Genomic DNA, 112,048 nt, shown 5'->3' on the forward strand with positions numbered 1-112,048 from the left:
CCGATTCCCAATGCTCTTCCACCGCGGCGCGCGAGAACTCGTAGTCCTTCGACTCCAGCTCGTAGGGCTTGTCGCGGTAGATCAGATGGAAGATGTCGATCGGCTGGTGCGTCAGTTGCGACTGCACCGCGAGCACGCTCGGGTCGTTGCGCAGGCTGACCGGCAGCTTGGAGATCAGGTCGGCAATCGCCTGCTGCAGGTTCATGTTGGCGGCCAGCGCGTCGGTGTTCATGCGGGTGCGGCTCGAGTAGGTGATGTCCTTCTGCCGCTCCATCACGCCCGCCATGGTGCGCGGCATCTCGCCACGCGCATTGAACAGGTCGACCTGCAGCACCACCAGCGGTTCGGAGCGCGGGTGCATGTCGAGCACATACTGCAGCGGCGTGTTCGACACGATGCCGCCGTCCCAGTAGTCGTCGCCGTCGATGCTGACCGGTGCGAAACCCGGCGGCAGCGCGCCGCTGGCCATGATGTGCTCGGGCCCGATGCGCTGGCGCGTGTTGTCGAAGTACACCGAGTTGCCGGTGCGCACATTGACCGCGCCTACGCTGAAGCGCGCTTCGCAGGCGTTGACGCGGTCGAAGTCCACAAGCCGTTCGAGCGTGGCCTTCAGCGGCGAGGTGTCGTAGTAGCTCAGCAGCGGCGCCGCGCCGCCCATCAGGAAGGCCGGCGAGTAGCGCGGTTCGAAGAAGCCCGGAATGCCGAGCAGCGAGGCCATCGTCGCGCTGTACTGGTTCTGCGTGGCCCGGTCGCCGAGCCATGAAGGCAGGCGCTGCGAAGGACCCGAAGACACCAGGTGCCAGAACTCGCGCAGCCGGTCGACCCGGCGTTCGGGCGCATTGCCCGCGATCAGCGCCGCGTTGATGGCCCCAATGGAAACGCCGGCGATCCAGTGCGGCTGCAGTTCGGTTTCGCTGAGCGCTGCATACACGCCGGCCTGGTAGGCGCCGAGCGCGCCCCCGCCCTGCAGCACCAGCGCCTTGCGGGCGGTGCGCATGTCTTCGCGACGCGAAGCGAATGGGTCGAGGGGTTTGGAGGCGGCACGGATTTTCTTCTTGGGTGGTGTCGTCATTCGTTCATTTGACACCAGCCCCGCGACGCCAACCTGACCAGGGCTTGCCGCCCCGGAACGATGTCACATCTTCGGCAGCATCTGTCCACGGATCTCGCCGCCCGGGTTGGCGGCGGTGTGCACGTTGGCGTACCACTTGCCCGCAGCCAGGTCGGCGGCCTGTGCCGGCGTGAGCGTGGCCTGGCCTTCGATCGGGCTCGCCGGGTTGGCGAAGGGCAGCACCACGCCGGCATTGGCGCCGGCGGCGGCCGGGCCGTGGAAGTGCGCCATGGTGGCCGGGCCGCTCAGGCCGCTGTAGGTGATCTTGTACTTGAGCACGTTGGTGTCGCGGTTGAGCCAGGCCTCGGCCATGCCGCTGCCGCGCGTCATGTTGGGCGGGACTTCGCTGGCCGCGTTCATCGCGCCGCTGAAGCTCGCCACGTTCGACTTGGACATCATCCCGCAGCCGACCAGCGCGGCACTGGCCACCGCGGTGACGAGAGCTGCGCGCAAAAGAGTGCCATAGTTGGTCATGAGCTTGATCTCCTGAGTTATGAAAACCTCCACAGCATAGGCAGCGCCGCGGTTCTTGTCTTGTCGGCCACCACCCCGACTTTGATGGCGCCCAGGCGGCTGGAAGAGAATGCGGCGATGACTTCCACCCCCCTTCCCAGCGCCCGCGACGTGGCCGATTTCTGGCGCGAAGCCGGTCCCGGCCGCTGGTTCGCCAAGAATGATTCCTTCGACGCCGATTTCTCCGCCCGCTTCTCGCAAGCCCATCAGGCTGCAGCCCGCGGCGAGCTCGACCACTGGGCGTCCGATGCCGAAGGTGCGCTGGCCCTTCTGGTGCTGCTCGACCAGTTCCCTCGCAACACCTGGCGCGGCAATCCGCACATGCTGGCTACCGATGGCAAGGCGCTGGCCGTGGCGAAGCAGGCGGTAGCTGCGGGCTTCGACCGGCAGTGCGAGCCGGCGCTGCGCCCCTTCTTCTACCTGCCCTTCATGCACTCCGAGGTGCTGGCCGAGCAGGAGCGCTCGGTCGAACTCAACGCGGCGCTCGACGCCAACACGCAGCGCTATGCAGTGCTGCACCGCGACATCATTGCGCGCTTCGGCCGTTTTCCGCACCGCAACAGGATGCTCGGTCGCAGCAGCACGGCGGAAGAACAGCGCTTTCTCGACGAAGGCGGCTTTGCCGGCTGACGCTCAGGCGTCGTTGTGCGGAAGCGGCGCTTCGCGCGTCGGGGACGGATTCAGGTCGCCCGCGCCCTTGGTATCCTTCATCGAGCCGTAGGTGCGCGCATAGACCCAGGTGAACTCGGCTCCCAGCAGGAAGATCTGCGCCGAGTAGTACACCCACACCAGCACCACCACCAGCGAGCCCGCGGCCCCGTAGCCCGAGGCGACGCTGCTCTTGCCGATGTACAGCCCGATGAGGTGCTTGCCCACGGTGAAGAGCAGCGCAGTGACGCCTGCCCCGATCCACACGTCGTGCCACTGCACCCTGGCGCGCGGCATGATCTTGTAGATCATCGCGAAGATCACCGTCACCATCGCGAAGCTGAAGACGAAGTTGACGGCCTGCGCCGCCGCCTCCCAGGCGCCGAACACCGGCGACCACCACTTGCCCAGCGCCGCGAGTGCCGCGCTCGCCACCAGCGACACCATGAGCAGGAAGCCGATGCCCATGATCATGCCGAACGACAGCAGCCGCACGCGCAGCAGGTTGAACAGCCCCCTGTTCTTGGCGCGGGCCGGCGCGCGCCAGATGCGGTCGAGCGCATCCTGCAGCTCGCCGAAGACGGTGGTGGCGCCCACCACCAGCAACCCGACCCCGATCGCCGTCGCGACGATGCCCTCGGCCGGCTTGTTGACGGCCTGCAGCATGCCCTGCACCGCCGCCGCGCCCTGTGCACCCATGAGCCCGGCGAGCTGCGCGAAAATCTCGCCGCGCGCGGCCTCTTCCCCGAACACCAGGCCGGCGACCGAGATCACGATCAGCAGCAGCGGCGCAATCGAGAACACCGTGTAGTACGCCAGCGCCGCGCCCATGCTCGGCGCGTAGTCGTTCGACCAGGAATTGAAGGCCCGCTGGCAAAGATCGAGGAGTGCGCGCAGTTGCATGAGCATGCCGAAGTTTCTCAGTGAAGCCGCCCGGTGCCGTGTCAGTCCGTTGCTCGGCAAGTTGAAAGCCTGCCTACGATAATCGCTCCACATGCACCCGTCTTCCCCCGCCGCCCAGCCCCAATCGCCACGCGACCTGTTCCTTTCATTCACCTGGCTCGCGCTGCAGGGCTTTGGCGGCGTGCTCGCCATCGTCCAGCGCGAGATGGTCGAGAAGAAGAAATGGCTCACGCCCGAGCAGTTCCTCGAAGACTGGGCCGTGGCGCAGGTGATGCCGGGGCCCAACGTGATCAACCTCGGCCTGATGATCGGCGACCGCTACTTCGGCCTGCGCGGAGCGCTCGCCGCCGTGGCGGGCATGCTGGCCATTCCGATGGTCGTCATCCTCGCGCTGGCCGTGCTGTACGCGCACTACGCCGGCAACCCTCAAGTGGCGGCGGCGCTGCGCGGCATGGGCGCGGTGTCGGGCGGACTGATTGCCGCGACCGGCATCAAGCTGGTGCCGCAGCTGCGCAAGCACCCGCTGGGCTTCGCAGCCTGCCTCGCCTTCATGGCGCTGGTGTTCGTGGCCATCGTGGTGCTCAAGATGCCGCTCGGCTGGGTGCTGCTGGTGGTGGGGGGCGTGGCCTGCGTGTGGACCTGGAAGAAAATCCCCGCATGAGCATCGCGATGCAATGGCACGACTGGCTGGCGCTGTTCGGGCAATACATGCTGCTGTCGCTGCTGTCGATCAGCGGCGCCATCACCACCGTGCCCGACATGCACCGCTACCTCGTGGCCCAGAACGGCTGGCTCACCGATGCGCAGTTCAGTTCCTCGGTCGCCATCGCACAGGCCGCACCCGGGCCCAACGTGCTGTTCGTGGCGCTGATGGGCTGGAACGTCGGCCTCAACGCGGGCGGCGGCATCGGCGCCGGGCTCCCGGCCTGGGCGCTCGGTTTCTTCGGCCTGACGGTCACCATGGTCGGCATCATGCTGCCGAGCACCACCCTCACCTACTTCGCCACGCGCTGGGGCCACCGCAACCGCACGCGGCGCGAAGTGCGCGCGTTCAAGCAGGGCATGGCACCCGTGGTCGTGGGCCTGCTGATCGCCACCGGCTGGGTGCTGGCCGCCGGCAACCATGCCGGCGATGCGCCTGCATGGCACCTGTGGCTGCTGAGCGGCGCGACCGCGCTCATCGTCTGGCGCACGCGCATCCACCTGCTTTGGCTGCTCGGCGCCGGGGCGGTCCTGGGCGCCGTGGGCTTCGTCTGACCGCTCTCATCTTTCGCATTCCTTCGTCTTACTCAGGAACACCTCGACATGTCGCAACTTCGTCCGCTCGGCCGCTCCGGCCTCCTGGTTTCCCCGCTCGCCTTCGGCGGTAACGTGTTCGGCTGGACCGTCGACGAGGCAGCGTCGTTCAAGCTGCTCGATGCCTGGCTGGACGCGGGATTCAACTTCATCGACACCGCCGACGTCTATTCGGCCTGGGTGCCGGGCCACGTCGGCGGCGAGTCCGAGACCATCATCGGCAAATGGCTCAAGCAGAGCGGCAAGCGCAACCGCGTGGTGCTGGCCACCAAGGTCGGCAAGCCGATGGGAGAAGGCAAGTCGGGCCTGTCGCCCCAATACATCCGCGAAGCTGTCGAGGCCTCGCTCAAGCGCCTGCAGACGGACTACATCGACCTCTACCAGTCGCACGACGATGACGCCGGCACGCCCCTCCAGGAGTCGCTCGGCGCCTTCGACAAGCTGATCAAGGAAGGCAAGGTGCGCGCCATCGGCGCCTCGAACTACAGCGCGCCGCGGCTGGCCGAGGCGCTCGACGTGTCGGAGCGCCTGGGCATTGCCCGCTATGAAAGCCTGCAGCCGCTCTACAACCTGTACGACCGCGCGGTGTTCGAGGACGCGCTGGAGCCGCTGTGCCTGAAGCGCGAAGTGGGCGTGATCAACTTCTACGCGCTGGCGGCCGGCTTCCTCACGGGCAAGTACCGCACCGAAGCCGATGCGGCCAAGAGCCCGCGCGGCGCCAACACCACCAGGAAATACCTCAACGAGCGCGGCCTGCGCATCCTCGACGCACTCGACAAGGTGGCCCAGCAGTACAACGCCAAGCCGGGCCAGGTCGCCATTGCGTGGCAGATCGCGCGGCCGGGCGTGACGGCGCCCATCGCCAGCGCCACCTCCATCGGCCAGCTCGAAGAGCTCGTGGTCGCGACACAGCTGAAGCTCGACGCAGGCACCATCGAAATGCTCGATCGCGCCAGCGCTGAAACCCAACCCGCAGCCTGAACGGCCAACGGCAATGAGTGTGTTCGACTCCATCGCAGCCCCTGCGCTCGAGCACTTCGCTGACCTGCGCGTCGAGGTGGGCGTGCCGCAGGTGCTGGGCAGCAGCCAGCGCGGATTGCGCCGCGTGGTGCCGATCACCGGCGGCGAGGCCACCGGCCACGGCTGGCGGGCGCGCGTGCTGCCGGGCGGCAGCGACTTCCAGCTGATCGTGAGCGATACGCTCTCCGAGCTCGACGCGCGCTACGGCCTCGAGACCGATGCGGGTGACCTCGTCTACGTCCAGAACCACGCTGTGCGCTCGGCCTCGCCCGAGGTGATGGGCAGGCTGCTGCGCGGCGAACCGGTCGATCCGTCGCAGGTGTATTTCCGCTGCAGCCCGCGCTTCGAGACCGCGTCGCCTTCGCTGCGGTGGATCAACGAGCACATGTTCACCGGGGCCGGCGTGCGCCACCCCGCCGAAGTGGTGATGCGCTTCTACACGCTGGTCTAGCCGTCCACCGGGTTCAGCGGCGTCGCAAGAATGCGCTGGTAGAAGGCCACGTCGAGCCAGCGGCCGAACTTGAAGCCGGCCTGCCGCACGGTGCCCGAATGCTCGAAACCCAGGCGCTCGTGCAGCGCGATGCTGCCGGCGTTGGCGGCGTCGATGGCGCCGACCATCACGTGCATGTCGCGCGCCATCGCCTCGGCAATGATCGCCTCCATCAGCGTGCGGCCCAAGCCTTCGCCGCGGTGCGCGCTGTCGACGTACACCGAGTGCTCCACCGTGTACTTGTAGGCGGGAAAGGCGCGGAAAGCGCCATAGCTCGCGAAGCCCAGCAGCTTGCCGCTGTCGTCCTCCGCGCCGATCACCGGGAAGCCGTTGGCGCGCTTGGCAGCGAACCACGCGACCATGTTCTCGGGCGTGCGCGGCTTGTAGTCGTACAGCGCGGTGGAGGTGGCGATGGCCTCGTTGAGGATCGCCAGTATCGCGGCGGCGTGGGCTTCCTCGCTGCAGGAGATGAGACGCATGGTTTTCCTCTTTGAAATTTCGTTCAATATAAGAGAATAATAATCTCATATGAGAAACGATCCAACGACAACCAGCGCGTCCGGCCCGGACATCGACACGCTCATCGCCGCCCGGCTGCTGGCGCTGCGGCAGGTGCAGGCGCTGAGCCTTGCGGACCTGGCCGAGCGCTCGGGGGTGAGCAAGGCCATGATCTCCAAGGTGGAGCGCGCCCAGAGCAGCCCCACGGCCGTTCTGCTGGGACGGCTGGCCGCCGGGCTCGGCGTACCGCTGGCGCAGCTTCTCACCGAGGATAAGGAGCAGCCGCAGCGGCTGCGCACTCGCGCCGAACAGGAGATCTGGCGCGACCCGAAGGCAGGCTACCTGCGCCGGCAGGTCGCCGAGCGCCGGGAGGGCGGCGTCGAACTGGTCGAGGTCGAACTGCCGCGCTCGGCGCAGGTCGACTACCCGCGCTGGAGCGGCAAGCCGTACCGGCAATGCCTGTGGATGCTCGAGGGCGCCCTCCGGGTCGACTACGGCGACGAGCGCTTCGAGCTCTCGCCCGGCGACTGCCTCGACTTCGGCGTCGACCGGCCGCTGGCCTTCAAGGCGCTGGGCCGCACCGGCTGCCGCTACCTGCTGGCGGCCAGTCCGCAGTAGCGCGGGGCTCGGGCGGCGTCCGCGGGGTAGGCAAGCTCCCACATGCACAGTCGGTGCGCACCGGTGCGACGGGTGGCACGGCCCGGGATACTGCAAGCCATCGTGGCTTCCAGAGGAACGACTATGTCTTTCGTGCTCTACCTGATCGGTTTCCTGATTTTCCTGGCCGGCCTCGCCTGGGGCGCCTCCGTGGCCGGCGTACCCTCGCTCTACATCGGCATCGGCGTGGTGATCCTGCTGGGCATCGGCATCTTCAGCGCGGTGAGCCGCACACGCAGCAAGGATCCTTCCTGAGTTCACGAAGGCTTCACGCCGCACGCACAGAGGGTCGCTAACTTCGCATGCGCATCGCGGAACGCGGTGCGCATTGCTTCAAGTCGGCGGCCTCCATGCACACCTCTTCCCCCAGTTCTTCTTCCAGTTTCTTTTCTCCCCTCTTTTCGCCTGCCTCTTCGGCAGCGCCTTCGCCCCTTCCCCCCGCCGACCATGTGGGAGGCCTCAAGGTCGACCTGCTCGTGGTGGGCGCGAGCTTTGCCGGTCTCGCCTGCGCGCGGGCGGCCGCCCTCGCGGGCCTCAGCGTGCTGGTGGTGGAGAAGAAGGCCAGCGCCGGGGCCAAGCTTCACACCACGGGCATCATCGTCAAGGACGCGGTCGACAGCGTGCCCTGGCTGTCAGAGGTGCCGCCCGCGCTCGTGCGCCGGATCGAAGGGGTGCGCCTGTATGCCCCCAACATGCGCCACGTCGACCTTCACGCACCAGGCTACTGGTTCTGGGCCACCGACGCGCCAGCGCTGCTCGACTGGATGGTGGGTTCGGCGCGCGACTGCGGCGTCGACGTGCGGCTGGGCACGCTGTTCGAGCAGGCACTGTGGGTCAACGGACACTGGGAAGTGCCGGTGACGCAGGGACCCTGCATCACGGCCACCTACCTCGTGGGCGCCGACGGGCCCCATTCGCGCGTTGCCAAGACGCTGGGACTGTCACGCAACACGCGCTTCCTCTACGGCATCGAGCATGAATACCAGGGCGCGCTGATGGCTCCGGGCCTGCTGCATTGCTTCATCGACCGCAGGCTCGCGCCCGGCTACATCGGCTGGGCGCTCCAGGGCGTGGGCGTCAGCCAGATCGGACTGGCGCGCCGCGTGGAGCGCCACCATGCCGGGGCGCTGAGGCTCGACCCCCTGCTGCGCAAGATCGCGCCGGTGGTCGCGCCCGGCGATGCGCCGCCGGTCGCGGTGCGCGCGGGCATGATCCCGTGCGGCGGCGTGCTGCCGGTGGTGGCGCGGGAACGGGCGCTGCTGGTGGGCGATGCGGCCGGCATGGTGTCGCCGGTAACGGCAGGCGGCATCCACACGGCGCTGCTGCACGGCCAGCGCGCGGGCGAGGCTGTTGCGCGCTTCGTGCGCCGCGAGGCCGGCGATCCCGCCACGTGGTTCGTGCGCAGCTACCCCGGCTTTCGCCTCAAGCGCACGCTGCGCTGGGCCTTCGACCACTTCCAGAGCGACTGGATGTTCAACCACCTGCTGGGGACGCCGCAGATGCGGCGGGTGGCCGAACTCATCTACTTCCACCGCAAGGGTGGATCGTCGCCAGAAAACTAGCCCGAAAGACGCTCAGGCGCCGCGTTGCCGCATCGCCTCGTAGAGGCACACGCCACTCGCCACCGAGACGTTCAGGCTCTCGACCGCGCCGGCCATCGGGATGCTCACCAGTTCGTCGCAGGTCTTGCGCGTGAGCTGCCGCATGCCTTCGCCCTCGGCGCCCAGCACCAGTGCCAGGGGGCGCTTGAAGTCGCTCTGATAGATCGTGCCCGGCGCGTCGTCGCTGGTGCCCACGCACCAGATGTTGCGTTCCTTGAGTTCGTTCAGCGTGCGCGCAAGGTTGGTGACCATGAAGTACGGCACCGTCTCGGCCGCGCCGCTCGCCACCTTGGCCACGGTGGCATTGATGCCGGCCGCGTGGTCCTTGGGGGCGATGACCGCGTGCGCGCCGGCGCCGTCGGCCACGCGCAGGCAGGCACCGAGGTTGTGCGGGTCGGTCACGCCGTCGAGCACCAGCAGCAGGGGCACGGTGCCGGCCTCTTCGAGGCCTTCGAGCAGTTCGTCGAGCGAGCGGACCTGTGCCACAGGTTCGACCCGCGCTACCACGCCCTGGTGGCCGTGGCTACCGCTGAGCTTGGACAGCCGCAGGCCATCGGCCTCGACCAGCCGCACGCCGGCTTCCTGCGCACGCGCGATGAACTGTTTCATGCGCGCATCGCGCCGGCTGGCGTCGAACATCACTTCGAGCACCGATTTCGGCGCGGTCTTGATGCGCACGCCCACGGCATGGAAGCCGAAGATCACTTTGGGAGAAGACATCCCCCGATTATCGAGTGCCGCGCGCCCCTGCCCTAAAGGCCCGTCAAGCGAGCGGCAAACCGCTGAGCGCGCGAGTGCGCTCGTCGTGCAGTTCCTGCACCGCCAGCGCACTCGGATGCACCTTCCCGCCATTGCCCACGCTCTCCAGGTACTGGCAGGCGGCATGGCCTTCGGCGGCCTTTTCGTAGCGCGCGATCCAGGCGTCGCGCGCGGGCAGCTTGTCGGGCGACACCGGCCACACGCCCGGCCGGGGCCGCATGTGGTCGCCGATGCCGATGCGCCAAGGCTTGGCGCTCACCCGGGCGCGAAAGCAGTTCTGGTTGCGGCACATGCGCGCGTAGATCTTGTCGACGCCCAGCGCCTGGAAGCAGTCGGCCACCGCGGTGTCGGACGGGCTGAAGACATCGTGCATCGCCAGCACCCGGAAGCCCGCGGGCGTGCGGTAGATGCGCAGGTTCCAGTCGGGGTGCTGCTGCATGAAGCGCGCGATGCGCTCGGCCGCCTGCTTCTCCGGTACGGGGTTGCCGCTGGGCTCGCCGCGCTTCTTGCGCCGCCCGATGACCCAGGCCACGGCGAAGACCACGATGGCCGCGATCAGTCCACCCAGCCAGGTCTTGGCGGCCCAGCCGCCGACCACGCCTGCGATCAGCGCCGGCACCAGCGCAAAGCCGAACACGCTGCCGCGCAGGGGCTCCTCGAAATCCATATCGACGAACAGCACATCGGGCGTATTGAGGCAGCGCGCGCCGTAGGTGTTGCGCGTGATGACGGTGTCGCCATGGCGCTCGACGATTTCCTCGCGGATCGGCACGCCATCGGCGCCGTTGTAGGGCACTTTGCGCTCGCGGCGGTCGAGCTTCTCGCCCTGGTGGACGATGCGGTCGAAGGCGTCGCGCGTGCGCCGGTCGGCATGCGCCTGCGCGGCGATCGGGCTCTCGTCGGACCAGCCGTAGCGGCGCACGGTGAACTGCTTGCCCGCGACACGCTCCTGGATACGACCTTCCGCCCAGAACTGGGGAACGATCATCGGTTCAAGCCCCTCCGCCGAAATACAGCCAGATCATGAGCGCGGCCATCGCGATGATCAACGCCGGCAGCCATCTGTAGCCACCGCCGTGCTCGCGGCCCGGTTCGTTCATCGAGCACCGGGGCATATGCCGGGTCAGAGGGCCGAAGCCGATGCCCGACGGATCCTCGTGGTTGTCGACCAGCCGCTTCGCCGCGGCCAGGCTCAGGCCGGTGGCTTCGCGGGTAAGGCGGATGGCCTCGATCTTGTTGCCCCTCGCCAGGGCCGCGAGCGCGGTGGAGGGCATAGCCGCGAAGCCGCGGTCCTGCCTTGCGGCAGTGGGCGCGCGGCGTCCGCAGGCGGCATCGCCATCCCCTGCTTCCTGCCGGTCGGCGTAGCGATCCACGGCTTCCTTGGCCGCCTTGAGGTCCACGCCCGTGCGATTGCGCACGATCTTGATGGCCTCGATCATCCTGCCGCGCTGCAGCGCCAGGACGGCGTCCTGCGGAAGTTCCTCCATGGCTATCTCCTCGAGTTGACTCGCTATTCATTTGATAGCTTAGTGCGCTTGTCATGCGGGCGCCAGAGCCACTTTTTCATTAAGCGAGACGTGCCCGGCCTCGATCGTGATGCGGCGTTCGCACTGCGCCGCGATGCCGCGGTCGTGGGTGACGAGCACGAGCGTGGTGCCCAATTCGCGGTTGAGGTCGAACATCAGCCGCATCACCTGCTCGCCCGTTGCGAAGTCGAGGCTGCCGGTGGGCTCGTCGGCCAACAGCAGCGCGGGCTGGACCACGAAGGCACGTGCCAGCGCCACACGCTGCTGTTCGCCGCCCGAGAGCACCTTGGGATAGTGGCCGAGCCGCTGCCCAAGCCCGACGCGGCCGAGCATTTCGGTGGCTGCCTTGCGGGCGTCCTTGCGGTTGGCCAACTCCAGCGGGAGCATCACATTTTCAAGCGCGCTGAGGTTGCCGAGCAGTTGGAAGCTCTGGAACACGAAGCCCACGCGCTGCGCCCGGACTGCTGCGCGCTCGTCCTCGTCGATGGCGAAGATGTCCTCGCCGGCGATGCGCACCGTGCCGCGCGTGGGCGTGTCCAGCCCCGCGATGATCGACAGCAAGGTGCTCTTGCCGGAGCCCGAGGCGCCGACGATGGCAGCGGTTTCCCGCGCGCCGAGGGTGAAATCGATGTCCTGCAGAATGTCCAGCGTGCCGGTCGAGTCCGTGACGGACTTGAAGACATGCTCGACGGCGACAATGGCATCAGACGGGGGTTGGGACATGGAAAGGCTTTGGTTTTGAATCGACGAGACTTTATCTTGACCACCGCCGCGCTCGGCAGCGCGGGGACATGGACGGCCGCGGCGCAGGCCCAGGCCGTGGCAACCGGCAAGCCGGTGATCCTGGTGCTCGGCGATTCGCTGAGCGCAGAGTACGGCCTCAAGCGCGGCGAAGGCTGGGTACCCTTGCTGGAAAAAAGGCTTGCGCAGCAGAAGATCCCGGCCACGGTGGTCAACGCCAGCATCAGCGGCGACACCAGTTCCGGTGGGCGAGCCCGCTTTGCGTCGCTGCTCGCGCAGCACAAGCCCAGCCACGTGGTGATCGAGCTCGGCGCCAACGACGCCTTGCGCGGCCTGCCGCTGTCGGACACGGAAAGCAACCTGCTGCAAATCGCCAGGGCCGCGCAGGCTGCGGGCGCGAAGGTGCTGATCGTCGGCATCCAGGTGCCGCCGAACTATGGCGGCGACTACACGCGGCGCTTCGAGGCGGTGTTTTCCAAGGTGGCGGGCGCCACCAGGTCCGCGCTCGTTCCCTTCCTGCTCAAGGGCGTGGCCGATGCGCCCGATGCGCTCTCGCTGTTCCAGTCCGACCGCATCCATCCGACGGCCGCGGCACAGCCGCAACTGCTCGACAACGTCTGGCCCGAATTGCGCAAGCTGCTGCCCAGGTAATGGAAAAAGCCGCCGCAGGCACAGGCCTGCGGCGGCTTCTTCTCGATCGGTACGCCAGGAGCGGATCAACCGTTCTTGGTGGGCAACTCGGGCACGGTGGGTGGATCGCGTTCGAGCGAGGCCATGTCGGTTTCCGGGTCTCCGGGAGCCAAGCCGTCGCTGCTCGGGCTGAGTTTGCGGTTCGCCTTTTCCCGGAGCTTCTCTTCCTTCTTTTTCTTCTTGGCCAGCTCTTTCTGGCGCTTCTCGTAGCCGTAATTGGGTGTTGCCACTGCTTCTCCTTGGGCGAGGCAGTCAGGGTGACTGCACGTGGCCTACTGTAAGCGATAACGGTGCGGTCTCGAGACGGTACCCCATGACGCTCGCAGGGAGCGCGAAGCGATTTTTTACATCCGCGCCAATGCCTGCTGAAGGTCGGCGCGCAGGTCCTCCACGTCTTCGAGGCCGATGGAAAAACGAACGAGCGTGCCCTTGTAGGGCCAGCGCGCCACGCCGGCGTCGCGCATCAGGCCGATGTCATAAGGCACCACGAGGCTGATCGGGCCGCCCCACGAGTAGCCGAGCCGGAACAGCCGCAGGCTGTCGCAGAAACGATCGACCTGCTCGGTGCTGTAGCGCTCGTCGAATACCACCGAGAACAGGCCCGCCGCGAGGTCAGTGGCGCCGCACAGCGCACGCCAATGGGTGTGGCCCGGCGAGTCTTCGAGCGCGGGGTGCAGCACCTGCGCAATCTCTTCGCAGCCGTTGAGCCAGCCGGCCAGTTCGCGCGCCGAGCGGTCGTGCGCGGCATAGCGCAGCGCGATGCTGGGCAGCGAGCGCAGCAGCGTTTCCACGTCGCCCACGCCGATGCCCCAACCCATGCGCATGTGCGTGAGCTTGAGCGCGCGGTGCAGCCGCTCGTCGCGCGTGATCACGCTGCCCATGAGCACGTCGCCGCCGCCGCTCGGGTACTTGGTGAGCGCGTGCACCGAGATGTCGACGCCCTGCCCGCTGCCGTTGAAATCGAAGGGCGCGAAGGCCAGGCCCGCGCCCCAGGTGTTGTCGAGCGCCGTCATCACGCCGCGCGCGCGGCAGACATTCACGAGCGCGGGCAGATCGGGAAACTCCATCGTCACCGAGCCCGCTGCTTCCACCCAGACCAGCCGCGTGCGGTCCGACAGCTTGGCCGCGAGGTCGGCCGGGTTCATCGCGTCGTACAGGCGATGGGTGATGCCGAAGTTCGCCAGTTCGCCGGTGGCAAGCGCCTTGTTGGGTCCGTAGGCGTTGTCCGGGATCAGCACCTCGTCGCCGGTCTTGAGGAAAGCGAACGAGACCAGCGAGATGGCCGCCAGCCCGCTGGGCACGAGCAGGCACTCGGTGCCGCCTTCGAGCGTGGCCAGGCGCTCTTCCAGCGTGAAGGTGGTGGGCGTGCCGTGCAGGCCGTAGGTGTAGCCGGCCTTGGTGCGCCAGTCGCGCGCGCGCATGGCGGCCACGTCGGCGAAGAACACCGTCGATGCCTTGAAAACGCCGGGCTGCGGCGCAGCGAAGGTGGCGGGCGGAACGTAGGGGTGGTGGATCAGGGTCGTGGAAGGCTTGCTCATGGGTGGATGCTATCGCGGCCGGCCCGGTGCCTCCGGCACGCGTTCCATCGCACAATGCGCGGATGGGCCAGAGCCCGCTTCATGGAAGAAGCTCGCGATCGTGCAACTGACGCGCCTTGCCCCTTCTCACCTGCGGCCCTTCGTGCGGCTGATGTGGGCCTCGTCGCCCGGGGGCAAGCCTGCCGAGCGCCCGGGTGTGCGCGAGCATGTGCTGCCCACCGGCGGCATGCACCTGGTCTTCCGGCTCTCGGGGCCGCCATTGCGCCTGTTTCGCGACGATGCCGATGCGCAGGGCTTCACGGTGGGCTACGCCATGGTGGGCGGCACCCGCTCGGCCTTCTTCGTGCGCGATGTGTCCGTTGCGACGCGTTCGGTCGGCGTCATGCTGCAGCCGGGCGCGGCCAGGGCGCTGCTCGGGGCGCCGGAAGATGCGCTGGCCGGGCGCCACACTCCGCTCGAAGCGCTCTGGGGTGCCGATGCGGGCTTCGCGCTCGAACAGCTGCACGGCACCGACTCGCAGGCGCGGCAGCTCGCCATCGTCGCAGCCCTGCTGAGCGCGCGCCTTGCCTCGTCCTCCCTGCGCGGCCTGCACCCTGCGGTGGCGCAGGCACTGGCCCGGATGTCCAGCGCGAGTGCCAACGACAACGACGGGCAAGCCGGTGCCACCGGCGAACTGGTGAAGCAAAGCGGCTACAGCCACAGGCGCTTCATCGCGCTCTTTCGCGGCATGACCGGCCTGGCACCCAAGCAGTACGCGCGCATGCTGCGCTTCGACCGCGTGATCGGCCAGTTCGCCACCGCCCCGGCCCAACGCTGGGTCGAGCTGGCGCTGCAGGCCGGCTACAGCGACCAGGCGCACTTCAATCGCGACTTCCTGGCCATTGCCGGCATGTCGCCGCAGGCGTACCGGCGGGCGGCGCCGACGTACTCGCGGCACGTGCGGATTTGAGCGGCCTGCTACGCCCCCGCAGGTCAAAATTGTTCAAGACCCGATTTGCGGCGAGCGCCAGAATCGCGCCCATCTCAACCCGAAGGGACAACGAACCATGGCGATCCACGAACTGTTTCCGTACCTCTGCGTCCATGATGCCGGCGCAGCCATCGAGTTCTACTGCAAGGTCTTCGAGGTGAAGGAAATCTTTCGCCTGACCGAACCCAGCGGGCGCATCGGCCACGCGGAGCTGGACTTCCACAACGGCGCGATCCTGATGATCTCGGACGAATTCGCCGAGTTCAACATCCACAGTGCGAAGACGCTGGGCGGCACGGCCGTCACGCTGCACCTGCATGTGGACGATGCCGACACGTTGGTGGCGCGCGCAGTCGCTGCAGGCGCCACGCTCGACATGGCACCGCAGGATCAGTTTTACGGGGAACGCTCCGGCGTTTTTCGCGACCCCTTCGGCCATCGCTGGAACGTGGGGCACAGCATCGAAAAGCTGACGCCGGAAGAAATGCAGCAGCGCTACACCGAGATGCTCGGTGGCGCCGGCTGAGAGATCAGACCGACCACTTCTCGATCAGCTTCTCGGCGCCGAGCGAGTCGTAGCCTTCGAAGGGCTGGTGGATCCAGGGGTTGGTCGCCAGGTATTCGACCGAGTAGTCAGGCGTGAAGGTCGACAGCGCCTTCGTCCAGATCACCGCGCTGCGCAGTTCGGTAATCGGCTTGTAATTGTTGCGCAGCATGTCCATCACGGCGTGCAGCGTGTGGCCCGAGTCGGCCAGGTCGTCGACCAGCAGCACCCTGCCAGCGATCTCGCCCTTGGGTGTCGTGATGAAGCGCGCGATGTCGAGATGGCCCTGCACCGTGCCCGCGTCAGCGCGGTACGAGCTGGTCGACATGATGGCCAGTGGCTTGCTGAAGATGCGCGAGAGCACATCGCCAGGGCGCATGCCGCCGCGCGCCAGGCACAGGATGGTGTCGAACTGCCATTCCGACTGGTACACCTTGATCGCGAGCTTCTCGATCAGGTTGTGGTACTCGTCGTAGCTGACGTAGAGATGCTTGCCGTCTTCGGTCAACATGGGTCTTTTTTCCTCTTCAGTCGGCCAAGTAGGGGTGGCGCATCATGATCGTGTGGTCGCGGTCGGGGCTGGTCGACACCATGTGGATCGGCACACCGGTGATCTGCTCGATGCGCTGCAGGTAAAGGCGCGCATTGACCGGCAGCTTGTCGTACTGCGTGACTCCCACGGTGCTCTCGGTCCAGCCTTCGAGGGTTTCGTAGATCGGAGTGCAGCGCTCGATCTCGTCCGCGCCCATCGGCAGGATGTCGGTGGTCTCGCCGTCGAGTTCGTAGCCGGTGCACAGCTCGAGCTTCTCGAGGCCGTCGAGCACGTCGAGCTTGGTGATGCACAGGCCCGACAGGCCGTTGACCTGCGCCGAGCGCTTGAGCAGCGCGGCGTCGAACCAGCCGCAACGGCGGCTGCGGCCGGTGGTCACGCCCTTTTCGGCGCCCACGGTGCTCATGTGATAACCGGGGGTGCCGGGCGTGGCCCAGTCGAGTTCGGTGGGGAACGGACCGCCGCCCACGCGCGTGCAGTAGGCCTTGGTGATGCCGAGGATGTAGTGCAGCATGCCCGGGCCCACGCCCGAACCGGCGGCGGCATTGCCGGCCACGCAGTTGCTGGAGGTGACGTACGGATAGGTGCCGTGATCGACGTCGAGCAGCGTGCCCTGGGCGCCTTCGAACAGCAGGTTGGCGCCGTTCCTGTTCGCGTCGTTCAGTTCGCGCGAGACGTCGGCCATCATGGGCTTGAGCAGCTCGGCGTGCCTCATCGCTTCGTTGAAGACTTCGTCGAAATCGATGGCCGGCGCGCTCAGCACCTGCGTCAGCACGTGGTTGTGCAGGTCGAGCAGCACGCGCAGCTTGGTGGCGAAGCGCTCGGGGTGCTTCAGGTCCTGCACGCGCAGTGCGCGGCGTGCGATCTTGTCTTCGTAGGCCGGGCCGATGCCGCGGCCGGTGGTGCCGATCTTCTCGATGCCGCCCTTTTCGCGGTAGGCCTCGCGCGCGATGTCCAGCGCGGCATGGAATGGCAGGATCAGCGGGCAGGCCTCGCTGATGCGCAGGCGCGAACGCACCTCGACGCCAGCCTTCTCCAGCCCTTCGATTTCCTCGAACAGCTTGGCCGCCGACAGCACCACGCCGTTGCCGATGTAGCACTTGACGCCGGGTCGCATGATGCCGCTCGGGATCAGGTGCAACGCGGTTTTCACACCGTTGATGACCAGCGTGTGGCCCGCGTTGTGGCCGCCCTGGAAACGGACCACGCCCTGGGCGCTTTCCGTCAGCCAGTCGACCAGCTTGCCTTTGCCTTCGTCGCCCCATTGGGTACCGACGACGACCACGTTTCTTCCGGTGGTTACGCTCATGCTCGTTCCATTACTTCAAAAATTCAGATCGCTCGGACACTCCACTGGCCTGCTTGCTCGACGAGCTCGCGGTCGCAGTGGAATTCATCGATTTCGCTGCCATGGCCCGGCAGCACGCAGACTACCGTTTCACCGGACTTGCGCAATTGGGCAATCGCCTGACGCAGGCCGGCCGCATCGCTCCAGGGCGCGCGGATGGCGGCGCGCAGCGGGCGGGCCGGCAGCACGCCGACCAGCTCGCGCACGTCGAGGCTGAAGCCGACGGCCGGACGGTTGCGGCCGAACACGGCCCCCACTTCGTCGTAGCGGCCGCCGCGCACCAGCGAATCGGCCGCGCCGGGCACGTAGATGCCGAAGCGCATGCCGCTGTAGTACGCATAACCGCGCAGGTCGGCCAGGTCGAAGCTGATCTGGCGGCCGGCTACGCCCTGGAGGCCGGCAGCGAGCTGCTTCAGGTCGGCCAGCGCGGCGCCGACGGCAGGCGTGCCCTTCAAGGCATTGGTGGCCTCGTCGAGCACCGACGCGTCGCCGTACAGCTGGACCAGGGCGCGCAGCCCTTCGCGCGAGGCGGCAGGGAAGTCCTTGGTGAGTGAAGCGAGCTCGCTCGCGTCCTTGGCGGCCAGCGCAGCGTGCACCCGGGCCAGCGTGGCGGCATCGACCGGTACGCCGGCGAACAGCGCGCGCACGATGCGGGCATCGGCCATGTCGACGATCACGCCTTCGCGCAGGCCGGCGGCGTCGAGGCAGTCGAGCGCCAGCAGCAGGGTTTCGGTGTCAGCCTCGAGCCCGGCATGGCCGTAGATCTCGGCGCCGAACTGCAGCGGCTCACGGGTGGCGTGCGGGCGGTCGGGCCGGGTATGGAGCACCGGGCCGCAGTAGCACAGGCGGGCCACGCCGTCGCGGTTCAGCAGATGGGCATCGATGCGCGCCACCTGAGGGGTGGTGTCGGCGCGAAGGCCCATGCTGCGACCGGAGAGCTGGTCCACGAGCTTGAAGGTTTGGAGGTCGAGCGCCTCGCCGGTGCCCGAGAGCAGCGATTCGAGGTGTTCGAGCAGCGGCGGCATCACCAGCTCGTAGCCATAGCCACGGGCGGTATCGAGCAGCTGGCGTCGAAGTTCTTCGATGTGGCGCGCCTCTGAGGGCAGCACATCGGCAATGTGATCCGGGAGGACCCAGGCGGACATGGGGATCGAGGGCGTGGTTAAACCGGAATTCTACCGGGACCGCGCTACCCCAAGATCCAGAGCAGTAGCAAACCCAGCAGGATGCTGCAAAGTCCGAAGAAACGAAGCTGGCCGTCACGCAGCTGCATGAGCTGGCCGAAGCCGCGCCGCCACCCTCCCGGCGAGACGAAAGGCAGGATGCCTTCGATCACCAGGACGAGCGCCAGCGCGCTCCAGAAAGTGTCGGCGCTCACGGCTCCTGGGGACGGCTGCGAATCAACGACGGGAAGCGTTGGTGTTCGAACCCGAACCTTGCATGGCGCGGAAGAAGTCCGAGGATGGATCGAGCACCATCACGTCGCTCTTCTTGTTGAAGCTCTGTTTGTAGGCTTCGAGGCTTCGGTAGAACTGAGCGAACTGCGGGTCGCGGCCAAAGGCCTCGCTGTACGTGGAAGCGGCCTGGGCATCACCCTCGCCCTTGATCTTCTGCGCGTCGCGGTAGGCGTTCGCCACGATCACTTCGCGCTGGCGGTCAGCGTCGGCGCGGATCTTCTCGCCTTCGGCCGTGCCGGTCGAACGCAGCTCGTTGGCCACGCGCTTGCGCTCGGCTTCCATGCGGCGGTAGACCGATTCGGTGATGGCTTCCACGTAGTCGACACGCGTGATGCGCACGTCGACCACGTCCACGCCCCAGGGCTTGGCGCCCTTCACCACCGACAGCACTTCGCGCTGCACGTCGGCCATCAGGGCCTCGCGGCGCACCGAGATCAGGTCGCGCACGGTGCGCTTGTTGATGTTTTCCTGGAACGCATTTCGCACCACGCGGTTGAGCTGCATGGCGCCGGCGTTCTCGTCGAGGCCGACATTGCGGATGTAGGCTTGCGGGTCGCTGATGCGCCAACGCACATACCAGTCGATCACCACACGCTGCTTCTCGGCAGTGAGCATCGGTTCGGTGTCCACGCTCGACAGCGTCAGCAGGCGCTTGTCGATGTACGACACGTTCTGGAACGGCGGCGGCAGCTTGAAGTTGAGGCCGGGCTCCGTGATGACCTGCTTGATCTGGCCAAGCGCATAGACCACGCCGAACTGCCGCTGGTCGACCACGAAAAGGGTCGAGCTTGCCAACACCAGCAGCACGAGGATCGAGGTGGCGATGAATCCAATTCTGTTCATATTCTTTCGGGCCTTTTTCAACGCACGTCGCGGTCACGCGAGCGGCCATCGCGGGCACGCACGTCGTTCGTCGCAGGGGCCACCGGAATCACCGAGGACTGGGCCGGTGCAGTGCCGGCAACGCTCGGGCTGGCCGCGTCGACCGGCGTGGCCGCCGCATTGTTGCCGCTCAGCTGCATGAGCTTGTCGAGCGGCAGGTACAGCAGGTTGGAGCCCTGCTTGCTGTCGACCAGCACCTTCGTCGTGCTGGCGTAGATCTGCTGCATGGCGTCGGTGTACATGCGGTCGCGCGTCACCTGCGGGGCCTTCTGGTATTCGGCCAGCACCGCACTGAAGCGGCCGGCATCACCCTGGGCCTGCGCCACGATCCGCGCCTTGTAGGCCTCGGACTCTTCCTTCAGGCGCGAAGCCGTACCGGTGGCGAGCGGCACCACGTTGTTGGCATAGGCCTGCGCATCGTTCTTGGTGCGCTCGCGCTCCTGGCCAGCCTTGAGCACGTCGTCGAACGCGGCCTGCACCTGCTCGGGCGGACGCACACCGCCCTGCTGCAGGTTGATGCCGACGACTTCGACGCCGATCTTGTAGCGGTCGAGAATGGTCTGCATCAGCGCGCGCACGCGCGGTGCGATCTGATCGCGCTCTTCGGCCAGCGCGGCGTCCATCTTCATCTTGCCGACCACCTCGCGCACCGAGGTCTCGGCCACCTGCACGACGGTGTCGGCGGGCGACTTGCTTTCGTAGAGCCAGGCACGCGGATCGCTCAGGCGGTACTGCACGGCGAACTTGATCTCGACGATGTTCTCGTCTTCGGTCAGCATGGCCGACTCGCGCAGCCCGGTGGAGCGCACGATGGCGTCGCGGCCGACGTCGGCGGAACGGATCTGCGTGGTCACCACCACCTCGTGGCGCTGGATCGGGTACGGCAGGCGCCAGTTGAAGCCGGCGCCCACGGTGCTCTTGTAGCGGCCGAACTGTGTGATGACGGCCTGCTGGCCCTCGTTCACGATGAAGAAGCCGGTGCCGAGCCAGATCAGGACCACCACTGCCGCCACGAGACCGAGGCCGAATCCTGCATTCTTCATGTCGGGCCTGTAGCCGTTGCCGCCACCATTGCCGCCGTTGGGGCGGTTGCTGCCGCCCTTGCCACCGAAGAAGCCACCGAGCTTGCGATTGAGGTCGCGCCAGAGTTCATCGAGGTCGGGAGGACCTTGGTTGGGGCCCTGTCCGCGAGGGCGGTTGTCGTTGTTGCCGTTGTTGCCGCCATTGCTCGAAGGCGGTGGGGTCGGTGCGCCCGGGGGATTGGCGTCGGGGGGACGGCTGCCGTTGGAAGACGGCTCGTCGCCGCGACCCCATCGGCCGTCGTTCAGGTTGAACATGCCCAGAAACCCTCTCCGCGCTGGCTTTGAATTCATTCGCTTCGTTCTCTTGTCAGTGGCGGGATTGTGCCCAATCAATCGGTTGCATCGTGCAATTCAGCGTCTGCCTCAGGGGTCATCGTATCGGCTACGGAACCCGACTGCCGGGCGAGTTCGGCGCGCAGCAACGGCACGCCCTCACCGCTCTTGGCGCTGAGGAAGATGCGGGGGACCTGCACGCCGTCGATTTCCATCTCGTCCTGCAGATGCAGCGGATGCTGCGCGCTTTCAAGAGCGTCGAGCTTGTTGAACACCAACAGCTGCGGCACGGTGTCGGCACCGATCTCGCGCAGCACCGCCTGCACCTCGGCCATCTGCTCGGGGTAGTGGGGGTTGGAGGCATCGACCACATGCAGCAGCAGGTCGGCATCGACCGCCTCCTGCAGCGTGGCTTTGAAGGCATCGACCAGCCCGTGCGGCAGGTCGCGGATGAAACCCACGGTGTCGGAGATCGACACCTGCCGCCGGGCATCGCCCAGGTAGAGATTGCGCGTGGTGGTGTCGAGCGTGGCGAACAACTGGTCGGCCGCATAGGCGCGGGCCTTGACCAGCGCATTGAACAGCGACGACTTGCCCGCGTTGGTGTAGCCCACCAGCGAGATGTTGAAGGTGTCGCGGCGCTCGCGCTGCCGGCGCTGGGTGCCGCGCTGCTTCTGCACCTTGGCGAGACGCTCGCGCGTGCGCTTGATCGACTCGCCGATCATCCGGCGATCGAGCTCGATCTGCTTTTCACCCGGGCCGCCGCGCACGCCTGCACCGCCGGTCTGGCGCTCCAGGTGGGACCATCGGCGGACCAGCCGCGTGCTGAGGTACTGCAGGCGAGCCAGCTCGACCTGCAGCTTGCCCTCGTGCGAACGCGCGCGCTGGGCGAAGATCTCGAGGATGAGAAAGGTTCGGTCGTAGACCGCGATGTCGAGCTGGCGCTCGAGGTTGCGCTGCTGCGCGGGGCTCAGGGCCTGGTCGAAGATGACCTCGCTCGCCCTGTACAGGGCAGCCAGCTCCTTGATTTCTTCGGCCTTGCCGCTGCCAACGAACAGGGCCGCGTCGGGTGCCTTGCGCTTGCACGCAAGGCGGGCGACGGGCGTCAGGCCCGCGGTCTGCGCGAGCAGGCCGAGTTCCTCGAGTTCGCTGTCGAAATGGGGCAGCCCGAAATCGACGCCGACGAGAACGGCGGCGCCTTCCTGGCGGGGGATCAGTTCAGACAAGCGGGATCAGAAATTGGGAAAAAGCGCGGCAGCAGGGGCCGCCGCGCTCCGCGCGATCAGGCTGCGGCGTCTTCGTTCTCGGTAGCCGAGAAGTTGACGGCACGACCCGGCACGATGGTGGAAATGGCGTGCTTGTAGACCATTTGCGTCACCGTATTGCGAAGCAACACGACGTACTGGTCAAAAGACTCGATCTGGCCCTGCAGCTTGATGCCATTCACCAAATAAATGGAAACCGGCACGTGCTCACGACGCAGGGTGTTCAGAAACGGGTCTTGCAGAAGTTGCCCTTTATTGCTCACGATATTCTCCGTGTTCAAGAGTAGTTGTTGGAGAGATGACCTTAACACAGGGTTTCTGCGCCGCAGCAATCGGGGTCAAAAGCCTTGAGAAAATAACGGCTCTCAAAAGACGGAACTTCCACTCGGCTCGCGGTTCATCGGCCGCCATCGGCAGCCAAGCCCCTCAGTCGTCCTTGTCGGCAAATGGATTGTGCGAGCTCTTGAACTCGATGCGCAAGGGGGTACCCACAAGGTCGAACTCCTTGCGGAAGCGTCCTTCGAGGAAGCGCTTGTAGGCGTCGGTCACGTGCTCCAGCGAATTGCCATGGATCACGATCACCGGCGGGTTCATGCCCCCCTGGTGCGCATAGCGCAGCTTGGGCCGGTACATGCCCCCGCGCTTGGGCGCCTGGAACTGCACCGCCTCCAGCAGCAGGCGGGTCAGCACCGGCGTCGACATCTTGCGCGTGGCCGACTTGTGGGCCTGCGCGATCGCCTGCCACACCGGGCCCAGGCCCTGGCGCTTGATGGCCGAGATGAAATGCAGCGCCGCGAACTTCAGGAACGGCAGCCTGGTCTCGATCTGCCGCTGGATCTGCTCGCGCTGGTAGCTGTCGACGGCGTCCCACTTGTTGATCGCGATCACCACCGCACGGCCGCTTTCGAGGATGTAGCCGGCGATGTGCGCGTCCTGGTCGGTCACGCCCTGCGTGGCGTCGAGCAGCAGCAGCACCACGTTGGCCGATTCGATGGCCTGCAGCGTCTTGACCACCGAGAACTTCTCGATCGCCTCGAACACCCTGCCCTTGCGGCGCAGGCCGGCCGTGTCGATCAGTTCGAAGCGCTGGCCGTTGCGCTCGAAGGGCACGGAGATCGCATCGCGCGTGGTGCCCGGCATGTCGAAGGCCACGAGGCGCTCTTCGCCGAGCCAGGTGTTGATCAGCGTGGACTTGCCCACGTTGGGCCGTCCGGCCACGGCCAGCTTGATCGGCTTGTTGACCTCGTCCTCGTCCGCCTCGTCGTCGGGATCGGGCAGGTTCAGCGGTTCCAGGGCGAGTTCGACGAGGTCGCGCATGCCCTGCCCGTGCGCAGCAGATACGCCATGCACGTCGCCGAAGCCGAGTTCGTAGAAATCGACCAGCTTGGTGCCGTCGTGCATGCCCTCGGCCTTGTTGGCCGCCAGCACGCACGGCTTGCCGAGGCGGCGCAGTTCGTTGGCGATGTCGTGGTCTTGCGCCGACAGGCCCTCGCGGGCGTCGACGACGAAGATCACCACGTCGGCCTCGGCCACGGCCTGCCGCGTCTGCTTGGCCATTTCCTTGTAGATGCCGCTGCCCGCGTCGGGTTCGAAGCCACCGGTGTCGATGACGATGAACTCGTGCTTGCCCAGGCGGCCATTGCCGTAGTGGCGGTCGCGCGTGAGGCCGGCGAAGTCGGCGACGATGGCGTCGCGCGTCTGGGTCAGGCGGTTGAAGAGGGTCGACTTGCCAACGTTGGGCCGCCCGACCAGGGCCACGACCGGCTTCATGGCCGGCCTTTCGATGGCGCGGTTTTCATGGTCGGGCCTTGGAAAGAGAAAAGGAAAAGGAAAGAGTTATTCAGGGCGATAACCAAACACGCCACCCTTGGCAGTCACGACCACGACCGTGTTGCCGGCCAGCACCGGCGTGACGGTGATGGCCGAGCCATCGGGCGTGACACGATTGAGCAACGCGCCATCTTCACGCGACACGAAGTGCAGCGTGCCGGTGTCTTCGCCGATGATCAGCGAGCGGCCCACGGCCAGCGGCGCGGTGAGGTTGCGGTTCTTCAAGCGGCTCATCTGCCAGGCGCGCTCGCCGTCGGCACGGCGCCACGCGACGACGCTGCCGTCGGACTCGGTACCGTAGACAAAACCGCTGTCGCCGCTGACGCCGTCGGCGCCCGAGGCGGGCTTGCTCCAGACCAGCGAGCCGCGCACGGTCTCGACGCAGCCGACGCTGGCGTAGTACGCGCGGGCGCAGATGGTGTCGCCGAAGCGGCTCACGCTGCCGGTCAGATCGACCAGGCGCTCCACGTCGTTGGTGCCGCGCGGTGCCGCAATGGGCGATTCCCAGCGCGAAGTGCCATTGGCGGGGTTGATGCCCACCAGACGGCCGCCGATGCCTGCGACCAGCGTGTCGCCCACGGCGATCAGCACGCCCGACTTGCGCAGCACGAGGTTTTCACCCGTGCGCTGCTGGATCCAGAGGCGGCGGCCGCTCTGCCCGTCCCAGGCGCTGATGCTGCGGTCGGCGGTCTGCACGAACACGCGGCGTCCCGCCACGAGCGGTGCTGTGAAGGCCTGGGCCGAGAGTTTCTGCTTCCACAGGACCTTGCCGTTCTCGATGGCGACCAGTTCGTTGCCGGTGGTCACGACTGCGGCCATCGACCCGTCGCTGCCTACACCGGCTGCCAGCGGTGCGCCGGCGCTCGCGCGCCAGGTTTCACGGCCGGCGCGAGCGTCGATGGCAACCACCGTGCCATCGCTGCCGGCCACGGTGACGGTGTCGCCGCTGATGTCGGTAGTGAGAGGGAACTTGACCTCGGGGATGCGCACCGTCCAGGCCTGGCGCACGCCCATCAGGGCCGGATTGGCGGGAAGTTCTGCCGGCTTCGGCTTGCTGCTGCCCGAACAGGCGGCGAGGAGCGCCACCAAAACAAGAGCTGATCCCGCGCGCAGGGCGGTCGATTCAGGCATGAAACGCTTGAAATTCATATGCGGTCAGGGAGTTTTGGGGACTGCGGGTGTGACGGTGACGACTGGCGCCAGGCTCTTCGGGTCGACACCGACCGCGTTGAGCTTGATTTCGACCAGGCGGCGGTAGTCGGAGGTGGCACCAAGGCCGGTCCAGGCCTTGCGGTATTCGGCCTGCGCCTCGGCGCGCTTGCCCTGGGCCAGGTAGATGTCGCCCTTGCGGTCGGCCACCAGCGGTTCGAATTCCTTGGGTACGCTGCTGTCGAGCTGCTTGATCGCATCGTCGTAGGACTTGCTGTCGAGCAGTTCGGCCGCCAGCCGCAGCCTGGCAATAGCCTTGTAGCCCGGATCGACGGCGTTCTGCGCAACCCATTCGAGTTCCGCGCGCGAGCCCGCGGCATTGCCCTTTTCGTACAGCGTCTTGGCGACCAGCAGGCCGGCCTGCTGCGCGTAGGTAGTGCCCGAGAAGCGCTTCTTCATGTCGTCGAGCACGAGCGCGATGCGTGCCGGATCGCCGGCCTGCGCGGTCTTCTCGATTTCGTCGTAGAGCGACGAGGCTTGCGCCGCCTTGTTGCGTCCATACCATTGCCAGCCGTTCCAGGCCACGAAGGCGCCTGCGACGAGCAGCACGGCCCACGTGATCAGGGTGCCGTAGGTGTTCCAGAAATGCTTGAGCTGGTCGAGCTGTTCCTGTTCTTCGAGGTCGAGATGGGTTGCCATGCGCTGTCAGGTGTTGGGAGCCGGCGATTGTAGGGTGGCGGCCCAGGTGGCCACTTCGGCAAGCGGCCGGGAGGTCTGCGCACCGCTTCCGTCGCGCAGCGCCTTGAGAGTCACTTCGTAGCGTGCAAGTTCATCGGCGCCGAAGATCAGGGCGTAGGTGGCGCCGCTGTTGTCGGCCCGCTTGAACTGCGACTTGAAGCTGCCGAGGCCATCCGCCGTGGCGGCGTGCATCTGCACACGCACGCCGGCGTCACGCAACTGCTGCAGCGTACGCAGCGCCACCGGCATGGCAGAGGCATCGGGCACGACGGCATAGACATCGGGGGCCCGTACCGGGATCTGAGTGCCCTGCTCCTTCATGAGGTCGAGCACGCGCTCCACGCCGATTGCCCATCCCACTGCAGGCGCCGGCTTGCCTCCGAGTTGCTCGAACAGGCCGTCATAGCGGCCGCCGGCACACACCGTGCCCTGCGAGCCGAGCCGGTCAGTCACGAACTCGAACACGCTGAGGTTGTAGTAATCGAGGCCGCGCACGAGGCGCGGGTTGATGGTGTAGGCGACGCCGTTGGCGTCGAGGATGGCCTTCAATCCCTCGAAGTGCGCCAGCGATTCGGCACCGAGGAAATCCATCAGTCTCGGCGCCGACTCGACCACATCCTTCATCGCCGGATTCTTGGTGTCGAGGATGCGCAGCGGGTTGCTGTGCAGGCGGCGCTTGCCGTCTTCGTCGAGCTTGTCGGCATGTGCCTCGAAGTGCGCGATGAGCTGGGCGCGGTGCTGCGCCCGCTCTGCCGGCTGGCCAAGGCTGTTGAGCTCCAGACGCACGTCGGTCAGGCCGATCGCCTTCCAGAGCGCACTTGCGAGCAGGATCAATTCAGCGTCGATGTCGGGACCGGCAAAGCCCAGCGCCTCGACGTCGATCTGATGGAACTGCCGGAAACGCCCGCGCTGCGGCTTCTCGCGCCGGAACATCGGCCCGATGGCCCACAGGCGCTTGCCGCCGTCATAGAGCATGTTGTGCTCGATCGCGGCCCGCACGATGCCGGCGGTGTTCTCGGGCCGCAGCGTCAGGTGGTCGTTGTCGCCATACTTGTCCGAGCGGTCGTGGAAGGAGTACATCTCCTTCTCGACGATGTCCGTCACCTCGCCGATGCCGCGCACGAACAGCGCCGTGTGCTCGAGGATCGGCGTGCGGACGTTGCGGTACGCATAGCGCCCCATCAGGTCGCGCACGGTGGCCTCGAGCCATTCCCAGCGCGCCGATTCGGGCGGCAATATATCGTTCATGCCTTTGACGGCATTCAATTTTTCAGCCATGAGTCTGCGGAGGTGTCAGGCCAGGGCAGCGTGCTCGCCGCCGAAGCGCTTTTCGATGTAGGTTTCGACGAGTTGGTGAAACTCGTTGGCGATATTGTCGCCGCGCAGCGTGAGTGCCTTTTCGCCGTCGATGAAGACCGGCGCGGCAGGCGCCTCGCCGGTGCCAGGCAGGCTGATGCCGATGTCGGCGTGCTTGCTCTCGCCGGGGCCGTTGACGATGCAGCCCATGACGGCCACCTTCAGCGTCTCGACGCCCGGATATTTCTTGCGCCAGACCGGCATCTGCAGGCGCAGGTAGTCGTCGATCTGCTTGGCCAGCTCCTGGAACGTGGTGCTGGTGGTGCGGCCGCAGCCCGGGCAGGCTGTGACGCTCGGCACGAACACGCGCAGGCCCAGGGCTTGCAGGATCTCGTTGGCAATCAGCACCTCTTGCGTGCGCGACTCGCCCGGCTGCGGCGTGAGCGACACGCGAATCGTGTCACCAATGCCCTCCTGCAGCAGGATCGACAACGCCGTGGCCGAGGCCACCGTGCCCTTGGTGCCCATGCCGGCCTCGGTGAGGCCCAGGTGCAGCGGATAGTCGCAGCGCCTGGCCAGTTCGCGGTAGACCGAGATCAGGTCCTGCACGCCGCTCACCTTGCACGACAGGATGACCTGGTTGCCGCTCATGCCCATCGACTCGGCCAGCCTGGCGGACTCGACGGCCGAAGTGATCAGCGCCTCGTACATCACCTGCTTGGCATCCCAGGGCTCGGCGCGCTGGCTGTTGGTGTCCATCAGGCTGGCGAGCAGTTCCTGGTCGAGGCTGCCCCAGTTGACGCCGATGCGCACAGGCTTGTTCCAGCGCATGGCCGCGTCGATCATCTGGCCGAACTGCCTGTCCTTCTTGTCGCCCTTGCCCACGTTGCCGGGGTTGATGCGGTATTTGCTCAGCGCCTCGGCGCAGGCCGGATAGTCGGTCAGCAGGCGGTGGCCGTTGTAGTGGAAGTCGCCGATCAGCGGCACGTCGATGCCCATGCGGTCGAGCTGCTCGCGGATGTAGGGCACCTGCGCGGCGGCCTCGGGCGTGTTGACCGTGATGCGGACCATCTCGGAGCCGGCAATGGCCAGCTCCTTCACCTGGATCGCGGTGCCGATGGCATCGACGGTGTCGGTGTTGGTCATGGACTGCACGCGCACCGGGGCGTCGCCGCCCACCGTGACCACGCGCGGCCCCCAGACCACGCTGGCCTGGCGCGAGCGGCGCGCTTTTGGCGCGGCCGACTCGATGGGAAGCGGGAGGCAATCGCCGGTCATGGTTTCACCTCGAAGCGTGCCACGCCACCACCCTTGGTGACGGGCTTCAGGTCGTATGGCTGGCCGCGCACCTGCACGTCGACGCTCGACGCGCGCCCGACCACGACGGACAGCGGCAGCGTGCCCGACAAACCCACCGTTTCGCCAGCCTTCAGGCTGCGGCGCAGCAGCTGCTTGCCCCCGGCTTCGGTCACGGTGACCCAGCACTCTTCCCGTGCCACGAAGACAAGCTGCTGGGCGCTGGCGGCAGCCGTCGCGGGCACGGCAGGGGCAGCGGGCGCTGCAGCGGCCGGTGCCGCGGCGGCAGCAGGCGCGCCAGGGCCGGCGGCCGCGGGAGCCTCGCCCACCGGACCGCTCGGCGCCACGGCCTGCACGGGCACGTTTTCCGCGACAGCGCCGGTCCCGCTGGACGACACTGGTCCGCCGGCAGGCGCCGAACCCTCACTGGATTCGCCTCGGGCCGTCAGCCGCGACACGGAAGCCCCGATCTGGTCGAACACCGACTGCGGCAACCAGAACAGCGCACCCGCGGCCACCAGCAGGAGCCCCACCGCGATCAGCAGCGCACGCGAAGGCAGCCCACTGGAACGGCCGTTGTTGTTCCAGCGAGGCGTGTTGGAGGCGATGTTCCCTCGCAGCGTGCGATCGGCCTCGGCCAGCGACACCTTTTGCGTGCTGGGCAGCTTCGCGAGCACGGGCGCGGGATCGATGCGCAACGCGCGGCAGACGCTGCTCGCCAGGGCGCGAGCGAAGACCGGATCGGGCAGCGAGGCGATATCGTCCGCTTCAAGCGCCATGAGCTTCTGCGGCGGCACCTTCAGCGCGGCAGCCACCATCTCGATGTGCAGGCCGTGGGCCTCGCGCGCCTCGCGCAGCAGGTCGCCGGCTGTCTTGTGCGTGATGTCGCCTTCTTCCAGCGGCTGTGCTGCGAAAGTGCCGAACTCCGAAACCCGATCAGTCATTGAAATTCCCGCGCTCGTACGCTGTTGCCTCCCGCGACTGGGGGAAGCGTCGTTGCAGTTGACCTCCCAACTGCGCGACTGCCTCGCGGTTGTTCAGCTTTCGTTCGACCCTGATGCCGAGCCAGAGCGTCTCGGCGCTGGCCGAGGGGCTGTTGTTGACGCGGCGAATGTAGAACTGCGCGCGCGACCATTCTTCGCGCTGCGCCAGCAATGAAGCCAGATTGAAGCCGACCACCGGATTGCCGGCGTCGATCTCGTAGGCCTGCATGAGGCTGCGCTCCGCCTGGACCCGCTGGCCGGCCTTGAGTTCGCACACGCCCTGCGTCATGAGCGTCTTGGCGCGGTCCGCATAGCTCGGCACGGCCAGGGCTTCGGTGAACTGCGCAGCCGCATCGCCATAGCGGTTCTGCTGGCACAGCAGCCAGCCGTAGTTGTGCCGCGCGTTGGGGTCGCGCGGATTGATGGCGATGGCGCGGCGGAAGCTGTCTTCGGCCAGCGCGGCGTCGTCGAGCCGCATGTAGACTAGGCCGCGCAGGTTGTAGGCGTCGGCGTTGTTGGGATCGGCGGCCAGCGCCTGCTTGATCTCGTCGAGCGCGACGGTGGTCTGGCCATGCTCGAAATAGCCGGAGGCCAGTTCCATGCGCAGGCGCGCACGGCGCTGCCGGCTGGTTTCGTCGGACTCGGTGACGATCTCGGCGCCCTTGCCTGAGCTGGTGTCGGCCAGGCTGGTGGTGGTGGTGCGCGTGTTCACGCAGCCCCCAAGCAGCAACGCCATGGCAACGCCCGCGAAACCCACAGTCAGCATCCGCTGCACGCTCGCGGTCGTCATCGGAATGGCCATGCTCATCGGTTCAGTGCTCCTGGGGGGTGGTCTTGCGGACCGGATGCAAAACAATCGGGCGCTCCGCCGCGCGGCGCTGCGCCATGCGCTCGGCCGCACGGGTGCGGTCCTTGACGTCGCCAGCGAGCTGGCCGCAGGCGGCGTCGATGTCGTCGCCGCGCGTCTTGCGCACGGTGGTCACGAGGCCGGCTTCGCTCAGCGTCCTGGCGAATGCCAGTACGCGTGGCTGCGGGGAGCGCAGCAGGCCCGACGCCGGAAAGGGGTTGAACGGGATCAGGTTGAACTTGCACGAGATGCCGTGCGTACGCACCAGCTCGATGAGCTGCCGCGCATGCTCGGGCTGATCGTTCACTCCGTCGAGCATGCAGTACTCGAAGGTGATGAAGTCGCGCGGTGCATGCGCCAGGTAGCGCTTGCAGGCCTCGATCAGTTCGGCGATCGGGTACTTGCGGTTGAGCGGCACGAGGTCGTCGCGCAACGCATCGTTGGGCGCATGCAGCGAGACGGCCATGGCCACCGGGCAATCGGCGCCGAGGCGGTCGATCATGGGCACCACGCCGGAGGTCGACACCGTCACGCGACGGCGCGACAGCCCGTAGGCGTTGTCGTCGAGCATGGTGCGCAGCGCGGGCACGAGCGCCGAGTAGTTCTGCAGCGGCTCGCCCATGCCCATCATCACCACGTTGGAGATGACGCGTTCGTCGCGCTTCAGGTGCTTGCGCAGGAAGTGTTCGGCAAACCAGAGCTGGGCGACGATTTCGCCCGTGCTCAGGTTGCGGCTGAAGCCCTGATGCCCTGTCGAGCAAAAGCGGCATCCGACCGCACAGCCGGCTTGGGACGACACGCACAGGGTGCCGCGGTCGTCCTCTGGAATGAATACGGCTTCGACGGCATTGCCGTCACCGACGTCGAACAGCCACTTGATCGTGCCGTCCTTGGATTCGTGCTGCGTGATGACCTGCAAGGCCTCCACGCGCGCCGTGGTCGCGAGCTTCTCGCGCAGCGACTTCGCCAGATCGGTCATCTGGGCGAAGTCGCTGGCGCCACGCTGGTGGATCCAGCGGAACAGCTGCGTGGCGCGGAATTTCTTCTCGCCGAGTTTTTCGCAGAACGCAGCCAACCCCTCGAGATCGAATTCGAGCAGATTGGCCGTGGTCATGGAATCGATCGGCAGACAGCTTCAGCGTGCGTAGACGTTGAGGCCGGCGAAGAAGAAAGCGACTTCGTTCGCTGCGGTTTCGGCAGCGTCCGAACCGTGCACGGCGTTGGCATCGATGCTGTCGGCGAAATCGGCGCGGATGGTACCGGCAGCGGCCTTCTTCGGGTCGGTGGCGCCCATCAGGTCGCGGTTCTTGGCGATGGCGTTGTCGCCTTCGAGCACTTGCACGAACACGGGGCCCGAGATCATGAACTCGACCAGGTCCTTGAAGAAGGGACGTTCCTTGTGCACGGCGTAGAACTGTTCGGCTTCGTTGCGCGACAGGTGCACCAGCTTGGCGGCGACGACCTTGAGGCCGGCAGCTTCAAAACGGGAAACGATCTTGCCGATGACGTTCTTGGCAACTGCATCGGGCTTGATGATGGAAAGGGTACGTTCGATAGCCATTGAAATGCTTCCTGGAGCTTTGATTTTGAAGTGTTTTGTCACAACTGCGACGCGCTTGTTGCATCACATGTCGACAAAGCCTCTGATTTTAACCGGCGCAGCCTTTCGGATTGGTGAAAACCCCGCGAAAGGCCGCGTACCGACGGCTGGCTTTCAGCGCCCGCGGCGGCGGCCGCCACCTTGGCCGCCCTGGCCGCCGAAGCCGCCACCGCCGCCGCCACCACGACGCGGGCCTGCGCGCTGCTCCTTGCGCTGGCGCGAGAAGCTGTCGGCGCCGATGTAGCCCAGCGAGGTCTTCATTGGATCGGGCTGGTTGGCGCCGCTGGGTTGACGGTCGTCGCCCTGCTGGCGATTGCCGCCACCCTGGCGGTTGCCGCTGTTGCCGCGGCGTCCCTGCCCCTGGGGCGGACCGCCGTTGCCACCGCCACGATTGGGACGGCCACCCCGGTCACCGCGCGGCGGACGACCATCGCCCAGCGGATTCGGGATCGGCGCTTCCCGGCTGCCTTCGTCGCGAGCATCGCGCATGTCGCGCGGCTGCTGGCCGCCACCACCATTGCGATTGCCGCGGCGCTTCTTGTTGCGCCCGCTTCGGCCATTGCCGCCACCACCCTCCTGCCCCGGGCCACGCTGCTGCGGGCCGGGCCGGGCAACCGCGCCGCCGGAAGCCTGGAACAGCGCGCGGATATCACGCTCGTCGAGTTCCATCCAGGCGCCGCGCTTCAGGCCGCGCGGCAGCACCATGGCGCCGTAGCGGATGCGGATCAGCCGGCTGACCGCGTGGCCCACCGACTCGAACAGGCGGCGCACCTCGCGATTGCGGCCTTCGGAAATGGTCACGCGATACCAGCAGTTCGAGCCTTCGCCGCCGCCGTCCTCGATGGTGCCGAATTGCGCCATGCCGTCGTCGAGGCGCACCCCGTCGAGCAGCTTCTGCTTTTCTTCGCTGGTGAGCGCGCCCAGCACACGGACCGCGTACTCGCGCTCCAGGCCGAAGCGCGGGTGCATCAGTTGGTTGGCCAGGTCGCCAGAGCTGCTGAACAGCAGCAGCCCTTCGGTGTTCAGGTCGAGGCGCCCGACCGACTGCCACTTGCCCTGCTGCAGGCGCGGCAGCTTGCGGAACACGGTCGGGCGGTTCTGCGGATCGTCGTGCGTGACCACCTCGCCCACGGGCTTGTGGTATGCGATCACGCGCGGCGGCGGAGGCGCGATGCGGTAGCGGATCGGCTTGCCGTTGATCTTGACCTGATCGCCGTACTGGATGCGCTGGCCGATGTGGGCCGGCTCGTTGTTGACGGAAATGCGGCCCTGAAGAATCAGCTGCTCCATTTCGAGCCGCGAGCCCAGGCCGGCCTGCGCCAACACCTTGTGCAGCTTGGGCGAATCCGCCTCGGGCAGAAGCACGCGCTTGAGCGGCGGGACTTCGGGGCTTTCTTCGTCGGCGTCGAACTGGCCGGAGATGACGTCCGAGAAACGGATCGGCTCGGGCGGCGGCGCGTTGCGCTGTTCGCGCTCTGCGGCGCGGCGGGCGCGGTCGAGGTCGTCTTCTTCCTCGTCGGGCTCTTCTTCGTCTTCGCCCCGCTCTTCTTCGCCGTCATCGCTGCTGTTGCGATCGGCTTCGACCGGTGCGGGATTGCGGGCCTCTTCAGCGGCGACGGCGACAACCGGAGCTTCCTCGGCGGCAACGACCGCCGGCGCGATCGCCTCGGGGGGCTGTGCAACAGGCAAAGCCACCGCTTCATCCGCCATGGACGGCTCGACCGGCTTCTTCTTGCGGGGCGCTCTCGGTTTCTTGGGCGCCTCGGCCTCCACCGGTGCAGCGATTTCCTGCGCAGCTGCCTCCGGCGCTACCGATTCAATAGCATCACCCGCGGCCTTCCTGGACGGGGCCGCCCTTTTCTTCTTTTTGACTTCGGGCTCGGCCGGCAGCATCGCCGCGTCTTCGGTGTCGGTTGTGCTCATGAGGTTTTTCCGGGAGAGGGAGCGTGGGGGTCGACCTCGTCCTGGGACGGGGCATCGGGTTCTGGCGACGGTGCCTGAGCGGACTCGGGCTCGGGTATGGATTCGGGTTCCGGCGCGAGCTCGGGTTCGGGCTCGATGGGAGATTCGGTGCCTGCGGCGTTCTCGGCAAACTGCGCCTCGGCGGCTTCGGCGGCGGAAGACTCCAGCTCTGCCATCCCCGATGCATCCGCATCGCCCTCTGCCAGCGCTTCGATCTCGGGCGCGGCATCGATGGGCAACCCCTGCTGCTCGCCGGACGCCTGCTCGAGGGCATCGACCAGCGCTGCCTGCTGCGCGGGCGTTTCGATCAGTGGCAACTGGTCTAACGAGGCCAGGCCCAGGTCGTCGAGGAACTGGCGCGTGGTTGCATACAGCGCCGGACGGCCGACCGTTTCGCGATGGCCGATGACCTCGACCCAGCCGCGGTCTTCCAGCTGCTTGAGGATCAGCGAGTTGATCGTCACGCCACGAATGTCTTCCATGTCGCCGCGCGTGGCCGGCTGCCGGTAGGCAATGATGGCCAGCGTCTCGAGTGCGGCGCGGGTGTAGCGCGGCGGCTTCTCGGGGTGCAGGCGATCGAGGTGGTCGCGCATCTCGGGCCGGCTCTGGAAACGCCAGCCGCTGCCGACGCTCACCAGCTCCAGGCCGCGCTGCGCCCAGTCTTCCTGCAATTCGAGCAACAGCACCTTGATGGTGTCCACGCCCAGCTCGTCGTCGAACAGCACGCGCATATCGCGCACCGGCAACGGCTGGCTCGAACAGATCAAGGCGGTTTCGAGAATGCGCTTGGCATCCGCCGTATTCATGGTTCGCGTTATCCGGGAAAAGGCGCCTCGGGGCGCTAGTTCAGAAGGATGAAAGGAGTAGGCGCTGCAGGCACGCGGCAAATGCAACGCAAGGCCGGCCTCGGGTGACCGGCGCGGCTCTCGGGCCGTCAGGCGCGATTGTAATCCAGCCCCCAGGCCCGCAAAGCCTGGACGAGGTCGGCGGGCGGCGGCGAGCGGAACTCCAGCGCCGCTTGTGTGACGGGATGCACGAAGGCCAGCCTGAATGCATGCAGCGCCTGCCGCGACAGCCCGGCAGCCGGCGCCCCGCCGTAGAGCGCATCGCCCACCAGCGGATGGCCGATCGACGCCATGTGCACGCGGATCTGGTGGGTGCGCCCCGTTTCGAGGGTGCAGCGCACGGCGCAGCCTTCGGCGTTGCTGTCGAGCCGCTCGATCAGCGTGCGCGCCGTCTTGCCCGCATGCCGCTCGAGATCGACCACGGCCATGCGCAGCCGGTTGCGCGGATCGCGCCCGATGGGGGCGTCGACCTGCCGGCCCGCGGCACCCTCCCACGGCTTGTGGCCGATGGCCAGGTACTGCCGCTTGACCTCGCGCGCAGCGATCAGCGCCACCATCGCATCCATGGCGGCCCGGGTGCGCGCCACCACCATCAGGCCGCTGGTGTCGCGGTCGAGCCGGTGCACGATGCCGGCGCGCGGCAGCAGCACAGCCTTCGGGTCCAGCGCCAGCAGGCCATTGAGCAGCGTGCCGCTCCAGTGTCCCGGCGCCGGGTGCACGACCAGGCCGGCGGGCTTGTCGACGATGCGCAGGTGTTCGTCCTCGTGCACGGTGACGATGTCCATCGGCTCGGGCCGGAAGGCCTGGCTCTGGGGCGTGGGACGAAGCTCGATGCGGCCGGCCTGTCCCGCCTTGACGGTGGCCGAGACCTTGGTCAGCGTGCGGCCCTGCAGCTCGACAGCGCCAGCCTCGATCAACTGCTGCAGGTAACTGCGGGAAAACTCGGGCACCAGCGCGGCGAGCGCGCGGTCGAGCCGCTGGCCGTGCTGGGCCGGGTCGATGACGAAGGGCCGCTGCTCGCTGGGTTCGATCGGATCGGCCCCCTCCTCGAACTCGGGCACCTCCAGTGCCTCGGGGGTATTGCCCAAAGGGTCGGTCGATATAATTGAGGGCAACTGTTTCACGAAAGCCGTATGTGATGTTTCGCGCCAAATTATCGGTCCCCGCCTGGATCGCGCTCAGCGCCGCGGCTGTGCTGGCTGCTGGCTGCTCGTCGACCTCCGTCGACAAGACCGCCAACTGGAGCCCCAACCGTATCTATTCGGAAGCCAAGGACGAGGCCGGATCGGGCGCCTACGACAAGGCCGTGCCGCTGTACGAGAAGCTCGAAGGCCGCGCCGCCGGCACGCCGCTCGCGCAGCAGGCGCAGCTCGAAAAGGCCTACGCCCAGTACAAGTCGGGCGAAAAGGCGAACGCCATCGCCACTGTCGACCGCTTCATGAAGCTGCATCCGGCGAGCCCCGCCATCGACTATGCGCTCTACCTCAAGGGCGTGATCAACTTCAACGACGACCTTGGCATGTTCGCGTTCATGACGCGCCAGGACCTGTCCGAGCGCGACCAGAAGGCCGCCAAGGAATCTTTCGAGTCGTTCAAGGACCTCGTCACGCGCTTCCCCGAGTCGCGCTACACCCCTGACGCGCGCCAGCGCATGAACTACATCGTGAACTCGCTCGCGCAGTACGAAGTTCACGTGGCGCGCTACTACTATTCGCGCGGCGCCTACCTGGCGGCCATCAACCGCGCCCAGGTCGCGCTGTCCGACTACCGCGAAGTACCGGCGCTCGAAGAAGCCCTGTACATCATGGTGAAGTCGTACGACGCCCTCGGCATGAAGGACCTGCGCGACGACACCCAACGCGTGCTGACCACCAACTATCCGAAGAGCACCTACCTCGCGAACGGCTTCAAGGGCAAGGACGATCCCTGGTGGAAGCTCTGGTAGCCCCTAACTAAGTCTTGAGTGCGTCCAGCGCGGCCTCGAAATCCGATTCGTTTTCGAGCCGCCGCATCGGTGGCAGCGCCGCCAGCAACCGGCGGCCGTAGCCCATGGCCACCAGCCGCGTATCGCAGATCGCCAGTACGCCGCTGTCGGTTTCGCGCCGAATCAATCGGCCCGCCCCCTGCTTGAGCGCCACGGCCGCCTCGGGCAGCGAATAGTCGGCAAACGAACTGCGGCCCTGCACTTCAAGACGCTGTGAGCGCGCCTCGACCAGCGGATCGTTCGGCGGCGGGAACGGCAGCTTGTCGATCACCACCAGTTGCAACACATCGCCCGGTGCGTCGAAGCCTTCCCAGAACGAGGCCGACGCCACCAGCACGCAGCCTGCGCGCCCGGCGCTCGCGCCTTCGCGGAAGCGATCCATCAGCACGCGCTTGGGCAGCTCGCCCTGCACCAGCACCTCGGGGCGCGCTTGCGCGTCGAGCAGTTCGAACTGCTGCCTCATCTCGTCGCCGATGGTGCGCAGTGCGCGAAGCGTGGTCGTCAGCACCAGCGTTCGGCCGCCCAGCTCGGTCGCGCCGCGCGCGGCCAGTTGCGCGACGCGCTGGCTGTGCGACGGATCGTTGGGCTTGGGAAACGCACGCGGCACATAGAGCGCAGCCTGCGAGGCATAGTCGAACGGGCTTTGCACGCGCAGCACTTCCGCGTCCTGCAGGCCGCAGGGCTCGGTGAACCAGCGCAGCGTGGGCTCGTCGCCCAGCGTTGCGGAGGTGAAGACCCAGGCGCGGCCGCCATCTTGCTGCGCCGCCGTCTCGCGCGCCGGCCGCTCGCCATAGCCGTCGAGATCCTCGTCGTCGCCATCGGCCGCATCGGAGCCTGCCTCGGCGATCTTGAGCACCCGCTTGCGCATGGCGTCGGCGATGTCCAGCGGCGATTCGATGAGCCGCAGCTGCGAGCCCACATCGACCCAGCGCACCGAATCGATCTCGCATGGCAGGGCGAAGCGCGCGATGCGCTTCGCGAGTTGGCGGGCCCGCTCGTGCAGCCGCACGAAGTCAGGCGAGATTTCGCTGACGGTGGCGAGCCCCTCGGCCGACAGCTCGAACGCTTGCAGCAGGTCGTCCAGCGCTTGCTGCCACGCATCGGGATCGACACCCTCGGGCGAGGCACCCAGCCAGCGCAGCTTGGCGCCGGGCCATTGCTTGCCGACCACGAGCCGCAGTTCGCGCGCGGCGCGCTCGACTGCCGCGACCAGTTGCTGCCAGTCGACCAGGCCGCGCGCATGCTGCAGGCCGGCACCCAGCATGTCACGCGCAAAGTCGAGCGCCTGCCCGCTGCCGAGCTGCGCACCGAGAAACTGCACGCCGGTTTCGTTGAGCTGGTGCGCTTCGTCGAACACCACCACGCTCACGGTCGGCAGAAGCTCCGCCATGCCGGTCTCGCGCACCGCGAGGTCGGCAAAGAACAGATGGTGGTTGATGACCACGATGTCGGCCGCCAGCGCCTCGCGCCGTGCCAGGTTGACATGGCAGGGCTTGAACTGCGGGCATTGCGCGCCCAGGCAGTTCTCTCGCGTGGAGGTGATCAGCGGGATCAGCGGCGAGCGCTCGTCCAGCCCCGGCAGCTCGGCCAGGTCGCCGGTGCGCGTGGCCTTCGACCACTGCTCGATCTTGGCAAGCGTGCGCAAGCTGCCGCGTTCAGGCAATGAGGCATCGTGGCGCGCCAGATCGAGCCGGTGCAGGCAAAGATAGCTGCCGCGCCCCTTGAGCAGCGCGGTGCGCACTGGCAGCCCGAAGGCTTCGACAAGACGCGGCAGGTCGCGGCCGAACAACTGGTCCTGCAGCGTCTTGGTGGCGGTCGAGAGCAGTACGCGTTCGCCGCTCAGCAGGGCCGGCACGAGATACGAAAAAGTCTTGCCCACCCCGGTGCCCGCTTCGACCACCAGCACGCCGCCCTGGTCGATGGTGCGGGCCACGGCTATCGCCATCTCGGTCTGACCCGCGCGCTCGCGGAACTGCTCGGCGGCACGCGACAGCGCGCCGTCCTGCGCGAAGGCGTCGCGCACCTGGTCTTCGAGCGCCCCCGTCACGCCGGCTCTTTCGGGTCGAGGTCGTTTTCGAGGCGCGCGATCTGGTCGCGCAGTGCGAGGCGGCGCTTTTTCAGGCGCCGCAGCAACAGCTCGTCTTGCGGCGAGCCCTCGGCCAGCCGGTCGATGGTGGCGTCGAGATCGGCATGCTCGATGCGCAATTCGATCAGCTGGCGGGAAAGGGAGTGAAGATTGGAGTCCAACGGTGGGGAGCGGCTGCGAGGTTTTCGCGGCGCATGTTCATTCGATAATACGTCCTGACACGAATCTCCGAGAAGACAGAAACACGCGCTTCGGCGCATATGCCTCATGACCCAAGGCTTTCGACTCGCCGCGGCCACCGGACTCCACAAGGGAGACCGCCCGTACCAACAAGACCAGGTGCTGATGATGAGCCATCCGCGCGTGCCTGGCTGCGTGCTGGGCATCGTGGCCGACGGCATGGGCGGGCGCAGCGGCGGGCGCAAGGCCTCCGATCAGGTGCTGATGACGGCACGCCAGCTCTTCGCCCGCTACCAGCCCAGCCGCGACGACCCCGAAGCCGTGCTGAAGCAGATCCTCGAAGACTCGCACACGGTCATCAAGCTCACCGCCGTTTCCAGCGAACAGGAGCCGCACAGCACGCTCGCGGCCTTCCTCATGACCCCCAAGGGCGACTGTGCCTGGATCCATGCCGGCGACTCGCGCATCTATCACTTCCATGACGGGCAGCTCGTCAAGCGCACGCGCGACCATTCGTACGTGCAGGTGCTGATCGACCGCGGCCAGATCACCGAGGCCCAGGCCAACGTCCATCCGCAAGGCAATATCCTGCTCGGCTGCCTGGGCATGACGACCACGCCGCCGCCCATCGACCCCTACTACATTCCGAAGATGGAACCGGGCGACCTGCTGATGGCCTGCAGCGACGGACTGTGGCATTACTTCAGCCCCGAAGAGCTGGCGAGCGTGCTGTACGCGCAGCCGCCGCGCGATGCGGTCGAAATCCTGGTGGGTGAAGCGCGCCGCCGAGCCCGGGGCACGGGCGACAACATCTCGATTGTCGTCCTGAAGTTCGATCCGCTGCCGGCGACAACCGCCTGAGCGGCGCCCCTGCCTTCTTGCCCCGCTCAGGGTGCGGCCGGCGGCGGCGGCAGCGGCGCCGCGCGCGGCTTGCTGCGATTGGCGTTCTGCCGCTCGCGGCTGGCCCTGTGCTCTTCGGCCCGCTTCTGTTTGTCTTCGAAACGCTTGACGGCGGCAGGCGCCTCGGCCTGCCGCTGGGCGGCCTTGGCCTGCTCGTCGGAATGGGCCTGCTGCTTGGACCGAAACTGGCGTTCGCGCTCGGCAGCATCGGCGGCCGTGGCGGCGCGGCTGGCCGCATGGTCGGCCGCGCGCTGCTCGCGGTCCCTCTGGCCCTGGATCGACTCCTCCTGCTTCTCGCGGGTGTCCTGCGGGCGCTGGGTGCCGGCCTTCTGGTCAAGCTTTTGCAGCTCGGCCGCGCCGCTGCGCTGGCGCTGGATGTCGTTGATCGCTGTTTCCTGCCGCTTGATATTGTCGGTTTCCTTGCGACGCCGGCTCCGGCTCTCGCGCAGGCAGTCTTCCACCGCGAACTTCTTGTAGCAGGCGGCCCGCTCTTCGACAAAACGCTTCTCGATGACCTCGCGCTCGCTGGAGAGTCGGCGCTTCTCGGCCTCGAGGTCGGCACTGCCCGTAGCGGCATTGGACTGTGCCCACAGCGGAAGGCTGGCCAACGCCATCAGCAGGGCAAGAGCGATTTTTTTCATGTGAGTCGGGTGTCGACGATGCGGCGTTCGAGGGCGAGAAACTCGCTCGATTGCATTTCGGTGAGCCGGGAAACCGTGCGCGGAAACTCGTGCGACAGCGGCCCTTCCGTGTACAACGCCTCGGGCGGAACCTCAGCCGACATGATGAGCTTGCAGCGCCGGTCGTACAAGACGTCGACCAGCCAGGTGAAACGGCGCGCTTCCGAGGCCATGCGCACCGGCATGTGCGGCACGTCGGACAACAGCACAGTGTGGAACTGGCTGGCGATCTCGAGGTAGTCGTTCTGCGAGCGCGGACCGCCGCACAGCGTCTTGAAATCGAACCAGACCACGCCGCCGGCCTTGCGCAGTGCGCGGATCTCGCGCTGCTCGATGTGCAGGATCGGGTTTTCGTCAGCCGTCTCGGCCAGCTTGTCGAAGGCCTTGCGCATCTCCTTCTCGGCGGCACCGTCGTTCGGCGTGAGGTACATGCGCAGCTGTTCGAGCGTGCGGCGCCGGTAGTCGGTGCCGTTGTCGACGCTCAGCACTTCTAGCTTCTCGTTCAGGAGCGCAATGGCCGGCAGGATGCGGTCACGGTGCAAGCCACCGGGATACAGATCGTCGGGCTTGAAGTTCGAGGTGGTGACAAAGCCCACGCCGTTCTCGAACAGCGACACCAGCAGCCGATGAAGAATCATCGCGTCGGTGATGTCCGCCACATGGAACTCGTCGAAGCAGATCAGCTTGTAGCGCTTCGATATGCGCAGCCCCAGCTCGTCGAGCGGGTTCACCGTGCCCTGCAACTCGCGCAGCTCTCGGTGCACTTCCCGCATGAACTCGTGAAAGTGCAGGCGCGTCTTGCGCCGCAGCGGCACCGCATTGAAGAACAGGTCCATCAGGAAGCTCTTGCCCCGACCGACGCCACCGTACATGTAGACGCCGCGCGGGAGCTCCGGCCGGTTGATGAACTTCTTCAGCGCATTCGAGCGCTGGGCCTTGTAGGCGGCCCATTCGTTGGCGCAGCGATCCAGCGCCTCCACGGCGCGCAGCTGCGCGGGATCGCTCCTGAACCCGCGCGTAGCGAGTTCCGCCTCGTAGGCCTGTTTGACGCTGGTCAAAAGATCGGTGAGATCAGAAGTTCAGCGTGCGCTTGTCCACGGCAAGTGCCGCTTCCTTCGTGGCTTCCGACAGCGACGGGTGCGCATGGCAGATGCGCGCGATGTCTTCCGCGCTGGCCTTGAACTCCATCGCCACCACGGCTTCGGAGATCAGTTCGCTCGCTTGCGGACCCACGATGTGCACGCCCAGGATCTCGTCGGTCGCTGCGTCGGCCAGGAACTTGACCATGCCGGTCGTGTCGCCCAGCGCGCGTGCGCGGCCGTTCGCGAGGAACGGGAAGGTGCCGGCCTTGTATGCACGGCCCGCGGCCTTGAGCTGCTGCTCGGTCTGGCCGACCCATGCGATCTCGGGGCTGGTGTAGATCACCCACGGGACCGTGTTGAAGTTCACGTGGCCATGCTGGCCCGCGATGCGCTCCGCCACGGCAACGCCCTCTTCCTCGGCCTTGTGCGCCAACATCGGGCCGCGCACCACGTCGCCGATGGCCCAGACGTTGGGCAGGTTGGTCTTGCAGTCGTCATCGACGTTGATGGCGCCGCGCTCGTCGAGCTTCAGGCCCACGGCTTCGGCATTCAGGCCGATGGTGTTGGGCACGCGGCCGATCGACACGATCAGCTTGTCGACTTCCAGCGTCTGGGCTTCGCCCTTGGCGTTGGTCCAGGCAACGCTCACGCCCTTCTTCGACGACTTGATCTCGCCGACCTTCACGCCGAGCTCGATCTTGAGCTTCTGCTTGTCGAAGGCCTTCTTGGCTTCCTTGGCGATCTGCTCGTCCACAGCGCCCAGGAACGTCGGCAGTGCTTCGAGCACCGTGACTTCCGCGCCGAGGCGGCGCCACACCGAACCCATCTCGAGGCCGATGACACCCGAACCGATCAGGCCCAGCTTCTTCGGCACAGCGCCGATGCGCAGCGCGCCGTCGTTCGAGAGGATGTTCTCCTCGTCGAACGGCGTGCCCGGCAGCGCGCGGGCATTGGAGCCCGTGGCCACGATGATGTGCTTGCCGCTGATCGACTCTTCGGCGGCGCCCGCCACCTTGATCTCGTAGCCGGCTGCATCGGTCTTCACGAACGAGCCGCGGCCATGGAAGAAGCTGATCTTGTTCTTCTTGAACAGATACAGGATGCCGTCGTTGTTCTGCTTCACGACCTGGTCCTTGCGGGCCAGCATCTTGTCGATGTCGAGGCCCAGGCCTTCGACCTTGATGCCGTGGTCCGCGAAGTGGTGGCCGGCCTGCTCGAAGTGCTCCGACGATTGCAGCAGCGCCTTCGAGGGGATGCAGCCGACGTTGGTGCAGGTGCCGCCCGGTGCGGGGCCGCCCTTGCCGTTCTTCCACTCGTCGATGCAGGCAACGTTGAAGCCCAGTTGCGCGGCGCGGATCGCCGCAATGTAGCCGCCGGGGCCGCCGCCGATGACGACGACGTCGAATTGCTTGTTTGCCATCTGGTTCTTTCTCCCGGATCAGATGTCGAACAGCAGGCGCGATGGGTCTTCCAGCGCTTCCTTCATGGCGACCAGGCCCAGCACGGCTTCACGGCCGTCGATGATGCGGTGGTCGTAGCTCATGGCGAGGTAGTTCATCGGGCGAACGACGATCTGGCCGTTCTCGACGACGGCGCGGTCCTTGGTGGCGTGCACGCCGAGGATGGCCGACTGGGGCGGGTTGATGATCGGGGTCGAGAGCATCGAGCCGAAGGTGCCGCCATTCGAGATGGAGAACGTGCCGCCGGTCATGTCTTCGATGCCCAGCTTGCCGTCTTGTGCCTTCTTGCCGAACTCGGCGATCTTCTTCTCGATGTCGGCAAAGCTCATCTGGTCGGCATTGCGCAGGATCGGCACCACCAGGCCGCGCGGCGAACCGACGGCGATACCGATGTCGAAGTAGCCGTGGTACAGGATGTCGTTGCCGTCGACCGAGGCGTTGATCACCGGGTACTTCTTCAGTGCATGCACCGCGGCCTTCACGAAGAAGCTCATGAAGCCGAGCTTCACGCCGTGTTCCTTGGTGAAGCTGTCCTGGAAGCGCTTGCGCAGCTCCATGACGGGCGCCATGTTCACTTCATTGAAGGTCGTCAGGATGGCGTTGGTCGATTGCGACTGCAGCAAGCGCTCGGCGATACGGGCGCGCAGGCGGCTCATCGGCACGCGCTGCTCGGGGCGCTCGCCCAGGTCGGGCGCGCTGGTGGGCGCGGCGACTTGCGGCAGTGCGGGCTTGGCGGCCGGTGCGGGAATGGTGGCCGCGGGCTTGGCGCCCGAAGCGACCGCGCCGAGCACGTCGCCCTTGGTGACACGGCCGTCCTTGCCGGTGCCGGCCACGTCGCTGGTCTTCAGGTTGTTGTCGGCCAGCAGCTTGGCGGCGGCGGGCATGGCCACGTCGGCCTTCGAACCGCCGGTGGCGGCGGCAGCAGCTGCCGGTGCAGGCGCGGCGGCAGCCGGAGCTGCGGCAGGCGCAGCCGCCGGTGCGGCGGCCGAAGCCTTGCCATCGGTGTCGATCTTGGCGATCAGCTGATCGGCCACCACGGTGGCGCCATCGGGCTGCACGATTTCGGCCAGCACGCCAGCCGAGGGCGCGGGCACTTCCAGCACGACCTTGTCGGTCTCGATCTCGATCAGGATTTCATCGACGGCGACGGCTTCGCCGGCCTTCTTCTTCCAGGTGAGCATGGTGGCTTCGGCCACGGATTCGGAAAGCTGGGGGACTTTGACTTCTACGATAGACATTTGGAGTGAGCTCCGATTTTTTCTTCAGGGTGTTCGTGTGAAAAAAGGCTTTTGATTACTTGGTCAGCACGAAGCCCTTGAGCTTGCCGAACGCGCCATCGACGAGCGCCTTCTGCTGTTCCTGGTGCAGGTGCGAGTAGCCCACCGCCGGCGATGCCGAGGCAGCACGGCCGGAGTAGCCGAGCTTCTGGCCGTCCTGCATGTTTTCGTGGATGTAGTGCTGCACGAAGAACCAGGCGCCCTGGTTCTGCGGCTCGTCCTGGCACCACACCACGTCGACGAGGTTCGGGTACTTCTTGATCTCGGCAGCGAAAGCCTTGTGCGGGAAGGGGTAGAGCTGCTCGACGCGGATGATCGCCACGTCCTCGGTGCCCTGCTCTTCGCGCTTCTTGGCCAGGTCGTAGTAGACCTTGCCGGAGCAGGCGATCAGGCGCTTGACCTTCTCGGCCTTCAGGCCCTTGCTGTCGGGAATGACGGTCTGGAAGCTGCCCTTGGTGAACTCGGACAGCGGCGAGGTCGCGTCCTTGTTGCGCAGCAGCGACTTGGGCGTCAGGATGATCAGCGGCTTGCGCAGGTTGCGCACCATCTGGCGGCGCAGCACGTGGAAGATCTGGCTGGCCGTGGTCGGCTGCACCACCTGCATGTTGGTGTCGGCGCTCAGCTGCATGAAGCGCTCCAGGCGAGCCGAGCTGTGCTCGGGGCCCTGGCCTTCGTAGCCGTGCGGCAGCATCATCGTGAGGCCATTGACGCGGCCCCACTTCACTTCGCCGGAAGCGATGAACTGGTCGATCACCACCTGCGCGCCGTTCACGAAGTCGCCGAACTGGGCTTCCCAGATCACGAGCGTGTTCGGGTCGTTCGAGGCGTAGCCGTATTCGAATGCGAGCACGGCCTCCTCCGACAGGATCGAGTCGATCACGACGAACGGCGCCTGGTTGTCGGCCACGTTCTGCAGCGGCGTATAGGTGCCGGTGTCGAACTTCTCGCGGTTCTGATCGTGCAGCACGGCGTGGCGGTGCGTGAACGTGCCGCGGCCCGAGTCTTCACCCGACAGGCGGATCGGGTAGCCGCTGGCCACCAGCGATGCGAAGGCCATGTGCTCGCCCATGCCCCAGTCGACGTTCACGTCGCCGCGGCCCATGGCGGCGCGGTCGTCCAGCACCTTCTTCACGAGCGGGTGCACAGTGAAGCCCTCGGGCACGAAGGTGATCTTTTCGGCCAGGCGCTTCCACTCGCTCGAGGGAATGGCGGTGTCGCCGGCGTCGGTCCACTTCTTGTTGAGGTACGGGCTCCAGTCGACGGCGTACTTGCTCTTGAAGTTGGTCAGCACGGGGTCGACGGTGTTCTTGCCTTCGTCGAAGGCAGCGCGCTGCGCCTTGACCATGTCGTCGCCGAGCGTGTCGCCCAGGCCTTGCGCGGCCAGCTTGTCGGCGTACAGCTTGCGCGTGCCGGGGTGGACTGCGATCTTCTTGTACATGAGCGGCTGGGTGAGCGAGGGGGTGTCCTGCTCGTTGTGGCCCAGCTTGCGGAAGCAGATGATGTCCACGACCACGTCCTTCTGGAATTCCATGCGGAAGTCCAGCGCGATCTGGGTGGCGAGCACCACGGCTTCGGGGTCGTCGCCGTTCACGTGCAGCACCGGCGCCTCGATCATCTTGACGATGTCCGAGCAGTACAGCGTCGAGCGGCTGTCGCGCGGGTCGCTGGTGGTGAAGCCGATCTGGTTGTTGATGACGATGTGCACCGTGCCGCCGGTGGAGTAGCCACGGGTCTCGGCCAGCGCCAGCGTTTCCATCACGACGCCCTGGCCTGCGAAGGCGGCGTCGCCGTGCACGATCACGGGCAGCACCTGCTTGCCCAGCGGGTCGCCGCGGCGGTCCATGCGGGCGCGCACCGAGCCTTCGACCACGGGGTTCACGATCTCGAGGTGCGAGGGATTGAACGCGAGGCTCAGGTGCACCGGGCCGCCGGGGGTGGTCACGTCCGAGCTGAAGCCCTGGTGGTACTTGACGTCGCCGCTGGGCAGGTCTTCGGGGGCGGTGTGGTCGAACTCGGCGAACAGGTCGGCCGGCATCTTGCCGAGCGAGTTGACCAGCACGTTCAGGCGGCCGCGGTGGGCCATGCCGATCACGATTTCCTGCACGCCCTTGGCGCCGGCCTGATTGATCAGTTCGTCCATCGCGACGATGAAGCTCTCGCCGCCTTCGAGCGAGAAGCGCTTCTGGCCGACGTACTTGGTATGCAGGAAGCGCTCGAGGCCTTCGGCGGCCGTGAGGCGGTTCAGCACGTGCTTCTTCTGCTCGGCGCTCAGCTTGGGGTTGGTGCGGGCGCTCTCGAGCCGCTGCTGCCACCAGCGCTTGTGGTTCTGGTCGGTGGTGTACATGTACTCGGCGCCCATCGTGCCGCAGTACGTTTCGCGCAAGGCGTTGAGCAGGTCGCGCAGCGACATGGTCTCCTTGCCGAAGAAGGTGTTGCTGGTGTTGAACACCGTCTCGAGGTCTGCGTCGGTGAAGCCGTAGAACGAGGGTTCGAGTTCCGGGATCGAGGGACGCTCGGCGCGCTTGAGCGGATCGAGGTCGGCCCAGCGGGCGCCGACGTTGCGGTAGGCGGCGATCAGCTGCTGGACCGAGGTGCGCTTGCGGCCGAGCTCGGAGTCGGCGCCGCTGGCCTGCACGACCTTGGTCGTGCCCTGCTTCGCGCGTTCGGCGAAAGCATTGATGACCGGCAGGTGCGGAACGTCGCGGGTGTTGGTGCCATCGGCGGCGGGAACGTTCTGCAACGCGTCGAAATACGAACGCCAGTTGTCGGGCACGCTGCCGGGGTTGGCGAGGTAGTTCTCGTACATCTCTTCGACATAGGGCGCATTGCCACCGAAGAGGTAGGTGTTGCCTTGATAGGCTGTGTACGCCGTGGGCGTAGAAGAATCGCTCATGATCCGCTGACCTTCGCTTCCCTGAAGGAAGCACTAGCTGGTTAAGAAACCTTCCGCGACACGGCTGAACCGATTGGCGGATGCGACTGTGGCTGGGGAAGGGCCTGAGTACCTTGGCATTGTGCCACGTCAACCATATGACGGCCCAAAGGAGCTTCGCAACCCCTCCACTGCTCATTCAGGCGGAAGAGAGTAACTGTTTGATTTGCTGCAGCGTGGCGGGGTCGTCGATGGTGGTCAGGTCGCCCGGGTCGCGCTGCTCGCACACGGCCTGGATGGCACGGCGCAGCAGCTTGCCGCTGCGCGTCTTGGGCAGGCCGCTCACGAAACGCACGCGCGCTGGCCGCGCCAGCGCCCCGAGCTGGTCTGCCACCATCTTCATGATCTCGCCTTCGAGCTTGAGTGCCGCATCGGCATCGCCCACGGCCTTGCCGTCCTTGGGAACGACGAAGGCCATCGCGACCTGGCCCTTGAGCGCGTCGGCCACGCCCACCACGGCGACCTCGGCCACGTTGGCGTGGCCCGAGATGCTCTCCTCGATCTCGCGCGTGCCGAGGCGGTGACCCGCCACGTTGATCACGTCGTCGGTGCGACCAAGGATGTAGAAATAGCCGTCTTCGTCGCGAATGCCCCAGTCGAAGGTCGAGTAGACCATCTTGCCGGGCACGCTCTTCCAGTACGTGTTGACGAAGCGCGCATCGTCCTTCCACACGGTCTGCATGAAGCCGGGCGGCGTCGGGCCTTCGACCACCACCACGCCCTTCTCGTTCGGGGCGGTCAGTTCTTCGCCGGTCGATTCATGCAGGATCTTGATGCGGTAGCCGTACATCGGCACGCCCGGGCTGCCGAACTTGCTGGGCTTGGCCTCCACGCCGTTGGCGATGGTGATCATCGGCCAGCCCGATTCGGTCTGCCAGTAGTTGTCGATGATCGGCACGCCCAGGCCTTCGCTGATCCAGCGTGCGGTGGGCTCGTCGAGCGGCTCGCCCGCCAAAAACAGCGCGCGCAGGCTCGACAGGTCGTACTTCTTCAACAGCGCCGGGTCCTGCTTCTTGAGCACGCGCACCGCGGTGGGGGCGCTGAACATCACCGTCACCTTGTACTTTTCGACGAGTCGCCACCAGATACCGCCGTCGGGCTGCCGGTCGATGCCTTGCGTGGGCAGGCCCTCGTACATGATCGTCGCCATGCCCGCGATGAGCGGGCCGTAGACGATGTAGCTGTGGCCCACCACCCAGCCGATGTCGCTGGTCGAGAAGTAGGTTTCGCCGGGTCGGCCGTCGAAGATGTGCTTCATGCTGGCGGCCAGCGCGACCGCGTAGCCGCCCACGTCGCGCTGCACGCCCTTGGGCTTGCCGGTCGTGCCGCTGGTGTAGATGGTGTAGCTGATGTCGGTGGAGGCGAGCCATGTGCAGGGCACCTTGGCGTCGAGGTGCTTGCGCCTGAGTTCGGCGGCCAGATGGTCACGGCCCGCAGTCAGGTCCATGGATGCGAGGCCGCGGTCCGTGAGCAGCACCGCCGAGGGCTTGTGTTTCGACAGGCGGATCGCCTCGTCGAGCAAGGGCTTGTACGCAATGACCTTGCCGCCACGCGAGCCCGCATCGGCGCTCACGATCACTTTGGGCTCGGCGTCCTCGATGCGCGTGGCCAGCGAGCCGCTGGCGAATCCGCCGAACACCACGCAATGGATGGCGCCGATGCGCGCGCAGGCCAGCATCGCGAAGGCGGCTTCGGGAATCATAGGCATGTAGATGAGCACGCGATCGCCCTTGCCCACGCCGAGTTCGATCAGGCTGGCGGCGGTGCGCTGCACCTCGGCATGCAACTCGTTGAAGCTGCAGCTCTTCTCGACGCCGGTTTCGGTGGAGACGAAGACCAGCGCGGGCTGATCGCCCCGCGCGGCCAGATGCCGGTCGACCGCGTTGTGGCACAGGTTGGTCGTGCCGCCGACGAACCAGCGCGCAAAAGGCGGCTGGCTGGCATCCAGGATCTGTTGCGCGGGGTTTTGCCAGTCGATCAGCTTCGCCTGCTCGGCCCAGAAGGCCTCGGGCGCATCGACGGATTGGCGATAGAACTCTTCGTAGCGGCTCATCTGGGTATGTCTCCTGTTATTCATTCGGGTCTGGCGGCACCACCAAAACTGAATTCATAATTATGGAGACCGATCTTGCAGCAAGCTGACGGCCGGAACAATCCGGCCGAGCCCTGCCTCCCGCCGCAGATGCGGTTACCGGACGAGCGAAAGCAATTCAGGAAACGCGGGGTGTTCCGCCGTGCGCAGCCACTCGAAACCGACCATCTCGGTCGTCACGAGTTCGGCACCGGCACCCGCCAGCCGGTCGAAGGCCGCGTCGCGGTTGCGCTCGGTGCGCGAACCGCAGGCATCGGTCACGACCCAGACTTCAAACTCGTCTTCCAGCAGGTCGAGCGCGGTCTGCAGCAGGCAGACATGGGCTTCGCAGCCGGCGATCACGATGCTGTTGCGCTCCTCGGCCGCGGCGGCGGGCTTTTGCAGATGCTTGGGCAGGCTGCGCGCATTGCCCTGCGGCGCCTTGGCCGGCACGCGCAGCCACTCGCCGAGGCCTTCCTCCACGCCGCTGAAATGCATCTTCGACAGGGTGCGCTGGCACAGCGCGCGGACGTCGGGCAGGTTTTCGCCAAGGCTGGAGGGGTTGTGCTCGGTGCCGAACACCGGCACCTGGAACAGGTGCGCCATCTTGCCGAGGCGCACTGCGTTCTGCGCGACGGCCTCGCCCTCGAAGATCGCCGGCATCAGCCGCGCCTGGTAGTCGACCAGAACGAGTTGGGAGAGCGAGGCGTCGAGCAGCATGAGCGGTGTCTTTCAGGTATCGGTTGAGTTGGGCTGAACCGTACCACCGAAAGGACCGCGTCGGGCTCTCTCGACGTGCGCCCGCCGGCACGGGCCGTCTGCCCGCATCGAGGCACGCCTAAACTGCGGCGCATGAAGCTGTTCTCCAAACGGGCGTGCCTCGCGGTGCTGGGCCTCGGCGCCGCGCTGCTCGCCGTGGCCTGCGGCGGCGTGCGCAAGGCCGTGGTGCCGATGGCGACTTCGCTCGAAAAGAGCAGCTGCGCACGCGGCGAGGTCGACACGCTGCTGGTCATGCTTCCCGGCGCCTACTCGGCGCCCGACGAGTTCGCGCGCGAGGGCTTCGTCCATGCCGTTCAGGAGAATCGCGTCGCGGCAGACGTGATGCTGGTCGACGCACATCTGGGCTACTACAACGACAAGACCATCCTCGATCGCCTGAGCGCCGACGTGGTCGCGCCGGCGCGCAGCCAGGGCTACCGCCACCTCTGGTTCGTCGGCATTTCCCTCGGCGGTTTCGGCGGAATGCTCTATGCGCAGACACACCCCGGCGAACTCGCCGGGCTGGTGACGCTCGCGCCCTATCTCGGCGAGCGCGCGCTCGGCACGGACATCGCCAACGCGGGCGGCCTCGCCAGGTGGAACGGGCCGCTGGTCGACCCGGCCGCGAGCCCTCCGCGAACGCCCAACGAGACGCAGCTCTGGCAATGGCTGCGCGGTTACGCGGGCTTCACGAACACGGCAGGCGCGCGGCCGCCGCTCTATCTGGGCTACGGCGTGGACGACCGCTTTGCCTTCAGCAACCAGCTACTGGCGAACGTACTGCCGCCCGAGCGCGTTTTCACGACAGAAGGCGGCCACGACTGGCCTGAGTGGAACCGCCTCTGGCGCCGGGTGCTGCCGACCTTGCCGCTGCCGGGCTGCCCCGGCTGAAAATCCGCGCCGAACTCAGTTCGGCCGCAGGCGCAGCAGCTTGCCGTCGGCTTCGTCGGTGAGCACGTAGAGCAATCCATCCGGCCCCTGCTTCACGTCGCGTATGCGGGCGCGGCCCTCGGCCAGCAGCTTGTGCTCGGCGACCACCTTTGCGCCTTTCAGCTCGATGCGGTCGAGATAGCCAAACTTGAGCGAGCCCACGAACAGGTTGCCCTTCCAGCCCGCGCCGTAGCGGTCGCTGGTCAGGAACGCCATGCCGGACGGCGCGATCGACGGCACCCAGTAGTGCAGCGGCTGCTCCATGCCCTCCTTGGCCGTGATGCCGTCGCCGATCTTTCCGCCGCCGTAGTTCTCGCCGTAGGTGATGACAGGCCAGCCGTAGTTGCGGCCGGCCTGCGGAATGTTGATTTCGTCGCCGCCCTGCGGCCCGTGCTCGGTCATCCAGAGGCGGCCGTCGGGCGCAAGCGTGGCGCCCTGTCCGTTGCGATGGCCGTAGCTCCAGATCTCGGGCAGCACGCCCGCCTTGCCGACGAAGGGGTTGTCCTTGGGCACCGTGCCGTCCTTGCCGATGCGCACGATCTTGCCCAGGTGGTTGTCGAGCTTCTGCGCGTCTTCCTTGTGGCTGAAGCGGTCGCCCAGCGTGAGGAACAGCGCGCCATCGCGCGCCTCTACGATACGGCAGCCGAAGTGGTTGCGGCTCGCGACCTTGGGCTGCTGGCTGAAGATGATCTTCAGCCCCTCGAGCTTGGTGCCGTCGGCCGACAGATTGGCGCGGGCCAGCGCGGTGCTGTTGGCCGAACCGCCGGCATCGGGTTCGGAGAAGCAGAAGTACAGCGTGCGGTTTTTCTCGAAGTCGGAATCGGCCAGCACGTCGAGCAAGCCGCCCTGCCCGCCCGCCGCGATGAGAGGCAAGCCCGCGATGGGCGCCGAGATCTTCCCGTCGGCACCGACCAGCCGGAGGCGGCCGGGCCGCTCCGTCACCACGAAACGGCCACCCGGGAGGAAGGCGACGCCCCACGGGTTTTCAAGACCGGTAACCAACGTTTCAGGCCTCATCCGCGCCGCGGCGGTGGCGCAGAAACCGATTACCGTGACAAATGTCCAGAGACGAAGAGAAGCCAAAAGCGATAAGCGCGGCAAATTCATGGCTTTTCCGTGAAGTTGGGGCGATCTTGACGGGAAATAACGACTGAATCCAGCAAGAGCATCGATCAACCCGAGGTCCGAGGGCCCTTTCGAGGTCAACCGCTTATGGGCCATAAACGTTCGCCGTTACATTTTTTCCTGGACCGGATTAAAATTTCCCATGTAAATCAATGACTTACAAATGGATTCGCTAATTCTGTTTAAATTGACATAACCGCGCGTCATCAATATCCTACGCGCCATGCGTTTTTTCGTCCTTCCCGCGTCCCTTCTATTTGCCGTCGCCGTTCATGCGGCCCCCCAACAAGACAAGACCGATGACGAGTTGGCACGAATGCTCGCCGACAAGGGCATCATCGGACAGCTCAAGCAGGTTCGCCAGACCGTCACCGAACGCACTTCGGATCTCGTGGTGACCGCCATCGGCTTCCTCGGCGTTCCATACCGTCGCGGCGGCAACACCGCCGAATCGGGCTTCGATTGCAGCGGCTTCGTTCGCGCCATGTACAACCAGACCGTGGGCCACATGCTCCCGCGCCGCGCCGAAGAGCAAGCTGCCGCCACCGAGAAGATCGATCGCAGCCAGCTCAAGCCCGGCGATCTCGTGTTCTTCAACACCATGCGCCGCGCCTTCAGCCATGTCGGCATCTACGTCGGCGAAGGCAAGTTCATCCACTCGCCCCGCTCCGGCGCCCAGGTTCGCGTGGAAGACATGAACGGAAGCTATTGGCAACACCGCTTCGACGGCGCCCGCCGCGTACCCGGCGCACCGACGGAAGAAGTCAAGGCCGCGGCTCTCGCCAACACCGGCAACTGAGCCCTCCGCAAGTCAGGACGAAAAAAATCCCGCTTCGGCGGGATTTTTTCATGGGCGCTCGATCGCGCCCTGGGTCATGCGGCCTTCTTCGCGGGCGGCAGGTCCGTGCAGGTGCCATGCGCCACTTCCGCCGCCATGCCGATGCTTTCGCCCAGCGTCGGGTGCGGATGGATGGTCTTGCCGATGTCGATCTCGTCCGCGCCCATCTCGATCGCCAGAGCGATCTCGCCGATCATGTCACCGGCATGCGTGCCGACGATGCCCCCGCCGAGGATGCGGTGCGTTTCGGCATCGAACAGCAGCTTGGTGAAGCCCTCGTCGCGGCCGTTGGCAATGGCGCGGCCCGAGGCCGTCCACGGGAAGTGCCCCTTCTTGACCTTGATGCCCTCGGCCTTCGCCTGGTCCTCGGTGAGGCCGACCCACGCCACTTCGGGGTCGGTGTAGGCGACGCTGGGGATCACGCGGGCATTGAAGGCGGCGCTGGACAACTCCTTGTCCCCCTTCTGCTCGCCGGCGATGACTTCAGCCGCCACGTGCGCCTCGTGCACCGCCTTGTGCGCCAGCATGGGCTGGCCCACGATATCGCCGATGGCGAAGATGTGGGGCACGTTGGTGCGCATCTGGATGTCGACCGGAATGAAGCCCCGGTCGCTCACCGTGACGCCTGCCTTCTCGGCGCCGATCTTCTTGCCGTTCGGGCTGCGGCCCACGGCCTGCAGCACGAGGTCGTAGACCTGCGGCTCCTTCGGCGCGTTCTCGCCCTCGAAGGTGATCTTGATGCCCTCCTTCGTGGCTTCGGCGCCGACCGTCTTGGTCTTGAGCATGATGTTGTCGAAGCGCGGGGTGTTCATCTTCTGCCAGACCTTCACGAGGTCGCGGTCGGCGCCCTGCATCAGGCCGTCGAGCATCTCGACCACGTCCAGGCGCGCGCCGAGCGTGGAATACACCGTGCCCATTTCGAGGCCGATGATGCCGCCGCCCAGGATCAGCATGCGCTTGGGGTCGGTGCCCATCTCGAGCGCGCCGGTCGAGTCGACCACGCGCGGGTCCTTCGGCATGAACGGCAGGCTCACCGACTGCGAACCGGCCGCGATGATCGCGTTGCGGAACTTGACCGTCTGCTTCTTGCCGGTGGTGTCCCAGCTCGTGCCGGAGGTTTCTTCCACCTCGAGGTGGTACGGATCGATGAAGTTGCCGACGCCGCGCAGCACCGTCACCTTGCGCATCTTGGCCATGGCCGTGAGGCCGCCGGTGAGCTTGCCCACCACCTTGTTCTTGTGGCCGAGCAGCTTGGCGCGGTCGACCGTGGGCGCGGCGAAGCTCACGCCGAGGTCGGCGAAATGCTTGACCTCGTCCATCACGGAAGCCACGTGCAGCAGCGCCTTCGACGGGATACAGCCGACGTTCAGGCACACGCCGCCGAGGGTGGCGTAGCGCTCGATCAGCACGACCTTCAGGCCCAGGTCAGCGGCACGGAAGGCGGCCGAGTAACCGCCGGGGCCGGCGCCGAGCACGATCACGTCGCATTCGACATCGACCTTGCCGCCATAGCTCGACACCGCCACGGCCGCCGATGCAGGGGCCGGTGCGGGCGCTGCCTTGGATGCGGGGGGCGCAGTTGCGGGCGCCGGTGCGGCCGCTGCGGGCGCTGCCGCCGCGGCACCGTCCACCTCCAGCGTCAGCACCACCGAGCCTTCCTTGACCTTGTCGCCCACCTTCACGGCCAGCGACTTCACCACGCCGGCAGCGGACGACGGAATCTCCATCGAGGCCTTGTCCGATTCGACCGTGATCAGCGACTGCTCGGCCTTGACCGTGTCTCCTATATTGACCAGCACCTCGATCACTGCCACTTCGTCGAAGTCGCCGATGTCGGGCACCTTGATTTGTTGTTCGCTCATTTGGACACTTTCAGTTTGAGTGTGAGAACGTCGACCGGTGGGGCCGAATTGCGATCGAATTCGCAGGCGGCGGCGATGCCTGCCTCCGCCACGTCGCGCGAGTTGCGCGACTTGATGTCATAGGCCGCGTGCATGGCGCCGAGCGCAAAGCTGCGTCCCGAGCCGATGGCCCAGAACTCCTTGAACTCGAACACCTCGCGGTAGCTATAGATGCCGTAGATGCCGCTCTGGTTGGCCAGCAGCATCGTGAACTGGCTCGACTCGTAGGGCTCGTGCTCGTCTTCCTTGGTCTGCATGAAGAACGAGTCCTTCAGCACCGGATGCAGCATCGTGAAGGTGCGGAAGATCTCGTGCTTGCTGCCGAACAGCAACTGCTCGCGCGGCTGCGCGGCCAGCGCGTGCTGCAGCACCAGGAAGTGCGCGGCGGCACCAGCCACCGCGAACAGGCTCTGCCCCGCCGCATCCTCGACGGTGAAGATCTTCTGGTTCGCCTCGGCGCGGTGCGAAAGCCGCGTGTCGCCGAAGGTCACCAGAGAATCGGCTGCCATCGTGACCTGGCCGCCTTTGCGGACGGCCACTACGGTGGTCATAGCGCCTCCCACCGGGCCGCCCCAAGGGAGGCGCCCCCCTCTGGGGGGAGCACCGCAGGTGCTCGGGGGGTCATAGAAGAATACGGCGATAGTCCGCGAGCACCTGGCCCAGGTAGGCGTTGAAACGCGCAGCCAGGGCGCCGTCGATCACGCGGTGGTCGTACGACAGCGACATCGGCAGCGTCAGGCGCGGCACGAACTGCTTGCCGTCCCACACCGGCTTCATCTGGCCCTTCGAGAGGCCGAGGATGGCCACTTCGGGAGCGTTGATGATCGGCGTGAAGTGCGTGCCGCCGATGCCGCCCAGCGAGCTGATCGAGAAGCAGCCGCCCTGCATGTCGGCCGAGCCGAGCTTGCCGTCGCGCGCCTTCTTGGCGAGCTCGCCCATCTCGGCGCTGATCTGCAGGATGCCCTTCTTGTCGGCATCCTTGAGCACCGGCACCACGAGGCCGTTGGGCGTGTCCGCCGCGAAGCCGATGTTGTAGTACTGCTTGTAGACGAGCTGGTCGCCGTCCAGGCTGGTGTTGAACTCGGGGAACTTCTTCAGCGCCGCGACCACCGCCTTGATGACGAAGGCCAGCATCGTGACCTTCACGCCCGATTTCTCGTTCTCCTTGTTGGTGGAGACGCGGAAGGCCTCGAGCTCGGTGATGTCGGCTTCGTCGTTGTTGGTGACGTGCGGGATCATCACCCAGTTGCGGTGCAGGTTCGCGCCGCTGAGCTTCTTGATGCGCGACAGGTCCTTGCGCTCGACCGTGCCGAACTTCGTGAAGTCGACCTTGGGCCATGGGATCAGGCCCAGCGCGGCGCCGTCGCCACCACCGGCCGGCGCCTTGGCCGCCGAGGCCTTGGTGCTGGCCTGGCCGCTCATCACGGCCTTGGTGAAGTTCTGGATGTCTTCCTGCGTGATGCGGCCCTTGGGACCGGAGCCCTTGACCTCTTCGAGCGGCACGCCGAGTTCGCGCGCAAACTTGCGCACCGAGGGCGAGGCGTGCGGAAGGCTGGCGCTGGGGGCGACCGTCGGCTGATGAGCCGGAGCAGCGGCGGCAGCAGGCGCCGATGCAGCAGCCGGTGCAGGTGCACTGGCGGTTGCGGTTGCCGGTGCGGCAGCCGCTGCCTGGGTCGGCGCCGGAGCAGCAGCCCCTGCAGCGCCTTCGAGCACCGCGATCAGGTCACCGATGTTGACCGTGTCGCCCACCTTGACCTTGAGTTCCTTGAGCACGCCCGCAGCCGACGACGGAATTTCCATCGAGGCCTTGTCCGACTCCACCGTGATGAGCGACTGCTCGGCCTTGACCACGTCGCCCACCTTCACGAGTACTTCGATGACGGCGACGTCCTTGAAGTCGCCGATGTCGGGCACCTTGACCTCCACCGGGCCCGAGGCCGCCGGGGCTGCCGCGGGAGCAGCCGGCGCGGGGGCCGCTGCGGCCGGCGCAGGAGCCGGCGCTGCTGCCGGAGCAGCCGCGGGCGCCGGTGCTGCTGCAGCACCCGCTCCCTCGGCCTCGAGCACGAGCACCACCGAGCCTTCCTTGACCTTGCTGCCGACCTCGACCTTCAGCTCCTTGACCACGCCAGCGGTCGACGACGGAATTTCCATCGATGCCTTGTCCGACTCCACCGTGATGAGCGACTGCTCGGCCTTGACCGTATCGCCCACCTTCACGAGCACCTCGATCACCGCGACTTCATCGAAATCGCCGATGTCCGGCACCTTGACTTCCACTGCTGCCATATCGTTTGTCTCCCGCCCTGAGGCGCCGTTTCGTTCGTTGATTGTTGAGGGTCAGGCGTAGAGCGGGTTGACCTTGTCGACATTGATGCCGTACTTCTTGATCGCTTCCACCACCTTGGCCACCGGCACGGTGCCATCTTCGCTCAGCGCCTTGAGCGCAGCCACCACGATGTAGTGGCGGTTGATCTCGAAGTGCTCGCGCAGCTTGTTTCGGAAGTCGCTGCGGCCGAAGCCGTCGGTGCCCAGCACCTTGTAGGTACGGCCCTTCGGGATGAAGGGGCGGATCTGCTCGGCGTAGGCCTTCATGTAGTCGGTCGAGGCGACCACCGGGCCGGTGGTGGGCGCAAGCTGCTCGGCCACGAAGGGCACGCGCGGCGTCTGGTCCGGGTGCAGCAGGTTCCAGCGGTCGGCGTCCTGGCCGTCACGCGTGAGCTCATTGAAGCTCGGGCAGCTCCACACGGAAGCCGACACGCCCCAGTCCTTTTCGAGCAGCTCTTGCGCGGCAAAGCTTTCGCGCAGGATGGTGCCGCTGCCCAGCAGTTGCACGGTCGGTGCCTTGGCCTTGAGCGCAGGGCCCTGCTTCGACAGGTACATGCCCTTGATGATCTGCTCTTCGGTACCGGGCTGGAGGCCGGGCATCGCGTAGTTCTCGTTGAGCAGCGTCAGGTAGTAGTAGACGTTGTCCTGCTTCTCGACCATGCGCTTGAGGCCATGGTGCAGGATCACGCCGACTTCGTGCGCGAAGGTCGGGTCGTAGCTCACGCAGTTCGGGATGGTGTTGGCCAGGATGTGGCTGTGGCCGTCTTCGTGCTGCAGGCCTTCGCCGTTCAGCGTGGTGCGTCCCGAGGTGCCGCCCAGCAGGAAGCCGCGGGCCTGCATGTCGCCGGCCGCCCAGGCGAGGTCGCCGATGCGCTGGAAGCCGAACATCGAGTAGTACACATAGAACGGCACCATGATGCGGTTGTTCGTGCTGTACGACGTGGCCGCCGCGATCCAGCTCGACATGCCGCCGGCTTCGTTGATGCCTTCCTGCAGGATCTGGCCGGCCTTGTCTTCCTTGTAGTACATGACCTGGTCTTTATCGACCGGGGTGTACTGCTGACCGTGCGGGTTGTAGATGCCGATCTGGCGGAACAAGCCTTCCATGCCGAAGGTGCGTGCCTCGTCCACCAGGATGGGCACGACGCGCGGGCCCAGCGCCTTGTCGCGCAGCAGCTGCGTGAGGAAGCGCACGTAGGCCTGCGTGGTCGAGATCTCGCGGCCTTCGGCCGTGGGCTCGATTACCGACTTGAAGGTGTCGAGCGAGGGCACCGTGAAGCTTTCGTCGGCCTTGGCGCGGCGATGCGGCAGGTAGCCGCCGAGCGCCTTGCGGCGCTCGTGCAGGTAGCGCATTTCCGGCGTGTCGTCGGCCGGCTTGTAGAACGGCAGCTCGGCGATCTGGCTGTCAGGAATCGGAATGTTGAAGCGGTCGCGGAAGGCCTTGATGTCCTCGTCGCCGAGCTTCTTGGTCTGGTGGACCGTGTTCTTGCCTTCGCCGATCTTGCCCATGCCGAAGCCCTTGACGGTCTTGACGAGCAGCACCGTGGGCTGGCCCTTGTGGTTCTGGGCGGCGTGGAAGGCGGCGTACACCTTCTGCGAGTCGTGGCCGCCGCGCTGCAGGCTCCAGACCTCGTCGTCGGTCATGTGCTCGACCATCTTCAGCGTGCGCGGGTCGCGGCCGAAGAAGTTCTTGCGCACGTAGGCACCATCGTTGGCCTTCATGGCCTGGTAGTCGCCGTCGTTGCACTCCATCATGATCTTGCGCAGCGCGCCGTCATGGTCCTTTTCGAGCAGGGCGTCCCAACCCTTGCCCCAGATCAGCTTGACGACGTTCCAGTTGGCACCGCGGAATTCGCCTTCCAGTTCCTGGATGATCTTGCCGTTACCGCGCACCGGACCGTCCAGGCGCTGCAGGTTGCAGTTGATGACGAAGATCAGGTTGTCGAGGTTCTCGCGCGCCGCCAGGCCGATGGCGCCCAGCGATTCCACCTCGTCCATTTCACCGTCGCCACAGAACACCCAGACCTTGCGGTTCTCGGTGTTGGCGATGCCGCGTGCATGCAGGTACTTGAGGAAGCGCGCCTGGTAGATCGCCATCAGCGGCCCCAGGCCCATCGAGACGGTCGGGAACTGCCAGAACTCCGGCATCAGCTTGGGGTGCGGGTAGCTCGACAGGCCCTTGCCGTCCACTTCCTGGCGGAAGTTGAGCAGCTGCTCTTCGGAGAGGCGGCCTTCGAGGTAGGCGCGGGCATAGATGCCGGGCGAAACGTGGCCCTGGATGTAGAGCAGGTCGCCGCCGTGGTTCTCGCTCTCGGCGTGCCAGAAGTGGTTGAAGCCGGCGCCGAACATGCTGGCCAGCGAGGCGAAGGAGCCAATGTGGCCGCCGAGGTCGCCGCCTTCGGGCGGGTGGATGCGGTTGGCCTTGACCACCATCGCCATGGCATTCCAGCGCATGTAGGCACGCAGGCGTTGTTCGATCTCGAGGTTGCCGGGGCTGCGGGCCTCCTGCGAGGGCTCGATGGTGTTGACGTAGCCCGTGTTGGCCGAGAACGGCATGTCGACCGTGTTCTGGCGGGCATGTTCGAGCAGTTGCTCGAGAAGGAAGTGGGCCCGCTCCGGACCCTCGCTCTGGATGACGGAGGACAGTGCATCCATCCATTCACGGGTCTCCTGGGCGTCCGCATCGTTTGCGGCCGAGCCGAACAGGTTCTCGGGATTTGCCGACATGCTTGTCTCTCCTTTTAGGGCTGTGGCTGTAATTTAAGTGCGCTGTGCAGCGAACGCGGCGGAGTTTCGCATAGAAACATCGAGATTTCAAATAGTGCGTAGCAATTTCTTAATATGAAATTTTCAGTTCGCGTTTGCCCTGCGCAAAACCGCGCGCAAGCCCGGGCCGACGTTGCTTTGCCGTCGCTTCCGAAGGGCTTCACCTAAACTCGGACCATGCCTTTTTCCTCTCCGCTGGCAGTTGCCCGCAGTGCCGTGAATGCCTCGCCCCTGTCCTGGTGGCGCAGGTGGTGGCGCCGGCAGACGCCGGTGCTGCAGGACGCAGTCGCCATGCTCGCGCCGATGGCGGCCGTGCTGTTGTTTCTTGCCGCCATCGTGTCCGCCTTCTGGTACCTGCGCACCGAGGAAGTCGAGCGCGAGCAGGAGTCGGTACGCCGCGACGTCGAATACGCACAGCAGCGCATGCGCCTGCGGCTTTTGGAACGGCAGGAGCAGTTGATGCGCATCGCGCGCGACGCTTCCAACCGCGAGATCGACCCAGTCGAATTCACCAGCCGAGCCGAGTCGCTGGTGAGCCAGTTCCCCGAGCTGCAGACCATCACCTGGATCGACGACCGCCGCCGCTTCAAGGCCGGCTATGCGGCGCCCAGCGTGCACCCGGCCCAGCAGCACCTGATCGGCGACGTGCTGCGTCCGGGCGACATCGAGAGCAACTATGCGCTGGCCCGCGAGCTGCGCCAGCCGGTGTATTCGCAGCCCGTGGCCGGGGGCGACCCCCCTGCGATGCTGCAGCTGCACATCCCCCTTTTCGATCAAGGCCTGTTCGCAGGCGTCGTGCTTGGCGAGTTCTCGGTCGACGGGCTGCTGCGCTACGGCATGCCGTCCGAAGTACAGGCGCGCTATGCGGTGTCGCTGCTCGACGCCAAGGGCCACGCGATCGCGGGCAACACCACCACCCTGAAGGAAGGCGGCACGCGCCTGCTGCCCTGGACCGAGCGGACCAACGAATACGAAGTGCCGGTGTCCCCGGTGGGCAATGCTCTGGTGCTGCGGGCGCAGGCCTACCGCACCTCGCAGGGCGTGGTCGGCAACGGGCTGTTCTGGCTGGTCTGCGCGCTCAGCGTGCTCACGAGCTGGATGCTCATCGGCACCTGGCGGCACACGCGGCGGCGGCTGCAGGCACAGCAGCGGCTGGTCGCAGAAACCAATTTCCGCCGCGCCATGGAGAACTCCATGCTGACCGGCATGCGCGTGCTCGACCTGCAGGGCCGCATCACCTACGTGAACGCCGCCTTCTGCGCGATGACCGGATGGAGCGAGGCCGAGCTCGTCGGCCAGTCGCCGCCCTTCCCCTACTGGCTCGAATCCGACCGCGAAGTGATGAACGAGCGCCTGGAAGAAGAGCTGCATGGCCGCGCCCTGCCCGGCGGCTTCCAGGTGCGCGTCAAGCGCAAGAACGGCAGCGTGTTCAACGCCCGGCTCTACGTGTCGCCGCTGATCGACGCGCGCGGCCACCAGACCGGCTGGATGACGTCGATGACCGACATCACCGAGCCCACGCGCATCCGCGAGCAGTTGTCGGCTTCGTACGAACGCTTCACCACCGTGCTGGAAGCGCTCGATGCGGCCGTGTCCGTCGCGCCCATCGGCAGCGAGGAACTGCTGTTCGCCAACAAGCTGTACCGACTCTGGTTCGGCTCCGACACCGTGGGCCATCTGGGCATGGTCGCGCAGGCAGGTGTGCCAGCCTCGAATGCGCACGACGAGGGCCTCGACGACGTCGATCCGTACGCGGGCCTGCCGATCGACACGCTCACCGCGGCGCAGGCGGCCAACAACGAAATCTTCGTGCCGCACCTCGGCAAATGGCTCGAAGTGCGTTCGCGCTACCTGACATGGGTCGACGGCCGCCTCGCGCAGCTGGTGATCGCCACCGACATCACGCCACGCCGCGACGCCGAGGAGCAGGCCGCCGCTCAGGCCGACAAGGCCCAGGCTGCGAGCCGACTCATCACGATGGGCGAGATGGCCTCCAGCGTGGCCCACGAGCTCAACCAGCCGCTGACCGCCATCACCAACTACTGCAACGGGATGATGTCGCGCATCAAGGGCCAATCGATCGACAACGACGCGCTGCTCGCCGCGCTCGAGAAAACGTCGAAGCAGGCCCAGCGCGCCGGCCAGATCATCCAGCGCATCCGCTCTTTCGTGAAGCGCAGCGAACCCAACCGCACGCCGGCCGACGTGGCCACCATGGTGAGCGAGGCGGTCGAGCTGGCAGGCATCGAGTTGCGCCGGCGCAACGTGCGCCTGAACCACTACGTGGCCGCGCGGCTGCCGGTGGTGCGCGTCGACCCGATCCTCATCGAACAGGTGATGGTCAACCTGCTGAAGAACGCGGCCGAATCCATCGACATCGCCGAGCGCCCGCTGGCGCGCCGCAGCGTCGAGCTGCGCGTGCTGCCCAAGGTCATCGAAGGCCACAACGCCATCGAGTTCTCGGTGCAGGACACGGGCAAGGGGCTCGCTCCGGAAGTGATGGACCGGCTCTACGAAGCCTTCTTCTCCACCAAGCCCGAGGGCATGGGCATCGGGCTCAATCTGTGCCGCACCATCGTCGAGTCGCACCGCGGCCGGATGCAGGCGGAGAACATCTACAATGGCCCGGATGTGATCGGATGCCGTTTTTCCTTCTGGATTCCGGTGTTGGACGCTATCAGTTCCGTAGCTAGCGACGAGGCAAAGGTACCTGCATGAGTTTGATTCCGAAGAAGGGCACGGTCTATGTCGTCGACGACGACGAAGCCGTACGCGATTCGCTGCAATGGCTGCTCGAGGGCAAGGACTACAGAGTCCGCTGTTTCGATTCCGCCGAATCCTTTCTCTCCCGATACGACCCGCGCGAAGTCGCCTGTTTGATCGTCGACATCCGCATGGCCGGCATGACCGGCCTCGAACTGCAGGATCGCCTGATCGAACGCCGCTCCCCGCTGCCGATCGTGGTCATCACCGGCCATGGCGACGTGCCGATGGCGGTCGACAGCATGAAGAAGGGCGCGATGGATTTCATCCAGAAGCCCTTCAACGACGAAGAGCTCGTCACGCTGGTTGAGCGCATGCTCGAACATGCGCGCGGCGCCTTCACGCAGCACCAGCAGTCGGCCAGCCGCGATGCGCTGCTGTCCAAGCTCACGGGCCGCGAGGCGCAGGTGCTCGAACGCATCGTCGCCGGCCGCCTGAACAAGCAGATCGCGGACGACCTCGGCATCAGCATCAAGACGGTCGAGGCGCATCGCGCCAACATCATGGAAAAGCTCAATGCCAATACTGTGGCCGATCTGCTCAAGATAGCGCTCGGGCAAGCGGCCCCCACGGCCAAGGCCTCCTGAGCCGCAGCTATCCCGCCGATAGCCACGCACCTTCCCCACGCCTGCGCAAGCGGGCGTTTTTACTTGGAAAATCAAAACCGATGACCGCCCAACTGATCGACGGCAACGCCCTCGCCAAAACCATTCGTGCCGAGGTGTCCGGCCGCACCGCCGCGCTGAAGGCGCGCGGCGTGAACCCGGCACTGTCCATCATCTTGGTGGGCAGCGATCCGGCCAGCCAGGTCTACACGAAGCACAAGGTCAACGACAGCACCGAGACCGGCCTGCAGGCCACGCTCGAGACCTACCCCGCCGACCTGAGCGAAGCTGACTTGCTGGCCCGCATCCGCGCCCTCAACGACGACCCGAAGGTGCACGGCATTCTGGTTCAGCTGCCACTGCCCAAGCACATGGACAGCCAGAAAGTCATCGAGACGATCTCGCCCGCCAAGGACGTCGACGGCTTCCACGTCGCCAGCGCCGGCGCGCTGATGACCGGCGCACCCGGCTTCTGGCCCTGCACGCCGCACGGCTGCATGAAGATGCTCGAATCCATCGGCTACGACCTACGCGGCAAGCACGCGGTGGTCATCGGCCGCAGCAACATCGTCGGCAAGCCGATGGCCATGATGCTGCTGGCCAAGAGCGCCACCGTGACCATCTGCCACAGCGCCACGCAAGACCTCGGCGCCATCACGCGGCAGGCCGACGTGATCGTGGCTGCCGTGGGCAAGCTCGATCTCCTGACGGCCGCCATGGTGAAGCCCGGAGCGGTGGTCATCGACGTCGGCATGAACCGCAGGGCCGACGGCAAGCTGGCCGGCGACGTCGATTTCGACAGCGTGAAGGAAGTGGCTGGCTGGATCACCCCCGTGCCGGGCGGCGTCGGCCCGATGACCCGCGCCATGCTCCTCGTCAATACCCTTGAAGCTGCGGAACGCGCCGCCAAGTGATTTCCATGGCCACCACGAACAACCCACTCCTCGACTTCACCGATCTCCCGCTGTTCGATCGCATCAGGCCCGAGCATGTGTCGCCCGCGGTCGACACCCTGCTGGCCGATGCCGAGACCGCGCTGCAGACGGTAACGGCGTCCGAATTCCCGGCCGACTGGAACGCGATCTCCAGGGTGCTCGACGTGGCCTCCGAACGCTTCAGCCGCGCCTGGGGTGCCGTCGGCCACCTCAATGCCGTGGCCGACACGCCGGAGCTGCGCGCTGCCTACAACGAGGCCATGCCGCGCGTCACCGCGTTCTGGACCCGCCTGGGTTCCGACGAGCGCCTGTACGCCAAATACAAGGCCATCGATCCGGCCACGCTCAACCCCGAGCAGCGCCAGGCGCACAAGAACGCCGTGCGCAACTTCGTGCTCGGCGGCGCCGAACTGCAGGGCGACGCCAAGAAGCGCTTCGCCGACATCCAGGAGCGCCAGGCCGAGCTGAGCCAGAAGTTCAGCGAGAACGCACTCGACGCGACCGATGCCTTTGCCTACTACGCCTCGCTGGGCGATCTCGAGGGCGTGCCCGAGGACGTCGTGAGCGCCGCTCGCGCAGCCGCCGAAGCCGAGGGCAAGGAAGGCTACAAGCTCACGCTCAAGATGCCGTGCTACCTGCCGGTGATGCAGTTCGCCAGGAGCAGCGCGCTGCGCGAGAAGCTCTACCGCGCCTACGTCACGCGCGCCAGCGAATTCGGCGATGCTGCCTTCGACAACACGGCGCTCATCACGGAGATCCTCGCGCTGCGCGAGGAAGAAGCGAAGCTGCTGGGCTACAGGAACTACGGCGAGCTGTCCGTCGTGCCGAAGATGGCCGAATCGCCCGAGCAAGTCGTCAAGTTCCTGCGCGATCTCGCCACCAAGGCCAAGCCCTATGGCGAGCGCGACCTGGCCGACCTGCGAGTCTTCGCCTCGGAGCAACTGGGCATCACCGACCCGCAACCCTGGGACTGGAACTACATCGGCGAGAAGCTCAAGGAAGCGCGCTATGCCTTCAGCGAGCAGGAGGTAAAGCAGTACTTCCCCGCGCCGAAGGTCATGGCCGGGCTGTTCAAGATCGTCGAGACGCTGTTCGAGGTGTCGATCCGCCGCGACTCGGCGCCCACGTGGCACCCGAGCGTGGAGTTCTATCGCATCGAGCGCGCCGGCCAGAAGGTCGGCCAGTTCTACCTGGACCCCTCCGCGCGCGCCGCCAAGCGCGGCGGCGCCTGGATGGACGATGTGCGCGCCCGCTGGCTACGCCCCGACAACGGCGTGCTGCAAACGCCGGTTGCGCAGCTGGTGTGCAACTTCGCCAGCGGCGTCGACGGCAAGCCGCCGCTGCTCACGCACGACGACGTGACCACCCTCTTCCACGAGTTCGGCCACGGCCTGCACCACATGCTCACGCAGGTGAACGAGCGCGACGTCTCGGGCATCAGCGGTGTCGAGTGGGACGCGGTCGAGCTGCCGAGCCAGTTCATGGAGAACTTCTGCTGGGAGTGGGACGTGCTCAAGCACATGACCGCCCACGTCGACACCGGCGAGCCGCTGCCGCGCGCGCTGTTCGACAAGATGACGGCCGCCAAGAACTTCCAGAGCGGCCTGCAGACGCTGCGCCAGATCGAGTTCTCGCTGTTCGACATGCTGCTGCATACCGAGTACCACGCAGCGGCGGCCAAGCCCGGCGATGTGATGGCGCTGCTCGGCAAGGTGCGCGCCGAGGTGGCAGTGATGCCCTCGCCGCCGTTCAGCCGCACGCCGAATACCTTCAGCCACATCTTCTCGGGCGGCTACGCGGCCGGCTATTACAGCTACAAGTGGGCCGAGGTGCTGAGTGCCGACGCCTACGCGGCCTTCGAGGAAACCGTGGGCGCCGACGGCGAGCCGAACATCGAGACCGGCCGCAAGTACCGCCAGGCCATCCTGGAGGCCGGCGGCAGCCGCAGCGCCATGGATTCGTTCAAGGCCTTCCGCGGCCGCGAGCCCCAGCTTGATGCGCTGCTGCGACATCAGGGCATGGCGGAGCCCCAGCCCGTTTGATGCGGCGCTGAAGCTTGCGATACTCGGGCGATGCATCCGATTCACAAACTCTCACTGCATCGCCTGAGCGGCCTCGCCCTTGCGCTCGTTGCCGCGGGCGCGATGGCACAGCCCATCTACCGCCAGGTCGACAAAAACGGCAAGGTCACCTTTTCAGATCGCGCTCCGACCGCCAGCACCGAAGCGGCTTCGGGGCCGCAGGGCGGCGTCACCACGCCCGCCAATGCGGGCCTGCCGTATGAATTGCGGCAGGTGGCGCAGCGCTACCCCGTCACCCTGTACAGCAGCGACGAATGCGGCCCCTGCAGCACGGCACGCTCGCTGCTTGTCACGCGTGGCATCCCGTTCGAAGAGCGAACCGTCAAGAGCAACGAGGAAGTCCAGGCGCTACAGCGCCTGAGCAGCCAGAGTTCGCTGCCGCTGCTGACCATCGGATCGCAGCAGCTCAAGGGCTTTTCGGATGCCGAGTGGTCGCAGTACCTCGACGCGGCCGGCTATCCCAAGAGCAACAGCCTGCCCGCGGGCTATCGCAACGGCCTGGCGCGGCCACTGATCGCGCAACAGGCAGCACCCGCAACCCGGGCCCCTGCGGCACCGGCTGCGCAGCCCGCGTCGCCGCCTCCCGCCTCGAGCGAACCGACCCCAAGCAACCCGGCCGGCATCAAGTTCTGACCCAGGCCGCGTTCGCGGCCGCGGATCATCGGGCGAACTGCATCGTCTTCACGCCCGTCGGGGTACCCAGCAGGCACACGTCGGCTTTCTGGTGCGCAAAGACGCCCACCGTCACCACGCCAGGCCATTGGCTCACCTCGGACTCGAAGGCCAGCGGATCGGTGATCCGCAGGCCAGTCACATCCACGATGTGCTGACCGTTGTCGGTAACCAGCGGCAGGCCGTCCTTCTCGCGCACCTGGGCGATGCCACCCATGCTCGCGAACTGGCGCATCACCCGGCGCGCGGCCATCGGAATCACCTCCACGGGCAGCGGAAACGCGCCCAGCGCATCGACCAGTTTGGACGCATCGGCGATGCAGATGAACTTGCGCGACTGCGCCGCCACGATCTTTTCGCGCGTGAGCGCGGCGCCACCGCCCTTCACCATGAAGCCGCGGTGGTCGATTTCGTCGGCGCCGTCGATGTAGACAGCCAGTTCTTCCACCTCGTTGCTGTCGAACACCGGGATGCCCAGTGCGCGCAGGCGCTCGGTCGAAGCTACCGAGCTGGAGACAGCGCCCTTGATCTCGTCCTTGATGGTGGCCAGCGCGTCGATGAACTTGTTCACCGTGGAGCCGGTTCCGACGCCGACGATCTCGCCCTTGACCACGTAGGCCAGCGCGGCAAGGCCGACCTGGGCCTTGAGTTCATCCTGAGAAAGAGGGGTTGGGGTGGTGGGTGCGGTCATCGCGGAGAATCCTTGGCTCATAGAAGTTCAGAATTATCCGATGCCCCTGCTGATGCCCTCTTCGCTCTACGGCCTGGCCCGCCCTTTCCTGTTCGGCTTCGACCCCGAGCACGCCCATGAACTCACGCTGGACGGCTTGGCACGCACCCAGAACACGCCGCTGGCCTGCGCCTATTCGGCACCGCGCGTGAACGACCCGATCCAGCTCGCCGGCTTGCACTTTCCGAACCGCGTGGGCCTGGCGGCCGGGCTTGACAAGAACGCCCGCTGCATTGACGCCTTCGCCGCGATGGGCTTCGGATTCGTCGAAGTCGGTACGGTGACGCCGAAGGCGCAGCCGGGCAACCCCAAGCCTCGCATGTTCCGGCTGCCGCAGCGCGATGCGCTGATCAACCGGCTCGGCTTCAACAACGAAGGGCTCGACGCCTTCCTGGCCAATGTGCAGAAGGCGCGTTTCCGCAAGACCGGCACGGGCACCACGTCGCCGATGCTGCTGGGCCTGAACATCGGCAAGAACGCCGCCACGCCGATCGAGCGCGCGGTGGACGACTACCTGCTCTGCCTCGACGGCGTATACCCGCACGCCGACTACGTGACGATCAATATCTCGAGCCCCAACACCGCCAACCTGCGCACGCTGCAGAGCGATGAGGCGCTCGATGCGCTGCTCGGCGCGGTGGCCGAACGGCGCGAGGCGCTGGCCGCGCGCCACAACAAGCGCTCCCCGCTGTTCGTGAAGATCGCCCCCGATCTCGACGAGGCCCAGGTGGCGGTGATCGCCGCCACGCTGAAGCGCCATGGCATGGACGGCGTGATCGCCACCAACACCACGCTCGCGCGCGATGCGGTCAAGGGCCTGCCGCATGCGGATGAAGCGGGCGGACTGTCGGGTGCGCCGGTGCGCGAGGCCAGCAACCGCGTTGTCGCCCAGTTGCGTGCGGCGCTCGGTTCGGGTTTTCCGATCATCGGGGTCGGCGGCATCCTGAGCGCAGCCGATGCCAAGGCCAAGATCGCCGCGGGTGCGGACGTGGTGCAGATCTACACCGGCCTGATCTACCGCGGCCCTGCGCTGGTGCGCGAAGCCGCCCAGGCGCTGCTGCGGGATCGCAGCCAGGCCTGAGCTTCTTTCTTCGTCTCTTTCAGCGCATGCGCCAGAGTATTGGCGCGATGACCGCGGCCCAACGCAGCAGGCGCTTCGGCCGGATCACCACCACGGCGGCCGCAGCAACGACGCCGGTAGCCACCGGATGCGCACGCGCAATGCGCAGTGCCGCGGCGGCCGCCGATTCGTTGGGCGGAGGCGCTTCGCCCTCGCCTGAACCGCCGACCGGCTGAGCCTGCTCGCGTCCACCCTGCAACGTCGCGATGCGCTCGCGCTGACGCTCCATGCGCGCCAGCAGTTCCTCGCGCGTGGCAGGCCGCGGGGGGCGCGGCGCCTCTTCGTCCTGTTCAGGGTCCTTGCCGAGGCCGAAACGGTCCTGGACCCAGGCCCAGTCGCGTTCGAACTCGCGGCGTGCCGGCACGAAGCTGTTGGATGCGTTGCGCAGCGTCAGCAGCAAGCCGATGGCGGCCGCCAGCCAAAGCACGATCCACACCCCCGCCACCGACCATGCGGCCACGATGCGGTGAGGCGTTTCCCAGAAATGAACCACCACCGCCACGGACAGCAGAGCCACCGTGACCGTGGTCAGCCCCAACACGGCCAGACTGAAGACAAGCAACAGCTTGAGGCGCTGCTTCTCGTCCTCCCAGGCCATGCGCAGCAGCTGCACCCGGTCTTCGGCCGCCAGCGCGCCTTCGGCGGCAGCGATGCGCAGCCGGCGAATCCGGGCGTTCAGCCCGAACAGGGACGACAGCCTCATGGGCTGGCTCCGGCCATGTCCGGGCGAACGATGCTGCGGCGGCGAATGCTCAGGTCAGCGGCGGCCAAGCAGCAGGCCCACCAACACGCCGACAGCCAGTGCAGCACCGGCGATCTGCCATGGTTCGTCATGGGCGTAGGCGTTGGCGGAGTTGGCCGCTTCGCGGGCCTTCTTGGCGGCGAGCTTGCTCTTCTCGGCCGCTAGTTCGCGTGCGATGGCCAGCTTGGTGTCGATGCGCTGGCGCAGCGCCTTGATGTGGGGAACCGAATCCAGGTCCTTGCTTGCCAGCACGCCGCGCACGTCGCTTGCGATGTCTTCGGCCGCTGCTTCAAGATTTTGTGATGCACTCATTGGAATCTTTCCTCCATTGATGACACCGGCACCGCGCCGGCGGCTTTCACGCCAGCGATGGCGTCCTGTCATGTTACAGGCACAAAAGGCCCTCGGGCGCGACAGATGATCAGACTTTGGTGCGAGATGCGACTTCATTGCGCACGAGCGCACTTCATTCACCCGCCAGCAGGCGCGCGACGTGCCGGCCGATGGCCAGGCTGCTCGTGAGGCCCGGCGACTCGATACCGAAGAGATTGACCAGCCCTTGTATGCCATGCGAATCGGGTCCGTCGATCATGAAGTCCGCCGCCGGCTCGCCCGGGCCCGAGATCTTCGGCCGCATCCCCGCATAGCCCGGAATCAGGGCACCGTCGGGCAGCGCGGGCCAGTACTTGCGCACCTCGGCATAGAAACCGTCGCCGCGCGTCGGGTCCACCACCAGGTCGCCAGGCGAGGACACCCACTGCACGTCGGGCCCGAACTTGGCTTGGCCGCCGAGGTCGATCGTGAGGTGTACGCCCAATCCGCCGGGCTCGGGCACGGGATAGACGAGGCGCCCGAACGGCGCACGCCCCGACAGAGTGAAGTAATTGCCCTTGGCAAAGTGCTCCACGGGCACCGCCGAAGGCGGCAGGCCCTCGAAGCACCGCGCCAACGCAGGGGCACCGAGACCTGCCGCATTGACCACGCTACGGCAACGCAACGCCGTGCCGTCCTCCGCGATCAGGACAACAGCCCCAGCGCCACATTCGGCGCGCGTGATGGACGATTTCAGCGCCAGCATGCCGCCTGCGTTCTCCAGATCGCCGAGCAGGCTCAGCATGAGGGCATGGCTGTCGACAATACCGGTGCTTGGCGAATGCAGCGCCGCGACGCAATGCAGCTGCGGCTCCAGCGCGCCGGCCTGCTGCGCGGTCAGCATCGCCAGGTCGCCGACACCGTTCGCCGCAGCCTTGACCCGAATGGCATCGAGCTGGTCCGCCTGCCCCGGCGATGTCGCCACGATGAGCTTGCCGCAGCGTCGATGCGGCACACCGCGCTCCGCCGCATAGGCGTACAGCAACTCCTTCCCTTCAACGCAAAGCTTCGCCTTCAGCGAGCCCTGCGGGTAGTAGATGCCTGCATGAATGACTTCGCTGTTGCGCGAACTCGTGCCCGTCCCTATCGCACCTTCGGATTCGAGCACCAGCACCTCCCGCCCGGCGAGCGCCAAGGCGCGCGCCACTGCCAGCCCCACCACACCGGCGCCGATGACGGCGCAATCAATTTCTTCCATCACGCGAGCTTAGCGCGGCCCGCGCGTGGAATCACTTTACGGAGGGCGGCGGCTCGGGATCGGTGGGTTCGTCGGGTGGTGTGCTCGGCCCTTCGTCGGGCTCGACGGGCAGATCCGGTGTGACAGGTGTCGGAAGGTCGGGATGGGTGGCCATGGTGGCGCTCCTTTCCCATTGGTTCTAGAACTCCGACATGGAAAGTTCAAACGGCCCTTGGCTGCACTTGCCGTCGGTGCGGACCGACAGCTCATGTGCCGCACGCCGGGCATGCCGCAGAACCCGACCTGTTCGGCGCGCAGTGGATCCAGAAGAAAACGCGCAACAAAAAAGCGACCTGGAAATCCAGGTCGCTTTTTGATTTGGTGGGCGGTGGAGGTTTCGAACCTCCGACCCCAGCAGTGTGAATGCTGTGCTCTACCCCTGAGCTAACCGCCCGAAACGCTGCCGTTTGCCTTCAGCGTCTTGAAAACGTATCGCGTTATGCGAAGCCTCAGATTATGCCATAGCTTTTCAGCCGTTTTCCCGAAACAGCGTGCGACCGCCACTCGATTTGTCGAGTTGCACCAACACCGCCTCGTGCGCGGTCAGTTCGTGCTCGGCCGCCATGATCACCGGCAGCTCGAACTGGCTCAGGTCGATGGCCACCACGGTTGTACCTTGCGCGGGCTCGTTCGAGGCCACGTCGATCAGCAGCGCATCCTGACCGCGCGTGAGGTTGATGTACACGTCCGCCAGCAGCTGCGCGTCGAGCTTGGCGCCGTGGAAGGTGCGGTTGGAGCGGTCGACGCCGAAACGGTCACACAGCGCATCCAGCGAATTGCGCTTGCCGGGGTAGACCTGCTTGGCCATGGCCAGCGTGTCGGTCACTTCGCTGACGAAGGTGCGCAGCGGCGGCAATCCGGCGCGCTCGAACTCCTTGTTGAGAAAGCCGACGTCGAAGGCCGCGTTGTGGATGATCAGCTCGGCATCGCGCAGGTATTCAACGATGTCGTTGGCCAGCGTCGCGAACTTCGGCTTGTCGCGCAGGAAGTCGGTCGTCAGGCCGTGAACCTTCAACGCGTCTTCATGGCTCTCGCGCTCGGGGTTGAAGTAGATGTGCAGGTCGTTGCCGGTGAGCTTGCGGGCGAAGAGCTCCACGCAGCCGAGCTCGATGATGCGGTCGCCGTTCTCGGCGGAAAGGCCGGTGGTTTCGGTGTCGAGGACGATCTGGCGCGACATGCGGTGGCTCTTTCAGTGATTCTCTTTGGCGTGGTTAATCGAGTACTTGGGAATCTCGATCGTCACATTTTCCTGCGCCAGGATCGATTGGCAACTCAGGCGCGACTGCGGCTCCAGGCCCCAGGCACGGTCGAGCAGGTCTTCCTCGCCCTCTTCTGCCTCATTGAGCGAACTGAAGCCCTCCCGCACGATCACGTGGCAGGTGGTGCACGCGCAGCTCATCTCGCACGCGTGCTCGATGTTGATGTCGTTGTCGAGCAGAGCCTCGCAGATCGAGGTGCCGGCCGGCGCGGTGATCTCGGCGCCTTGCGGGCAGTATTCGGGATGCGGATAGATCTTGATCGTGGGCATGTTGTTGTTCTAGAGAGATTCGACCTTGCGCCCGGCAAGCGCGCGCGCAATGCCCGCGTTCATGCGCTGGGCGGCGAAGGCCTCGGTGTCATCGGCCAGCTTCTTGGTGGCCGCGTCGATGGCGGCGGCCTCGTTACTGCCCTTGGCGGCCTCGCGCAACTGCGCCATCGATGCGTCGATGACCGCGCGCTCCTCAACGCTGAGCAGGTCGCCGTCGGCATCGAGCGCGCTCTGCGTGGCTAGCAGCATGCGGTCGGCATCGACGCGTGCTTCCACGAGTGCGCGGGCTTGCATGTCCTGCTGCGCGGTGGAAAAGCTTTCCTGCAGCATGGTCGCGATCTGGTCGTCCGACAGGCCGTACGACGGCTTGACCGCCACGCTGGCTTCAACGCCGCTGCCCTGCTCCTTCGCGCTCACGCTGAGCAGGCCGTCGGCATCGACCGTGAAGGTCACACGGATGCGCGCCGCGCCGGCCACCATCGGCGGAATGCCGCGCAGCGTGAAGCGCGCGAGGCTGCGGCAGTCGGACACGAGGTCGCGCTCGCCCTGCACCACGTGCAGCGCCAACGCGGTCTGGCCATCCTGATACGTCGTGAAGTCCTGCGCCATCGCGGTCGGAATGGTCTGGTTGCGCGGCACGATGCGCTCGACCAGCCCTCCCATGGTCTCGATGCCGAGCGACAGCGGGATCACGTCGAGCAACAGCAGCTCGCCCGCACCGTTGTTGCCGGCCAGCTGGTTGGCCTGGATGGCAGCACCGAGAGCCACGACCTCGTCGGGATTCAGGTTGACCAGCGGTTCGCGGCCGAAGAAATCGGCAACGGCGCGCCGGACCTGCGGCATGCGGGTGGACCCGCCGACCAGCACGATGCCTTTCAGGTCGTCGGGCTTGAGCTTCGCGTCGCGCAGCGCCTTGCGCACGGCGGCGATGGTGCGGTCGGTGAGCGACTGGGTGGCGGTGTAGAACTGCTCGCGCGTCAGCTCGAGGCTGGCGGCTGCGCCTGCCACTTCCGCGCGGAATGCGGTGGATTCCGAATCGGTCAGCGCCTCTTTCGCGGCCCGCGCGGCAACCAGCAACGCCGCCTTGTCGGCATCGCTGTCGGCGTGCAGGCCCGTCTGGGCAAGCACCAAGCCGGCCAGAGCATGGTCATAGTCGTCACCGCCGAGGGCGGAGTCGCCACCCGTGGCAATCACCTCGAAAACGCCCTGCGTGAGCCGCAGGATCGAAATATCGAATGTGCCGCCGCCCAGGTCGTAAACCGCGTAGACGCCTTCGCTCGCGTTGTCCAGTCCATATGCGATCGCCGCGGCGGTAGGCTCGCTAATCAGTCGCAGCACGTTGAGGCCGGCCAGCTGCGCGGCGTCCTTGGTCGCCTGGCGCTGGCCTTCGTCGAAATACGCCGGCACGGTGATGACAGCGCCGTAGAGCTCGTCGTCGAAGGTGTCTTCGGCGCGAAAGCGCAGCGTGGCCAGGATTTCGGCGCTGATTTCGACGGGCGACTTCTCGCCGGCCGAGGTGTGCACCTTCACCATGCCGCCATCGTCGCCGCCGATGCGGTACGACATGGCGTCACGGTTCGCGATGTCGGCGAGGCCGCGGCCCATGAGCCGCTTGACCGAGGTGATGGTGTTGGCGGGGTCCTGCGCGCGCGCGGCCGCTGCATCGAAGCCGATCTGGCGGCGATCGCCTTCGAGGTAGCGCACCGCTGAAGGCAGCAGCACGCGGCCTTTGTCGTCGGGCAGGCATTCGGCCACGCCGTTGCGCACCGCGGCCACCAGCGAATGGGTGGTGCCAAGGTCGATGCCCACGGCGATGCGGCGCTGATGCGGGTCGGGCGCCTGGCCGGGTTCGGAAATCTGAAGAAGAGCCATGCCCTTATTGTCCCAATTGATCGAATTTGGCTTCGAGGTCCTGTCCGAAGCGCTCAATGAACATGAGGGCTCTCACCTGCTGCGCGGCGGCGGGGTAGTCGCCTTTTTCGTCGATCAGCCAGTCGAGGGACGAGAGTGCGCGTGCGCGAGCAGCTTCGACCTCGGCCAGCAACTTGTCGAGCGCGGCGGTGCTGTCGATGTCGTCCAGCGCCTCGCGCCACTCCATCTGCTGCATCAGGAATTCCGCCGGCATCGCCGTGTTGTTCTCGGTATTCAGCGGCGCATCGTGCAATTCGCAGATGTAGCTGGCACGGCGGATCGGGTCCTTGAGCCGCTGGTAGGCCTCGTTGATGCGCACCGACCATTGCATGGCCACGCGCTGCGCCGCGGCGCCCTGCGCGGCAAAGCGGTCCGGGTGAACCTCGCGCTGCAGTTCTTTCCAGCGCGCGTCGAGCGCGGCGCGGTCCTGCGCGAAAGTCGCCGGGACGGCAAACAGTTGAAAGTCGGTGTCGTTCAGGTTCATCAGACTGCCTGCCGGGCCGCCCCAAAGGCGGTCTGCGCCCCCTCGGGGGGCAGAGAGGACACAAAGTGCCGAACGTGGGGGCTCATATGGATCAAGAAAAAACCGCCAGCACATGACATGGTGGCGGCTGTGGTCGCGCTCAGCGACGACGCATCAAATGCGAAAGCTTTCCCCGCAACCGCAGCGATCACGCTCGTTCGGGTTGATGAACTTGAAGCCTTCGTTCAGGCCTTCGCGCACGAAGTCGAGCTGCGTACCGTCGATGTAGGCCAGGCTCTTCGGGTCCACCAGCACCTTCACGCCGTGGTCTTCGAACACCACGTCTTCAGGCGTGAACTCGTCAACGTACTCGAGCTTGTAGGCGAGGCCCGAGCAGCCCGTGGTCTTCACGCCCAGCCGCACGCCCACACCCTTGCCTCGCTTGCCGAGATAGCGGGTGACGTGTCGCGCAGCGGCTTCGGTCAGCGTAACGGCCATGTCAGTGGACGGCTTCGGCAGCAGACTCGGCGGTCTTGACGCCGTGCTTGGCCTTGTAGTCGCTCACGGCGGCCTTGATCGCGTCTTCGGCCAGGATGGAGCAGTGGATCTTCACGGGCGGCAGCGCCAGCTCTTCGGCGATCTGCGCGTTCTTCAGCGCAGCCGCTTCGTCGAGCGTCTTGCCCTTGACCCATTCGGTCACGAGCGACGACGAGGCAATGGCCGAGCCACAGCCGTAGGTCTTGAAGCGCGCGTCTTCGATCACACCGGTTTCGGGGTTGACCTTGATCTGCAGCTTCATCACGTCGCCGCAGGCCGGTGCGCCGACCATGCCGGTGCCGACCGAATCGTCGCCCTTTTCGAAGGAGCCGACGTTGCGGGGATTTTCGTAGTGGTCGATGACCTTGGAAGAATATGCCATGGTGTACCTCTCAAACTTTGTTCAATCGTGGAGCCTTGGGCTGCCCTGTATCAGTGGGCCGACCACTGGATCGTGCTGATGTCGACGCCGTCCTGGAACATCTCCCACAGGGGGCTCAGCTCGCGCAGCTTGGCAACGTTGTGCTTGATGGTCGAAATGGCGTAGTCGATTTCTTCCTCGGTCGTGAAACGGCCGATGGTCATGCGCAGGCTGCTGTGGGCCAGCTCGTCGCTGCGGCCCAGGGCGCGCAGCACGTAGCTGGGCTCGAGGCTGGCCGAGGTGCAGGCCGAACCCGACGACACCGCCAGGCCCTTGATGCCCATGATCAGCGACTCGCCTTCGACGTAGTTGAAGCTCATGTTCAGGTTGTGCGGCACGCGGTGCTCGAGGTCGCCGTTGATGAACACCTGTTCAACGTCCTTCAGGCCGTCGAGCAGGCGCTTTTGCAGGCTGCGTGCATGGGCGATGTCGTCCTTCATCTCGAGCTTGGCGATGCGATAGGCCTCGCCCATGCCGACGATCTGGTGCGTGGGCAAGGTGCCGGAGCGCATGCCGCGCTCGTGGCCGCCGCCGTGCATCTGCGCCTCGAGGCGGATGCGCGGCTTGCGGCGCACGTACAACGCGCCGATGCCCTTGGGGCCGTAGGTCTTGTGCGAAGCGAGGCTCATCAGGTCGATGGGCAGCTTCGTGATGTCGATCTCGACCTTGCCGGTGGCCTGGGCCGAATCGACGTGAAAGATCACGCCCTTTTCGCGGCAGGCATTGCCGAGCGCGACCACGTCCTGGATCACGCCGATCTCGTTGTTCACGAACAGCACGCTGGCCAGGATGGTGTCGGGACGAATGGCCGCCTTGAACTTCTCGAGGTCGACGAGGCCGTTTTCCTCGACGTCGAGGTAGGTGACCTCGAAGCCCTGGCGCTCCAGTTCACGCATGGTATCGAGCACGGCCTTGTGCTCGGTCTTCAGCGTGATCAGGTGCTTGCCCTTGCCCTTGTAGAAGTGGGCCGCACCCTTGAGCGCGAGATTGATCGACTCGGTCGCACCCGAGGTCCACACGATTTCGCGGGGATCTGCGTTGATCAGCTCAGCCACTTGGCCGCGCGCTTTCTCGACCGCTTCTTCAGCCTCCCAACCCCAGGCATGGCTGCGCGATGCCGGATTGCCGAAGTGTTCGCGCAACCAGGGAATCATGGCGTCGACCACACGCGGGTCGACCGGCGTGGTGGCGCCGTAATCGAGATAGATCGGGAAATGAGGAGTTACGTCCATGGCTGGCTCGTGCTGGCGGGGGGTTGTTTCTTGATCTGGGCTGCTCGTGCCGGCGCCCGGAGGCGCCGCCGGAAATCAGGTCTCAGGACTTGGCGAAGGCGTTGCCAAGGGCGAACACCGAATTCGGCGCATTCACGCGAATCGGCTTGACCACCGGCTGCGCCGAGATGGCACGCTTGACGACCGGCTTGTTCTCGATCTGCACGCCCTTGGCGATCTGGTCGTCGACCAGCTTCTGCAAGGTGACGGAATCAAGGAACTCGACCATGCGCTGGTTCAGCGAGGCCCAGAGTTCGTGCGTCATGCAGCGGCCGGCTTCGCCCAGGCAGTTTTCCTTGCCGCCGCACTGGGTGGCATCGATAGGCTCATCGACGGAAACAATGATGTCGGCCACGGTGATATCCGCAGCCTTGCGACCGAGGCTGTAGCCGCCGCCGGGACCGCGGGTCGACTCGACCAGCTCGTGGCGGCGCAGCTTGCCGAACAGCTGCTCGAGGTACGACAGCGAAATCTGCTGCCGCTGGCTGATCGCAGCCAGCGTGACCGGACCGGTGTTCTGACGCAACGCCAGATCGATCATTGCTGTGACCGCAAAACGGCCTTTGGTAGTGAGACGCATCGCAAGCTCCTTCAAGTGCTTACCGTTGAAATGACACCGTGGTCTGGACCGCGGTGACTTCGTCTCCGCCCTGTCCGATCCCTGACGCTGGTGAACCAGCCGGTGGGAGTCGGTCCTTCATCGCGAAGTTCTTTTTTTGTTGTTGAGTATTTCGGTCAAGTATAGCAGAAGGCCCTGAACCGCGCTGGGGTAAACCCCAGCGCGGTTCGCTTGAAGAATGCGAACCTCCGAACTAGCGCGGTCCGCCTACTGCGGCAGGATCGCGATGTTGTCGCCGCCCGACGCCCCGAATGCCTGCTCCCGCAGCAGCGCCAGTTGGTCGCGCACCCGGGCCGCCTTCTCGAATTCGAGGTTGCGGGCGTGTTCCAGCATCTGCTTTTCAAGCCGCTTGATTTCCCGGGCGACGTCCTTCTCGCTCATGTCTTCGACCTTGGCGCGTTCCAGGTCGAGCTTGGCCATTTCCTTGCCGGTCTTCTCGCTGTAGACGCCGTCGATCAGGTCGCGCACCTGCTTGACGATGCTGCGCGGCGTAATGCCATTGGCTTCGTTGTGGGCGATCTGCCTGGCGCGGCGGCGCTCGGTTTCGTCGATGGCCTTCTTCATCGAATCGGTCATCCGGTCGGCGTACAGGATGGCCTTGCCATTCAGGTTCCGCGCCGCCCGTCCAATGGTCTGGATCAGTGACCGTTCGGCGCGCAGGAAGCCCTCCTTGTCGGCATCGAGGATCGCCACCAGCGAAACCTCGGGAATGTCGAGCCCCTCGCGCAGCAGGTTGATGCCCACCAGCACGTCGAAAGTGCCCAGGCGCAGATCGCGCAGGATTTCCACCCGCTCGACGGTGTCCACGTCGCTGTGCAGGTAGCGCACCTTCACGCCGTTGTCGCCCAGGTAATCGGTCAGCTGCTCGGCCATGCGCTTGGTCAGCGTGGTGATGAGCACGCGCTCGTTCTTCTCGACGCGGATGCGGATCTCGCCCAGCACGTCGTCCACCTGGTGCGTGGCGGGCCGCACCTCGACTTCGGGGTCGATCAGCCCGGTGGGCCTGACCAGCTGTTCGACCACGTTGCCGGCATGGTCCTTCTCGTACTGCGCCGGCGTGGCCGAGACGAAGATGCACTGGCGCATGCGGGTCTCGAACTCCTCGAGCTTGAGCGGGCGGTTGTCCAGCGCGCTCGGCAGGCGAAAACCATATTCGACCAGCGTGGTCTTGCGCGCCCGGTCGCCGTTGTACATGCCGCCGAGCTGGCCGATCATCTGGTGGCTCTCGTCGAGGAACATCAGCGCGTCCTTCGGCAGATAGTCGGTCAGCGTGGCCGGCGGCTCACCCGGCGCAGCGCCCGAGAGGTGGCGGGTGTAGTTCTCGATGCCCTTGCAGTGGCCGATTTCGGCGAGCATTTCGAGGTCGAAGCGGGTGCGCTGCTCCAGCCGCTGCGCCTCGACCAGCTTGCCCGCGCCTACCAGTTCCTTGAGCCGTTCGCCCAGCTCGATCTTGATGGTTTCCACCGCCGCCATGACCTTGTCGCGCGGCGTCACGTAGTGGCTCGACGGATACACGGTGAAGCGCGGCACCTTCTGCCGGATGCGCCCCGTCAGCGGGTCGAAGAGCTGCAGCGACTCGATCTCGTCGTCGAACAGTTCGAAGCGGATCGCCAGTTCGCTGTGCTCGGCCGGAAACACGTCGATGGTGTCGCCCCGCACGCGGAAGGTGCCCCGGGCGAAGTCCTGCTCGTTGCGCAGGTACTGCATGCGGATCAGCCGCGAGATCAGGTCGCGCTGGCCGACCTTGTCGCCGACGCGGGCAATCAGCCGCATCTCCATGTAGTCCTCGGGCGTGCCGATGCCGTAGATGGCGCTTACCGTGGCCACGATCACCGTGTCGCGCCGCTCCAGCACGCTCTTGGTGGCCGACAGCCGCATCTGCTCGATGTGCTCGTTGATGGACGAGTCTTTCTCGATGAACAGGTCGCGCTGCGGCACGTAGGCCTCGGGCTGGTAGTAGTCGTAGTAGCTGACGAAGTACTCGACGGCGTTCTTCGGGAAGAACTCGCGGAATTCGCTGTAGAGCTGCGCCGCCAGCGTCTTGTTGGGCGCGAACACGATGGCCGGGCGGCCCAGCCGGGCGATCACGTTGGCCATGGTGTAGGTCTTGCCGGAGCCGGTCACGCCCAGCAGGGTCTGGAACACCTCGCCGTCGATCACGCCCTCGACCAGCCCCTCGATGGCCGTCGGCTGGTCGCCGGCCGGCGGATAGGGCTGGAAAAGCTCGAAGGGCGAGCCCGGATAGCGGACGAATTCCCCCTGTTTCGCCGGGCCGATCGGGTCCAGTTTCTTCAGGTCTGCTATGGCTTCGTTGTTCTCTGGCATGGCTGTTCCCGACAGGTGGCGCTCGCGCCGGTAAAATTCAAGGCAACCGGAAAGGATAAAGCCTCCTCCGGTTACAGCGCAGCTTTCATCCCAAAGGACCTTTCCATGTCTATGTTCACCGCGGTCGAAATGGCACCGCGCGACCCGATCCTCGGCCTCAACGAGCAATTTGCAGCCGATACCAACCCCAGCAAGGTCAATCTCGGCGTCGGCGTCTATTACGACGACAACGGCAAGCTGCCGCTGCTCCAGTGCGTGCAGGCGGCCGAGCAGAACATGATGAAAGCGCCCACGGCGCGCGGTTATCTCCCGATCGACGGCATTGCCGCGTACGACAACGCCGTGAAGGCGCTGGTCTTCGGCGCCGACAGCGAACCCGTCACCTCGGGCCGCGTCGCCACCATCCAGGCCATCGGCGGCACCGGCGGCCTCAAGGTCGGCGCCGACTTCCTGAAGAAGCTCAACCCGAACGCCAAGGTGCTGATCAGCGACCCGAGCTGGGAAAACCACCGCGCGCTGTTCACCAACGCGGGCTTCGAAGTCGAAAGCTACCCCTACTACGACGCAGCCACGCGCGGCATCAACTTCGACGGCATGCTGGCCGCCCTGAACGCGGCGCCGGCCGGCACCATCGTCGTGCTGCATGCCTGCTGCCACAACCCGACCGGCTACGACATCACCTCGGCCCAGTGGGACCAGGTGGTCGCCGCCGTCAAGGCCAAGGGCCTCGTGCCCTTCCTCGACATGGCCTACCAGGGCTTCGGCTACGGCCTGAAGGAAGACGGCGCGGCCGTCGCCAAGTTCGTCGATGCCGGCCTGACCTTCTTCGTGTCGACCTCGTTCTCGAAGAGCTTCAGCCTGTACGGCGAACGCGTGGGCGCCCTGTCGGTGCTGTGCGAAAGCAAGGAAGAAGCGGGCCGCGTGCTGTCGCAGCTCAAGATCGCCATCCGCACCAACTACAGCAACCCGCCCACGCACGGCGGCGCCGTGGTGGCGGCAGTGCTCAACAACGCCGAGCTGCGCGCCCTCTGGGAAAAGGAGCTCGGCGAGATGCGCGTGCGCATCAAGGCCATGCGCCAGAAGCTGGTCGACGGCCTCAAGGCTGCCGGCGTGAAACAGGACATGAGCTTCATCACCACGCAGATCGGCATGTTCAGCTACTCGGGCCTGACCAAGGACCAGATGGTGCGCCTGCGCAATGAGTTCGGCGTGTACGGCACCGACACCGGCCGCATGTGCGTGGCCGCGCTCAACAGCAAGAACATCGACTACGTCTGCGCGTCGATTGCCAAGGTCATCTGACGGTCAGCCAGTGTGAGGGAATTCGTTTCACGACAATTCCTTCACATTTGGTGAAATTGGTCCCGGCGGGGGGATCTACGTAGGGGTAAGGCCCCCTGCACCTTGCCGACGGCGCTGATATATATTGCACCGCAACATTCCACTCCTACACCAGCGATGCTCTACCAACTCTACGAAGCCCAGCGTTCCTTGATGGAGCCCTTCTCGGACTTCGCCCAGGCGGCCTCCAAGCTCTACGGCCAGGGCGCCGTGTGGGGCCAGGTGCCCATGGCCCAGCGCATGGCCGCCGGCTACGACCTGCTCTACCGGCTCGGCAAGGACTACGAGAAGCCCGAGTTCAACATCAAGTCGGTGAAGGTCGACGGTGAAGATGTGGTGATACAGGAGGCCGTCGAGCTCGACAAGCCGTTCTGCGAGCTGCGCCGCTTCAAGCGCTTCACCGACGAACCGCACATTCTCAAGACGCTCAAGAGCCAGCCCGTGGTGCTGATCGTGGCGCCGCTGTCGGGCCATTACTCCACGCTGTTGCGCGACACCGTACGCACCATGCTGCAGGACCACAAGGTCTACATCACCGACTGGAAGAACGCGCGCCTCGTGCCGCTGTCGGAAGGCGAGTTCCACCTCGACGACTACATCAACTACGTGCAGGAGTTCATCCGCCGCCTGCAGGCCGAATATGGCAACTGCCACGTGGTGAGCGTGTGCCAGCCGACCGTGCCGGTGCTGGCTGCCGTGTCGCTGATGGCCAGCCGCGGCGAGCAGCTGCCGCTGACCATGACCATGATGGGCGGGCCCATCGATGCGCGCAAGTCGCCCACCGCGGTCAACAACCTCGCGATGAACAAGAGCTTCGAGTGGTTCGAGAACAACGTGATCTATCGCGTACCGCAGGGCTTCCCCGGCGCAGGCCGCAAGGTCTATCCCGGCTTCCTGCAGCACACCGGCTTCGTGGCAATGAACCCCGACCGCCACGCCAGCAGCCACTACGACTACTTCAAGGACCTGATCAAGGGCGACGACGCCAGTGCCGAGGCGCACCGCAAGTTCTACGACGAGTACAACGCCGTGCTCGACATGGACGCCGATTACTACCTCGAGACCATTCGCACCGTGTTCCAGGAGTTCAACCTGGTCAATGGCACCTGGGACGTCAAGAACCCCAAGGGCCAGGTGGAGCGCGTGCATCCGCAGGACATCCATTCCACCGCCCTGCTCACGATCGAAGGCGAACTCGACGACATCTCGGGCTCGGGCCAGACCGAAGCCGCGCACAGCCTGTGCACCGGCATCGCCGACGACAAGCGCGAGCACTACGAAGTCAAGGGCGCAGGCCACTACGGCATCTTCAGCGGCCGCCGCTGGCGCGAACTGGTCTATCCGAAGGTGCTGAAGTTCATCGCGGCCAACGACCAGCCGCAAAGCCGTGCCGGCAACCGTGGCGGCCTCGCAGCAGAGGACACGATCAAGCCGGAGCGCAAGGCAGCCGCCGTCGCGGCCAAGAAAGTTCCAGTGAAGAAGGCCGCGAGCGTGGCCGTGAAGAAAAGGCCGACTGCGCGCTGAAGCGCGCGCAGCTTCACCCCATGGACGGGCTCGCCGCACGCATCAACGACGCGCTGCCTCAAACGCAGTGCACGCGGTGCGGCTACCCGGATTGCGCAAGCTACGCCCAGGCCGTGGCCGGCGGCGAGGCCGGTATCAACCAGTGCCCGCCGGGCGGTGCCGAAGGCATCGAGCGGCTCGCGCAACTCACCGGCCGCGCCGCCCTTCCCCTCGATGCCCAATTCGGCACCGAAGGCCCGCGCACCATGGCGGTCATCGACGAAGCCTGGTGTATCGGCTGCACGCTGTGCCTCGATGCCTGCCCCACCGACGCCATCGTCGGCATCAACAAGCGGATGCACACCGTGATCGAAGCCCACTGCACGGGCTGCGAGCTGTGCATTCCGGTCTGCCCCGTCGACTGCATCGCGCTCGAAGTCGAGACGCCCGGCCTCAGTGGCTGGCAGGCCTGGTCGACTGAACAGGCTGCCAGCGCGCGGCGCCGCTACGAGGTGCATGGCCGGCACCGCAACACCGACGCGCGGCTGGCCGACAAGGCGCCCGAGCCCGAAGCCCTGCAAGACGCCGGCGCCCGCAAGCGCGCCATCGTCGAAGCCGCACTGGCGCGTGCCCGCGCCGCCTCGCAACAACGACAACGCCCGCCGACCACCACCACCAAGCCATGACACTCGACACCCTGCTCATCTACGTCGTCGCCTCGCTCGCGTTGGCCCTGATTCCGGGGCCGACGATGCTGCTGGCGCTGTCCAACGGCATCGAAGGCGGCATGCGCCGTGCAAGCTGGGGGATTGCCGGCGCGTCGCTCGGCAGCGTCACGCTGATCGCCGTCGTCGCGCTCGGGCTGGGCTCGCTGCTCGCGGCTTCGGAGTGGCTCTTCAACGCGATCCGCATCGCCGGCGTGGCGTACCTCGTGTGGCTGGGCATCAAGCTCTGGCGCAGCGAGGCCGCCGACCTCGGCACGGCGCTGGCCAAGTCGCCGCTCGAGGTCCGGCCACAGGGCCGCGTGGCACTGATGCGCAGCCTCGCGGTGGCATTGTCGAATCCGAAGACGGTGCTGTTCTTCGCCGCCTTCCTGCCGCAGTTCATCGACATCGCGAAACCGCAAGGCCCGCAGTACCTGCTGCTGGGCACGGTGTTCGTCGCACTCGACACCTGCGTGATGCTGGCCTATGCGTCGGCCGGCACGCAGGCCGTGCGCTTTCTCTCGCAGCGCGGCCTCAAGGCCATGAACCGCAGTTGCGCAGCCGGCATGTGGCTGCTCGCGGCTACGCTTGCGGTGTGGCGCCGCCCCGGCGCATAGCAAAGCTCTCCCTCAGGCTTCGCGCACTTCGTGTCGCTCCGCCACCCCCCTTCCGGGGGCAACACCTGCGGCCCGGCAAAGCCGGTTCCGCGGTGTTACCGGAAATCGAGTTTCATGCTCTTCGCTTGAAGAGCATCAGCAGCACACCAGCCAAGACGACGGCCACGGCGTACCACTCGAAGCGAGTGACCGTCTCGTTGGCGATCCACACGCCCAGCAGCATCGCGATCACCGGATTGACGAAGGTGTAGCTCGCGGCCAGCGCAGCAGGCGCCTTCGCGAGCAGGACCATGTAGGCGTTGAAGGCAATCAGCGAACCGAACACCACGAGGTAGATCCACGCGGCGACCGCTTCGGGCTGCAGCGGCCAGCTCATCGTTTCGCCGGACATCGCGGCAAGCCCCATCAGCACCAGGCCGCCGCAAAGCATCTCGCTCGCAAAGCCCATCGCGCCGGGCGCCAGCAGCAGGCTGCGCTGGCTCAGCACACTGCCCAGCGACCAGCAGACGCAGGCGATGCAGATGGCGATCAGCCCCTCGGGCGAGGAACGGAAACCGCTGCCCTGCGTCAGCATCAGCACGCCGACGAGGCCGAGCGCGATGCCAGCGGCCTCCAGCCGCGACGGCTTCACGCCCCAGATCAGGTTCATCAGCGCAATCAGCAGCGGGATCACCGCGATGAACGCCACCACCAGCCCCGAGCCGATCGACACCTCGGCATTCGCCGTGCCGCCCATGCCACCGCCGAGCATCAGCGCGCCGACGACGAAGGCATTGCGCCACTGCGCGAGCGATGGCCACGGCGCGCCGCGCCAGCGCATCCAGAGCGCCAGCAACGCGCCCGCGAGCAGGAAGCGCGAGCCCATCTGCAGAAACGGCGGAAAACTGATCAGGGCGTACTTGATCGCGAGGTAGGTCGAGCCCCAGACCACCCACGTGGCGGCGAGGCAGAGCCACAGCAGCGGCGGCAGCCCAGGGCGCGCGGCAATGGGTGCAGCTTGGGCGGGAGAAGCGAGGGTCGGCATGTGGAGAGTGTTTCTTCTTGGTGTGAGATGCCGGTCATGGTATGAAAGCGATCCCCCGGCAGCCATGCAAGATTCGTGGTTCTGCCCTCGCCAAACCGTCGATTTAAAGGAGTTGCATGGACTTTTCCTTGAACCCCGCGCTGGACGCCCACGACACCCGCATCCTCGCCGAACTGCAGAACGACGCGCGCCTGACCATGGCAGAACTGGGCCGCCGCGTGCACCTGAGCCAGCCCGCCGTGACCGAGCGCGTGAAGAAGCTCGAAGCGGCAGGCGTCATCAGCGGCTACCGCGCGACGGTGAACCTCGGCAAGCTCGGCTACGGCATCCGCGCGATCATCCGTGTGGGCCGCGCCGACTACGCGCGCGTGGTGGAACTGGTGCAGCAGACGCCCGAATGCGTCAATGCCTACAACGTGACCGGCGACGACAGCTGGATCCTCGAGATTGCGGTGATCGACGTGAGCCACCTCGATGCGGTGGTCACCAAGTTCTGCATCCTCACCGAGACGGCGACCTCGATCATCCTGAACCCGGCGCGCGAGCACCAGCCGATGCTGCCGCCTCAGCGTTCGGACGTCAGGCCGCCGATCAAGAAAGTACTCAACGCGTAGCGGCCAGCGCGCTGAAGGCCGCCACCACCTCGGGCGGCGCCTGCACCATCTCGATCAGCACGCCCTCGCCCGCGATCGGAAACTCGTCGCTCGCCTTCGGATGCAGGAAGCAGATGTCGAAGCCGGCCGCGCCCTTGCGGATGCCGCCGGGCGCAAAGCGAACGCCCTGCGCCGTGAGCCACTCGACGGCCCTGGGCAGGTCGTCGATCCACAGGCCCACGTGGTTGAGCGGCGTGGTGTGCACGGCGGGCTTCTTCTCGGGGTCCAACGGCTGCATGAGGTCGACCTCGACCTTGAACGGCCCCGCGCCCATCGCGCAGATGTCTTCGTCGACATTCTCGCGCTCGCTCTTGAAGGTGCCCGTGACTTCGAGCCCCAGCATGTCGACCCAGAGCTTCCGCAGCCGCAGCTTGTCCGTGCCGCCGATGGCGATCTGCTGGATGCCCAGCACCTTGAAGGGTCGTGCGTTGGTGCTCATGCCGCGCAGCCTTCCGGCTGCTCCTGCACCTGCCGCGCATTGAGCCCGAGCTTGCGCAGCAGCACCGTGTCGGCCTCGACGTCGGGGTTGCCGGTAACCAGCAGCTTGTCGCCGTAGAAGATCGAATTCGCGCCGGCCATGAAGCACAGCGCCTGCACCGCATCGCCCATCTGCTGGCGCCCGGCCGAGAGCCGCACGCGCGCGGTCGGCATGGTGATGCGGGCCACTGCGATCATGCGCACGAAGTCGAACGGATCGACCGGCTCCGAATCGGCCAGCGGCGTGCCGGGCACGCGCACCAGGCTGTTGATCGGCACCGACTCGGGGTACGGACTCAGGTTGGCCAGCTGCGCGATCAGCCCCGCGCGGTGCACCGGCGCCTCGCCCATGCCGACGATGCCGCCGCAGCACACGCTGATGCCGGCGCTGCGCACATGGGCCAGGGTGTCGAGCCGGTCCTGGTAGGTGCGCGTGTCGACCACGTCGGTGTAGTACTCGGGCGCGGTGTCGAGGTTGTGGTTGTAGTAGTCCAGGCCCGCGGCCTTGAGCTGGTGCGCGTGGTGCGGCTCCAGCATGCCGAGCGTGGCGCAGGTCTGCAGGCCCAGCCCCTTCACGGCCTCGACCAGCACCGCCACCTTCTCGACGTCGCGGTCTTTCGGCGCCCGCCATGCGGCGCCCATGCAGAAGCGCGTGGCGCCGGCGTCCTTGGCGGCCTGCGCGGCGCGCACCACCTCGTCGACTTCCATGAGCTTCTGCGCCTTCACGCCGGTGTCGAACTCGGCCGACTGCGGGCAGTAGCCGCAGTTCTCGGGGCAACCGCCGGTCTTGACCGAGAGCAGCGTCGCCAGTTCGATGTCGCCTTCCGGGAAGTGCTGGCGATGCACGGTCTGCGCCTCGAACAGCAGGTCCATCAGCGGCTTGTCGAGCAGCGCCTGTATCGCTTCGACCGTCCATGGCCCTTGCGGCGCCGCGGCCTTCGCAGGCCGGTGCAGCGTGATCGTTTGTTGCAGGTCGTTGGCACCCATCAGTTGAACTCCAGAATGATCTGATCGACGGCGAGCGACTCGCCCTTTTCCGCCGAAATCTTGCCCACCACGCCGTCCTGCGAAGCGAACAGCACGTTTTCCATCTTCATGGCCTCGATCACGGCCAGCTTCTCGCCGGCCCGCACCTGCTGCCCCGGCTGCACCGACACCTCGACCAGCAGGCCCGGCATCGGCGACATCAGGAACTTGCTCAGGTCCGGCGGCGCCTTGTAGGGCATGAGTTCGAGCAGCCGCGCGCCCAGCGGCGACAGCACCATCGCCTCGATCTGCGTGCCGTCGTGCGACACGCGCAGCGCCAGCGGGTTCTTGCCCGCCCCGCGCTCGACCTGCGCGGTGAAGGGCCGGTCGTTGACCGTGCCCTGCACGCGGATGGCGCCGAGCGCAAAGCCGCTGTCGATCTTGTAGTTCTTGCCGCCGACGGCGACCGCGCTCGCGCCAGTCTTGCCGTGGAAATCGGTGACCGACACCGGGTGGTGCACATGCTTGCCTTCCGGCCCCATCTCCACCACGACGAACTGCTCCCCCACCTTCACGCCGTGACCTTCGAGCTGCCCGCTGATGCCCGATGCGCGCGCGCGGTAGCGGCGGTGCACGTAGGCCGCGAGCGCAACCAGGAACGACGGATCGGTGTGCGGCACGTCTTCCGCATGGAAGCCCTTGCCGTAGTGCTCGGCGATGAAGCCCGTGTTGAAGTCACCCGCCACGAACTTCGGATGCGCCAGCAGCGCCGCCTGGAACGGGATGTTGCTGCTGATGCCGCGGATCACGAAGCCGTTGAGCGCCTCGCGCATGCGGGCAATCGCATGCTGACGGTCCTTGCCGTGCACGATGAGCTTGGCGATCATCGAGTCGTAGTACATCGGGATCTCGCCGCCGTCGTACACGCCGGTGTCCACGCGCACGCCGTTCAGGTGCTCGGTGTCGCTTGCGAACATGGTCTCGGCCGGCGGCTGGAACTTCACAAGGCGGCCGGTCGAAGGCAGGAAGCTGCGGAACGGGTCCTCGGCGTTGATGCGGCATTCGATGGCCCAGCCGTTGCGCTTCACCTGCTCCTGCGTGAGCGGCAGCTGCTCACCGGCCGCCACGCGGATCATCAGCTCCACCAGGTCGAGGCCGGTGATGCACTCCGTGACCGGGTGCTCCACCTGCAGCCGCGTGTTCATTTCCAGGAAGTAGAAGCTCTGGTCCTTGCCGACCACGAACTCCACCGTGCCCGCGCTCTGGTACTTCACGGCCTTGGCCAGTTGCACCGCCTGCTCGCCCATCGCGCGGCGCGTGGCATCGCTGATGAAGGGGGAAGGCGCTTCCTCGATCACCTTCTGATGCCGGCGCTGGATCGAGCATTCGCGCTCGTTCAGGTAGATCACGTTGCCGTGCGAATCGCCCAGCACCTGGATCTCGATGTGGCGCGGCTCCTCGACGAACTTCTCGATGAACACGCGGTCGTCGCCGAAGCTGTTGCGCGCCTCGTTGCGGCAGGAGGTGAAGCCCTCGAAGGCCTCGTTGTCGTTGAAGGCCACGCGCAGGCCCTTGCCGCCTCCGCCGGCCGAGGCCTTGATCATCACCGGATAGCCGATGTCCTTCGCGATCTCGACCGCGCGCTCGGCCGTCTCGATGGCGTCGTTCCAGCCCGGAATGGTGTTGACCTTGGCCTCGTTCGCGAGCTTCTTGGAGGCGATCTTGTCGCCCATGGCGGCGATCGAATAGTGCTTCGGCCCGATGAAGGCGATGCCCTCCTCCTCGACCTTGCGCGCGAAAGCTTCGTTCTCCGAGAGGAAGCCGTAGCCCGGATGCACGGCCTCGGCGCCGGTCTTCTTGCAGGCCGCGATGATGCGGTCGGCCTGCAGGTAGCTCTCGCGGCTGGGCGCGGCACCGATGTGCACGGCCTCGTCGGCCAGCTCGACGTGGCGGGCTTCCTTGTCGGCGTCGGAGTAGACGGCGACGGTGAGGATGCCCATCTTCTTCGCGGTCTGGATCACGCGGCAGGCGATTTCCCCGCGGTTGGCAATGAGTATTTTCTTGAACATCTAGGGTCTCCGCGGGGTCTCAGCGGTTGATAAACATCGAATACACCGGCGGCGCTTGCGCGCGGTCGACGAACACGTAGGCCGTACCGTCGGAGCAGAAGTTCGCCACTTCGGCGTTGCTGCCGTCGGCAAGATCGACCCAGTTGTCGATCTGCAGGAACAGGCGCCCGGCGGGCATCTGCTGCGCGCCGTTGGCCGTCCAGTACGGCACGCCGCCGCTCTTGGTACGCCACGCGCTCGCCCAGTCGTGGGGGTGCGCGACCTCCTCCGGCAGTTCGGAATGGGCCTGGTAGTCGTAGAAGGCCTCTTCGAGTTCCGAAGGCGCGCCATCGTCGTCGGCACGCCATCCCGTGATGGCGATTTCGCGCAGCAAGGCGGGCGGTCCTTCGGCAGGATCCGAAGGCGGCGCAGTGGGCCCGGTCCCCAGCTCGGCGCGCTGCACGACGAATGCGGCGTTCGCGCCTCCGTCGGGCTCCCAGAAGCTGCAGATGCTGTCCCACTCGCACTTGAACAGGAACAGCACCTCGCCATCTGCGAGTGGCAGCGCGTCGCCATCCGCGGGCAGCTGCGCGAGGTGGCTCATGGCGCGATTGCATTCGCGGCAGACCGGCCACAAACGACCTGGCAGTCCCCAGGGCAGACCGCCCAGCTTGGGCACCAGTCCAGGTTCCGCACCCTCGCGGAACTGGGGGTAGTGGCTGCGCATACGGCTCAGAGCGGAATGTTGCCGTGCTTGCGCCACGGGTTCTCGAGCTTCTTCTCGCGCAGCATCACGAGCGAGCGGCAGATGCGCTTGCGCGTTTCGTGCGGCAGGATCACGTCGTCGATGTAGCCGCGCGCGCCCGCCACGTACGGGTTGGCGAAGCGCGCCTTGTACTCGGCCTCGCGGGCGGCCAGCTTCTCGGGGTCGTTCTTGTCCTCGCGGAAGATGATTTCCACCGCGCCCTTGGCGCCCATCACCGCGATCTCGGCGCGCGGCCAGGCGAGGTTGACGTCGCCGCGCAGATGCTTGGAGGCCATCACGTCGTAGGCGCCGCCGTAGGCCTTGCGCGTGATGACGGTGATCTTCGGCACCGTGCACTCCGCGTAGGCGTAGAGCAGCTTGGCGCCGTGCTTGATGATGCCGCCGTACTCCTGGCCCGTGCCGGGCATGAAGCCGGGCACGTCGACGAAGGTAACCACGGGAATGTTGAAGGCGTCGCAGAAGCGCACGAAGCGCGCGGCCTTGATGCTCGACTTGATGTCGAGGCAGCCCGCCAGCACCAGCGGCTGGTTGGCCACGATGCCGATGGTCTGGCCTTCCATGCGGGCAAAGCCGATCACGATGTTCTTCGCATAGTCGGGCTGCAGCTCGAAGAAATCGCCGTCGTCCACCACCTTGAGGATCAGCTCCTTGATGTCGTAGGGCTTGTTCGGGTTGTCGGGCACCAGCGTGTCGAGCGAATAGTCGGGCCGGTCGGCCGGGTCGCCCTGGCCGTTGTTGCCCAGGCGCACCGGCGGCTTCTCGCGGTTGTTGAGCGGCAGGTAGTTGTACAGGCGGCGCAGCATCATCAGCGCCTCGACGTCGTTCTCGAACGCCATGTCGGCCACGCCGCTGCGCGTGGTGTGGGTGACGGCGCCGCCGAGCTCTTCGGCAGTGACGCTTTCATGTGTCACGGTCTTCACCACCTCAGGGCCGGTGACGAACATGTAGCTCGAGTCCTTCACCATGAAAATGAAGTCTGTCATGGCCGGCGAATACACCGCGCCGCCCGCGCAGGGGCCCATGATCATGCTGATCTGCGGCACCACGCCCGAGGCCATCACGTTGCGCTGGAACACGTCGGCATAGCCGCCGAGCGAGGCCACGCCCTCCTGGATGCGCGCGCCGCCCGAGTCATTGAGACCGATGACTGGTGCACCGACCTTCATGGCCTGGTCCATCACCTTGCAGATCTTCTCGGCATGGGCCTCGCTGAGCGCGCCGCCGAAGACGGTGAAGTCCTGGCTGAACACGAACACGAGGCGGCCGTTGATCATCCCGTAGCCGGTGACCACGCCGTCGCCGGGGATCTTCTGCTCGGCCATGCCGAAGTCCACCGAGCGGTGCTCGACGAACATGTCCCACTCCTCGAAGGTGCCGTCGTCGAGCAGCAGCTCGATGCGTTCGCGCGCCGTGAGTTTGCCCTTGGCGTGCTGCGCGTCGATGCGCTTCTGCCCGCCGCCGAGACGCGCCTGGGCGCGGCGCTTTTCGAGTTGTTCGATCAGTTCTTGCATGGTGTGCTTCCGAAGCTGTGGTCCTGAATTTCGTTTGTGGTCTTGGTCATGGCCTGGCGGTGATGGCGGCCGCCGCAAGCAGCTGGCGCGCTGCCGTCGATGCAGGCAGCGCGCCCTGCGCCACCTGCTGCGTGAGCTCGGGTAGCAGCTCGCGCACCTGCGGGTGATGCCTGAAGGCGTGCTTGAGCCCGGCGTCGATGCGCTCCCACATCCACGCGGTGGCCTGCTTCTCGCGGCGCCTGGCGAGCTTGCCGTTGGCCGTCTGCAGTTGCCTGAATTGGGTGACGGCGTCCCAGAAGGCATCGACGCCGGTCCCGGCCAATGCGCTGAGCTGCAGCACCCTCGGCAGCCAAAAGCGCACCTGCTCGCCGCTGTGCGCGTCATGCACCGCATGCGCGTGGTCCGGGTTGCCCTGGTGGCCGAAAAGGCGCAGCGCCGAGGTGATCTGCGCCTGCGCGCGCGTCGCGGCGTCCTTGTCGATGTCGGCCTTGTTGATGACGACGAGGTCGGCGAGCTCCATCACGCCCTTCTTGATGGCCTGCAGGTCGTCGCCCGCGTTGGGCAGTTGCATCAGCACGAACATGTCGGTCATGCCGGCCACCGCCGTTTCGCTCTGGCCCACGCCCACGGTCTCGACGATCACGATGTCGTAGCCCGCGGCCTCGCACACCAGCATCGCCTCGCGCGTCTTCTCGGCCACGCCACCCAGCGTGCCGCTCGACGGGCTGGGCCGGATGTAGGCGCGCTCGTGCACCGAGAGGTGCTCCATGCGCGTCTTGTCACCGAGGATGGAGCCGCCCGATACGGTGGACGAAGGATCGATGGTAAGCACCGCCACGCGATGCCCCTTGCCGATCAGCAGCAGGCCCAGCGTCTCGATGAAGGTCGACTTGCCGACGCCGGGCACGCCCGAGATGCCGAGGCGAAACGAATTCCCGGTGCGCGGCAACAGCGCGGTGAGCAGTTCATCGGCTTGCGCGCGGTGGTCGTCGCGGGTCGATTCGAGCAGCGTGATCGCCTTGGCGATCGCGCGGCGCTGCGACATGCCCGACGTATCGACGACCGCGCCTTCCAGCGCCTGCACGGTGTTCAGCACGCGTCCTCCGGAGACACGCGCCAGCGGTAGTGCAGGTCGACGCCCTCCTCGCCTTCGAGCACGAAGCCATGGCGCAGGTAGAAGCGGTTGGCGTCGCTCTGTACGAGCGCGGTGAGCTTGATGTCCAGTTGCTGCTGGCGCGCCTGCGCCTTGGCCCACTCGAGCACCCATTCGCCGATGCCCAGGCCCTGGAAGCCCGTGCGCAGGTAAAGGTGGTCGAGCCGAAGGGCGTCGGTGCCCTCGGGCTTGAGCGTGACGAAGCCGACGCGCAGCTCGCCGTCGAGCACGATGTGATGCATGAAGGGCACGACGAAACCGGCCTGCAGCCGTTCGCGCGAGCGCGCGGGATCGAAGCGCCCCACGCGCTCCAGGCTGGGGCGCATCGCATCGACGCGCAGGGCCAGCATGGCCTCGAAATCGCTGGATTCCACCGGCTGCAGCGACAGCCGCGACAAGAGATCGCCCACGCTCTGCTTCTCAGGCCGAGACCGCCGCGCGGATCTGTTCCAGCACGTCCTTGGCGCTGGCCGGAATGGGCGTGCCCGGACCGTAGATGCCCTTGACGCCGGCTTCGTAGAGAAAGTCGTAGTCCTGCCGCGGAATCACGCCGCCGACGAACACGATGATGTCGTCCGCGCCCTGCTTCTTCAGTTCGTTGATGATGGCGGGCACCAGCGTCTTGTGGCCGGCCGCGAGCGTGCTCACACCGACGGCATGCACGTCGTTCTCGATGGCTTGGCGCGCGCATTCCTCGGGGGTCTGGAACAGCGGCCCCATGTCGACGTCGAAGCCCAGGTCGGCAAATGCAGTGGCCACCACCTTGGCGCCGCGGTCGTGCCCGTCCTGCCCAAGCTTGGAGATCATCACGCGCGGGCGTCGGCCCTGTTCCTCGGCGAAGGCGTTGATTTCGGTCTTGAGGGCTTCCCAGCCTTCGGCCGAGTCGTAGGCAGCTGCGTACACACCGGTCACCTTTTGCGTGTCGGCCCGATGGCGGCCGAATGATTTTTCGAGCGCATCCGAAATCTCGCCCACCGTGGCGCGCAGGCGCACCGCATCGATGCTGAGTGCGAGCAGGTTGCCGGTGCCGTTCTCCGCGGCTTCGGTCAGCGCGTCGAGCGCGGCCTGCACCTTGGCGCCGTCGCGCGAGGCGCGGATCTTCTGCAGCCGCGCGACCTGCTGCTCGCGCACCATCACGTTGTCGATGGAGAGGCTGTCGATCGCATCCTCGGTCTTGAGCTTGTACTTGTTGACGCCCACGATCACGTCCTTGCCCGAGTCGATGCGCGCCTGCTTCTCGGCCGCGGCCGCCTCGATTTTGAGCTTGGCCCAGCCGCTGTCCACCGCCTTGGTCATGCCGCCCATCGCCTCGACCTCTTCGATGATGGCCCAGGCCGCATCGGCCATGTCCTGCGTGAGCTTCTCCATCATGTAGCTGCCGGCCCAGGGGTCGATCACGTTCGTGATGTGCGTCTCTTCCTGGATGATGAGCTGCGTGTTGCGCGCGATGCGGGCGCTGAACTCGGTGGGCAGCGCGATGGCTTCGTCGAGCGCATTGGTGTGCAGCGACTGCGTGCCGCCGAACACCGCGGCCATCGCCTCGATGGTGGTGCGCACCACGTTGTTGTACGGGTCCTGCTCGGTGAGGCTCCAGCCCGAGGTCTGGCAGTGCGTGCGCAGCATCAGGCTCTTGGGGTTCTTCGGGTTGAACTCCTTCATGATGCGGCACCACAGCAGGCGCGCTGCGCGCATCTTGGCGACTTCAAGATAGAAGTTCATGCCGATGGCCCAGAAGAAGCTCAGGCGACCGGCAAAGCCGTCCACATCGAGGCCCTTGGCCAGCGCGGTCTTCACGTACTCCTTGCCGTCGGCCAGCGTGAAGGCCAGTTCCAGCGCCTGGTTGGCGCCGGCTTCCTGCATGTGGTAGCCGCTGATCGAGATCGAGTTGAACTTGGGCATCTTCTGCGCCGTGTACTCGATGATGTCGCCGATGATCCGCATGCTCGGCGCTGGCGGAAAGATGTACGTGTTGCGGACCATGAACTCCTTGAGGATGTCGTTCTGGATGGTTCCGCTGAGCTGGTCTTGCGCCACGCCCTGCTCTTCGGCCGCGACCACGTAGCCCGCGAGCACCGGCAGCACGGCGCCGTTCATCGTCATCGACACGCTGACCTTGTCCAGCGGGATCTGGTCGAACAGGATCTTCATGTCCTCGACCGAATCGATCGCCACGCCGGCCTTGCCGACGTCGCCCGTCACGCGCGGGTGGTCGCTGTCGTAGCCGCGGTGGGTGGCCAGGTCGAAGGCCACGCTCACGCCCTGCCCGCCGGCGGCCAGCGCCTTGCGATAGAAGGCGTTGGATTCCTCGGCGGTCGAGAAGCCCGCATACTGGCGGATGGTCCAGGGGCGCACCGCGTACATGGTGGCCTGCGGCCCGCGCAGGTAGGGCTCGAAGCCGGGCAGCGTGTCGGTGTACTTCAGGCCCTGCAGGTCGGCCGCGGTGTACAGCGGCTTCACCGCGATGCCGTCGGGCGTGATCCAGTTCAGCGCATTCACGTCGCCGCCCGGCGCTGACTTGGCAGCGGCCTTGGCCCAGGCTTCGAGATCGGCGGGCTTGAAAGAGGGTTCGGGTGTGCTGCTCATGAAGGGGCCGTTCGCAGGGTCTTTCAGGGTATTCGCAAATTCGCCTGCACGGATTTGCAAGCCGGCCGCGAGTCTAACCGATCCATAATTATTAATTCAAACCCCATTTTTGCAGTACAGTCCGGCCCATGTCCGCCGTTACCCTCACCCCCCGCGCCCTCTACGAAGAGGTGGCCGAGCTGCTGCGCCAGCGGATCTTCCGCCGCGAGCTGGAGCCCGGCAGCTGGATCGACGAACTCAAGCTGGCCGAGGAATACGGCATCAGCCGCACGCCGCTGCGCGAGGCCTTGAAAGTGCTGGCGGCCGAGGGCCTGGTCACGATGAAGGTGCGGCGCGGCGCCTACGTCACCGAGGTGTCGGAGCAGGACCTGGCCGACGTCTACCACCTGCTCTCACTGCTGGAAAGCGATGCCGCCGGCGTGGTGGCCGAGCGTGCCACCGACGCGCAGCGTGCGGAGCTGAAGGCGCTGCATGCCGAGCTGGAAGCCGCGGTCGGAAACCGCGAGCATTTCTTCGCGATCAACGAGCGCTTCCACATGCAGCTGCTGGCCATCGCCAACAACAAGTGGCGCGACCAGATGGTGGCCGACCTGCGCAAGGTGATGAAGCTCAACCGGCACAACTCGCTGTTGAAGGCGGGGCGCATTGCGGAGTCGCTGGCGGAGCACCGCTCGGTGATGGCCGCCATCGAGGCGCGCGACGCGGATGCCGCCATGGCCCGCATGCGGGAGCACTTCCAGAACGGCCTCGAAGCCGCGAACTGAAACCTGCCAGCGCGGCGCCGCGCCGGCGAGGAACACCTCCATGGCGCATTGGATTGCGGCCGGGGCTACGTGCTGAAGCTGAGCAATCAGGGCCGGGCGCCCCTCATTCCTGGCTCGAGGTTCCTGCTTCCCCGGCGAGACGCTGCGCCGTCTCCAGCAGCAGCGGCGCGATGCGCACCACCATCGTGTCCTTGGGCAGCAGGTATGCGGGGCCGGCACAGCTCACTGAGTAGCGTTCGCCGCGCGGGCCCTGCAGTGCGAAGGCGATGGCGTGGATGTGCGGATTCCATTCGCCGAAAGAGCCGCAGTAGCCCAGCCGGGCGTACTCGTCGAGGCCGGCCATCAGGCTGGGCTCGATGGCGCTCCAGCTCTCCCCGCTCTCGGCTCGGATCTGCGCCAGCAGTTCGGCCTGGTCCTGCGCCGGCAACGCCGCCAGGTATGCGCGCCCGGCGGCCGAGGTGGCGATGGTCATGCGCGTGCCCACCTCGATACGCGAGCTGATGACCATGGAACGCGGCCGCACCGAATCGATGATGAGCATGTCGAGTTCGTCGCGCACGCCCATGTGCACGCTCACGCCGGCCGATTCCGACAGCGCCGCCAGGTGCGGCCGCGCCACCGTGCGCAGGTCGAATTGGCGCAGGTAGCGGCTGCTCATGTCGAGTAGCGCCGGGCCGAGGCTGAAGCGCTCGCTGTCCTGCGACTGTCGCAAATACCCCGCACTCACCAGCGTGGCGGTGAGCCGCGACACCGTGGCCTTGGGGATGCCCGTGGTGTCAGCCAGTTCGCGATTGCCTATGGGCGCCGATGCCATGCCGATGACCCTGAGGAGAGCCAGGCCCCTGGCGAGCGCACTTACCTCTTCTTTGCCGCCAACCGCGTCATTCATTTATCCAAACCTTTTTATGTCCCTGATGCTCCTCATTTTTCAGCAAAAAACGGTTGACGCGCCACTTATCGCGAAGTAGATATTTCGGAACAATGTTTCAACAAAAGGCAGCAAGCCGCGGCGGGCCTGCTTTTGGGGAAAGCGTGCGATGCGTGTGGGGCTTCAGGCGGCTTGCGCAGCCGGCTCGCGCGCCATCGCCATCACCTCGTGCGCAGGCAGCATCTTGAGCCGGTGATCGCTCCAGACCTGGCGCCAGCGCCGCGCGCCCGGCAAGCCGTTGCGCAGGCCCAGCATGTGCCGCGCGATCGACCACCACTGCGTGCCATGCTCGGCCGCCTCGCGCGCCATGTAGTCGCACATCAGCGACTCGACCTCGTCGCGCGTCAGCGATTGCGCTTCTGCGCCGTAGAACTCTGCGTCCCACTCGGCCAGCCACCAGGGGTTGTGATACGCCTCGCGCCCGACCATCACGCCGTCGAGCAGGCGCAGGTGTTCATGCACCTGTGCGCTGACCGAGATACCGCCGTTGATGGAAAACCGCAGCGACGGAAACTCGTGCTTCAGCCGGTGCACCAGCTCGTAGCGCAGCGGCGGAATCTCGCGGTTCTGCTTCGGGCTCAGTCCCTTCAGCCACGCATTGCGCGCGTGCACGATGAAGGTCTGGCAACCAGCCTCGCTCACCTGGCCCACGAAGTCGCGCACGAATTCGTAGCTCTCGATCTTGTCGATGCCGATGCGGTGCTTGACCGTGACGGGCACGCTCACCACATCGACCATCGCCTTCACGCAGTCGGCCACCAGTTGCGGCTCGTTCATCAGGCAGGCGCCGAAAGCGCCGCGCTGCACGCGCTCGCTCGGGCAGCCGCAGTTCAGGTTGATCTCGTCGTAGCCCCACTCTTCGCCGAGCTTCGCGCAGTGCGCCAGGTCCGCCGGCTCGCTGCCGCCCAGCTGCAGTGCGACCGGGTGTTCCTCGGCGTGGAAGCGCAGGTGCCGGGGCACGTCGCCATGCACCAGCGCACCGGTCGTCACCATCTCGGTGTAGAGCAATGCGTGGCGCGACAGAAGGCGATGGAAGTACCGGCAATGGCGGTCCGTCCAATCCATCATCGGCGCAACCGACAAGCGGCCGGCCCAGGTGTGTTCAGTGTCCATAGATAACGATGACTTGCCGCTTCAGGTCCCGCCGAAGCAGCAGAACATTTTTCAAGCGCAAGGCGCGCACGGCGAATGCCCGCATTTTGCCCCCTGCGCCAGCGCCGCCGCACGCAGGGCTGCGGCGCATCAACGCTCGCGCGCGGCGCGGCGCAGCACCTGGGTGATCGGCTCCACCATGTACTGGAGCGCGGTGTGCTCCTCTCCCCGCAGGTAGATTTCGGCAGGCATGCCGGCGAGCAGCTTCAGGTCTCCCGCCGTCGCGAGAGAAGCCGGGTCGGCCTCGACCAGTACCGAGTAGTAGGGAGCGCCGGTCGCATGGTCGATCAGGCGGTCGCCCGACACATAGATCACCTTGCCGTGCACCAATTGCGTGGTGCGGTACTTGAATGCCGTGAACCGGATGTCGGCCGGCTGCCCGCGTTGAATCCGCCCGATGTCCTCGGGGCGGACGCGCGCATCGGTCACCAGGCGGGTGTCGTCCGGCACCACGTCGGCGATGGTCTCGCGAGGCGGGATCACCGCGCCGGGCGTCGAATACTTCAGATCGATGATCTCGCCGCTGGCCGGCGCCGTGATCACCTGGCGCGCCGAGGCATCGGCCGACTTGCGCCGCTCCTGCTCGATCTCGGCCAGTCGCGCCGCCGTGACCTTGAGCTGGTCGCTCGCCTGCTGGCGGTAGTCGCTCTCGAGCGAGCGGATGCGCAGATCGGCATCGACCGTGCGCTGCTCAGCGCGCGCCAGCTCCGCGCGCCGCTCCTCGATCTTCACGCCGTAGTCGGCCACGGTGCCTTCGAGCTGCGCGATGCGCGTGGCCGAAATGAAGCCATCCTTGAGCAGCTTGCGGTTGGTCTCCAGATCGTTCTTCTGGAACTTCATCGACTCGCTCGCCTGCATGATCTGAGCGCGCAGCGCGCCGATCTCCTCGGCCACCTTCTCGCGCTGCGAACGCAGCAGGCGCACCTGCCCCACCAGCGCATCGCGCCGCGCCTCGAACAGCGCGCGCTCCTTGTCCAGTTGCGCTGCCAGGCGTGGGTCGGCCGCCGCGGTCTCGACCACGTCGGGAGCGAAGGTGATCGCGCGCGCCATGGTCTGCTCCGCATCGAGCCGCGCGAGGCTGGCGCGCTCGGTCTTGACGCGGTGGTCCAGCCGGTTCCTGTCGGCATCGACCGAGACGTCGCCCAGCACCAGCAGGGGCTCGCCCAGCCGCACATGCTGGCCGTCGCGCACCAGGACCTCGCGCACGATGCCGCCTTCGGCATGCTGCACCGGGCGCCGGTTCAGGTCCACCTTCACATAGGCCTGCGCCACCACGGCGGACGACAGCGGCGCGAAGCCCAGCCACGCGGCGGCCGGCAGAAATCCGCAGACCAGCACGGCCAGGCCCCAGTGCATCAGGCGGCGCGCTTCGCGCATATGCAGCGCGAGAGGGTCGTTGGCCGCGATGGCATGCGCCGCGTGAGTCATCGGACAACCTCCGTGCTGCGCACTGCGGTGCGAGCTTGCTTGGGGCGGCCCGGCGCGGCGCTCATGACACCTTCTCCGCAGGGCGCGACGGCATCATCACCACCTGGGCGCTGCCCGTGTTCTGGCCCGAACGCCTGATCGTCTGCATCACCTCCGCCGCCGGTCCGTACTGCTTGACGCGGCCGGCCTCCAACACCAGGAGCTTGTCCATATGCTGCACCAGCGCGCTGCGGTGCGTGACCACGACCACCGTGACCTGCCCGCGCAGCGCCTTCAAGGCCTCGCCCAGCGCCAGTTCGCCCGCCCCGTCCAGGTTGGAGTTGGGCTCGTCCAGCACCAGCAGCTTCGGGTTGCCATAGAGCGCGCGCGCCAGCGCGATGCGCTGGCGCTGGCCCGGCGACAGCATCACGCCCATGTTGTCGACGACGGTGTCGTAGCCCTCGGGCAACGCCAGGATCAGCGCATGCACGCCGGCACGCTGTGCCGCCTGCACGACCTTGTCCGCATCGACCTCGCCCAGCCGCGCGATGTTGTCGGCAACGGTGCCGGCGAAAAGCTCGACATCCTGCGGCACATAGCCGAGCCAGGGGCCGAGTTCTTCGCGCGGCCATTGCGCGAGGTCGACCTCGTCCAGCCGTACGACACCTGCATGCGGTCGCCACAGGCCGGTCAACAGGCGCACCAGGGTCGACTTGCCGGCACCGCTGGGGCCGGTGATGGCCAGCGACTCGCCGGGCTCCAGGCTCAGCGACACGCCCGCGAGGATCATCCGCTCGCCCTGCGGAGGCCGGAACACGAGGCCCTCCGCGTACAGGCGGCCACTCGGCGCCGGCAGCGCCATGCGTTGCGGCTGCCGCTCGGCGGCACCCAGCACCTCGGACAGGCGCGCGAAGGCGAGGCGCCCCTCGGCCAGCACGCGCCAACTCCCCACCACCTGTTCGACCGGCGCCAGCGCCCGGCCGAGCAGGATGGTGCAGGCCACCAGGATGCCCGGCGTGCCCTCGCCCGTGATGACGAGGTAGGCACCCAGTGCCTGCAACAGGACCTGCACCGCCTGGCGCGTGGTGCGCGTGAGCGCAGCCATCGCCACCGACTTGCGCGCGGTCGGCCCCTGCCGCGCGGCGACGCCGGCGTTGAGATCCCGCCAGCGCCCGATCACCGCCTCCCCCATTCCGAGCGATTGCGCCAGCTCCGCGTTCTGCATCGAGGATTCGAGGTAGCGCGTGGCCCTGGCGGCGTCCTTCTGCAGGGCTTCGATGTCGCGGCGCGTGATGCGGTCGTTCACCACGGCAAGGATGAGCATCAGCACCGACGCGGCGGCGGCGGCCATGCCCAGCATCGGATGCGCCATCCAGATGACCGCGACATAGACGAATGTCCATGGCACATCGAACAGGGCCAGCAGGCCCTGGGCGGAAAACAGGCTGCGCAGCGCCGCGACGTCGCGCAAGCCTTCGGAAGGCACGCGCTCGGCGCGCCGCGCCGTGTGGGCCAGCATGACCTTGACCACCACCGGAGACAGCTGATCGGCGATCAGATTGCCCGCGACGCCCTGCAGCCGGCTGCGCAGGTAGTCCAGCATCAGCATCAGGCCGAGCGCCACGGCGACGCCGATCAGCAGCACCAGCAGCGTCTCCCGGCTCTGGCTCGTCAGCACGCGGTCGAAAACCTGCAGCATGAAAAGCGCGGGGGCGAGCAGCAGCAGGTTCACGAAGAACGAGAAGCCCGCAACGAAAAGAAGCGGCCGCTCGAGAAGCTGGAGAAGAGGCTTCATGTCGATTTCTCTCTTGTGCCGCCACCCGCACCCGCGGGCGGCGGGCGATTTCTCACAGCCCGACCTTGATGTCGTTGCTGTCGAAGGTGTCGGCCGGATTGCTCAGCGTCAACGTCGCCACCAGCGTGCGGTTGGCGGCGCCCAGGCCGTCGGCGTCGTAATACAGGTTGCCCGTCGCGCTGTCGTAGATCACGTGCACGCCCGCCCCCACCACGTCTCCCGCGCCACCGCCGTTCAAGGACGCGAACTCGGCCGCCGACAGCGTGCTTCCGCTCGCAGTCGTGAGGGCCGTGAACGTGCCGCGCGACAGCTCGATCAGGTCGCCGCTCGCCGCCGATCCCGACGCATCGAAGTCGGTGATCGAATCCACAGCATTGGGTGCAGAGTCGAAAACGAAGGTGTCGTTGTCCGCGCCGCCTGTGAGTATGTCGGCGCCGGCCCCACCGACGATGCGGTCGTCGCCCGCAAGGCCGTTGATCACGTCATTGCCGCCGCCGCCGCGCAATTGGTCATCCGACGCCGAACCGGTGATCGTGTCGGCAAAGGCCGTGCCGATGACGCCCTCGAAGTTCCTGTAGCTGTCGGTGCCGAGCCCGGCGGCGCTGGCATTGAAGCTTGTGGTGCTGCTGCTTTGCGTCAGCGTGAACGTGAGCCCGGCGGTGCCGTCCGAGAAGTCGAGCAGGTCACCGGTGCCCCCTGCCCCATCGAGCGTGTCGTTGCCGGCGCCACCGCGGATGATGTCGTTCGAGGCGCTGCCGGTGAGGGTGTCGGCCAGGCCCGTTCCGATCACGCCTTCGATGTTCTGGTAGGTGTCGTTGTTGCCGAGTCCGCCGGTGCCGTTGACGATAGTGGTCGATGCGGCACTCTGGACCAGCGTGAAATTGACCGCCACGGTCCCATCCGAGAAGTCGAGCAGGTCCTCGGGGCCGGCACCGCCATCCATCGAGTCGTTGCTGCCCAGGCCGCCTCGCAGCACATCGTTGCCGGCACCGCCCGACAAGGTGTCGTTGCCGTCGCCGCCGATCAGGAGGTCGTTGCCGGAAGAGCCGAGCAGCGTGTCGGCTCCGTTGCCGCTGCCTCCGATGAAGACGTCACCGCCCGCACCGCCGGTCAGGTTGTCGGCGCCGCCGCGGCCATCGATGAAGGAGGCCTGGTAGGTGCCGGCCGCGCTGAGATCGATCGTGTCGGCTGCGTTGCCGTTGGACACGGCCATGACGTCGATCGTCGCCGTTGCCGTGGCGGTGCCGCCGGCCCCGTCCGACACGGTGTACTGGAAACTGCCGGCCGCGGCGCCCGCCGTGCTGCCGCTGGTGAAGCTGATCGTGCCGTTGGTGGCGTCCAGGGTCAGGCCCGAAATCCCGACCGCGCCGCTGACGCCTGTGATCGTCAACGCAAGACCGTCGATGTCGGTGTCGTTGCCGAGCAGCGAACTCGCCGACAGCGTGACCAGCGTGCTGCTGGACACGATGACCCTGTCGGTCGCGGCGACCGGGTCGTCGTTCACCGCGTTGACGGTGATGCTCGCCGTGTCGGTGGCGCTCGAGAACGCGGAGCTGCCTCCATTCGTCACGGTGCTGGCCGTGGTGCCCGCCGTGCCGCTCGTCTGGTCCCAGGCGTGGAAGGTGATGCCATTGCCGACTGTCCCATTGAAGTTCGAATTCGCCTGGAAGTAGACACGCGTGTTCGCGTCCGCGGCCAACAGCAGCGCGGACGCGTCCGACACCGCACCCACCGCTGCCCAGCTGGCGCCGCCATTGGTGGAATACCACCAGCTTCCGTTGGAGGCATTCACCCCCGACAACGCGATGCCGGTGATGGCGCCGTTGTCCGCATCGGTCACGTTGTCGAGGCCGCCGGCCGGCGGATTCAGATTCACCAGGCTCGATACGAGCGTCCCGACGGCCCCGACCGGTGCGCCGGCATCCTCGCTGACCGACGCCAGGGCGGGTGTCGCGGCAGCACTCAGGACGGGTGCATCGTTGGTTCCGGCGATGGTCACGGTCACAACCCGGCTGGCGGTCCCGTCGGACGAGACTGCAGTGAAGCTGTCGCTGATCGATTGACCTGCAGCCAGCTGCTGGATCGCCGCCTGGCCATTGTTGGCCGTGTAGGTCCAGTTGCCGTCGGCTGCCAATGCGAAGCTGCCGTAGCCATTGCTGCCGGTAGTGCTCGCTTGGGGCGCGAAGTTCGACTGGCCCTGGTCGACATCGGCAATCGTCAGCGCACCACCGGTGCTCAGGTTCGGCGTCGAGGCATCCTCGGTCACCGCGCCGCTGGCCACGCCGCCGATCACCGGCACGTCGTTGGTGCCAGTGATCGTTACCGTCACCACCTGGCTGGCGGTCCCGTCGGACGAGACTGCAGTAAAGCTGTCGCTGATCGATTGACCTGCCGCCAACTGCTGGATCGCCGTCTGGCCATTGTTGGCCGTGTAGGTCCAGTTGCCGTCAGCTGCCAATGCGAAGCTGCCGTAGCCATTGCTGCCGGCAGTGCTCGCTTGAGGCGCGAAGTTCGACTGGCCCGCATCCACGTCGGCAATCGTCAGCGCGCCGCTGGCCGCGAGACTGCCACCGGACACCGCAACGTCTTCTTGCACCGTAGCGCTGGCCACACCGCCAATCACCGGCACGTCGTTGGTGCCGGTGATCGTTACCGTCACCACCTGGCTGGCGGTCCCGTCGGACGAGACTGCAGTAAAGCTGTCGCTGATCGACTGACCTGCGCCAAGCTGTTGGATCGCCGCTTGGCCATTGTTGGCCGTGTAGGTCCAGCTGCCATTGGCCGCAAGCGTGAAGTTGCCGTAGCCGCTGCTTCCGGCGGTGCCAGCCTGGGCTGCGAAGCTGGACTGGCCTTGATCGACATCGGCAATCGTCAGTGCACCGCTGGTGCTCAGGTTCGGCGTCGAAGCATCCTCGGTCACCGCGCCGCTGGCAACGCCACCAATCACCGGCACGTCGTTGCTGCCGGTGATCGTTACCGTCACCACTTGGCTGGCGGTGCCATCCGACGACACCGCGGTGAAGCTGTCGCTGATCGTTTGACCTGCGGCCAGTTGTTGGATCGCCGTCTGACCATTGTTGGCCGCGTAAGTCCAATTGCCATTCGCCGCCAGCGTGAAACTGCCGTAGCCATGGCTGCCGGCCGTACTCGCTTGAGGGGCGAAGTTCGACTGGCCTGCATCCACATCGGCAATCGTCAGCGCGCCGCTGGTACTCAGGTTCGGCGTCGAGGCATCCTCGGTCACCGCGCCGCTGGCCACTCCACCGATCACCGGCACGTCATTGGTCCCGGTGATCGTCACCGTCACCACCTGACTGGCCGTTCCGTCGGACGACACGGCGGTGAAGCTGTCGCTGATCGATTGACCGACGCCCAGTTGCTGGATCGCGCCTTGGCTGTTGTCGGCTGCATAGGTCCAAGTGCCGTCGGCCGCTAGCGAGAAGCTGCCGTAGCCATTGCTGCCGGCCGTGCCGGCCTGTGACGCGAAGTTCGACTGACCTTGGTCTACATCAGCAATCGTCAGCGCACCACCGGTGCTCAGGTTCGGCATCGAGGCGTCCTCGGTCACCGCCCCACTGGCGACGCCACCAATCACCGGCACGTCATTGGTGCCGGTGATCGTCACCGTCACCACCTGGCTGGCCGTCCCATCGGACGACACTGCAGTGAAGCTGTCACTGATCGACTCGCCAGCGCCCAGTTGCTGGATCGCCGACTGGCTGTTGTCGGCCGTGTAGGTCCAGCTGCCATTCGCCGCGAGCGTGAAGCTGCCATAGCCGTTGCTGCCGCTGGTGCCGGCCTGAGGCGTGAAGTTCGACTGACCCTGGTCTACATCGGCAATCGTCAGCGCACCGCTGGTGCTCAGATTCGGAGCCGATCCGTCCTCGCTGACCGCGCCGCTGGTGACGCCACCGATCACCGGCACATCGTTGGTCCCGGTGATGGTCACCGTCACGAGTTGGCTCGCCGTACCGTCGGAGGAAACTGCGGTAAAGCTCTCGCTGATCAACTCCCCTGCACCCAACTGCTGAATCACGCTTTGGTTGTTGTCGGCCGCATAGGTCCAAGTGCCGTCGGCCGCCAGCGAGAAACTGCCGTAGCCGTTGCTACCGGCGGTGCCAGCCTGGGGCGTGAAGTTCGACTGACCCTGGTCTACATCGGCAATCGTCAGCGCACCGCTCGTGCTCAGGTTCGGCGTCGAGGCATCCTCGGTCACCGCGCCGCTGGCCACTCCACCAATCACCGGCACGTCGTTGGTGCCAGTGATCGTCACCGTCACCACTTGACTGGCCGTTCCGTCAGACGAGACTGCAGTAAAGCTGTCGCTGATCGATTGACCGGCGCCCAGTTGCTGGATCGCTGCCTGGCCGTTGTCGGCCATGTAGCTCCAACTGCCATCGGCCGCGAGCGAGAAACTGCCGTAGCCGTTGCTGCCGGCGGTGCCAGCCTGGGCTGCGAAGCAGGACTGGCCCGCATCCACATCGGCAATCGTCAGCGCACCACCGGTGCTCAGATTCGGCATCGAGGCATCCTCGGTCACCGCGCCGGTGGCAACGCCGCCAATCACCGGCACGTCATTAGTGCCAGTGATCGTCACCGTCACGATCTGGCTCGCCGTTCCGTCGGACGAGACTGCAATAAAGCTGTCGCTGATCGACTCTCCTGCACCCAACTGCTGGATCGCCGTCTGGCCATTGTTGGCCGTGTAGGTCCAGCTGCCATTCGCCGCCAGCGTGAAACTGCCGTAACCATGGCTGCCGGCCGTGCCAGCCTGGGCTGCGAAGCTGGACTGCCCCTGGTCGACATCGGCGATCGTCAGCGCACCGCTGGTGCTCAGGTTCGGCGTCGAGGCATCCTCGGTCACCGCGCCGCTGGCAACGCCGCCGATCACCGGCACGTCATTGGTCCCGGTGATCGTCACCGTCACCACCTGACTGGCGGTCCCGTCGGACGAGACTGCAGTAAAGCTCTCGCTGATCGACTGACCTGCGCCAAGCTGTTGGATTGCCGCCTGGCCATTGTTGGCCGTGTAGGTCCAGCTGCCATTCGCCGCTAGCGTGAAACTGCCGTAACCATGGCTGCCGGCCGTGCCAGCCTGGGCTGCGAAGCTGGACTGCCCCTGGTCGACATCGGCAATCGTCAGCGCGCCGCTGGTGCTCAGGTTCGGCGTCGAGGCATCCTCGGTCACCGCGCCGCTGGCCACACCACCAATCACCGGCACGTCATTGGTCCCGGTCACCGTCACGGTGATCTGCTGATTGACCGTGCCGCCGTGGCCATCGTTGATGGTGACGGTGAAGGTTTCCGTCACCGTCTGGCCTTGGGCCAGATACTGCGTGGCCGCGTTGGCGACACTGTAGTTCCAGCTCACCGTGCCGTCGCCCGCACCAGTGGCCGCATCGCTGACGCCAGCCGTCAACACCCCGCCCAGCGTGTTGCCTGAACCGGCCGCCACGCTGACGCTGTGCGCATCGCTCAGGTCCACGTCGTCGAAGGTGATCGTGCCGCTGTCGCTCAGGGTCGGCGTCGCCGCATCCTCGGTCACCGCCGCAGCGGCATCGGCCGTGCCGATCGTCGGCGCGTCGTTGGTGCCGGTGATGGTCACGTCGATCTGCCGGGTGACGATGCCGCCGTGCTGGTCGTTCACTGTGATGGTGAAGCTCTCGACCCGGGTCTGGCCCGCGGCCAGGTACTCGACGGCCGTGGCGTCCACGGTGTAGGTCCAGGTGAGCTGACCGCCCGTGCCGGTCCCCGTGGTGTCGGCGTTCCTGACCGCCGTCAGGCTCCCGAGCACGCTACCGACCGGCGTGCCGGCGGCGCTCACCAGGTGCACGTCGCTCAGGTCCAGGTCGTTGAAGCTGATGACACCGCTGTCGCTCAGCGTGCCCGACGGCGCGATCTGCTCGCTCACCGCACCCACCAGGTCCTGGGCTGTGATCACCGGGCCATCGTTGGTGCCGGTGATGGTGATGGTCGCCGTGGCCAATCCCGTCCCACCATCGGCGTCTGTCACCTGGTAGCTGAAGGTGTCGGTTGCGGTCTCGCCCGCTGCCAGGTACTGGAAAGCGGCCGCATGGGGCTGGTACTGGAAATACCAGGTCGATGGATCGCCCATCGCCGGCTGAACGAGCGTGGCCGTTCCATGGGCCGGCGCCGAGGCCAGCGTCAAGCTCCTGACCAGGTCAGGGACCAGATCGTTCTGCAGCACATGGATCTGCACGCCCGGGCCGTCTTCGGTCGTCACGGCCGCATCGCCGAGCGCCCTTACCGCTTCGTTGGCCGGATTCAGCTCGATCCCGTCCACAAGGATTCTCAGGACTTCGGTCATCTGGACGGTCAGCGTGGACGACCCGAAGCTGAAAACGAAATCGCTGGCCGAACCATTGGAAACCTCGCCGGTCCTGGCATTGGTCACTGCCGCAAGATGGGCCAGGTAGGCGGCGATCTGCGTCTGGGTGGCAGAGTCCAGCCACTGCGCCCGCGTGAACTGGAGCAGGAGCGTGTCGACACCCGCCCCGCCCGTGTACACGTCTTTGGTGCCGGCCGCGGCGTTCTCGCTGACGTTGTAGATCAGGGTGTCGTTCCCCGATCCTCCATTGAGCTGGTCGCTGCCGCTGCCACCGTCGAGCGTGTCGTCTCCCGCGCCACCATTCAACGAATCGCTCCCGGCTCCGCCGTTGACCGTGTCGTCCCCGTTGCCGCTGTTGATGGTGTCGTTGCCGGCCGTGCCGGTGAGAAGGTCGTTGCCGTTGGAGCCGGTGATCGCGGTCATGTGCTTCCTTTGTGAGCGCCGAAAGGCCGGCGCGTACCTGTCTCGACGCTGCGTTTGCTTGTTTGCAAATTAGATGGCGCCAGCGGCGCGAGCACATGGAAGGAATGTCCTTTCCCTCATGAGCGATAAGTACCGGGACGACTTTGAAAAGCCTGGTACTTTTGTCCTGCCGAGCATCCGTACGCGTGGGCGTGTGGTCGCGTTGACGCCGGGCGGGCAAGCGCCCTGGCTTCTCACCCAGTCTTTTTTCACACGCTGCCGCGCAGCCATGTAGTTGCGGGGCGTGACCGTGGCCGTCGTCGCCGCAGGCCTGCCAGTCGGCGAAGTGAACGCAGCCCTTGCTGATGGCCGCACCGAGTTCGGCCGGCACCCGCGCGGCACCGTGCGCGGCATCGAATTCGAACGCGACGTTGACGAGCCAGCCGGCGTGATGCCAGGGCAGCGCCTGCACGAGGGCGCTGCGGCTGGAGAATGTGAAAGGAGGCGTGAAAGGCTGCGGCAGCCTCAGGCGCTCAGGCCGGCACGGGCTCGCCGGAAGCGGCCTGCACCGGAATGTGCGCGCGCTCTTCCTTGATGCGGTTGGCGCCGTCCACGAAAACCAGCTTCGGCAGGTACCCGGCCACGCGCTCTTCGGGCACAAGGCCGAAGGCCGCAATGATGAGCAGGTCGCCGACGGCGGCCCGGCGCGCGGCCGAGCCGTTGACCGAGATGATGCCGCTGCCGCGCTCGCCGCGAATGGCGTAGGTCACGAAGCGTTCGCCGTTGTTGATGTTCCAGATGTGCACCTGCTCGTTCTCGGCCAGGTTGGCTGCGTCGAGCAGGTCCTGGTCGATGGCGCAGGAGCCTTCGTAGTGCAGTTCGCAATCGGTGACGGTGGCGCGGTGGATCTTGGACTTGAGCAATGTTCTGAACATGGTCGATGAAATTTCCGTGCAAGGGGGTTCGGGCCGGCGCAGTCTAAGCGCAAGCCTGCAGCGGTCTACGACAGGTGGCGGCGTTGTCCGACTCGCCCTCCGGCTTCAGTCCGGACAATGACCAGCCTCGGCCCGAGACAAGCCGAGCGTTACGTTACAAGAAGCTCCGGCCCCGCACGATGACCCGCATCTACCTGATAGAAGACAACCCCCTGATCGCCGCCACACTGGCCGACGGACTGCAGGAATTTTCCGAATGCAACGTGATCGGGACCGCCGCCACTTCGCGCGGCGCCATCGACTGGTTTCAGGACAATCCCGAAGGCTGGGACGCGGCCGTCATCGACATCTTCCTGGCCGAGGGCAATGGGCTCGCCGTGGCTCAATACCTGCAGGCGCACAAGTCGCCGGCGCAGCGCACGGTCGTCCTCATGAACTACGCAACTTCCGAGGTGCGCGAAGGCGCGCTGTCCGCGGGTGTCGATGCGGTGTTCGACAAGTCGCACGAACTCGAAGCTTTCTACGAGTTCTGCAGGACGCTGAACATCTCGCCGCGCCGCTGAGTCCGCTTCTACCCCCTCTCCTCTCTGGGAGAGGGAACAGAGTCTTCACGCCTCCTCGTACCAGCGATCCTTCGCCAGCATCACCCGGTGGTGCCCATGCCCCGACGGCATCATCGGAAAGCAGTTCTCCTGCGCCGCCACTTGCACGTCCAGGAAGAACGGCCCTTCGCTCGCCAGGCATTCAGCCAGCGCGCCTTCCAGTTCGGCCGGGTCCGACACCCGCCGTGCGCCCCAGCCGAAGGCCTTTGCCAGCGCCACGAAATCGGGCAGCGCCTCGTTCCAGCTGTGGCTCAGGCGATTGCCGTGGTTCAGCTCCTGCCATTGCCGCACCATGCCCATGTAGCCGTTGTTGCACAGCACCAGCTTCACCGGCGCGCGGTGCTGCACCGCCGTCGACAGCTCCTGGATGTTCATGAGCACCGAGGCATCGCCGCTCACGCACACGGTCAGCGCCTCGGGGTGGCCGATCTGGGCGCCGATGGCCGCGGGCAGCCCGTAGCCCATGGTCCCGGCGCCACCGGAGGTGAGCCAGTGGCGCGGGCTGTCGAAGCGCAGGTACTGCGCGGCCCACATCTGGTGCTGCCCCACGTCGGTCGACACGATGGTGTCGCGCCCGCCCGCGCCGATGGCCCGCTGCAGCGACGACATCAGCTGCTGCGGCAGGATCGAATCCTCGCGCGGCTCGAAGGCCAGGCAGTCGACGGCGCGCCAGCGCTCGATGCGCGCCCACCACGGCGCCAGACGCTCTGGTGCAAAGCCCTCGGCCGGCAGCAGCGCCAGCAGGTTTTCGAGGATCGCCGCGCAGTCCCCCACCATCGGCACGTCCACGCGCACCACCTTGTTGATGCTGCCGGGGTCGATGTCGATGTGGATCTTGCGCGCGTGCGGACAGAACTCGTCGAGCTTGCCGGTCACGCGGTCGTCGAAGCGCGCGCCGACGCACACCACGAGGTCGGCCTCGTGCATCGCCAGGTTGGCTTCGAGCATGCCGTGCATGCCCAGCATGCCGATGAACTTCGGGTCCGATGCGGGGAACGCGCCCAGCCCCATCAGCGTGAGCGTGCACGGCGCGTGCAGCAGGTTCACGAGCCGCGCGAAAGCCTCGCAGGCGGCTGGCCCCGAATTGACCAGCCCGCCGCCGCCATAGACGACAGGCCGGCGCGCGGTCGAAAGCAGGTCGGCCGCGCGCTGCATCATGGCCTTCGGCGGCAGCGCCGTGCGGCTCGTGCGCAGCGCGCGCAGCGGCGAAGGCTCGGGCGCCCTGCCCAGCCGGTCGAGCTGGATGTCCTTCGGCACGTCGAGCAGCACCGGTCCCGGGCGGCCGGTGTTGGCGATTTCCAGCGCGCGCCGCACCAGCGAGGGCACGTCGTCGGCCGAGCGCACCTGCCGGTTCCACTTGGTCACCGGGCGCGACATGCCGAGCGCATCGCTCTCCTGGAATGCCTGCGTGCCGATGACGGCGGTGGCCACCTGCCCGCTGATGCAAAGCACCGGCACCGAATCGCTCATCGCATCGAGCAGCCCGGTGATGGTGTTACCCACGCCCGGCCCCGAGGTGACCAGCACCACGCCCACGCGGCCGGTGCTGCGCGCATAGCCCTCGGCCGCATGCACGGCCGCCTGCTCGTGGCGCACCAGCACGTGGTGCAGCCTCGGCTCGCCGTGCAGCGCGTCGTACAGCGGCAGCGCCGCGCCGCCGGGGTAGCCGAAGATGGTGTCCACGCCGCACTCGACCAGCGTGTCGAGCAGGGCTTCGGCGCCGTTGCGGATACGGGCTGGCGCTTCCGGGTGGAGAGACAGGGAAGACGTGAGGGGTAGGTCGAGAAGTCGCATGCCGTCGATTCTTCCGGTTTGAGCGCAAAATATGCTTC

Annotated in this window: 102 protein-coding genes and 1 tRNA gene (1 of these 103 cut by a window edge); 28 read left to right on the forward strand and 75 right to left on the reverse strand. The window is 66.4% G+C overall.

Features of this window, described 5'->3' with window-relative positions:
• Positions 1-997 carry the 5' portion of a patatin-like phospholipase family protein gene (locus tag ACEN9N_RS11920; RefSeq protein WP_495656133.1) on the reverse strand. It extends 134 nt beyond the left edge of the window, so the window shows 997 of its 1,131 coding nt (coding positions 1-997); the start codon lies at positions 995-997; its stop codon lies beyond the left edge, outside the window.
• A 138-nt stretch (positions 998-1,135) separates the two neighbouring features.
• Positions 1,136-1,585: a CHRD domain-containing protein gene (locus ACEN9N_RS11925; protein ID WP_007828331.1), complete on the reverse strand. Its 450-nt coding sequence runs from the start codon at positions 1,583-1,585 to the stop codon at positions 1,136-1,138.
• A 117-nt stretch (positions 1,586-1,702) separates the two neighbouring features.
• On the opposite strand from ACEN9N_RS11925, the gene ACEN9N_RS11930 reads away from it, so the two are divergent.
• Complete coding sequence (locus ACEN9N_RS11930) at positions 1,703-2,254, forward strand: DUF924 family protein (protein WP_042672612.1); 552 nt, start codon at positions 1,703-1,705, stop codon at positions 2,252-2,254.
• Positions 2,255-2,257: 3 nt separating this feature from the next.
• On the opposite strand, the gene ACEN9N_RS11935 is transcribed toward ACEN9N_RS11930, so the two are convergent.
• Positions 2,258-3,181, reverse strand: coding sequence for a YihY/virulence factor BrkB family protein (locus ACEN9N_RS11935; protein ID WP_495656134.1), 924 nt, complete (start codon positions 3,179-3,181; stop codon positions 2,258-2,260).
• A gap of 85 nt (positions 3,182-3,266) precedes the next feature.
• Here ACEN9N_RS11935 and ACEN9N_RS11940 point away from each other — a divergent pair, with 85 nt between their 5' ends.
• Genes ACEN9N_RS11940 through ACEN9N_RS11955 form a run of 4 tightly spaced genes read left to right on the forward strand, consistent with a single transcriptional unit; the run spans position 3,267 to position 5,942 of the window.
• Positions 3,267-3,836 carry a chromate transporter gene (locus ACEN9N_RS11940; protein WP_413313044.1) on the forward strand — a complete coding sequence of 190 codons (570 nt, stop codon included), beginning with the start codon at positions 3,267-3,269 and terminating at the stop codon, positions 3,834-3,836.
• On the forward strand, positions 3,833-4,432 hold the full coding sequence (locus ACEN9N_RS11945) for a chromate transporter (RefSeq protein ID WP_413313043.1): 600 nt from the start codon (positions 3,833-3,835) through the stop codon (positions 4,430-4,432). The genes ACEN9N_RS11940 and ACEN9N_RS11945 overlap by 4 nt, the downstream gene beginning before the upstream one ends.
• Before the next feature lie 48 nt (positions 4,433-4,480).
• Complete coding sequence (locus ACEN9N_RS11950) at positions 4,481-5,452, forward strand: aldo/keto reductase (protein WP_413331424.1); 972 nt, start codon at positions 4,481-4,483, stop codon at positions 5,450-5,452.
• A gap of 13 nt (positions 5,453-5,465) precedes the next feature.
• Positions 5,466-5,942, forward strand: a complete 477-nt coding sequence (locus ACEN9N_RS11955; RefSeq protein WP_413313040.1) for a DUF3237 domain-containing protein — start codon at positions 5,466-5,468, stop codon at positions 5,940-5,942.
• Here ACEN9N_RS11955 and ACEN9N_RS11960 read toward each other — a convergent pair.
• Complete coding sequence (locus ACEN9N_RS11960) at positions 5,939-6,460, reverse strand: GNAT family N-acetyltransferase (RefSeq protein WP_413313039.1); 522 nt, start codon at positions 6,458-6,460, stop codon at positions 5,939-5,941. The genes ACEN9N_RS11955 and ACEN9N_RS11960 overlap by 4 nt on opposite strands.
• A gap of 49 nt (positions 6,461-6,509) precedes the next feature.
• On the opposite strand from ACEN9N_RS11960, the gene ACEN9N_RS11965 reads away from it, so the two are divergent.
• The 3 genes from ACEN9N_RS11965 (at position 6,510) to ACEN9N_RS11975 (ending at position 8,698) form a co-directional block, all read left to right on the forward strand.
• A complete protein-coding gene (locus tag ACEN9N_RS11965; RefSeq protein ID WP_413313037.1) occupies positions 6,510-7,097 on the forward strand; it encodes a helix-turn-helix domain-containing protein in 588 nt (195 codons plus the stop codon).
• A gap of 123 nt (positions 7,098-7,220) precedes the next feature.
• A complete protein-coding gene (locus tag ACEN9N_RS11970) occupies positions 7,221-7,391 on the forward strand; it encodes a hypothetical protein (RefSeq protein ID WP_007828319.1) in 171 nt (56 codons plus the stop codon).
• Between the two features lie 95 nt (positions 7,392-7,486).
• Entirely contained in the window at positions 7,487-8,698 is a 1,212-nt protein-coding gene (locus ACEN9N_RS11975; RefSeq protein ID WP_413313035.1) for an NAD(P)/FAD-dependent oxidoreductase, read from the forward strand.
• A 12-nt stretch (positions 8,699-8,710) separates the two neighbouring features.
• Here ACEN9N_RS11975 and rlmB read toward each other — a convergent pair whose 3' ends face one another.
• From rlmB to ACEN9N_RS11995, 4 genes are read right to left on the reverse strand one after another with little or no spacing between them, the layout of a single operon-like run.
• Entirely contained in the window at positions 8,711-9,457 is a 747-nt protein-coding gene (rlmB, locus tag ACEN9N_RS11980) for a 23S rRNA (guanosine(2251)-2'-O)-methyltransferase RlmB (protein ID WP_007828317.1), read from the reverse strand.
• A gap of 43 nt (positions 9,458-9,500) precedes the next feature.
• Positions 9,501-10,484 (reverse strand): inorganic phosphate transporter, encoded by a 984-nt coding sequence (locus tag ACEN9N_RS11985; protein WP_413313033.1) that lies wholly within the window; start codon positions 10,482-10,484, stop codon positions 9,501-9,503.
• A gap of 4 nt (positions 10,485-10,488) precedes the next feature.
• Positions 10,489-10,983 (reverse strand): hypothetical protein, encoded by a 495-nt coding sequence (locus tag ACEN9N_RS11990; protein ID WP_413313031.1) that lies wholly within the window; start codon positions 10,981-10,983, stop codon positions 10,489-10,491.
• A 51-nt stretch (positions 10,984-11,034) separates the two neighbouring features.
• Positions 11,035-11,745 (reverse strand): ABC transporter ATP-binding protein, encoded by a 711-nt coding sequence (locus tag ACEN9N_RS11995; RefSeq protein ID WP_007828312.1) that lies wholly within the window; start codon positions 11,743-11,745, stop codon positions 11,035-11,037.
• 36 nt (positions 11,746-11,781) lie between these two features.
• Between ACEN9N_RS11995 and ACEN9N_RS12000 the strand changes: the two genes are divergently transcribed.
• Positions 11,782-12,414 (forward strand): arylesterase, encoded by a 633-nt coding sequence (locus ACEN9N_RS12000; protein WP_413313029.1) that lies wholly within the window; start codon positions 11,782-11,784, stop codon positions 12,412-12,414.
• Between the two features lie 65 nt (positions 12,415-12,479).
• On the opposite strand, the gene ACEN9N_RS12005 is transcribed toward ACEN9N_RS12000, so the two are convergent.
• Complete coding sequence (locus tag ACEN9N_RS12005) at positions 12,480-12,683, reverse strand: hypothetical protein (RefSeq protein ID WP_007828308.1); 204 nt, start codon at positions 12,681-12,683, stop codon at positions 12,480-12,482.
• Positions 12,684-12,797: 114 nt separating this feature from the next.
• Positions 12,798-13,991: a PLP-dependent transferase gene (locus ACEN9N_RS12010; RefSeq protein WP_007828307.1), complete on the reverse strand. Its 1,194-nt coding sequence runs from the start codon at positions 13,989-13,991 to the stop codon at positions 12,798-12,800.
• 100 nt (positions 13,992-14,091) lie between these two features.
• Here ACEN9N_RS12010 and ACEN9N_RS12015 point away from each other — a divergent pair, with 100 nt between their 5' ends.
• Positions 14,092-14,940, forward strand: coding sequence for a helix-turn-helix domain-containing protein (locus ACEN9N_RS12015; protein WP_495656135.1), 849 nt, complete (start codon positions 14,092-14,094; stop codon positions 14,938-14,940).
• Positions 14,941-15,037: 97 nt separating this feature from the next.
• Complete coding sequence (locus ACEN9N_RS12020) at positions 15,038-15,487, forward strand: VOC family protein (RefSeq protein ID WP_495656136.1); 450 nt, start codon at positions 15,038-15,040, stop codon at positions 15,485-15,487.
• A 4-nt stretch (positions 15,488-15,491) separates the two neighbouring features.
• Here ACEN9N_RS12020 and ACEN9N_RS12025 read toward each other — a convergent pair whose 3' ends face one another.
• From ACEN9N_RS12025 to ACEN9N_RS12120, 20 genes are all read right to left on the reverse strand, one after another.
• The gene (locus tag ACEN9N_RS12025) at positions 15,492-16,016 is read right to left on the reverse strand and encodes a phosphoribosyltransferase (protein WP_007828299.1); all 525 of its coding nucleotides are present in this window, start codon (positions 16,014-16,016) and stop codon (positions 15,492-15,494) included.
• Between the two features lie 16 nt (positions 16,017-16,032).
• Positions 16,033-17,364 carry an adenylosuccinate synthase gene (locus ACEN9N_RS12030; RefSeq protein WP_007828298.1) on the reverse strand — a complete coding sequence of 444 codons (1,332 nt, stop codon included), beginning with the start codon at positions 17,362-17,364 and terminating at the stop codon, positions 16,033-16,035.
• A 23-nt stretch (positions 17,365-17,387) separates the two neighbouring features.
• Positions 17,388-18,548, reverse strand: coding sequence for an ATP phosphoribosyltransferase regulatory subunit (locus ACEN9N_RS12035; RefSeq protein ID WP_413313025.1), 1,161 nt, complete (start codon positions 18,546-18,548; stop codon positions 17,388-17,390).
• A 44-nt stretch (positions 18,549-18,592) separates the two neighbouring features.
• Positions 18,593-18,781, reverse strand: coding sequence for a DUF2065 domain-containing protein (locus tag ACEN9N_RS12040; RefSeq protein WP_042672606.1), 189 nt, complete (start codon positions 18,779-18,781; stop codon positions 18,593-18,595).
• Between the two features lie 22 nt (positions 18,782-18,803).
• Positions 18,804-19,703 (reverse strand): protease modulator HflC, encoded by a 900-nt coding sequence (gene hflC / locus ACEN9N_RS12045; RefSeq protein ID WP_007828296.1) that lies wholly within the window; start codon positions 19,701-19,703, stop codon positions 18,804-18,806.
• Between the two features lie 17 nt (positions 19,704-19,720).
• A complete protein-coding gene (hflK, locus tag ACEN9N_RS12050) occupies positions 19,721-21,079 on the reverse strand; it encodes an FtsH protease activity modulator HflK (RefSeq protein WP_007828295.1) in 1,359 nt (452 codons plus the stop codon).
• A 74-nt stretch (positions 21,080-21,153) separates the two neighbouring features.
• Positions 21,154-22,323: a GTPase HflX gene (hflX, locus tag ACEN9N_RS12055; RefSeq protein WP_495656137.1), complete on the reverse strand. Its 1,170-nt coding sequence runs from the start codon at positions 22,321-22,323 to the stop codon at positions 21,154-21,156.
• Positions 22,324-22,379: 56 nt separating this feature from the next.
• Entirely contained in the window at positions 22,380-22,625 is a 246-nt protein-coding gene (gene hfq / locus ACEN9N_RS12060) for an RNA chaperone Hfq (RefSeq protein WP_007828293.1), read from the reverse strand.
• Between the two features lie 163 nt (positions 22,626-22,788).
• Positions 22,789-24,132: a ribosome biogenesis GTPase Der gene (gene der, locus ACEN9N_RS12065; RefSeq protein ID WP_007828291.1), complete on the reverse strand. Its 1,344-nt coding sequence runs from the start codon at positions 24,130-24,132 to the stop codon at positions 22,789-22,791.
• Positions 24,133-24,198: 66 nt separating this feature from the next.
• Positions 24,199-25,341, reverse strand: a complete 1,143-nt coding sequence (gene bamB / locus ACEN9N_RS12070) for an outer membrane protein assembly factor BamB (protein WP_478180283.1) — start codon at positions 25,339-25,341, stop codon at positions 24,199-24,201.
• Positions 25,342-25,347: 6 nt separating this feature from the next.
• Positions 25,348-26,040: a YfgM family protein gene (locus ACEN9N_RS12075; protein ID WP_478180284.1), complete on the reverse strand. Its 693-nt coding sequence runs from the start codon at positions 26,038-26,040 to the stop codon at positions 25,348-25,350.
• Between the two features lie 6 nt (positions 26,041-26,046).
• Positions 26,047-27,357: a histidine--tRNA ligase gene (gene hisS / locus ACEN9N_RS12080; protein WP_495656138.1), complete on the reverse strand. Its 1,311-nt coding sequence runs from the start codon at positions 27,355-27,357 to the stop codon at positions 26,047-26,049.
• 15 nt (positions 27,358-27,372) lie between these two features.
• A complete protein-coding gene (ispG, locus tag ACEN9N_RS12085; protein WP_495656139.1) occupies positions 27,373-28,653 on the reverse strand; it encodes a flavodoxin-dependent (E)-4-hydroxy-3-methylbut-2-enyl-diphosphate synthase in 1,281 nt (426 codons plus the stop codon).
• Positions 28,650-29,615 (reverse strand): RodZ domain-containing protein, encoded by a 966-nt coding sequence (locus ACEN9N_RS12090; RefSeq protein ID WP_495656140.1) that lies wholly within the window; start codon positions 29,613-29,615, stop codon positions 28,650-28,652. The genes ispG and ACEN9N_RS12090 overlap by 4 nt, the downstream gene beginning before the upstream one ends.
• Complete coding sequence (gene pilW / locus ACEN9N_RS12095; protein WP_413314691.1) at positions 29,608-30,462, reverse strand: type IV pilus biogenesis/stability protein PilW; 855 nt, start codon at positions 30,460-30,462, stop codon at positions 29,608-29,610. The genes ACEN9N_RS12090 and pilW overlap by 8 nt, the downstream gene beginning before the upstream one ends.
• Before the next feature lie 4 nt (positions 30,463-30,466).
• The gene (gene rlmN, locus ACEN9N_RS12100; protein ID WP_007828279.1) at positions 30,467-31,615 is read right to left on the reverse strand and encodes a dual-specificity RNA methyltransferase RlmN; all 1,149 of its coding nucleotides are present in this window, start codon (positions 31,613-31,615) and stop codon (positions 30,467-30,469) included.
• Between the two features lie 21 nt (positions 31,616-31,636).
• Entirely contained in the window at positions 31,637-32,062 is a 426-nt protein-coding gene (gene ndk / locus ACEN9N_RS12105) for a nucleoside-diphosphate kinase (protein WP_007828277.1), read from the reverse strand.
• Between the two features lie 153 nt (positions 32,063-32,215).
• Complete coding sequence (locus tag ACEN9N_RS12110; protein ID WP_495656141.1) at positions 32,216-34,024, reverse strand: pseudouridine synthase; 1,809 nt, start codon at positions 34,022-34,024, stop codon at positions 32,216-32,218.
• Positions 34,021-34,869 carry an SMC-Scp complex subunit ScpB gene (gene scpB, locus ACEN9N_RS12115; protein ID WP_495656142.1) on the reverse strand — a complete coding sequence of 283 codons (849 nt, stop codon included), beginning with the start codon at positions 34,867-34,869 and terminating at the stop codon, positions 34,021-34,023. Before scpB ends, ACEN9N_RS12110 begins: the two co-directional genes overlap by 4 nt.
• 128 nt (positions 34,870-34,997) lie before the next feature.
• The gene (locus ACEN9N_RS12120) at positions 34,998-35,996 is read right to left on the reverse strand and encodes an RluA family pseudouridine synthase (protein WP_413314687.1); all 999 of its coding nucleotides are present in this window, start codon (positions 35,994-35,996) and stop codon (positions 34,998-35,000) included.
• A gap of 50 nt (positions 35,997-36,046) precedes the next feature.
• Here ACEN9N_RS12120 and ACEN9N_RS12125 point away from each other — a divergent pair, with 50 nt between their 5' ends.
• Positions 36,047-36,853: an outer membrane protein assembly factor BamD gene (locus ACEN9N_RS12125; protein ID WP_007828252.1), complete on the forward strand. Its 807-nt coding sequence runs from the start codon at positions 36,047-36,049 to the stop codon at positions 36,851-36,853.
• Between the two features lie 7 nt (positions 36,854-36,860).
• Here the strand turns inward: ACEN9N_RS12125 and yoaA are convergent, their stop codons facing one another.
• Both yoaA and ACEN9N_RS12135 read right to left on the reverse strand, forming a co-directional pair.
• The gene (yoaA, locus tag ACEN9N_RS12130; protein ID WP_495656143.1) at positions 36,861-38,939 is read right to left on the reverse strand and encodes a DNA repair helicase YoaA; all 2,079 of its coding nucleotides are present in this window, start codon (positions 38,937-38,939) and stop codon (positions 36,861-36,863) included.
• Positions 38,936-39,139 (reverse strand): YdcH family protein, encoded by a 204-nt coding sequence (locus ACEN9N_RS12135; RefSeq protein ID WP_007828249.1) that lies wholly within the window; start codon positions 39,137-39,139, stop codon positions 38,936-38,938. Before ACEN9N_RS12135 ends, yoaA begins: the two co-directional genes overlap by 4 nt.
• 106 nt (positions 39,140-39,245) lie before the next feature.
• On the opposite strand from ACEN9N_RS12135, the gene ACEN9N_RS12140 reads away from it, so the two are divergent.
• Positions 39,246-40,019 carry a PP2C family protein-serine/threonine phosphatase gene (locus ACEN9N_RS12140; RefSeq protein WP_007828247.1) on the forward strand — a complete coding sequence of 258 codons (774 nt, stop codon included), beginning with the start codon at positions 39,246-39,248 and terminating at the stop codon, positions 40,017-40,019.
• A 26-nt stretch (positions 40,020-40,045) separates the two neighbouring features.
• On the opposite strand, the gene ACEN9N_RS12145 is transcribed toward ACEN9N_RS12140, so the two are convergent.
• The 7 genes from ACEN9N_RS12145 to ACEN9N_RS12175 all read right to left on the reverse strand — a co-directional run bounded on the left by ACEN9N_RS12145 (position 40,046) and on the right by ACEN9N_RS12175 (position 50,280).
• The gene (locus ACEN9N_RS12145; protein WP_495656144.1) at positions 40,046-40,699 is read right to left on the reverse strand and encodes a hypothetical protein; all 654 of its coding nucleotides are present in this window, start codon (positions 40,697-40,699) and stop codon (positions 40,046-40,048) included.
• The gene (gene zapE / locus ACEN9N_RS12150) at positions 40,696-41,796 is read right to left on the reverse strand and encodes a cell division protein ZapE (protein ID WP_007828243.1); all 1,101 of its coding nucleotides are present in this window, start codon (positions 41,794-41,796) and stop codon (positions 40,696-40,698) included. Before zapE ends, ACEN9N_RS12145 begins: the two co-directional genes overlap by 4 nt.
• Before the next feature lie 13 nt (positions 41,797-41,809).
• Positions 41,810-43,240, reverse strand: coding sequence for a dihydrolipoyl dehydrogenase (lpdA, locus tag ACEN9N_RS12155; protein ID WP_413314683.1), 1,431 nt, complete (start codon positions 43,238-43,240; stop codon positions 41,810-41,812).
• An 18-nt stretch (positions 43,241-43,258) separates the two neighbouring features.
• The gene (odhB, locus tag ACEN9N_RS12160) at positions 43,259-44,518 is read right to left on the reverse strand and encodes a 2-oxoglutarate dehydrogenase complex dihydrolipoyllysine-residue succinyltransferase (RefSeq protein WP_007828240.1); all 1,260 of its coding nucleotides are present in this window, start codon (positions 44,516-44,518) and stop codon (positions 43,259-43,261) included.
• Between the two features lie 55 nt (positions 44,519-44,573).
• Complete coding sequence (locus tag ACEN9N_RS12165; RefSeq protein ID WP_007828239.1) at positions 44,574-47,450, reverse strand: 2-oxoglutarate dehydrogenase E1 component; 2,877 nt, start codon at positions 47,448-47,450, stop codon at positions 44,574-44,576.
• A gap of 178 nt (positions 47,451-47,628) precedes the next feature.
• The gene (locus ACEN9N_RS12170; RefSeq protein ID WP_495656145.1) at positions 47,629-49,542 is read right to left on the reverse strand and encodes a propionate--CoA ligase; all 1,914 of its coding nucleotides are present in this window, start codon (positions 49,540-49,542) and stop codon (positions 47,629-47,631) included.
• A 135-nt stretch (positions 49,543-49,677) separates the two neighbouring features.
• Positions 49,678-50,280 carry an isochorismatase family protein gene (locus ACEN9N_RS12175; RefSeq protein WP_413314679.1) on the reverse strand — a complete coding sequence of 201 codons (603 nt, stop codon included), beginning with the start codon at positions 50,278-50,280 and terminating at the stop codon, positions 49,678-49,680.
• Positions 50,281-50,412: 132 nt separating this feature from the next.
• On the opposite strand from ACEN9N_RS12175, the gene ACEN9N_RS12180 reads away from it, so the two are divergent.
• The gene (locus ACEN9N_RS12180; protein WP_495656146.1) at positions 50,413-51,210 is read left to right on the forward strand and encodes an alpha/beta hydrolase; all 798 of its coding nucleotides are present in this window, start codon (positions 50,413-50,415) and stop codon (positions 51,208-51,210) included.
• Positions 51,211-51,225: 15 nt separating this feature from the next.
• Here ACEN9N_RS12180 and ACEN9N_RS12185 read toward each other — a convergent pair whose 3' ends face one another.
• Positions 51,226-52,356, reverse strand: a complete 1,131-nt coding sequence (locus ACEN9N_RS12185; protein WP_495656147.1) for a PQQ-dependent sugar dehydrogenase — start codon at positions 52,354-52,356, stop codon at positions 51,226-51,228.
• A 241-nt stretch (positions 52,357-52,597) separates the two neighbouring features.
• Here ACEN9N_RS12185 and ACEN9N_RS12190 point away from each other — a divergent pair, with 241 nt between their 5' ends.
• On the forward strand, positions 52,598-53,173 hold the full coding sequence (locus tag ACEN9N_RS12190) for a C40 family peptidase (protein WP_413314674.1): 576 nt from the start codon (positions 52,598-52,600) through the stop codon (positions 53,171-53,173).
• Positions 53,174-53,247: 74 nt separating this feature from the next.
• Here the strand turns inward: ACEN9N_RS12190 and lpdA (ACEN9N_RS12195) are convergent, their stop codons facing one another.
• From lpdA (ACEN9N_RS12195) to aceE, 4 genes are all read right to left on the reverse strand, one after another.
• Positions 53,248-55,074, reverse strand: coding sequence for a dihydrolipoyl dehydrogenase (gene lpdA / locus ACEN9N_RS12195; protein ID WP_495656148.1), 1,827 nt, complete (start codon positions 55,072-55,074; stop codon positions 53,248-53,250).
• Positions 55,071-55,664, reverse strand: coding sequence for an Ntn hydrolase family protein (locus ACEN9N_RS12200; RefSeq protein ID WP_007828222.1), 594 nt, complete (start codon positions 55,662-55,664; stop codon positions 55,071-55,073). The genes lpdA (ACEN9N_RS12195) and ACEN9N_RS12200 overlap by 4 nt, the downstream gene beginning before the upstream one ends.
• A 70-nt stretch (positions 55,665-55,734) precedes the next feature.
• Positions 55,735-57,399 carry a dihydrolipoyllysine-residue acetyltransferase gene (aceF, locus tag ACEN9N_RS12205; protein ID WP_495656149.1) on the reverse strand — a complete coding sequence of 555 codons (1,665 nt, stop codon included), beginning with the start codon at positions 57,397-57,399 and terminating at the stop codon, positions 55,735-55,737.
• Between the two features lie 51 nt (positions 57,400-57,450).
• Positions 57,451-60,165: a pyruvate dehydrogenase (acetyl-transferring), homodimeric type gene (gene aceE, locus ACEN9N_RS12210; protein WP_413333847.1), complete on the reverse strand. Its 2,715-nt coding sequence runs from the start codon at positions 60,163-60,165 to the stop codon at positions 57,451-57,453.
• 216 nt (positions 60,166-60,381) lie between these two features.
• Here aceE and ACEN9N_RS12215 point away from each other — a divergent pair, with 216 nt between their 5' ends.
• The 5 genes from ACEN9N_RS12215 (at position 60,382) to ACEN9N_RS12235 (ending at position 67,221) form a co-directional block, all read left to right on the forward strand.
• Entirely contained in the window at positions 60,382-62,922 is a 2,541-nt protein-coding gene (locus ACEN9N_RS12215; protein WP_413314670.1) for a PAS domain-containing sensor histidine kinase, read from the forward strand.
• Positions 62,919-63,554, forward strand: a complete 636-nt coding sequence (locus tag ACEN9N_RS12220) for a response regulator transcription factor (protein ID WP_007828214.1) — start codon at positions 62,919-62,921, stop codon at positions 63,552-63,554. Before ACEN9N_RS12215 ends, ACEN9N_RS12220 begins: the two co-directional genes overlap by 4 nt.
• An 80-nt stretch (positions 63,555-63,634) precedes the next feature.
• On the forward strand, positions 63,635-64,486 hold the full coding sequence (folD, locus tag ACEN9N_RS12225; protein ID WP_495656150.1) for a bifunctional methylenetetrahydrofolate dehydrogenase/methenyltetrahydrofolate cyclohydrolase FolD: 852 nt from the start codon (positions 63,635-63,637) through the stop codon (positions 64,484-64,486).
• Positions 64,487-64,491: 5 nt separating this feature from the next.
• Entirely contained in the window at positions 64,492-66,549 is a 2,058-nt protein-coding gene (locus ACEN9N_RS12230; protein ID WP_495656151.1) for a M3 family metallopeptidase, read from the forward strand.
• A gap of 30 nt (positions 66,550-66,579) precedes the next feature.
• A complete protein-coding gene (locus tag ACEN9N_RS12235; RefSeq protein ID WP_007828208.1) occupies positions 66,580-67,221 on the forward strand; it encodes a glutaredoxin family protein in 642 nt (213 codons plus the stop codon).
• A gap of 25 nt (positions 67,222-67,246) precedes the next feature.
• On the opposite strand, the gene rpiA is transcribed toward ACEN9N_RS12235, so the two are convergent.
• Positions 67,247-67,951 carry a ribose-5-phosphate isomerase RpiA gene (gene rpiA / locus ACEN9N_RS12240; protein WP_495656152.1) on the reverse strand — a complete coding sequence of 235 codons (705 nt, stop codon included), beginning with the start codon at positions 67,949-67,951 and terminating at the stop codon, positions 67,247-67,249.
• 40 nt (positions 67,952-67,991) lie between these two features.
• Here rpiA and ACEN9N_RS12245 point away from each other — a divergent pair, with 40 nt between their 5' ends.
• Positions 67,992-69,071: a quinone-dependent dihydroorotate dehydrogenase gene (locus tag ACEN9N_RS12245; protein ID WP_413314666.1), complete on the forward strand. Its 1,080-nt coding sequence runs from the start codon at positions 67,992-67,994 to the stop codon at positions 69,069-69,071.
• Positions 69,072-69,090: 19 nt separating this feature from the next.
• Here ACEN9N_RS12245 and ACEN9N_RS12250 read toward each other — a convergent pair whose 3' ends face one another.
• From ACEN9N_RS12250 to uvrB, 14 genes are all read right to left on the reverse strand, one after another.
• A complete protein-coding gene (locus ACEN9N_RS12250) occupies positions 69,091-69,813 on the reverse strand; it encodes a phage holin family protein (protein ID WP_413314665.1) in 723 nt (240 codons plus the stop codon).
• A 54-nt stretch (positions 69,814-69,867) separates the two neighbouring features.
• The gene (locus tag ACEN9N_RS12255) at positions 69,868-70,164 is read right to left on the reverse strand and encodes a glycine zipper domain-containing protein (protein WP_007828200.1); all 297 of its coding nucleotides are present in this window, start codon (positions 70,162-70,164) and stop codon (positions 69,868-69,870) included.
• 154 nt (positions 70,165-70,318) lie between these two features.
• Entirely contained in the window at positions 70,319-71,422 is a 1,104-nt protein-coding gene (locus ACEN9N_RS12260; protein WP_007828197.1) for an NAD(P)/FAD-dependent oxidoreductase, read from the reverse strand.
• A gap of 31 nt (positions 71,423-71,453) precedes the next feature.
• The gene (locus ACEN9N_RS12265) at positions 71,454-71,576 is read right to left on the reverse strand and encodes a hypothetical protein (RefSeq protein ID WP_007828195.1); all 123 of its coding nucleotides are present in this window, start codon (positions 71,574-71,576) and stop codon (positions 71,454-71,456) included.
• 204 nt (positions 71,577-71,780) lie between these two features.
• Positions 71,781-71,855, reverse strand: a tRNA-Val gene (locus ACEN9N_RS12270).
• A 75-nt stretch (positions 71,856-71,930) separates the two neighbouring features.
• The gene (gene dnaQ / locus ACEN9N_RS12275; protein ID WP_413314664.1) at positions 71,931-72,638 is read right to left on the reverse strand and encodes a DNA polymerase III subunit epsilon; all 708 of its coding nucleotides are present in this window, start codon (positions 72,636-72,638) and stop codon (positions 71,931-71,933) included.
• Positions 72,639-72,650: 12 nt separating this feature from the next.
• Positions 72,651-72,989 (reverse strand): ISC system 2Fe-2S type ferredoxin, encoded by a 339-nt coding sequence (gene fdx / locus ACEN9N_RS12280; protein ID WP_106934216.1) that lies wholly within the window; start codon positions 72,987-72,989, stop codon positions 72,651-72,653.
• Between the two features lie 9 nt (positions 72,990-72,998).
• Positions 72,999-74,861: a Fe-S protein assembly chaperone HscA gene (hscA, locus tag ACEN9N_RS12285; RefSeq protein WP_495656153.1), complete on the reverse strand. Its 1,863-nt coding sequence runs from the start codon at positions 74,859-74,861 to the stop codon at positions 72,999-73,001.
• A gap of 4 nt (positions 74,862-74,865) precedes the next feature.
• A complete protein-coding gene (gene hscB, locus ACEN9N_RS12290) occupies positions 74,866-75,384 on the reverse strand; it encodes a Fe-S protein assembly co-chaperone HscB (RefSeq protein ID WP_413314662.1) in 519 nt (172 codons plus the stop codon).
• Between the two features lie 153 nt (positions 75,385-75,537).
• Positions 75,538-75,861 carry an iron-sulfur cluster assembly protein IscA gene (gene iscA, locus ACEN9N_RS12295; protein ID WP_007828190.1) on the reverse strand — a complete coding sequence of 108 codons (324 nt, stop codon included), beginning with the start codon at positions 75,859-75,861 and terminating at the stop codon, positions 75,538-75,540.
• A gap of 1 nt (position 75,862) precedes the next feature.
• A complete protein-coding gene (gene iscU / locus ACEN9N_RS12300) occupies positions 75,863-76,282 on the reverse strand; it encodes a Fe-S cluster assembly scaffold IscU (RefSeq protein ID WP_007828189.1) in 420 nt (139 codons plus the stop codon).
• Positions 76,283-76,332: 50 nt separating this feature from the next.
• Positions 76,333-77,553 (reverse strand): IscS subfamily cysteine desulfurase, encoded by a 1,221-nt coding sequence (locus ACEN9N_RS12305; RefSeq protein WP_007828187.1) that lies wholly within the window; start codon positions 77,551-77,553, stop codon positions 76,333-76,335.
• A gap of 82 nt (positions 77,554-77,635) precedes the next feature.
• Complete coding sequence (gene iscR / locus ACEN9N_RS12310) at positions 77,636-78,172, reverse strand: Fe-S cluster assembly transcriptional regulator IscR (protein WP_007828186.1); 537 nt, start codon at positions 78,170-78,172, stop codon at positions 77,636-77,638.
• Between the two features lie 246 nt (positions 78,173-78,418).
• The gene (gene uvrB, locus ACEN9N_RS12315; protein WP_478180231.1) at positions 78,419-80,536 is read right to left on the reverse strand and encodes an excinuclease ABC subunit UvrB; all 2,118 of its coding nucleotides are present in this window, start codon (positions 80,534-80,536) and stop codon (positions 78,419-78,421) included.
• Between the two features lie 105 nt (positions 80,537-80,641).
• Here uvrB and ACEN9N_RS12320 point away from each other — a divergent pair, with 105 nt between their 5' ends.
• The 4 genes from ACEN9N_RS12320 (at position 80,642) to ACEN9N_RS12335 (ending at position 84,701) form a co-directional block, all read left to right on the forward strand.
• Positions 80,642-81,838 carry an amino acid aminotransferase gene (locus tag ACEN9N_RS12320; protein ID WP_007828180.1) on the forward strand — a complete coding sequence of 399 codons (1,197 nt, stop codon included), beginning with the start codon at positions 80,642-80,644 and terminating at the stop codon, positions 81,836-81,838.
• 156 nt (positions 81,839-81,994) lie between these two features.
• Complete coding sequence (locus ACEN9N_RS12325; RefSeq protein WP_007828179.1) at positions 81,995-83,401, forward strand: polyhydroxyalkanoate depolymerase; 1,407 nt, start codon at positions 81,995-81,997, stop codon at positions 83,399-83,401.
• 20 nt (positions 83,402-83,421) lie between these two features.
• Positions 83,422-84,066, forward strand: a complete 645-nt coding sequence (locus ACEN9N_RS12330; RefSeq protein WP_495656154.1) for an RnfABCDGE type electron transport complex subunit B — start codon at positions 83,422-83,424, stop codon at positions 84,064-84,066.
• Positions 84,063-84,701, forward strand: coding sequence for a LysE family translocator (locus tag ACEN9N_RS12335; RefSeq protein WP_413314657.1), 639 nt, complete (start codon positions 84,063-84,065; stop codon positions 84,699-84,701). The genes ACEN9N_RS12330 and ACEN9N_RS12335 overlap by 4 nt, the downstream gene beginning before the upstream one ends.
• Positions 84,702-84,813: 112 nt before the next feature.
• On the opposite strand, the gene ACEN9N_RS12340 is transcribed toward ACEN9N_RS12335, so the two are convergent.
• Positions 84,814-85,725, reverse strand: a complete 912-nt coding sequence (locus ACEN9N_RS12340; protein ID WP_495656155.1) for an EamA family transporter — start codon at positions 85,723-85,725, stop codon at positions 84,814-84,816.
• Between the two features lie 116 nt (positions 85,726-85,841).
• Here ACEN9N_RS12340 and ACEN9N_RS12345 point away from each other — a divergent pair, with 116 nt between their 5' ends.
• Positions 85,842-86,339 (forward strand): Lrp/AsnC family transcriptional regulator, encoded by a 498-nt coding sequence (locus tag ACEN9N_RS12345; protein ID WP_007828166.1) that lies wholly within the window; start codon positions 85,842-85,844, stop codon positions 86,337-86,339.
• Here ACEN9N_RS12345 and ACEN9N_RS12350 read toward each other — a convergent pair.
• From ACEN9N_RS12350 to scpA, 8 genes are all read right to left on the reverse strand, one after another.
• On the reverse strand, positions 86,329-86,817 hold the full coding sequence (locus tag ACEN9N_RS12350) for a VOC family protein (RefSeq protein WP_495656156.1): 489 nt from the start codon (positions 86,815-86,817) through the stop codon (positions 86,329-86,331). The genes ACEN9N_RS12345 and ACEN9N_RS12350 overlap by 11 nt on opposite strands.
• The gene (bioB, locus tag ACEN9N_RS12355; protein ID WP_495656157.1) at positions 86,814-87,842 is read right to left on the reverse strand and encodes a biotin synthase BioB; all 1,029 of its coding nucleotides are present in this window, start codon (positions 87,840-87,842) and stop codon (positions 86,814-86,816) included. The genes ACEN9N_RS12350 and bioB overlap by 4 nt, the downstream gene beginning before the upstream one ends.
• The gene (gene accC, locus ACEN9N_RS12360) at positions 87,842-89,890 is read right to left on the reverse strand and encodes an acetyl-CoA carboxylase biotin carboxylase subunit (protein WP_413314651.1); all 2,049 of its coding nucleotides are present in this window, start codon (positions 89,888-89,890) and stop codon (positions 87,842-87,844) included. The genes bioB and accC overlap by 1 nt, the downstream gene beginning before the upstream one ends.
• 19 nt (positions 89,891-89,909) lie before the next feature.
• Positions 89,910-90,473, reverse strand: a complete 564-nt coding sequence (locus tag ACEN9N_RS12365) for a hypothetical protein (RefSeq protein WP_495656158.1) — start codon at positions 90,471-90,473, stop codon at positions 89,910-89,912.
• A 128-nt stretch (positions 90,474-90,601) separates the two neighbouring features.
• A complete protein-coding gene (locus ACEN9N_RS12370; protein ID WP_007828159.1) occupies positions 90,602-92,146 on the reverse strand; it encodes an acyl-CoA carboxylase subunit beta in 1,545 nt (514 codons plus the stop codon).
• A gap of 46 nt (positions 92,147-92,192) precedes the next feature.
• On the reverse strand, positions 92,193-93,191 hold the full coding sequence (meaB, locus tag ACEN9N_RS12375) for a methylmalonyl Co-A mutase-associated GTPase MeaB (RefSeq protein WP_495656376.1): 999 nt from the start codon (positions 93,189-93,191) through the stop codon (positions 92,193-92,195).
• 44 nt (positions 93,192-93,235) lie between these two features.
• Complete coding sequence (locus ACEN9N_RS12380; RefSeq protein WP_413314647.1) at positions 93,236-93,709, reverse strand: GNAT family N-acetyltransferase; 474 nt, start codon at positions 93,707-93,709, stop codon at positions 93,236-93,238.
• Positions 93,710-93,719: 10 nt separating this feature from the next.
• On the reverse strand, positions 93,720-95,882 hold the full coding sequence (scpA, locus tag ACEN9N_RS12385; RefSeq protein WP_495656159.1) for a methylmalonyl-CoA mutase: 2,163 nt from the start codon (positions 95,880-95,882) through the stop codon (positions 93,720-93,722).
• Positions 95,883-96,010: 128 nt separating this feature from the next.
• Here scpA and ACEN9N_RS12390 point away from each other — a divergent pair, with 128 nt between their 5' ends.
• Positions 96,011-96,646: a GntR family transcriptional regulator gene (locus tag ACEN9N_RS12390; protein ID WP_413314644.1), complete on the forward strand. Its 636-nt coding sequence runs from the start codon at positions 96,011-96,013 to the stop codon at positions 96,644-96,646.
• A 103-nt stretch (positions 96,647-96,749) separates the two neighbouring features.
• On the opposite strand, the gene ACEN9N_RS12395 is transcribed toward ACEN9N_RS12390, so the two are convergent.
• From ACEN9N_RS12395 to panD, 6 genes are all read right to left on the reverse strand, one after another.
• Positions 96,750-97,535, reverse strand: a complete 786-nt coding sequence (locus ACEN9N_RS12395; RefSeq protein WP_495656160.1) for an IclR family transcriptional regulator — start codon at positions 97,533-97,535, stop codon at positions 96,750-96,752.
• Between the two features lie 162 nt (positions 97,536-97,697).
• Positions 97,698-98,687: a tRNA dihydrouridine(20/20a) synthase DusA gene (dusA, locus tag ACEN9N_RS12400; protein ID WP_495656161.1), complete on the reverse strand. Its 990-nt coding sequence runs from the start codon at positions 98,685-98,687 to the stop codon at positions 97,698-97,700.
• A 129-nt stretch (positions 98,688-98,816) separates the two neighbouring features.
• The gene (locus ACEN9N_RS12405) at positions 98,817-100,154 is read right to left on the reverse strand and encodes an HlyD family type I secretion periplasmic adaptor subunit (RefSeq protein ID WP_495656162.1); all 1,338 of its coding nucleotides are present in this window, start codon (positions 100,152-100,154) and stop codon (positions 98,817-98,819) included.
• A 61-nt stretch (positions 100,155-100,215) separates the two neighbouring features.
• Positions 100,216-101,928: a type I secretion system permease/ATPase gene (locus tag ACEN9N_RS12410; protein WP_495656163.1), complete on the reverse strand. Its 1,713-nt coding sequence runs from the start codon at positions 101,926-101,928 to the stop codon at positions 100,216-100,218.
• A gap of 52 nt (positions 101,929-101,980) precedes the next feature.
• On the reverse strand, positions 101,981-108,700 hold the full coding sequence (locus ACEN9N_RS12415; RefSeq protein ID WP_495656164.1) for a calcium-binding protein: 6,720 nt from the start codon (positions 108,698-108,700) through the stop codon (positions 101,981-101,983).
• Positions 108,701-109,212: 512 nt separating this feature from the next.
• Entirely contained in the window at positions 109,213-109,614 is a 402-nt protein-coding gene (gene panD, locus ACEN9N_RS12420) for an aspartate 1-decarboxylase (RefSeq protein ID WP_007839165.1), read from the reverse strand.
• 179 nt (positions 109,615-109,793) lie between these two features.
• Between panD and ACEN9N_RS12425 the strand changes: the two genes are divergently transcribed.
• Entirely contained in the window at positions 109,794-110,177 is a 384-nt protein-coding gene (locus ACEN9N_RS12425) for a response regulator (protein ID WP_413316196.1), read from the forward strand.
• A 45-nt stretch (positions 110,178-110,222) separates the two neighbouring features.
• Here the strand turns inward: ACEN9N_RS12425 and ilvB are convergent, their stop codons facing one another.
• Positions 110,223-112,010, reverse strand: a complete 1,788-nt coding sequence (ilvB, locus tag ACEN9N_RS12430; protein WP_495656165.1) for a biosynthetic-type acetolactate synthase large subunit — start codon at positions 112,008-112,010, stop codon at positions 110,223-110,225.
• Positions 112,011-112,048: the final 38 nt, after the last annotated feature.

It is taken from the genome of Variovorax sp. Varisp46 (assembly GCF_059491885.1).

What these genes read in the sequence shown, in the direction of transcription:
- ACEN9N_RS11975 (WP_413313035.1), top strand. Translation starts at nt 7,487, where the DNA reads ATGCACACCTCTTCCCCCAGTTCTTCTTCCAGTTTCTTTTCTCCCCTC.
- ACEN9N_RS12340 (WP_495656155.1), bottom strand. Translation starts at nt 85,725, where the DNA reads ATGCCGACCCTCGCTTCTCCCGCCCAAGCTGCACCCATTGCCGCGCGC.
- ACEN9N_RS12030 (WP_007828298.1), bottom strand. Translation starts at nt 17,364, where the DNA reads ATGAGCGTAACCACCGGAAGAAACGTGGTCGTCGTCGGTACCCAATGG.
- ACEN9N_RS12180 (WP_495656146.1), top strand. Translation starts at nt 50,413, where the DNA reads ATGAAGCTGTTCTCCAAACGGGCGTGCCTCGCGGTGCTGGGCCTCGGC.
- accC (WP_413314651.1), bottom strand. Translation starts at nt 89,890, where the DNA reads ATGTTCAAGAAAATACTCATTGCCAACCGCGGGGAAATCGCCTGCCGC.
- iscA (WP_007828190.1), bottom strand. Translation starts at nt 75,861, where the DNA reads ATGGCCGTTACGCTGACCGAAGCCGCTGCGCGACACGTCACCCGCTAT.
- ACEN9N_RS12390 (WP_413314644.1), top strand. Translation starts at nt 96,011, where the DNA reads ATGTCCGCCGTTACCCTCACCCCCCGCGCCCTCTACGAAGAGGTGGCC.
- folD (WP_495656150.1), top strand. Translation starts at nt 63,635, where the DNA reads ATGACCGCCCAACTGATCGACGGCAACGCCCTCGCCAAAACCATTCGT.
- ACEN9N_RS11940 (WP_413313044.1), top strand. Translation starts at nt 3,267, where the DNA reads ATGCACCCGTCTTCCCCCGCCGCCCAGCCCCAATCGCCACGCGACCTG.
- ACEN9N_RS12320 (WP_007828180.1), top strand. Translation starts at nt 80,642, where the DNA reads ATGTCTATGTTCACCGCGGTCGAAATGGCACCGCGCGACCCGATCCTC.
- hflC (WP_007828296.1), bottom strand. Translation starts at nt 19,703, where the DNA reads ATGAACAGAATTGGATTCATCGCCACCTCGATCCTCGTGCTGCTGGTG.
- ACEN9N_RS12185 (WP_495656147.1), bottom strand. Translation starts at nt 52,356, where the DNA reads ATGAATTTGCCGCGCTTATCGCTTTTGGCTTCTCTTCGTCTCTGGACA.
- ACEN9N_RS11955 (WP_413313040.1), top strand. Translation starts at nt 5,466, where the DNA reads ATGAGTGTGTTCGACTCCATCGCAGCCCCTGCGCTCGAGCACTTCGCT.
- ACEN9N_RS12305 (WP_007828187.1), bottom strand. Translation starts at nt 77,553, where the DNA reads ATGGACGTAACTCCTCATTTCCCGATCTATCTCGATTACGGCGCCACC.
- meaB (WP_495656376.1), bottom strand. Translation starts at nt 93,191, where the DNA reads ATGTCGCAGCGCCGCGCGATCGCCAAGGCGATCACGCTGCTCGAATCG.
- scpA (WP_495656159.1), bottom strand. Translation starts at nt 95,882, where the DNA reads ATGAGCAGCACACCCGAACCCTCTTTCAAGCCCGCCGATCTCGAAGCC.
- ACEN9N_RS12010 (WP_007828307.1), bottom strand. Translation starts at nt 13,991, where the DNA reads ATGAGCAAGCCTTCCACGACCCTGATCCACCACCCCTACGTTCCGCCC.
- dusA (WP_495656161.1), bottom strand. Translation starts at nt 98,687, where the DNA reads ATGGACACTGAACACACCTGGGCCGGCCGCTTGTCGGTTGCGCCGATG.
- iscU (WP_007828189.1), bottom strand. Translation starts at nt 76,282, where the DNA reads ATGGCATATTCTTCCAAGGTCATCGACCACTACGAAAATCCCCGCAAC.
- ACEN9N_RS12405 (WP_495656162.1), bottom strand. Translation starts at nt 100,154, where the DNA reads ATGACTCACGCGGCGCATGCCATCGCGGCCAACGACCCTCTCGCGCTG.
- ACEN9N_RS12370 (WP_007828159.1), bottom strand. Translation starts at nt 92,146, where the DNA reads ATGCAAGAACTGATCGAACAACTCGAAAAGCGCCGCGCCCAGGCGCGT.
- hisS (WP_495656138.1), bottom strand. Translation starts at nt 27,357, where the DNA reads ATGGCTGAAAAATTGAATGCCGTCAAAGGCATGAACGATATATTGCCG.
- ACEN9N_RS12025 (WP_007828299.1), bottom strand. Translation starts at nt 16,016, where the DNA reads ATGTTGACCGAAGACGGCAAGCATCTCTACGTCAGCTACGACGAGTAC.
- ACEN9N_RS12245 (WP_413314666.1), top strand. Translation starts at nt 67,992, where the DNA reads ATGCCCCTGCTGATGCCCTCTTCGCTCTACGGCCTGGCCCGCCCTTTC.
- ACEN9N_RS11930 (WP_042672612.1), top strand. Translation starts at nt 1,703, where the DNA reads ATGACTTCCACCCCCCTTCCCAGCGCCCGCGACGTGGCCGATTTCTGG.
- der (WP_007828291.1), bottom strand. Translation starts at nt 24,132, where the DNA reads ATGAAGCCGGTCGTGGCCCTGGTCGGGCGGCCCAACGTTGGCAAGTCG.
- ACEN9N_RS12395 (WP_495656160.1), bottom strand. Translation starts at nt 97,535, where the DNA reads ATGAATGACGCGGTTGGCGGCAAAGAAGAGGTAAGTGCGCTCGCCAGG.
- ACEN9N_RS12170 (WP_495656145.1), bottom strand. Translation starts at nt 49,542, where the DNA reads ATGAGCCGCTACGAAGAGTTCTATCGCCAATCCGTCGATGCGCCCGAG.
- rlmB (WP_007828317.1), bottom strand. Translation starts at nt 9,457, where the DNA reads ATGTCTTCTCCCAAAGTGATCTTCGGCTTCCATGCCGTGGGCGTGCGC.
- odhB (WP_007828240.1), bottom strand. Translation starts at nt 44,518, where the DNA reads ATGTCTATCGTAGAAGTCAAAGTCCCCCAGCTTTCCGAATCCGTGGCC.
- ACEN9N_RS12230 (WP_495656151.1), top strand. Translation starts at nt 64,492, where the DNA reads ATGGCCACCACGAACAACCCACTCCTCGACTTCACCGATCTCCCGCTG.
- bamB (WP_478180283.1), bottom strand. Translation starts at nt 25,341, where the DNA reads ATGAATTTCAAGCGTTTCATGCCTGAATCGACCGCCCTGCGCGCGGGA.
- ACEN9N_RS11985 (WP_413313033.1), bottom strand. Translation starts at nt 10,484, where the DNA reads ATGATCGTTCCCCAGTTCTGGGCGGAAGGTCGTATCCAGGAGCGTGTC.
- ACEN9N_RS11960 (WP_413313039.1), bottom strand. Translation starts at nt 6,460, where the DNA reads ATGCGTCTCATCTCCTGCAGCGAGGAAGCCCACGCCGCCGCGATACTG.
- ACEN9N_RS11950 (WP_413331424.1), top strand. Translation starts at nt 4,481, where the DNA reads ATGTCGCAACTTCGTCCGCTCGGCCGCTCCGGCCTCCTGGTTTCCCCG.
- bioB (WP_495656157.1), bottom strand. Translation starts at nt 87,842, where the DNA reads ATGGGTGCCAACGACCTGCAACAAACGATCACGCTGCACCGGCCTGCG.
- ACEN9N_RS12260 (WP_007828197.1), bottom strand. Translation starts at nt 71,422, where the DNA reads ATGGAAGAAATTGATTGCGCCGTCATCGGCGCCGGTGTGGTGGGGCTG.
- ACEN9N_RS12350 (WP_495656156.1), bottom strand. Translation starts at nt 86,817, where the DNA reads ATGAGCACCAACGCACGACCCTTCAAGGTGCTGGGCATCCAGCAGATC.
- aceE (WP_413333847.1), bottom strand. Translation starts at nt 60,165, where the DNA reads ATGTCGGCAAATCCCGAGAACCTGTTCGGCTCGGCCGCAAACGATGCG.
- ACEN9N_RS11925 (WP_007828331.1), bottom strand. Translation starts at nt 1,585, where the DNA reads ATGACCAACTATGGCACTCTTTTGCGCGCAGCTCTCGTCACCGCGGTG.
- ACEN9N_RS12125 (WP_007828252.1), top strand. Translation starts at nt 36,047, where the DNA reads ATGTTTCGCGCCAAATTATCGGTCCCCGCCTGGATCGCGCTCAGCGCC.
- hscB (WP_413314662.1), bottom strand. Translation starts at nt 75,384, where the DNA reads ATGAACCTGAACGACACCGACTTTCAACTGTTTGCCGTCCCGGCGACT.
- ACEN9N_RS12255 (WP_007828200.1), bottom strand. Translation starts at nt 70,164, where the DNA reads ATGAGTGCATCACAAAATCTTGAAGCAGCGGCCGAAGACATCGCAAGC.
- ACEN9N_RS12215 (WP_413314670.1), top strand. Translation starts at nt 60,382, where the DNA reads ATGCCTTTTTCCTCTCCGCTGGCAGTTGCCCGCAGTGCCGTGAATGCC.
- ACEN9N_RS12235 (WP_007828208.1), top strand. Translation starts at nt 66,580, where the DNA reads ATGCATCCGATTCACAAACTCTCACTGCATCGCCTGAGCGGCCTCGCC.
- ACEN9N_RS12415 (WP_495656164.1), bottom strand. Translation starts at nt 108,700, where the DNA reads ATGACCGCGATCACCGGCTCCAACGGCAACGACCTTCTCACCGGCACG.
- ACEN9N_RS12330 (WP_495656154.1), top strand. Translation starts at nt 83,422, where the DNA reads ATGGACGGGCTCGCCGCACGCATCAACGACGCGCTGCCTCAAACGCAG.
- hscA (WP_495656153.1), bottom strand. Translation starts at nt 74,861, where the DNA reads ATGGCTCTTCTTCAGATTTCCGAACCCGGCCAGGCGCCCGACCCGCAT.
- lpdA (WP_413314683.1), bottom strand. Translation starts at nt 43,240, where the DNA reads ATGGCAAACAAGCAATTCGACGTCGTCGTCATCGGCGGCGGCCCCGGC.
- iscR (WP_007828186.1), bottom strand. Translation starts at nt 78,172, where the DNA reads ATGCGTCTCACTACCAAAGGCCGTTTTGCGGTCACAGCAATGATCGAT.
- ACEN9N_RS11935 (WP_495656134.1), bottom strand. Translation starts at nt 3,181, where the DNA reads ATGCTCATGCAACTGCGCGCACTCCTCGATCTTTGCCAGCGGGCCTTC.
- ACEN9N_RS12325 (WP_007828179.1), top strand. Translation starts at nt 81,995, where the DNA reads ATGCTCTACCAACTCTACGAAGCCCAGCGTTCCTTGATGGAGCCCTTC.
- aceF (WP_495656149.1), bottom strand. Translation starts at nt 57,399, where the DNA reads ATGGCAGCAGTGGAAGTCAAGGTGCCGGACATCGGCGATTTCGATGAA.
- ACEN9N_RS12165 (WP_007828239.1), bottom strand. Translation starts at nt 47,450, where the DNA reads ATGAGCGATTCTTCTACGCCCACGGCGTACACAGCCTATCAAGGCAAC.
- rlmN (WP_007828279.1), bottom strand. Translation starts at nt 31,615, where the DNA reads ATGACCACGGCCAATCTGCTCGAATTCGATCTCGAGGGGTTGGCTGCG.
- ACEN9N_RS12250 (WP_413314665.1), bottom strand. Translation starts at nt 69,813, where the DNA reads ATGAGGCTGTCGTCCCTGTTCGGGCTGAACGCCCGGATTCGCCGGCTG.
- ACEN9N_RS12190 (WP_413314674.1), top strand. Translation starts at nt 52,598, where the DNA reads ATGCGTTTTTTCGTCCTTCCCGCGTCCCTTCTATTTGCCGTCGCCGTT.
- ispG (WP_495656139.1), bottom strand. Translation starts at nt 28,653, where the DNA reads ATGACCGGCGATTGCCTCCCGCTTCCCATCGAGTCGGCCGCGCCAAAA.
- ilvB (WP_495656165.1), bottom strand. Translation starts at nt 112,010, where the DNA reads ATGCGACTTCTCGACCTACCCCTCACGTCTTCCCTGTCTCTCCACCCG.
- pilW (WP_413314691.1), bottom strand. Translation starts at nt 30,462, where the DNA reads ATGAGCATGGCCATTCCGATGACGACCGCGAGCGTGCAGCGGATGCTG.
- uvrB (WP_478180231.1), bottom strand. Translation starts at nt 80,536, where the DNA reads ATGCCAGAGAACAACGAAGCCATAGCAGACCTGAAGAAACTGGACCCG.
- dnaQ (WP_413314664.1), bottom strand. Translation starts at nt 72,638, where the DNA reads ATGTCGCGCCAGATCGTCCTCGACACCGAAACCACCGGCCTTTCCGCC.
- ACEN9N_RS11945 (WP_413313043.1), top strand. Translation starts at nt 3,833, where the DNA reads ATGAGCATCGCGATGCAATGGCACGACTGGCTGGCGCTGTTCGGGCAA.
- scpB (WP_495656142.1), bottom strand. Translation starts at nt 34,869, where the DNA reads ATGAATACGGCGGATGCCAAGCGCATTCTCGAAACCGCCTTGATCTGT.
- ACEN9N_RS11995 (WP_007828312.1), bottom strand. Translation starts at nt 11,745, where the DNA reads ATGTCCCAACCCCCGTCTGATGCCATTGTCGCCGTCGAGCATGTCTTC.
- ACEN9N_RS12175 (WP_413314679.1), bottom strand. Translation starts at nt 50,280, where the DNA reads ATGCTGCTCGACGCCTCGCTCTCCCAACTCGTTCTGGTCGACTACCAG.
- ACEN9N_RS11990 (WP_413313031.1), bottom strand. Translation starts at nt 10,983, where the DNA reads ATGGAGGAACTTCCGCAGGACGCCGTCCTGGCGCTGCAGCGCGGCAGG.
- ACEN9N_RS12035 (WP_413313025.1), bottom strand. Translation starts at nt 18,548, where the DNA reads ATGTCCGCCTGGGTCCTCCCGGATCACATTGCCGATGTGCTGCCCTCA.
- ACEN9N_RS12265 (WP_007828195.1), bottom strand. Translation starts at nt 71,576, where the DNA reads ATGGCCACCCATCCCGACCTTCCGACACCTGTCACACCGGATCTGCCC.
- ndk (WP_007828277.1), bottom strand. Translation starts at nt 32,062, where the DNA reads ATGGCTATCGAACGTACCCTTTCCATCATCAAGCCCGATGCAGTTGCC.
- lpdA (WP_495656148.1), bottom strand. Translation starts at nt 55,074, where the DNA reads ATGAGCGAACAACAAATCAAGGTGCCCGACATCGGCGACTTCGACGAA.
- ACEN9N_RS12075 (WP_478180284.1), bottom strand. Translation starts at nt 26,040, where the DNA reads ATGGCAACCCATCTCGACCTCGAAGAACAGGAACAGCTCGACCAGCTC.
- ACEN9N_RS12110 (WP_495656141.1), bottom strand. Translation starts at nt 34,024, where the DNA reads ATGAGCACAACCGACACCGAAGACGCGGCGATGCTGCCGGCCGAGCCC.
- panD (WP_007839165.1), bottom strand. Translation starts at nt 109,614, where the DNA reads ATGTTCAGAACATTGCTCAAGTCCAAGATCCACCGCGCCACCGTCACC.
- ACEN9N_RS11970 (WP_007828319.1), top strand. Translation starts at nt 7,221, where the DNA reads ATGTCTTTCGTGCTCTACCTGATCGGTTTCCTGATTTTCCTGGCCGGC.
- ACEN9N_RS12365 (WP_495656158.1), bottom strand. Translation starts at nt 90,473, where the DNA reads ATGAGCCACCTCGCGCAGCTGCCCGCGGATGGCGACGCGCTGCCACTC.
- fdx (WP_106934216.1), bottom strand. Translation starts at nt 72,989, where the DNA reads ATGCCCACGATCAAGATCTATCCGCATCCCGAATACTGCCCGCAAGGC.
- hflK (WP_007828295.1), bottom strand. Translation starts at nt 21,079, where the DNA reads ATGTTCAACCTGAACGACGGCCGATGGGGTCGCGGCGACGAGCCGTCT.
- ACEN9N_RS12020 (WP_495656136.1), top strand. Translation starts at nt 15,038, where the DNA reads ATGGCGATCCACGAACTGTTTCCGTACCTCTGCGTCCATGATGCCGGC.
- ACEN9N_RS12425 (WP_413316196.1), top strand. Translation starts at nt 109,794, where the DNA reads ATGACCCGCATCTACCTGATAGAAGACAACCCCCTGATCGCCGCCACA.
- ACEN9N_RS12345 (WP_007828166.1), top strand. Translation starts at nt 85,842, where the DNA reads ATGGACTTTTCCTTGAACCCCGCGCTGGACGCCCACGACACCCGCATC.
- ACEN9N_RS12220 (WP_007828214.1), top strand. Translation starts at nt 62,919, where the DNA reads ATGAGTTTGATTCCGAAGAAGGGCACGGTCTATGTCGTCGACGACGAC.
- ACEN9N_RS12145 (WP_495656144.1), bottom strand. Translation starts at nt 40,699, where the DNA reads ATGAAAAAAATCGCTCTTGCCCTGCTGATGGCGTTGGCCAGCCTTCCG.
- ACEN9N_RS12200 (WP_007828222.1), bottom strand. Translation starts at nt 55,664, where the DNA reads ATGACCACCGTAGTGGCCGTCCGCAAAGGCGGCCAGGTCACGATGGCA.
- ACEN9N_RS12140 (WP_007828247.1), top strand. Translation starts at nt 39,246, where the DNA reads ATGACCCAAGGCTTTCGACTCGCCGCGGCCACCGGACTCCACAAGGGA.
- ACEN9N_RS11965 (WP_413313037.1), top strand. Translation starts at nt 6,510, where the DNA reads ATGAGAAACGATCCAACGACAACCAGCGCGTCCGGCCCGGACATCGAC.
- rpiA (WP_495656152.1), bottom strand. Translation starts at nt 67,951, where the DNA reads ATGACCGCACCCACCACCCCAACCCCTCTTTCTCAGGATGAACTCAAG.
- ACEN9N_RS12410 (WP_495656163.1), bottom strand. Translation starts at nt 101,928, where the DNA reads ATGAAGCCTCTTCTCCAGCTTCTCGAGCGGCCGCTTCTTTTCGTTGCG.
- ACEN9N_RS12090 (WP_495656140.1), bottom strand. Translation starts at nt 29,615, where the DNA reads ATGACTGATCGGGTTTCGGAGTTCGGCACTTTCGCAGCACAGCCGCTG.
- ACEN9N_RS12335 (WP_413314657.1), top strand. Translation starts at nt 84,063, where the DNA reads ATGACACTCGACACCCTGCTCATCTACGTCGTCGCCTCGCTCGCGTTG.